This window comes from Mycobacterium botniense (genome assembly GCF_010723305.1).
Taxonomy (GTDB): Bacteria; Actinomycetota; Actinomycetes; order Mycobacteriales; family Mycobacteriaceae; genus Mycobacterium; species Mycobacterium botniense.
Genome location: NZ_BLKW01000004.1, coordinates 1 through 111,689, shown reverse-complemented (window position 1 = coordinate 111,689; position 111,689 = coordinate 1). Strand labels below are relative to the sequence as shown.

118 protein-coding genes, 1 tRNA gene, 6 pseudogenes and 1 riboswitch (1 of these 126 running past the window's edge) are annotated in these 111,689 nt (G+C 65.1%); of the genes and pseudogenes, 85 read left to right on the top strand and 40 right to left on the bottom strand.

Features of this window, described 5'->3' with window-relative positions:
- Together G6N08_RS10755 and G6N08_RS20730 are read left to right on the top strand one after the other, a co-directional pair.
- Nucleotides 1–479, top strand: the 3' portion of a protein-coding gene (locus G6N08_RS10755) for a M23 family metallopeptidase (RefSeq protein ID WP_246216736.1). It extends 601 nt beyond the left edge of the window; only the last 479 of its 1,080 coding nucleotides appear in the window; the start codon falls outside the window, past its left edge; its stop codon occupies nt 477–479.
- Between the two features lie 104 nt (nt 480–583).
- A complete protein-coding gene (locus G6N08_RS20730) occupies nt 584–1,180 on the top strand; it encodes a hypothetical protein (protein ID WP_246216735.1) in 597 nt (198 codons plus the stop codon).
- A gap of 21 nt (nt 1,181–1,201) precedes the next feature.
- Here the strand turns inward: G6N08_RS20730 and pcrA are convergent, their stop codons facing one another.
- Nucleotides 1,202–3,529 carry a DNA helicase PcrA gene (gene pcrA, locus G6N08_RS10745; RefSeq protein ID WP_163757164.1) on the bottom strand — a complete coding sequence of 776 codons (2,328 nt, stop codon included), beginning with the start codon at nt 3,527–3,529 and terminating at the stop codon, nt 1,202–1,204.
- 233 nt (nt 3,530–3,762) lie between these two features.
- On the opposite strand from pcrA, the gene G6N08_RS10740 reads away from it, so the two are divergent.
- Nucleotides 3,763–4,071, top strand: coding sequence for a chorismate mutase (locus G6N08_RS10740; protein ID WP_163757162.1), 309 nt, complete (start codon nt 3,763–3,765; stop codon nt 4,069–4,071).
- A 204-nt stretch (nt 4,072–4,275) separates the two neighbouring features.
- Nucleotides 4,276–5,940, top strand: coding sequence for a glucose-6-phosphate isomerase (gene pgi / locus G6N08_RS10735; protein WP_163757160.1), 1,665 nt, complete (start codon nt 4,276–4,278; stop codon nt 5,938–5,940).
- A gap of 72 nt (nt 5,941–6,012) precedes the next feature.
- Here pgi and G6N08_RS10730 read toward each other — a convergent pair whose 3' ends face one another.
- The 4 genes and pseudogenes from G6N08_RS10730 to cobF all read right to left on the bottom strand — a co-directional run bounded on the left by G6N08_RS10730 (nt 6,013) and on the right by cobF (nt 8,402).
- Nucleotides 6,013–6,762, bottom strand: a complete 750-nt coding sequence (locus G6N08_RS10730) for an SDR family oxidoreductase (RefSeq protein WP_163757157.1) — start codon at nt 6,760–6,762, stop codon at nt 6,013–6,015.
- A 24-nt stretch (nt 6,763–6,786) separates the two neighbouring features.
- Nucleotides 6,787–7,254, bottom strand: a complete 468-nt coding sequence (locus G6N08_RS20725; RefSeq protein ID WP_246216823.1) for a zinc finger domain-containing protein — start codon at nt 7,252–7,254, stop codon at nt 6,787–6,789.
- Nucleotides 7,255–7,407: 153 nt separating this feature from the next.
- Nucleotides 7,408–7,650 (bottom strand): annotated as a pseudogene (locus G6N08_RS21075) (DNA-formamidopyrimidine glycosylase family protein); the annotation flags it as partial.
- Nucleotides 7,651–7,655: 5 nt separating this feature from the next.
- A complete protein-coding gene (gene cobF, locus G6N08_RS10720; RefSeq protein WP_163757153.1) occupies nt 7,656–8,402 on the bottom strand; it encodes a precorrin-6A synthase (deacetylating) in 747 nt (248 codons plus the stop codon).
- Nucleotides 8,403–8,562: 160 nt separating this feature from the next.
- On the opposite strand from cobF, the gene G6N08_RS10715 reads away from it, so the two are divergent.
- The 3 genes from G6N08_RS10715 to G6N08_RS10705 all read left to right on the top strand — a co-directional run bounded on the left by G6N08_RS10715 (nt 8,563) and on the right by G6N08_RS10705 (nt 11,727).
- Nucleotides 8,563–9,465: an AurF N-oxygenase family protein gene (locus G6N08_RS10715; protein ID WP_163757151.1), complete on the top strand. Its 903-nt coding sequence runs from the start codon at nt 8,563–8,565 to the stop codon at nt 9,463–9,465.
- 299 nt (nt 9,466–9,764) lie between these two features.
- Nucleotides 9,765–10,778: a DUF4873 domain-containing protein gene (locus G6N08_RS10710; RefSeq protein ID WP_246216822.1), complete on the top strand. Its 1,014-nt coding sequence runs from the start codon at nt 9,765–9,767 to the stop codon at nt 10,776–10,778.
- A gap of 82 nt (nt 10,779–10,860) precedes the next feature.
- The gene (locus G6N08_RS10705) at nt 10,861–11,727 is read left to right on the top strand and encodes an LLM class flavin-dependent oxidoreductase (RefSeq protein ID WP_163757147.1); all 867 of its coding nucleotides are present in this window, start codon (nt 10,861–10,863) and stop codon (nt 11,725–11,727) included.
- Between the two features lie 3 nt (nt 11,728–11,730).
- Here G6N08_RS10705 and G6N08_RS10700 read toward each other — a convergent pair.
- Nucleotides 11,731–12,543, bottom strand: a pseudogene (locus tag G6N08_RS10700) (enoyl-CoA hydratase/isomerase family protein).
- Between the two features lie 64 nt (nt 12,544–12,607).
- On the opposite strand from G6N08_RS10700, the gene G6N08_RS10695 reads away from it, so the two are divergent.
- Nucleotides 12,608–13,525: an SAM-dependent methyltransferase gene (locus G6N08_RS10695; RefSeq protein ID WP_163757144.1), complete on the top strand. Its 918-nt coding sequence runs from the start codon at nt 12,608–12,610 to the stop codon at nt 13,523–13,525.
- Here the strand turns inward: G6N08_RS10695 and G6N08_RS10690 are convergent.
- Together G6N08_RS10690 and G6N08_RS10685 are read right to left on the bottom strand one after the other, a co-directional pair.
- Nucleotides 13,522–15,453 carry a fumarylacetoacetate hydrolase family protein gene (locus tag G6N08_RS10690; protein WP_163757142.1) on the bottom strand — a complete coding sequence of 644 codons (1,932 nt, stop codon included), beginning with the start codon at nt 15,451–15,453 and terminating at the stop codon, nt 13,522–13,524. The genes G6N08_RS10695 and G6N08_RS10690 overlap by 4 nt on opposite strands.
- 249 nt (nt 15,454–15,702) lie before the next feature.
- Nucleotides 15,703–17,964, bottom strand: a complete 2,262-nt coding sequence (locus tag G6N08_RS10685) for an ATP-dependent DNA ligase (protein ID WP_163757140.1) — start codon at nt 17,962–17,964, stop codon at nt 15,703–15,705.
- A gap of 210 nt (nt 17,965–18,174) precedes the next feature.
- Here G6N08_RS10685 and G6N08_RS10680 point away from each other — a divergent pair, with 210 nt between their 5' ends.
- The 11 genes from G6N08_RS10680 to G6N08_RS10630 all read left to right on the top strand — a co-directional run bounded on the left by G6N08_RS10680 (nt 18,175) and on the right by G6N08_RS10630 (nt 30,402).
- Nucleotides 18,175–19,581, top strand: a complete 1,407-nt coding sequence (locus G6N08_RS10680; protein ID WP_163757138.1) for a mannitol dehydrogenase family protein — start codon at nt 18,175–18,177, stop codon at nt 19,579–19,581.
- A complete protein-coding gene (locus G6N08_RS10675) occupies nt 19,581–20,522 on the top strand; it encodes a carbohydrate kinase family protein (protein ID WP_163757136.1) in 942 nt (313 codons plus the stop codon). The genes G6N08_RS10680 and G6N08_RS10675 overlap by 1 nt, the downstream gene beginning before the upstream one ends.
- A gap of 172 nt (nt 20,523–20,694) precedes the next feature.
- Complete coding sequence (locus G6N08_RS10670) at nt 20,695–21,957, top strand: adenylate/guanylate cyclase domain-containing protein (RefSeq protein WP_163757134.1); 1,263 nt, start codon at nt 20,695–20,697, stop codon at nt 21,955–21,957.
- A gap of 115 nt (nt 21,958–22,072) precedes the next feature.
- Nucleotides 22,073–22,978, top strand: coding sequence for a non-homologous end joining protein Ku (gene ku / locus G6N08_RS10665; RefSeq protein ID WP_163757132.1), 906 nt, complete (start codon nt 22,073–22,075; stop codon nt 22,976–22,978).
- 178 nt (nt 22,979–23,156) lie between these two features.
- Complete coding sequence (locus tag G6N08_RS10660; RefSeq protein ID WP_163757130.1) at nt 23,157–23,489, top strand: DUF4286 family protein; 333 nt, start codon at nt 23,157–23,159, stop codon at nt 23,487–23,489.
- 428 nt (nt 23,490–23,917) lie between these two features.
- The gene (locus tag G6N08_RS10655; RefSeq protein ID WP_163757128.1) at nt 23,918–24,709 is read left to right on the top strand and encodes an SDR family oxidoreductase; all 792 of its coding nucleotides are present in this window, start codon (nt 23,918–23,920) and stop codon (nt 24,707–24,709) included.
- Between the two features lie 10 nt (nt 24,710–24,719).
- Entirely contained in the window at nt 24,720–25,796 is a 1,077-nt protein-coding gene (locus G6N08_RS10650; RefSeq protein WP_163757126.1) for an NAD(P)H-dependent amine dehydrogenase family protein, read from the top strand.
- An 88-nt stretch (nt 25,797–25,884) separates the two neighbouring features.
- Entirely contained in the window at nt 25,885–27,165 is a 1,281-nt protein-coding gene (locus G6N08_RS10645; RefSeq protein WP_371869015.1) for an Nramp family divalent metal transporter, read from the top strand.
- Nucleotides 27,166–28,224 (top strand): poly-gamma-glutamate hydrolase family protein, encoded by a 1,059-nt coding sequence (locus G6N08_RS10640; protein ID WP_163757122.1) that lies wholly within the window; start codon nt 27,166–27,168, stop codon nt 28,222–28,224.
- Nucleotides 28,225–28,276: 52 nt separating this feature from the next.
- Nucleotides 28,277–29,524, top strand: a complete 1,248-nt coding sequence (locus tag G6N08_RS10635) for an MFS transporter (RefSeq protein WP_163757120.1) — start codon at nt 28,277–28,279, stop codon at nt 29,522–29,524.
- Nucleotides 29,525–29,583: 59 nt separating this feature from the next.
- Nucleotides 29,584–30,402 (top strand): LLM class F420-dependent oxidoreductase, encoded by an 819-nt coding sequence (locus tag G6N08_RS10630; RefSeq protein ID WP_163757118.1) that lies wholly within the window; start codon nt 29,584–29,586, stop codon nt 30,400–30,402.
- Between the two features lie 248 nt (nt 30,403–30,650).
- On the opposite strand, the gene G6N08_RS10625 is transcribed toward G6N08_RS10630, so the two are convergent.
- Complete coding sequence (locus G6N08_RS10625) at nt 30,651–31,463, bottom strand: hypothetical protein (protein ID WP_163757116.1); 813 nt, start codon at nt 31,461–31,463, stop codon at nt 30,651–30,653.
- A gap of 655 nt (nt 31,464–32,118) precedes the next feature.
- Here G6N08_RS10625 and G6N08_RS10620 point away from each other — a divergent pair.
- The 3 genes from G6N08_RS10620 to G6N08_RS10610 all read left to right on the top strand — a co-directional run bounded on the left by G6N08_RS10620 (nt 32,119) and on the right by G6N08_RS10610 (nt 32,988).
- A tRNA-Arg gene (locus tag G6N08_RS10620) sits at nt 32,119–32,191 on the top strand.
- A 75-nt stretch (nt 32,192–32,266) separates the two neighbouring features.
- The gene (locus G6N08_RS10615; RefSeq protein ID WP_163757113.1) at nt 32,267–32,458 is read left to right on the top strand and encodes a hypothetical protein; all 192 of its coding nucleotides are present in this window, start codon (nt 32,267–32,269) and stop codon (nt 32,456–32,458) included.
- Nucleotides 32,459–32,730: 272 nt separating this feature from the next.
- Nucleotides 32,731–32,988 (top strand): hypothetical protein, encoded by a 258-nt coding sequence (locus G6N08_RS10610; RefSeq protein WP_163757112.1) that lies wholly within the window; start codon nt 32,731–32,733, stop codon nt 32,986–32,988.
- A gap of 820 nt (nt 32,989–33,808) precedes the next feature.
- Here the strand turns inward: G6N08_RS10610 and G6N08_RS10605 are convergent.
- The 6 genes from G6N08_RS10605 to G6N08_RS10580 form a co-directional block, all read right to left on the bottom strand.
- Entirely contained in the window at nt 33,809–34,258 is a 450-nt protein-coding gene (locus tag G6N08_RS10605; RefSeq protein ID WP_163757110.1) for a hypothetical protein, read from the bottom strand.
- A gap of 130 nt (nt 34,259–34,388) precedes the next feature.
- A complete protein-coding gene (locus G6N08_RS10600) occupies nt 34,389–34,826 on the bottom strand; it encodes a type II toxin-antitoxin system Rv0910 family toxin (RefSeq protein WP_163757108.1) in 438 nt (145 codons plus the stop codon).
- Nucleotides 34,827–35,018: 192 nt separating this feature from the next.
- Nucleotides 35,019–36,140 carry an MBL fold metallo-hydrolase gene (locus G6N08_RS10595; protein WP_163757106.1) on the bottom strand — a complete coding sequence of 374 codons (1,122 nt, stop codon included), beginning with the start codon at nt 36,138–36,140 and terminating at the stop codon, nt 35,019–35,021.
- 5 nt (nt 36,141–36,145) lie between these two features.
- Nucleotides 36,146–36,877, bottom strand: coding sequence for an enoyl-CoA hydratase (locus G6N08_RS10590; RefSeq protein ID WP_163757104.1), 732 nt, complete (start codon nt 36,875–36,877; stop codon nt 36,146–36,148).
- Between the two features lie 79 nt (nt 36,878–36,956).
- On the bottom strand, nt 36,957–39,080 hold the full coding sequence (locus G6N08_RS10585) for an amylo-alpha-1,6-glucosidase (protein WP_163757102.1): 2,124 nt from the start codon (nt 39,078–39,080) through the stop codon (nt 36,957–36,959).
- Entirely contained in the window at nt 39,077–40,261 is a 1,185-nt protein-coding gene (locus tag G6N08_RS10580) for a glycosyltransferase family 4 protein (RefSeq protein WP_163760461.1), read from the bottom strand. The genes G6N08_RS10585 and G6N08_RS10580 overlap by 4 nt, the downstream gene beginning before the upstream one ends.
- 120 nt (nt 40,262–40,381) lie before the next feature.
- Between G6N08_RS10580 and G6N08_RS10575 the strand changes: the two genes are divergently transcribed.
- From G6N08_RS10575 to G6N08_RS10565, 3 genes are all read left to right on the top strand, one after another.
- Nucleotides 40,382–41,854: an acetyl-coenzyme A carboxylase carboxyl transferase subunits beta/alpha gene (locus G6N08_RS10575; RefSeq protein ID WP_163757100.1), complete on the top strand. Its 1,473-nt coding sequence runs from the start codon at nt 40,382–40,384 to the stop codon at nt 41,852–41,854.
- Between the two features lie 159 nt (nt 41,855–42,013).
- Nucleotides 42,014–42,724 (top strand): two-component system response regulator PrrA, encoded by a 711-nt coding sequence (gene prrA, locus G6N08_RS10570; RefSeq protein WP_163757098.1) that lies wholly within the window; start codon nt 42,014–42,016, stop codon nt 42,722–42,724.
- Nucleotides 42,725–42,733: 9 nt separating this feature from the next.
- Nucleotides 42,734–44,074 carry a HAMP domain-containing sensor histidine kinase gene (locus G6N08_RS10565; RefSeq protein WP_163757096.1) on the top strand — a complete coding sequence of 447 codons (1,341 nt, stop codon included), beginning with the start codon at nt 42,734–42,736 and terminating at the stop codon, nt 44,072–44,074.
- 175 nt (nt 44,075–44,249) lie between these two features.
- Here G6N08_RS10565 and G6N08_RS10560 read toward each other — a convergent pair whose 3' ends face one another.
- The 4 genes from G6N08_RS10560 to arfA form a co-directional block, all read right to left on the bottom strand.
- On the bottom strand, nt 44,250–45,620 hold the full coding sequence (locus tag G6N08_RS10560) for a PE-PPE domain-containing protein (protein ID WP_163757094.1): 1,371 nt from the start codon (nt 45,618–45,620) through the stop codon (nt 44,250–44,252).
- A gap of 202 nt (nt 45,621–45,822) precedes the next feature.
- Complete coding sequence (gene arfC, locus G6N08_RS21445) at nt 45,823–46,026, bottom strand: channel accessory protein ArfC (RefSeq protein WP_443093842.1); 204 nt, start codon at nt 46,024–46,026, stop codon at nt 45,823–45,825.
- A 20-nt stretch (nt 46,027–46,046) separates the two neighbouring features.
- Nucleotides 46,047–46,199 (bottom strand): channel accessory protein ArfB, encoded by a 153-nt coding sequence (arfB, locus tag G6N08_RS20170; RefSeq protein ID WP_170301279.1) that lies wholly within the window; start codon nt 46,197–46,199, stop codon nt 46,047–46,049.
- A 12-nt stretch (nt 46,200–46,211) separates the two neighbouring features.
- Nucleotides 46,212–47,249, bottom strand: a complete 1,038-nt coding sequence (arfA, locus tag G6N08_RS10555) for a channel-forming protein ArfA/OmpATb (protein ID WP_163757092.1) — start codon at nt 47,247–47,249, stop codon at nt 46,212–46,214.
- Nucleotides 47,250–47,623: 374 nt separating this feature from the next.
- Between arfA and G6N08_RS10550 the strand changes: the two genes are divergently transcribed.
- Nucleotides 47,624–48,907 carry a PPE family protein gene (locus tag G6N08_RS10550; RefSeq protein WP_281352740.1) on the top strand — a complete coding sequence of 428 codons (1,284 nt, stop codon included), beginning with the start codon at nt 47,624–47,626 and terminating at the stop codon, nt 48,905–48,907.
- A gap of 314 nt (nt 48,908–49,221) precedes the next feature.
- Here the strand turns inward: G6N08_RS10550 and G6N08_RS10545 are convergent, their stop codons facing one another.
- Both G6N08_RS10545 and pdxH read right to left on the bottom strand, forming a co-directional pair.
- On the bottom strand, nt 49,222–50,517 hold the full coding sequence (locus G6N08_RS10545; RefSeq protein ID WP_163757089.1) for a citrate synthase: 1,296 nt from the start codon (nt 50,515–50,517) through the stop codon (nt 49,222–49,224).
- A 144-nt stretch (nt 50,518–50,661) separates the two neighbouring features.
- A complete protein-coding gene (pdxH, locus tag G6N08_RS10540) occupies nt 50,662–51,318 on the bottom strand; it encodes a pyridoxamine 5'-phosphate oxidase (RefSeq protein ID WP_163757088.1) in 657 nt (218 codons plus the stop codon).
- An 83-nt stretch (nt 51,319–51,401) separates the two neighbouring features.
- Here pdxH and G6N08_RS10535 point away from each other — a divergent pair, with 83 nt between their 5' ends.
- Nucleotides 51,402–52,520 (top strand): citrate synthase 2, encoded by a 1,119-nt coding sequence (locus G6N08_RS10535; RefSeq protein ID WP_163757086.1) that lies wholly within the window; start codon nt 51,402–51,404, stop codon nt 52,518–52,520.
- A gap of 106 nt (nt 52,521–52,626) precedes the next feature.
- Here G6N08_RS10535 and G6N08_RS10530 read toward each other — a convergent pair whose 3' ends face one another.
- Together G6N08_RS10530 and G6N08_RS10525 are read right to left on the bottom strand one after the other, a co-directional pair.
- The gene (locus G6N08_RS10530) at nt 52,627–54,324 is read right to left on the bottom strand and encodes an FAD-dependent oxidoreductase (protein WP_163757084.1); all 1,698 of its coding nucleotides are present in this window, start codon (nt 54,322–54,324) and stop codon (nt 52,627–52,629) included.
- A 15-nt stretch (nt 54,325–54,339) separates the two neighbouring features.
- Nucleotides 54,340–55,356, bottom strand: coding sequence for an AurF N-oxygenase family protein (locus tag G6N08_RS10525; RefSeq protein WP_163757082.1), 1,017 nt, complete (start codon nt 55,354–55,356; stop codon nt 54,340–54,342).
- A 173-nt stretch (nt 55,357–55,529) separates the two neighbouring features.
- Here G6N08_RS10525 and serC point away from each other — a divergent pair, with 173 nt between their 5' ends.
- Both serC and sepH read left to right on the top strand, forming a co-directional pair.
- The gene (gene serC / locus G6N08_RS10520; protein ID WP_163757081.1) at nt 55,530–56,660 is read left to right on the top strand and encodes a phosphoserine transaminase; all 1,131 of its coding nucleotides are present in this window, start codon (nt 55,530–55,532) and stop codon (nt 56,658–56,660) included.
- Between the two features lie 151 nt (nt 56,661–56,811).
- The gene (sepH, locus tag G6N08_RS10515) at nt 56,812–57,576 is read left to right on the top strand and encodes a septation protein SepH (RefSeq protein WP_163757078.1); all 765 of its coding nucleotides are present in this window, start codon (nt 56,812–56,814) and stop codon (nt 57,574–57,576) included.
- Nucleotides 57,577–57,787: 211 nt separating this feature from the next.
- Here the strand turns inward: sepH and G6N08_RS10510 are convergent, their stop codons facing one another.
- The 3 genes from G6N08_RS10510 to G6N08_RS10500 form a co-directional block, all read right to left on the bottom strand.
- Nucleotides 57,788–58,066, bottom strand: a complete 279-nt coding sequence (locus G6N08_RS10510; protein ID WP_163757076.1) for a DUF2537 domain-containing protein — start codon at nt 58,064–58,066, stop codon at nt 57,788–57,790.
- Between the two features lie 126 nt (nt 58,067–58,192).
- A complete protein-coding gene (locus G6N08_RS10505) occupies nt 58,193–59,038 on the bottom strand; it encodes a TrmH family RNA methyltransferase (RefSeq protein ID WP_163757074.1) in 846 nt (281 codons plus the stop codon).
- Nucleotides 59,039–59,470, bottom strand: coding sequence for an Rv0880 family HTH-type transcriptional regulator (locus G6N08_RS10500; RefSeq protein ID WP_163757072.1), 432 nt, complete (start codon nt 59,468–59,470; stop codon nt 59,039–59,041). It lies immediately after the preceding gene.
- A gap of 113 nt (nt 59,471–59,583) precedes the next feature.
- On the opposite strand from G6N08_RS10500, the gene G6N08_RS10495 reads away from it, so the two are divergent.
- Both G6N08_RS10495 and G6N08_RS10490 read left to right on the top strand, forming a co-directional pair.
- On the top strand, nt 59,584–59,868 hold the full coding sequence (locus G6N08_RS10495) for a DUF2530 domain-containing protein (RefSeq protein ID WP_163757070.1): 285 nt from the start codon (nt 59,584–59,586) through the stop codon (nt 59,866–59,868).
- A 33-nt stretch (nt 59,869–59,901) separates the two neighbouring features.
- Complete coding sequence (locus G6N08_RS10490; protein WP_163757068.1) at nt 59,902–60,357, top strand: SRPBCC family protein; 456 nt, start codon at nt 59,902–59,904, stop codon at nt 60,355–60,357.
- Between the two features lie 34 nt (nt 60,358–60,391).
- Here G6N08_RS10490 and G6N08_RS10485 read toward each other — a convergent pair whose 3' ends face one another.
- Nucleotides 60,392–61,180 carry a DUF3027 domain-containing protein gene (locus G6N08_RS10485; RefSeq protein WP_163757066.1) on the bottom strand — a complete coding sequence of 263 codons (789 nt, stop codon included), beginning with the start codon at nt 61,178–61,180 and terminating at the stop codon, nt 60,392–60,394.
- A 209-nt stretch (nt 61,181–61,389) separates the two neighbouring features.
- Between G6N08_RS10485 and G6N08_RS10480 the strand changes: the two genes are divergently transcribed.
- Both G6N08_RS10480 and G6N08_RS10475 read left to right on the top strand, forming a co-directional pair.
- The gene (locus G6N08_RS10480) at nt 61,390–62,988 is read left to right on the top strand and encodes an MFS transporter (RefSeq protein ID WP_163757064.1); all 1,599 of its coding nucleotides are present in this window, start codon (nt 61,390–61,392) and stop codon (nt 62,986–62,988) included.
- Nucleotides 62,985–63,476: a DUF2771 domain-containing protein gene (locus G6N08_RS10475; RefSeq protein ID WP_163757062.1), complete on the top strand. Its 492-nt coding sequence runs from the start codon at nt 62,985–62,987 to the stop codon at nt 63,474–63,476. The genes G6N08_RS10480 and G6N08_RS10475 overlap by 4 nt, the downstream gene beginning before the upstream one ends.
- Nucleotides 63,477–63,523: 47 nt before the next feature.
- Here the strand turns inward: G6N08_RS10475 and G6N08_RS10470 are convergent, their stop codons facing one another.
- From G6N08_RS10470 to G6N08_RS10460, 3 genes are all read right to left on the bottom strand, one after another.
- Complete coding sequence (locus G6N08_RS10470; protein WP_163757060.1) at nt 63,524–64,528, bottom strand: glutathione S-transferase family protein; 1,005 nt, start codon at nt 64,526–64,528, stop codon at nt 63,524–63,526.
- A 54-nt stretch (nt 64,529–64,582) separates the two neighbouring features.
- Entirely contained in the window at nt 64,583–66,520 is a 1,938-nt protein-coding gene (locus tag G6N08_RS10465) for an acyl-CoA dehydrogenase family protein (protein WP_163757058.1), read from the bottom strand.
- A 355-nt stretch (nt 66,521–66,875) separates the two neighbouring features.
- On the bottom strand, nt 66,876–67,283 hold the full coding sequence (locus tag G6N08_RS10460) for a cold-shock protein (protein WP_163757056.1): 408 nt from the start codon (nt 67,281–67,283) through the stop codon (nt 66,876–66,878).
- Between the two features lie 149 nt (nt 67,284–67,432).
- Here G6N08_RS10460 and G6N08_RS10455 point away from each other — a divergent pair, with 149 nt between their 5' ends.
- From G6N08_RS10455 to G6N08_RS10440, 4 genes are all read left to right on the top strand, one after another.
- Nucleotides 67,433–67,840, top strand: a complete 408-nt coding sequence (locus G6N08_RS10455; RefSeq protein ID WP_163757054.1) for a YccF domain-containing protein — start codon at nt 67,433–67,435, stop codon at nt 67,838–67,840.
- Nucleotides 67,837–68,919: a GTP 3',8-cyclase MoaA gene (gene moaA / locus G6N08_RS10450; RefSeq protein WP_163757052.1), complete on the top strand. Its 1,083-nt coding sequence runs from the start codon at nt 67,837–67,839 to the stop codon at nt 68,917–68,919. The genes G6N08_RS10455 and moaA overlap by 4 nt, the downstream gene beginning before the upstream one ends.
- Nucleotides 68,912–69,190, top strand: a complete 279-nt coding sequence (locus tag G6N08_RS10445) for a MoaD/ThiS family protein (RefSeq protein ID WP_163757050.1) — start codon at nt 68,912–68,914, stop codon at nt 69,188–69,190. The genes moaA and G6N08_RS10445 overlap by 8 nt, the downstream gene beginning before the upstream one ends.
- 211 nt (nt 69,191–69,401) lie before the next feature.
- Nucleotides 69,402–69,609, top strand: a riboswitch (cyclic di-AMP (ydaO/yuaA leader).
- 9 nt (nt 69,610–69,618) lie between these two features.
- Nucleotides 69,619–70,578, top strand: a complete 960-nt coding sequence (locus G6N08_RS10440; protein WP_163757048.1) for a transglycosylase family protein — start codon at nt 69,619–69,621, stop codon at nt 70,576–70,578.
- Nucleotides 70,579–70,601: 23 nt separating this feature from the next.
- On the opposite strand, the gene G6N08_RS10435 is transcribed toward G6N08_RS10440, so the two are convergent.
- The 4 genes from G6N08_RS10435 to G6N08_RS10420 are packed head-to-tail and all read right to left on the bottom strand — an operon-like array spanning nt 70,602 to nt 72,211.
- Entirely contained in the window at nt 70,602–71,027 is a 426-nt protein-coding gene (locus G6N08_RS10435) for a molybdenum cofactor biosynthesis protein MoaE (RefSeq protein WP_163757046.1), read from the bottom strand.
- Nucleotides 71,024–71,506 carry a MogA/MoaB family molybdenum cofactor biosynthesis protein gene (locus G6N08_RS10430; RefSeq protein ID WP_163757044.1) on the bottom strand — a complete coding sequence of 161 codons (483 nt, stop codon included), beginning with the start codon at nt 71,504–71,506 and terminating at the stop codon, nt 71,024–71,026. Before G6N08_RS10430 ends, G6N08_RS10435 begins: the two co-directional genes overlap by 4 nt.
- On the bottom strand, nt 71,506–72,000 hold the full coding sequence (gene moaC / locus G6N08_RS10425) for a cyclic pyranopterin monophosphate synthase MoaC (protein WP_163757042.1): 495 nt from the start codon (nt 71,998–72,000) through the stop codon (nt 71,506–71,508). Before moaC ends, G6N08_RS10430 begins: the two co-directional genes overlap by 1 nt.
- 10 nt (nt 72,001–72,010) lie before the next feature.
- Nucleotides 72,011–72,211 (bottom strand): hypothetical protein, encoded by a 201-nt coding sequence (locus G6N08_RS10420; RefSeq protein WP_163757040.1) that lies wholly within the window; start codon nt 72,209–72,211, stop codon nt 72,011–72,013.
- A gap of 138 nt (nt 72,212–72,349) precedes the next feature.
- Between G6N08_RS10420 and G6N08_RS10415 the strand changes: the two genes are divergently transcribed.
- Both G6N08_RS10415 and G6N08_RS10410 read left to right on the top strand, forming a co-directional pair.
- Nucleotides 72,350–74,602 (top strand): helicase-associated domain-containing protein, encoded by a 2,253-nt coding sequence (locus G6N08_RS10415; RefSeq protein WP_163757038.1) that lies wholly within the window; start codon nt 72,350–72,352, stop codon nt 74,600–74,602.
- Nucleotides 74,603–74,663: 61 nt separating this feature from the next.
- Nucleotides 74,664–76,316 carry a DNA repair helicase XPB gene (locus G6N08_RS10410; protein WP_163757037.1) on the top strand — a complete coding sequence of 551 codons (1,653 nt, stop codon included), beginning with the start codon at nt 74,664–74,666 and terminating at the stop codon, nt 76,314–76,316.
- Between the two features lie 75 nt (nt 76,317–76,391).
- On the opposite strand, the gene G6N08_RS10405 is transcribed toward G6N08_RS10410, so the two are convergent.
- The 3 genes from G6N08_RS10405 to G6N08_RS10395 form a co-directional block, all read right to left on the bottom strand.
- Nucleotides 76,392–77,537 (bottom strand): thiolase family protein, encoded by a 1,146-nt coding sequence (locus tag G6N08_RS10405; protein WP_163757034.1) that lies wholly within the window; start codon nt 77,535–77,537, stop codon nt 76,392–76,394.
- Nucleotides 77,538–77,555: 18 nt separating this feature from the next.
- A complete protein-coding gene (locus G6N08_RS10400) occupies nt 77,556–77,969 on the bottom strand; it encodes a Zn-ribbon domain-containing OB-fold protein (RefSeq protein ID WP_163760457.1) in 414 nt (137 codons plus the stop codon).
- A 110-nt stretch (nt 77,970–78,079) separates the two neighbouring features.
- On the bottom strand, nt 78,080–79,069 hold the full coding sequence (locus G6N08_RS10395; RefSeq protein WP_163757032.1) for an LLM class F420-dependent oxidoreductase: 990 nt from the start codon (nt 79,067–79,069) through the stop codon (nt 78,080–78,082).
- Nucleotides 79,070–79,320: 251 nt separating this feature from the next.
- Between G6N08_RS10395 and G6N08_RS10390 the strand changes: the two genes are divergently transcribed.
- Nucleotides 79,321–80,184, top strand: coding sequence for an LLM class F420-dependent oxidoreductase (locus G6N08_RS10390; RefSeq protein ID WP_163757030.1), 864 nt, complete (start codon nt 79,321–79,323; stop codon nt 80,182–80,184).
- Between the two features lie 114 nt (nt 80,185–80,298).
- Nucleotides 80,299–80,907 carry a class I SAM-dependent methyltransferase gene (locus tag G6N08_RS10385; RefSeq protein ID WP_163757028.1) on the top strand — a complete coding sequence of 203 codons (609 nt, stop codon included), beginning with the start codon at nt 80,299–80,301 and terminating at the stop codon, nt 80,905–80,907.
- Between the two features lie 3 nt (nt 80,908–80,910).
- Here the strand turns inward: G6N08_RS10385 and G6N08_RS10380 are convergent, their stop codons facing one another.
- Together G6N08_RS10380 and G6N08_RS10375 are read right to left on the bottom strand one after the other, a co-directional pair.
- Complete coding sequence (locus G6N08_RS10380; protein WP_163757026.1) at nt 80,911–83,043, bottom strand: 3-hydroxyacyl-CoA dehydrogenase NAD-binding domain-containing protein; 2,133 nt, start codon at nt 83,041–83,043, stop codon at nt 80,911–80,913.
- 16 nt (nt 83,044–83,059) lie between these two features.
- The gene (locus G6N08_RS10375; protein WP_163757024.1) at nt 83,060–84,271 is read right to left on the bottom strand and encodes an acetyl-CoA C-acetyltransferase; all 1,212 of its coding nucleotides are present in this window, start codon (nt 84,269–84,271) and stop codon (nt 83,060–83,062) included.
- Between the two features lie 564 nt (nt 84,272–84,835).
- Between G6N08_RS10375 and G6N08_RS10370 the strand changes: the two genes are divergently transcribed.
- The 35 genes and pseudogenes from G6N08_RS10370 (at nt 84,836) to G6N08_RS10205 (ending at nt 105,548) form a co-directional block, all read left to right on the top strand.
- Nucleotides 84,836–85,123 (top strand): helix-turn-helix domain-containing protein, encoded by a 288-nt coding sequence (locus G6N08_RS10370; protein WP_163757022.1) that lies wholly within the window; start codon nt 84,836–84,838, stop codon nt 85,121–85,123.
- Nucleotides 85,120–85,821 (top strand): phage antirepressor N-terminal domain-containing protein, encoded by a 702-nt coding sequence (locus G6N08_RS10365; RefSeq protein WP_163757020.1) that lies wholly within the window; start codon nt 85,120–85,122, stop codon nt 85,819–85,821. The genes G6N08_RS10370 and G6N08_RS10365 overlap by 4 nt, the downstream gene beginning before the upstream one ends.
- Before the next feature lie 85 nt (nt 85,822–85,906).
- Entirely contained in the window at nt 85,907–86,113 is a 207-nt protein-coding gene (locus tag G6N08_RS10360; RefSeq protein ID WP_163757018.1) for a hypothetical protein, read from the top strand.
- Nucleotides 86,114–86,339: 226 nt separating this feature from the next.
- Complete coding sequence (locus G6N08_RS10355; RefSeq protein ID WP_163757016.1) at nt 86,340–86,549, top strand: hypothetical protein; 210 nt, start codon at nt 86,340–86,342, stop codon at nt 86,547–86,549.
- Nucleotides 86,546–86,821: a hypothetical protein gene (locus tag G6N08_RS10350; RefSeq protein WP_163757014.1), complete on the top strand. Its 276-nt coding sequence runs from the start codon at nt 86,546–86,548 to the stop codon at nt 86,819–86,821. Before G6N08_RS10355 ends, G6N08_RS10350 begins: the two co-directional genes overlap by 4 nt.
- A 56-nt stretch (nt 86,822–86,877) precedes the next feature.
- Nucleotides 86,878–87,735, top strand: a complete 858-nt coding sequence (locus tag G6N08_RS10345) for a phage antirepressor KilAC domain-containing protein (RefSeq protein ID WP_163757012.1) — start codon at nt 86,878–86,880, stop codon at nt 87,733–87,735.
- 82 nt (nt 87,736–87,817) lie between these two features.
- Entirely contained in the window at nt 87,818–87,982 is a 165-nt protein-coding gene (locus G6N08_RS10340) for a hypothetical protein (RefSeq protein WP_163757010.1), read from the top strand.
- Between the two features lie 130 nt (nt 87,983–88,112).
- Nucleotides 88,113–88,439, top strand: a complete 327-nt coding sequence (locus G6N08_RS10335) for a hypothetical protein (protein ID WP_163757008.1) — start codon at nt 88,113–88,115, stop codon at nt 88,437–88,439.
- Nucleotides 88,337–88,558, top strand: a pseudogene (locus tag G6N08_RS10330) (WhiB family transcriptional regulator); the annotation flags it as partial. The gene G6N08_RS10335 and the pseudogene G6N08_RS10330, both read left to right, overlap by 103 nt.
- The gene (locus G6N08_RS10325; RefSeq protein ID WP_246216821.1) at nt 88,558–89,553 is read left to right on the top strand and encodes a PD-(D/E)XK nuclease-like domain-containing protein; all 996 of its coding nucleotides are present in this window, start codon (nt 88,558–88,560) and stop codon (nt 89,551–89,553) included. The pseudogene G6N08_RS10330 and the gene G6N08_RS10325, both read left to right, overlap by 1 nt.
- Nucleotides 89,550–90,395 (top strand): recombinase family protein, encoded by an 846-nt coding sequence (locus G6N08_RS10320; RefSeq protein ID WP_163757004.1) that lies wholly within the window; start codon nt 89,550–89,552, stop codon nt 90,393–90,395. Before G6N08_RS10325 ends, G6N08_RS10320 begins: the two co-directional genes overlap by 4 nt.
- Nucleotides 90,392–90,607 (top strand): zinc finger domain-containing protein, encoded by a 216-nt coding sequence (locus G6N08_RS10315; RefSeq protein ID WP_163757001.1) that lies wholly within the window; start codon nt 90,392–90,394, stop codon nt 90,605–90,607. The genes G6N08_RS10320 and G6N08_RS10315 overlap by 4 nt, the downstream gene beginning before the upstream one ends.
- Before the next feature lie 69 nt (nt 90,608–90,676).
- Nucleotides 90,677–91,573: a hypothetical protein gene (locus G6N08_RS10310; RefSeq protein ID WP_163756999.1), complete on the top strand. Its 897-nt coding sequence runs from the start codon at nt 90,677–90,679 to the stop codon at nt 91,571–91,573.
- Entirely contained in the window at nt 91,570–91,995 is a 426-nt protein-coding gene (locus G6N08_RS10305; protein ID WP_163756997.1) for a hypothetical protein, read from the top strand. Before G6N08_RS10310 ends, G6N08_RS10305 begins: the two co-directional genes overlap by 4 nt.
- A gap of 76 nt (nt 91,996–92,071) precedes the next feature.
- The gene (locus G6N08_RS10300; protein WP_163756995.1) at nt 92,072–92,725 is read left to right on the top strand and encodes a DUF7341 domain-containing protein; all 654 of its coding nucleotides are present in this window, start codon (nt 92,072–92,074) and stop codon (nt 92,723–92,725) included.
- A gap of 151 nt (nt 92,726–92,876) precedes the next feature.
- Nucleotides 92,877–93,092 carry a hypothetical protein gene (locus tag G6N08_RS10295; RefSeq protein WP_163756958.1) on the top strand — a complete coding sequence of 72 codons (216 nt, stop codon included), beginning with the start codon at nt 92,877–92,879 and terminating at the stop codon, nt 93,090–93,092.
- Complete coding sequence (locus tag G6N08_RS10290; protein WP_163756956.1) at nt 93,089–93,487, top strand: hypothetical protein; 399 nt, start codon at nt 93,089–93,091, stop codon at nt 93,485–93,487. Before G6N08_RS10295 ends, G6N08_RS10290 begins: the two co-directional genes overlap by 4 nt.
- Before the next feature lie 192 nt (nt 93,488–93,679).
- Nucleotides 93,680–94,054, top strand: coding sequence for a hypothetical protein (locus tag G6N08_RS10285; protein WP_163756954.1), 375 nt, complete (start codon nt 93,680–93,682; stop codon nt 94,052–94,054).
- Nucleotides 94,051–94,296: a hypothetical protein gene (locus tag G6N08_RS10280; RefSeq protein WP_163756952.1), complete on the top strand. Its 246-nt coding sequence runs from the start codon at nt 94,051–94,053 to the stop codon at nt 94,294–94,296. Before G6N08_RS10285 ends, G6N08_RS10280 begins: the two co-directional genes overlap by 4 nt.
- A gap of 413 nt (nt 94,297–94,709) precedes the next feature.
- Nucleotides 94,710–95,123 (top strand): hypothetical protein, encoded by a 414-nt coding sequence (locus G6N08_RS20710; protein ID WP_246216726.1) that lies wholly within the window; start codon nt 94,710–94,712, stop codon nt 95,121–95,123.
- A gap of 122 nt (nt 95,124–95,245) precedes the next feature.
- Nucleotides 95,246–96,547, top strand: a complete 1,302-nt coding sequence (locus G6N08_RS10270; protein WP_163756993.1) for a terminase large subunit domain-containing protein — start codon at nt 95,246–95,248, stop codon at nt 96,545–96,547.
- A gap of 167 nt (nt 96,548–96,714) precedes the next feature.
- A pseudogene (locus G6N08_RS10265) lies at nt 96,715–98,108 on the top strand (phage portal protein family protein).
- Complete coding sequence (locus G6N08_RS10260) at nt 98,102–99,385, top strand: DUF6582 domain-containing protein (RefSeq protein WP_163756948.1); 1,284 nt, start codon at nt 98,102–98,104, stop codon at nt 99,383–99,385. Before G6N08_RS10265 ends, G6N08_RS10260 begins: the two are co-directional and overlap by 7 nt.
- 1 nt (nt 99,386) lies before the next feature.
- Complete coding sequence (locus G6N08_RS10255; protein ID WP_163756946.1) at nt 99,387–99,821, top strand: capsid cement protein; 435 nt, start codon at nt 99,387–99,389, stop codon at nt 99,819–99,821.
- A 104-nt stretch (nt 99,822–99,925) separates the two neighbouring features.
- Entirely contained in the window at nt 99,926–100,906 is a 981-nt protein-coding gene (locus tag G6N08_RS10250; protein ID WP_163753185.1) for a phage major capsid protein, read from the top strand.
- Nucleotides 100,907–100,908: 2 nt separating this feature from the next.
- On the top strand, nt 100,909–101,232 hold the full coding sequence (locus G6N08_RS10245; protein WP_003921270.1) for a hypothetical protein: 324 nt from the start codon (nt 100,909–100,911) through the stop codon (nt 101,230–101,232).
- Nucleotides 101,233–101,244: 12 nt separating this feature from the next.
- Nucleotides 101,245–101,547 (top strand): hypothetical protein, encoded by a 303-nt coding sequence (locus G6N08_RS10240; protein WP_003921269.1) that lies wholly within the window; start codon nt 101,245–101,247, stop codon nt 101,545–101,547.
- 6 nt (nt 101,548–101,553) lie between these two features.
- Nucleotides 101,554–102,021: a hypothetical protein gene (locus G6N08_RS10235; protein WP_163756944.1), complete on the top strand. Its 468-nt coding sequence runs from the start codon at nt 101,554–101,556 to the stop codon at nt 102,019–102,021.
- On the top strand, nt 102,014–102,424 hold the full coding sequence (locus G6N08_RS10230) for a hypothetical protein (RefSeq protein ID WP_163753181.1): 411 nt from the start codon (nt 102,014–102,016) through the stop codon (nt 102,422–102,424). Before G6N08_RS10235 ends, G6N08_RS10230 begins: the two co-directional genes overlap by 8 nt.
- Nucleotides 102,421–102,960, top strand: coding sequence for a hypothetical protein (locus G6N08_RS10225; protein ID WP_003921266.1), 540 nt, complete (start codon nt 102,421–102,423; stop codon nt 102,958–102,960). The genes G6N08_RS10230 and G6N08_RS10225 overlap by 4 nt, the downstream gene beginning before the upstream one ends.
- Before the next feature lie 199 nt (nt 102,961–103,159).
- Nucleotides 103,160–103,393, top strand: coding sequence for a hypothetical protein (locus G6N08_RS10220; RefSeq protein WP_163756990.1), 234 nt, complete (start codon nt 103,160–103,162; stop codon nt 103,391–103,393).
- Between the two features lie 70 nt (nt 103,394–103,463).
- Nucleotides 103,464–104,204 (top strand): hypothetical protein, encoded by a 741-nt coding sequence (locus tag G6N08_RS10215; RefSeq protein ID WP_246216732.1) that lies wholly within the window; start codon nt 103,464–103,466, stop codon nt 104,202–104,204.
- A 25-nt stretch (nt 104,205–104,229) separates the two neighbouring features.
- Nucleotides 104,230–104,499, top strand: coding sequence for a hypothetical protein (locus G6N08_RS20705; RefSeq protein ID WP_246216731.1), 270 nt, complete (start codon nt 104,230–104,232; stop codon nt 104,497–104,499).
- A gap of 294 nt (nt 104,500–104,793) precedes the next feature.
- Nucleotides 104,794–105,045 (top strand): hypothetical protein, encoded by a 252-nt coding sequence (locus tag G6N08_RS20700; protein WP_246216730.1) that lies wholly within the window; start codon nt 104,794–104,796, stop codon nt 105,043–105,045.
- A 98-nt stretch (nt 105,046–105,143) separates the two neighbouring features.
- Nucleotides 105,144–105,548 (top strand): hypothetical protein, encoded by a 405-nt coding sequence (locus tag G6N08_RS10205; RefSeq protein WP_157139269.1) that lies wholly within the window; start codon nt 105,144–105,146, stop codon nt 105,546–105,548.
- 27 nt (nt 105,549–105,575) lie between these two features.
- Here the strand turns inward: G6N08_RS10205 and G6N08_RS10200 are convergent, their stop codons facing one another.
- Complete coding sequence (locus G6N08_RS10200) at nt 105,576–105,782, bottom strand: hypothetical protein (RefSeq protein ID WP_163756988.1); 207 nt, start codon at nt 105,780–105,782, stop codon at nt 105,576–105,578.
- A 10-nt stretch (nt 105,783–105,792) separates the two neighbouring features.
- On the opposite strand from G6N08_RS10200, the gene G6N08_RS20695 reads away from it, so the two are divergent.
- The 9 genes and pseudogenes from G6N08_RS20695 to G6N08_RS10160 form a co-directional block, all read left to right on the top strand.
- On the top strand, nt 105,793–106,464 hold the full coding sequence (locus G6N08_RS20695; protein WP_246216729.1) for a hypothetical protein: 672 nt from the start codon (nt 105,793–105,795) through the stop codon (nt 106,462–106,464).
- Nucleotides 106,361–106,588, top strand: a pseudogene (locus G6N08_RS21330) (phage tail tape measure protein); the annotation flags it as partial. The gene G6N08_RS20695 and the pseudogene G6N08_RS21330, both read left to right, overlap by 104 nt.
- A gap of 43 nt (nt 106,589–106,631) precedes the next feature.
- The gene (locus tag G6N08_RS10190) at nt 106,632–107,261 is read left to right on the top strand and encodes a hypothetical protein (protein WP_246216728.1); all 630 of its coding nucleotides are present in this window, start codon (nt 106,632–106,634) and stop codon (nt 107,259–107,261) included.
- Complete coding sequence (locus G6N08_RS10185) at nt 107,180–107,656, top strand: hypothetical protein (RefSeq protein WP_163756983.1); 477 nt, start codon at nt 107,180–107,182, stop codon at nt 107,654–107,656. Before G6N08_RS10190 ends, G6N08_RS10185 begins: the two co-directional genes overlap by 82 nt.
- 146 nt (nt 107,657–107,802) lie before the next feature.
- The gene (locus tag G6N08_RS10180; RefSeq protein WP_163756965.1) at nt 107,803–108,678 is read left to right on the top strand and encodes a C40 family peptidase; all 876 of its coding nucleotides are present in this window, start codon (nt 107,803–107,805) and stop codon (nt 108,676–108,678) included.
- Nucleotides 108,679–109,344: 666 nt separating this feature from the next.
- Nucleotides 109,345–109,794, top strand: coding sequence for a hypothetical protein (locus tag G6N08_RS10175; protein ID WP_163756981.1), 450 nt, complete (start codon nt 109,345–109,347; stop codon nt 109,792–109,794).
- Nucleotides 109,795–109,970: 176 nt separating this feature from the next.
- Nucleotides 109,971–110,273: a hypothetical protein gene (locus tag G6N08_RS10170; RefSeq protein WP_163756457.1), complete on the top strand. Its 303-nt coding sequence runs from the start codon at nt 109,971–109,973 to the stop codon at nt 110,271–110,273.
- Nucleotides 110,270–110,974, top strand: a complete 705-nt coding sequence (locus G6N08_RS10165) for a hypothetical protein (RefSeq protein WP_163756979.1) — start codon at nt 110,270–110,272, stop codon at nt 110,972–110,974. The genes G6N08_RS10170 and G6N08_RS10165 overlap by 4 nt, the downstream gene beginning before the upstream one ends.
- Nucleotides 110,866–111,689 (top strand): annotated as a pseudogene (locus tag G6N08_RS10160) (hypothetical protein); the annotation flags it as partial. The gene G6N08_RS10165 and the pseudogene G6N08_RS10160, both read left to right, overlap by 109 nt.

The following is a 111,689-nucleotide window of genomic DNA, read 5'->3' as shown; positions in this document are numbered from 1 at the left end:
CGGTCCATAACCAGGAGCTTGTTAAGGGTGTGGCTTTCGCCCAGGAGCGGGCCCAGCGCGAGGCCCGACTGCAGCAGCCCTTGTACGTGATGCCGACAAAGGGCATCTTCACGTCGGGTTTTGGATACCGCTGGGGTGTGCTGCACGCCGGTATCGATATTGCCAATTCGATCGGCACCCCGATCGTCGCGGTGTCCGACGGTGTCGTCATCGACGCCGGCCCCACCGCCGGGTACGGAATGTGGGTCAAACTGCGCCACGCCGACGGAACCGTGACCTTGTACGGTCACGTCAACACGACGACAGTGCACGTCGGTCAGCGCGTGATGGCGGGCGATCGGATCGCCACAATGGGTAATCGCGGCAATTCGACTGGCCCGCACCTGCATTTCGAGGTGCTGCTCAACGGCACCGACCGAATCGACCCGGTGCCGTGGCTGGCTAAACGCGGCCTCAGCGTCGGCAACTTCGCCGGTTAATCTAGTAGCAGAACCGAATGGGTCTCGGCGACCACCCGCGTGGCACCCGGTGTCATCGGGGAGTCCCGGAACAATGCCGGAACAACAATTGAGAAAGGCCTGAGGTGACGACACCACCCGACGACACCCCCGAAAGGCCTGAGGCGCCGCCGCATGACGAAACCCGTACCCGCATTATCCGGCGTGCGCCGACCACACCCCTGCCACCGGTCACGAACGTCGAAAGCAGTCATGTTCCCCCGAGACCACCGGACTGGGAAAGAGCTGCTGCGCCAAGGCATGTCAGCGCACGGCCAGGGCCGGCGAACCCGTGGAACACCGAGGTCGCAGAACCGGCTCCAAGAACGGTCGTCGCCGCCTGCGCCGTCAGCATGATCAGCGGGTGGGCGACCGCTGTGGTCGCCACCGATCTGATCGCGGGCTGGTGGCGAACGGACCGGCTGTTTTGCATGGCGGTGGGATTTCTTGCCCTCGTTTTCGCCACCGCCACAGTCACGGGGGTGATCACACTGCTGCAGCGCCGGGCCCTTGGCCGCTATCTTCTGCTGGCCGGCGCCGTGGTCGCTTTTCTGACCTACCTCGGCATATTCATCGCCGGCGCGCGGGTCGCATGGGTCGTGCACCTCGTTCCGGTGCTGCCGATCGCCACTGTGGTGCTGGTAGTGCTTCCGGAAACCAAGCGCTGGCTCGGGGTGGACTGAGCGTCCCGCACCCGAAGACATTCACAGCTTGGTGAGCGGGGCGTGGTTGTGCATCAGCTTCACCCGTCCCGAGCTACCGAAGTCGATCAGTGACATCGCCGATTCGCCGGTACCGGAGACCTCCTCCACCCGGCCTAATCCGTATTTATCGTGCGATACCCGGTCACCGGGTTGCAGCACCAGCAGCGGGCGCTTCTGTCGTGCACCCTGAACAGGCGACGGGCGCGCGGCACCGAACCGACCGGTGCCGCTCACCGGGGCACTGAACGCCGGCGCCGGGTCGCTGCGTCGCCAGTCGATGAGTTCCTGCGGGATTTCCCGCAAAAACCGCGACTCCGGATTCAGCATCGGCTGTCCCCACGAAGACCGGACTTTGGCGCGACTCACGTACAGCCGTTGACGCGCCCGGGTGATGCCAACGTAGGCCAGCCGCCGTTCCTCGGACAGTTGGCTGGGGTCGTCCAGCGCCCGCATATGGGGGAACATCCCATCCTCCCAGCCCGTCACGAACACCACCGGGAACTCCAACCCCTTGGCGGTGTGCAACGTCATCAGCGTAACCACACCGTCACTGTGTTCGGGGATGTCGTCAGCGTCAGAGATCAGCGATACTTGTTCCAAGAATGCCGCCAGCGCACCGGTGTCCGGCACATCCTTGTCGTCCGGGGTTGTCGAAGACTCGCCAACAGCAGCGGCGTTAATCCGGTCGGTGCTGAATTCATGTGCAACACTGACGAGTTCATTGAGGTTGTCCAGCCTGGCCAAGTCTTGGGGATCAGTGGAATCCGCCAACTCTACGCGGTATCCCGTGCGGTCCAGCACCCCCTCAACCAACTCGCCGACGTCATCACCAGTGCGGCCTCGCAAATCGTCGAGCAACTCGACAAAACCTGCAATCGCTTTGACTGACCGGCTATTCAGCATCGGCACCTTCCCATCAGCCGCGGCGACAAGCGCGTCGGCAAAGCTGACGCCGGTGTTTTCGGCATACACCGCCACGGCGGCTTCCGCCCGATCACCGATACCGCGACGCGGCGTATTGAGAATGCGCCGCATGCTGACGGAATCACCGGGGTTGTCCAATACTCGCAAGTAGGCGATGATGTCGCGAATCTCCTTGCGCTCGTAAAAGCGAACCCCTCCAACGACTTTGTACGGAATCCCTGCCCGGATGAACACCTCTTCCAGCGACCGCGATGCGTTATTGGTGCGGTAGAACACGGCCACATCGTCGTAGGTGATATCACCGCGCTCGACCAGCGCATCGATCTCTTCGGCGACGAATCGCGCCTCGTCATGCTCGTTCTCGGCGACGTAGCCGACGATCAGCTCCCCCGCACCGGCATCGGTCCATAGCCGCTTGTCACGGCGGCCGGAATTGCGGGCGATCACCGAGTTAGCGGCGGACAGAATGTTTTGCGTCGAGCGGTAATTCTGTTCCAGCAGAATGGTCGTGGCGTCAGGGTAATCACGTTCGAAGTCTTCGATGTTGCGGATCGTGGCCCCGCGGAATGCATAGATCGACTGGTCGGCGTCGCCGACAACGCATAACTCCCCGGGCGGAACGTCATCGGCGGCGTCGCGCCCGACCAGTTCCCGCACTAATACGTATTGAGCGTGGTTGGTGTCCTGATATTCGTCAACTAATATGTGCCGAAACCGCCGCCGGTAGTGCTGGGCGATTTGCGGGAAGCTCTGCAATATCCCCACGGTCTCACCGATAAGGTCATCGAAGTCCAATGCGTTGGCCGCCCGCAGACGGCGCTGGTATTCGCCGTAGACCTCGGCAACGGTGCGGGCAAAATCATCGGCACGATCGGAGGCGTTGGCCACCGCCTTTTCCGGGTCGATCACCTCATTCTTCAAGTTCGAGATGGCATGGGCCAACAGCCGCGGCGAGTACCGCTTGATGTCGAGCCCTATGTCGCGAACGATCATCTGCAGCAGGCGGCGTGAGTCGTCGGCGTCGTAAATCGAAAAGTTGGAGTTGAGGCCGGGTATCAGCGATGCGTGGTTGCGCAGGATTCGCGCGCACATGGAGTGGAAGGTCGACACCCACAGGGAACGGCCGGCTCGGGCTCCGATGAGCTGCACCACCCGGTCACGCATTTCGGCGGCGGCCTTATTGGTGAAGGTGATCGCCAAAATCTGGCTTACCTCGACACTGCGTGCGGCGATCAAGTAGGCGATCCGCCGCGTCAGCACTGCCGTCTTACCCGAACCGGCGCCCGCAACGATCAGCAGCGGCGAGCCCTGGTGCAAGACCGCCTGGCGCTGTTGCGGGTTGAGGCCGTCCAGGAGTCGATCCGCGTCCTGGACGGGTTGCGCATCCGTCACTCGCACACCCATGTCGGTCCCAACTTACCGCCGCTCGGTGACTGGTTTTGCGCTGGCGCGTCCCTTAGTGGCACACTCAGTTCGTGCTCACTGTGCAGTGTCGTCGGCAACTCTTGGCCCGCGCGTCACATCGCCGATTTTTCTACGGGTACCGGCCAGCGGTGCCCGTGGCCTAGCTGCTTTGCAGAGCCCCGTGGTCCGCTTCCGGATGCGGGGCTCGTCTCTTGTGTGAGGCCCGAGACCGGATGAGACCAGAACCCCCACACAACGAGAACGCGGAGTCAGCGGAGATGGACATCGAAACCCGGCAGCTTCCCGATATCGAGGAGCTGCGCCAAGAAATCGACCGCTTAGATGCCGAGATCCTGGCTGCCGTCAAACGGCGCACCGAGGTGTCCCGGGCGATCGGCAAAGCCCGGATGGCCTCCGGCGGTACCCGGCTGGTGCACAGCCGCGAAATGAAAGTCATCGAGCGTTACAGCGAGCTGGGGCCCGAGGGTAAAGACCTGGCAATACTGCTGCTGCGGATGGGACGTGGCCGGCTCGGTCACTAGCCATACACGTGTCGCCTGTGTCGTCTGGAAACGCGGCTCTCGCCCGGGGTTGGTTGCGCTGACGGCAACCAGGCAGGTCGGGCCGACACCGCGTGAACCGCAGGCCAGCGCGGTCGCCGCTGGTGACGATCGTGGCGCTTTCCGCCGCCGGGTCCGTCCCCGGCCAACCAGGCCCGCGTCGTCGCCGGACTATGGTCGAAACGTATGACGGTTGTTCAACAAATTCCTGACATTACTGCCACCCCGGCGTGGAACGCGTTGCGTCGGCACCATGACGAGATCGGGCAAACACATCTGCGCCAGTTCTTCGCCGACGATCCCAACCGTGGACGCGAGTTCACCGTCACAGTCGGCGACCTCTACATCGACTACAGCAAACACCGTATTACGCGTGAGACGATCGGCCTGCTGGTTGACCTGGCCCGCACGGCGGGCCTGGAACAGCGTCGCGACGAGATGTTCGCCGGCGCACATATCAACACCTCGGAGGACCGCGCGGTGCTGCACACCGCGCTGCGGCTGCCGCGCAACGCTGAACTGAGCGTAGACGGGCAGAACGTCGTCGAGGACGTGCACACAGTGCTGGACGCAATGGGGGATTTCACCGACCGGCTCCGCAGCGGGGAGTGGACCGGGGCCAGCGGGAAGCCGATCACCACGGTGGTCAACATCGGTATCGGCGGTTCGGACCTCGGCCCCGTGATGGTGTACCAAGCACTGCGCCACTACGTCGACGCCGGTATCTCGGCGCGGTTCGTCTCCAACGTGGATCCCGCCGACCTGACCGCGAAACTAGCCGACTTAGACCCAGCCACAACGCTTTTCATCGTGTCATCCAAGACGTTTTCCACCCTGGAGACGCTGACCAACGCCACCGCAGCCCGACGTTGGCTGACCAGCGCGCTGGGGGACGCGGCGGTTTCCAAACATTTCGTCGCCGTCTCTACCAACAAGCGCTCGGTGCAGGAATTCGGTATCGACACCGCCAACATGTTCGGCTTCTGGGACTGGGTCGGCGGCCGGTATTCAGTGGACTCGGCGATCGGGTTGTCGGTGATGGCGGCGATCGGCCGGGAGGCTTTTGCCGATTTCCTGTCCGGGTTCCACATCGTCGACCAACACTTCAAGACCGCGCCGCTGGAGTCCAACGCGCCGGTACTGCTCGGCTTGATCGGGCTGTGGTATTCGAATTTCTTCGGGGCGCAATCGCGGGCGGTGTTGCCGTACGCCAATGACCTGGCGCGGTTTCCGGCCTACCTGCAGCAGCTGACAATGGAATCCAACGGCAAGTCGACACGGGCCGACGGCACGCCCGTGACTACCGATACCGGTGAAATCTTCTGGGGCGAGCCGGGAACCAACGGCCAGCATGCCTTCTATCAGTTGCTCCATCAAGGCACGCGGTTGGTGCCGGCCGATTTCATCGGTTTCACCGAGCCGCTCGATGATTTGCCCACCGCGGACGGCACCGGCAGCATGCATGACTTATTGATGAGCAACTTTTTCGCCCAAACGCAGGTGCTGGCGTTCGGCAAGACCGCCGAGGAGATTGCCGCCGAGGGGACGCCCGCTGCAGTGGTGCCGCACAAGGTGATGCCAGGCAACCGGCCGACCACCTCTATTCTGGCCACCCGCCTCACCCCCTCGGTGCTGGGCCAGCTGATCGCCTTGTATGAGCACCAGGTGTTCACCGAAGGCGTGGTGTGGGGTATCGACTCATTCGACCAGTGGGGTGTGGAGCTGGGCAAGACACAAGCCAAGGCGCTGTATCCGGTAATCAGCGGCGACACCCCACCGCATCCGCAGCCGGACAGCTCAACCGACGCGCTGGTGCGCCGCTACCGCTCCGGGCGCGGCCGCGCCGGCTGATTCGTGCGCCGAGCGTGCACTTACGGCGAAAAAATCGCCCAATTTTCGCCGTAGCTACACGTTCGGCGACGCTTAGGCAAATCGTTTGGTCAGCGGCGGCGGCAGCAGCCGCATCAGCTGAACTAATGGCGCCCAGGGCCACCACGGCACCGCCGCTCGCCCGGGCTCACGTTCGATGGCGTTGACAATGGCGCGCACACCGGTTTCGTTGTCCACCAAAAACAGGGTGGACGCGGCTCGCGCCGTCATCTCCGATTCGATATAGCCCGGCTCGATCACCGAGATCGTGATCGGCCCTCTCGGGTACTCGGCGCGCAACGATTCGCCCAGCGAACGCACCCCGGCCTTGCTGGCGGCGTAGGCCGCCTTCACACCCGGGACACCTTTGGCGCCGAGCACAGACGAGATGAGGACCAGATGCCCGCAACCGGCCTTTTTGAACATCTCCAAGGCCGTCTCGATTTGCACCAGCGCGGCCACCAGGTTGGTCTCGATGGTCGCCTTGTTCGCCCAGAGCTTGCCCGAGCCCAACGGTGCACCCTTGCCGATGCCGGCGTTGACGATGATGCGGTCGATTCCGCCGAGCTCGTCGCTCAACTCGGCGAAAACCTTTGGCACCTGCTCGTGATCGTTGACGTCCAGCGCGGCGACTGCGATCTTGATATTAGGATATTGTTGCGAAAGCTCGGTTTTCAGCGCACCGAGACGGTCGATGCGACGGGCGCACAAGGCGAGGTCGCGGCCTTTGCCGGCGAACTGGCGGGCCATCCCGGCGCCTAAGCCAGAACTCGCGCCGGTGATGAGGATCTTCTGGCGGGTCACCTGCGCAGCATAACTACTGCCGGTTTACTTCAAGAGCCGCGACATTCGCCGATCCGCCAGCACTTTGCCGCCGGTCTGGCAGCACGGGCAGTACTGGAAGGACTTGTCGGCGAACGACACCTCCCGCACGATGTCACCGCATACCGGACACGGCAGGCCGGTGCGTCCGTGCACTCGAAGTCCGGAGCGCTTTTCTCCCTTGAGCATCGCCGCTTTTTGACCCACCGAGCGGGTCACCGCATCGGTGAGGACCGACACCATTGCGTCGTGTAGCGCGGTCAGCTGCAAGTCGGTGAGCTTACCGGCAGTGGCGAACGGCGAGATCCTGGCCGCGTGCAAAATCTCGTCGCTGTAGGCGTTGCCGATACCGGCGATCACCGTCTGGTCGGTGAGGACGGTCTTGATCCGACCGGTGTTCCCGGTGAGCCGCGCGCCCAAGTCGTCAACGCTGAGATCCAGCGCATCCGGGCCAAGCGCGCCGATGCCGGGCACCGTGGCGGGGTCATCGACTAGCCACACCGCCAGCCGTTTCTGGGTGCCGGCTTCGGTCAGGTCGAATCCGGGCCCGGTGCCGGGGGTGCCCAGATGGACCCGCAACGCGGTCGGCCCTTTGCCCGGGCGCAGCGGCGCAGCGGACAATCGCTGCGACCAGCGCAGCCACCCGGCCCGGGACAGGTGGGCGATCAAAACCAGCTCCCCCGCCCGCAGACCCAGGTATTTACCCCACCGGTCGGCGCCAGTAACGGTTCGACCGTGCAGCGCATCGATCGGGGGCTCGACGGTCTTGAGCACCGAGAAGGCGGCCACGTCGACGCGGCCGATCGTCATGCCGACAGCGTGGCAGCGCAGGTGATGGGCCAGCGCTTCGACCTCAGGAAGTTCGGGCACGGCGTTCAGTCTGCCGAGCGCAGCAGGTAGGTGTCCATGATCCAGCCGTGCCGGGCCCGCGCGTCGGCACGCAGCGACGCGATCCGTTCCCCCACCTCACCTACCCTGCCTGAGACCAACAGCTCGTCGTCGGTGCCTAGATAGGCGCCCCACCAGATCCGGGTGTCGGCAGGGCACACCCGAAACGAGCACTCGGCGTCGAGCATGACCACCGCCGAGCCCGACAGGCCGTTCACGCGCAGCTGCCGACCCGTGGTGATCAGCACCGGTTCACCGACTTCGGTGAGCGGGATGCGGTGCCGGGCCGTGAGCGCCTGCACGGCGGTGATCCCCGGGATGACGTCGTAGCTGAGGTCGATATCGGCGGCGACGGCATCCAGGATGCGCAGCGTGCTGTCGTAGAGCGACGGGTCGCCCCAGGCCAGGAAGGCGCCCACGGCGCCGCAGTCCAGCTCGGTGGCGATGGCGCTCGCCCAGATCCGCGCGCGGGCAACGTGCCAGTCGGACACCGCCCGCCGGTACTCGCCGCCCGCCGACCGGGGCGGGTCGGGCAATTCGACGAACCGGTAGCCGGGCTCGCGGATGAACCGCTGGCAGATTCGACGTCGCACCGCCACGAGGTCGCTTTTGGCTTCGCCTTTTTCCGGGACAAAGAACACGTCGGCGTCGTTGAGCGCCTCGATCGCCTGGACGGTGATGTACTCCGGATCCCCGGCACCGATGCCGATGACGTGGATGCGCCGACCCGCCACGCGCGCCAAGCCTAGTCCGCCGGGTCTCGACCAGCGAGCACGGCGATCAGCTCGCCGGACCGCTCACCGACACCCGAGGTATCCGGTACCATGGGTATTGACATCTTGCTCACGTTTTCCCTACCGTCTGGAGCCGACGCCGATGAAGGGAACGTCCAGCATGACTACTGCGGTGAAACCAGGCGGCCCGACCCGTGAAGAGTTCGCGGAGCGGTTGCTCAAGGGTTCGGTCAAGAAGTCATATCAGCCGATCGTCGACATCGACTGGGACGCACCGCTGGACCCGGACAAGTTCTTCCTGCCGCCCAAAACCGTGTCGCTTTACGGCACCCCGATGTGGGAGCAGATGACCCGGGCGCAGCGCATCGAGCTGTCCCGGCAGGAGTTCGTTAACACGCTTTCAGCCGGGATCTGGTTCGAGAACATCCTCAACCAGGCGTTGCTGCGCCGGCTCATGCACGAGGACCCCACCGCTTCCGAGTCGCACTATGCGTTGACCGAACTCGGTGACGAAACCCGCCATATGGTGATGTTCGGCAAGGCAATCGAACGGGTGGGCGCCAAGCCCGTGCGCCCGCGCCTGTATCACCGAATCATCATCAACACCCTGCCGCTGCTGTTTCGGGGCTCGATGCTGTGGGTCGCGGCGCTAATCGGTGAAGAAATTTTCGACGCGCTGCAACGGCAGATGATGGACGACCCCGAGCTGCAGCCAATGGTTCAGCGGCTGATGCGCATTCACGTCACCGAAGAAGCCCGCCACATCCAGTTCGCGCGCGACGGTCTGCGCCAGCGGGTCGCTGAGATGCCGCGGTTCAACAAATGGTTTATGGCCAACATCAACGGGCTCGGCGGCCTGTTCTTCCGCTATCTGTTTACCAATCCGGTGCCCTATGCACGGGCCGGCCTGAACGTGCGCCAGGCGCGTGAAGCCGCGCGCAGCAATCCCCGTCGTCACGAGGTCCAGGTGGCCGGCTTTGCTCCACTGGCGGCGTTCCTGACTGAGCTGGGCCTGATGGGTCCGCTCGCACGGCGGGGCTGGAAGCGCGGCAAGTTCCTGTGAACCCCGCGCCTGCTGACGGCCTCCACCACATAATCATTGTCGGCGCAGGTGCCCGTGGCCGCTGCGCCGGTTCCGGATTGCTCAAAGCCGGCGTCACCGATTTCGTCATCCTGGACAAAAGCCAGCGGTGCGCCAGCGCCACCCCGGCTGCGCTGGACGCGCGCCTGCGAATCGGCCAGGAGATCGTCAGCTCCGTGTTCGACGACAACACCGACAGCTGGACGCTGAAAACCCGCGCCGGGCAGACCTGGCACGCTCGGGTGGTCATCGCCGCGCACAAGCCTGTATACCAGCCCTGGATTCCGGAATTGCTTGGGCACGAAGACTTTCGAGGTAGGTGGTTTCACGCGGCCGCGTGGGACAGCGATTTCGATCCGGCCGGTCACCACGTCGCCGTGGTCGGCACGGATACGACGGCGGGCCAACACCTCAGTCAGCTGGCCGGCTCGGCGGCTTCGGTCACGGTGTTCGCCTACCCGCCACGCCGGCTCGTCCCCCGGCCGGCGTCCCGCGTGACCCGTGCCACACGCTGGTTACGTTGCCGTGTGCCCGGCGCACCGGTACTCCGCGCGCAGCAGCATTCACCCAAACTGGTGAACGCGACCATCGACGCCGTCACCCCGGCGGGTATCCGAACCTGCGACGGCGTCCACCACAACGTCGACACCATCATCTACGGCACCGGGTTTACCATCCCCGACGGGGTTTCCGACGACACCCTGGTCGGCTCCGGCAAAGTGACAATCGCACAGGCGTGGTACGACGGTATGGAGCCCTACCTGGGTGTGGCGGTCCACGGTTTCCCCAACTACTTCCTGCTCACCGGACCAGACATCGACGCACAGACACGTTTCATCATCGAGTGCCTGGGGCTGATGGCACACACCGCCAAGACCCGCATCGAAGTACGCCGCAGCTACCAGCAGGTATTCAATGAGCGCGTACACTTGCGGCGTCCCCGCTATGGGCCGGCACCGTCGGCGTTCGACCTGTCGTGCGCTGCAGACGGCGACGGAGCCTACGACGGCCCGGCCACGCTGACGATCACCGGCACCGATCACGAGGTGCGTGTCCGGCTGACCGGCTACTTGGACCCGATCGACGGCCAATATCATTGGCAGGGAATGGTTTTCCATCAGCTCTCGGATGATCTCGTCAAACACCCACGACCGGTCACAGTGACCATCGGCCAACGCAGCGCCTCAGCGCGTCTCACCGAACGAACGCCGTGGGGCAGTCACGCGATCGCCGGCGTCGGCATGCCGCCGTTCGCGCCGGACAACGCGCTGACCGTCGGCCAGTTGCCGGCGTAGACCCCGTCAATGCGGATACCCACGAACCGCTGGCAACCTGCAGAATAGCCGCGGTGCCGATGACAGCTCATGAGGAGATAACGTGCGGTTCAGCTATGCAGAGGCAATGACCGACCCGACGTTTTACATACCGCTGGCGAAGGCGGCTGAGGCAGCCGGGTACACGAGCATGACGATTCCCGACAGCATCGCCTACCCGTTCGAGTCAAACTCAAAATACCCCTATACACCCGATGGCAGTCGCGAATTCCTGGACGGCAAACCCTTCGTCGAAGCGTTCGTCTTGGCCGCGGCGCTGGGCGCGGTCACGACCAGGCTGAGGTTCAACTTCTTTGTGCTCAAGCTGCCCGTCCGGCCCCCCGCCCTGGTAGCCAAGCAGGCCGGTTCCCTGGCGGCGCTGATCGGTAACCGGATCGGCCTCGGGGTCGGCACTAGCCCGTGGCCGGAAGACTACGAGTTGATGGGTGTTCCATTTGCTCAGCGGGGCAAACGAATTGACGAGTGCATTGCGATTGTGCGAGGGCTCACCGGCGGCGACTATTTCGAGTTTCACGGCGAGTTCTACGACATCCCCAAAACAAAGATGACCCCAGCTCCCACCCAGCCGATCCCTATCCTGGTCGGTGGGCACGCCGACGCGGCGCTGCGCCGCGCAGCCCGCGCGGATGGGTGGATGCACGGCGGCGGCGACCCGCAAGAGCTTGACCGGCTTATCGCCAAGCTCAAGTGTTTTCGCGAGGAGGAGGGTCGGAGCGGTCCGTTCGAGATCCACGTCATCTCACCGGACGCCTACACCGTGGACGGCGTCAAGCGTCTCGAGGACAAGGGCGTCACCGACGTCATCGTGGGATTTCGTTTCCCCTATGTCAAAGGCCAGGACACCCAGCCGCTACAGGCCAAAATCAGCAGCCTGGAAATGTACGCCGAGAAGATCATCACGAAAATCTGAGCATTACAGCGGATCCCACACTGGAGGTCGCTTCTCCCGACGTGCCCTGGCGGCCTCAATCGGATTGTTGGTGAAACCGCTGATGATCTGGGTGCGGTTTTCGATCTCCTTGGCGTGCCGCAGGCTGGGCGCATCCAGTGCGGTGTTGAGGCCGATCTTGGTTTGTCACACTCCGTAGGCATTGTTCTCGAGGATCGAGCGGGCCATGCCCACCGCGGCGGTCATCAACGTGTCGGACGCCACCACCTCGTGCACCAGCTTGATGCGATAGGCCTCGGCGGCGTCGATGATGCGCCCGGTCAACATCAGTTCGCGCGCCACTCCGGCACCGACGATTTTCGGCAGCAGATAACTGGTGCCCATGTCCATCGAAGAGAACCCGGCCTTGATGAACGCCGAACTGAACCGGGCGTGTTCGGAGGCGATCCGGATATCGCAGTGCAGCGCGAATGCCAAACCGCCCCCGACCGCGGCCCCGTTGACCGCGGCGATCACCGGGATGGGGAGCTCGTAGAGGCGGGTGAGCTGATCGGCCAGGCGCACCTGCGCGTCATAGCTGGTCTTGAACGCTGGTGTCGTTGAGCCGGTCGCCGGTTTGGTCCAGGGCTCGCCGGTACCGCTCAGGTCGGCGCCGGCGCAGAACCCGCGCCCGGCGCCGGTGAGGATCGCCACCCTGAACTCCCCGTTGCTCAGCACATCCAGCGCGTGGTCCATGGCGTCGATCAGCGATCCGTCGATCGCGTTTAAGAGCTTGGGCCGGTTCAAGGTGACGCAGGCGATGTTGTCCTCAAGGGTTTCCAGTTCTACTGCGGCCATAGCGCCACCGTAGGCGAGCAGCACTCTACGGTGGAATCGAGGGCCAGGGTCAAAAGGAGTGACGATGGCGCGCACCGAGGATGACAGCTGGGATCCGGCAAGCAGTGTCGGGGCCACCGCAACGATGGTCGCCGCGGCCCGGGCAGCCGCGAGCAGGCGCCCGCAACCGGTGATCAGCGACCCGTTCGCCGAGCCGCTGGTGCGGGCGGTCGGCGTGGATGTGTTCACCCGGGTGGCCGCCGGGGAGCTGCAAGACGCCAGCGTGGACGGCGGTGTCGGGTTTCCGCGGATGATCGACACGTTTGCCGCCCGCACACGGTTTTTCGATGAGTTCTTCGCCGAGGCCGCCAGGGCCGGCATTCGCCAGGCGGTGATCGTCGCGTCCGGGCTGGACACCCGCGCGTACCGGCTTTCGTGGCCGGCGGGGACAACGGTGTATGAGATCGACCAGCCGGCGGTGATCGCATTCAAGACTGCGATACTGTCGCAACTCGGCGCACAACCCAGCACCGGCCATCGCCCTATCGGTATCGATCTTCGCGGCGATTGGCCCACCGCGCTGCGGCGCGCCGGTTTCGATACCACCCAGCCCACCGCCTGGCTGGCCGAGGGGGTGCTCATCGGTTTTTTGCCGCCAGAAGCCGAGGTCCGGCTGGTGGATCACCTCACCGCGCTCAGCGCCGCGGGCAGCCGGTTCGGCGCCGACTACGGGTCGGTCACGGGTCAATCCGAAACCGCGCAGCAACAGGCGCGGGCCGTCGCGGATCGCTGGCGCGACCATGGCCTGGATCTCGACATTGCCGAGTTGACCTACCCCGGCGAGCACATCGACGTGGCGGCCCACCTGCAGGCCAGCGGGTGGGACACCACCAAAACCACCCTGGATGATCTCCTTGCCGCCAGCGGGCTGCCTGCGCTGGCCGGCCCCGGCGGGCCGCCCATTCCCATCGCGTATGTGCGCGCGACCCGAAGGACACCTTAGGCGCGTTTAGCCAACCACTCGGCCTGCATCCCCAGCAGCGCGAGCATCTCCATTTTCGGTGTGTCCGGGTCGAGTTCACGGTAGCGCTGGTAGATGTTGACGACGACCCGCTCGGCGTCCAGCCACGTCGCGTACTCGCCGAGGTCGATAGTGTCAGCGGCCTCGAGAAACGACAGGCCCTTGCGGTAGGAGGCCTCGGCGTGCTCAGCCACGTGAAGCAGATACCCGCGGACCGCGCGGATTCCGCCCACATCGGTCACTGGGCCGTGTCCCGGCACCACTGTCGACGCGTCGAGCCCGATCATCGTGTCGCAGGCAGCGACCCAGTTGGCGATCGGCCCGGCCCACACGATCGGGGTGCACCCGACGAACAACAGGTCACCGGCGAACAGCACACCCGCGTCGGGCACGTGCACCACCGTGTCCGCGCCGGTGTGGGCGGGCCCCAGGTTTAGCAGCCGGACTTCCCGGCCGCCCGCGTCCACGGTGAGTTCACGGTCGAACGTCACGTCGGCGTTGCGTAGCCTGATGCCGCTGAAGTCGAAGTGCCCGAAGCGGTCTCGTGCATACCGGGTGGCTACCGGACCCAGGTCGGCGACCTGGGTCATCGCCAGCATCTCCGGCGCCATCCCCTGGGCGATCTCGTCGGCGGTGCCCTTGGCGGCGATGATCCGCACCGAAGCGTCCAGCAGCTGGTTGCCGTGGGTGTGATCGCCGTTGGAATGGGTGATCACCGCCTGGGTGATGGGCGCGTCTACGGTGATCGGCTGCATCGCGGCCAGCATCTCGCGGGTCAGTGGCAGGTCGAACAGGGTGTCGACGAGCAGCGACGCCCCCTTGCCGGCGATTAGCCCGGCGTTGCTCCAGCCGTATCCCCCGTCCGGCAGCGTCCAAGCCCACACCCGGTTGCCGACCTCGTGCAGGCCACGGGTATAGGGCAGCTTTGGCGAGGCCGGATTAACCCGCGGCACTTCAGGTTTCGTATCTGGATCCGGCCGTACCGCTAGCCGTTTCGGGGGCGCGCTCGCACGCACGGTTTGGCGGATCTCCCCCAGCCCCTGCACCCGGAGCGTGACCACGTCGCCGTCGTGTAACCAGCCCGGAAAAGAGCCCAAGTCGCTCAGGTGCTCGACGAGCGTGCAGGTGGGCACCGTGCCGGAGCCGAACACGTCACCCGGGGCGAGTGTCACGCCGCGCGAGGCAAAGGAGATGACCTCACCGAAGGTCCAGTCCATCGTGGCGGTCGACCCCGAACCGATCACCCTGTCGTTGACCAACGCGCTCACCTGCAGGTTCAGCTTCCCGTCGTGGCGGTAGGGCTCGAGCTCGTCGGGGGTGACCAGATAGGGGCCCAGCGTGACACCGCTGTCTTTGCCTTTGCCCTGACCGATCCCCAGCTGGGCCTCCAGCTGTTGGAGGTCCCGCGCTGACCAGTCGTTGAAGATCGTGTATCCGATGATCGCCTGTTCGGCTTGCTCGACCGACAGATCTCTGCCAGCTGTTCCGATGATCGCGGCGATCTCCAGTTCGAAGTCCTGCCAAGCACTTCCCGGAGCTGTCGGAGCGTCGTCGTAAGGTCCGAGAACTGTTGACGGACAAGCGAAGTAGAACGCCGGGATGCGGTACCAGCTGTCTGTGAGCACCCGGCCGCGGCCCATCGCGGCCTGGCAGTTGCGCATATGATCCAAAAAGCACAGGCAGTCGCGGATCGAGGGCGGCCGCGGAATCGGCGCCATGAGCCGCACCTGGTCGAGACGCGTCACCGTGTCGGGTGATCCCAGCGCCTGTTCGCCGGCTTGGCGCAGCCCGGCGGCGCCGCGCCCGATCAGCTCTAGCAGCGTAACCCCCGCAGGCAGCGCGTGTATCGTGTCGCCGGAGACGACTCCGACGCGTTCCTCGTCGTCGCTGCGAAATGTCGCCCACCGCATAGTGGTTTGCTCCTCGAATCAGCGGTCAAACCGGTGGCCTCGGCCGCCCCGCCTCATGGCCAGCGCCTCGACGAGGGTCGTCCGACGCGGCAGCATGGCATCAAGCGTCCCACCCCGGTGTGCGTCGATGATATCGCCCGCCACGTTCCGCAGTTTTTCGTCCGCGCTCTTTTCGGCCCAGCGCCGGAACACCGCGGTTCTGCTCTCCGGCGCCGATCCGGCCCGTGTCGGACGGCGTTGAACCGCAAGTCATTCCCGCACCACGTCGTCGGGCGTTTTGTCGGGCCGCAATCCGCGCCAACTCGGTTGGCGCAGCCGTCCTTCTGGTGTCCACTCGCTGTAACGGACTTCCCCGACCAGTCTTGGTTGGACGAAGGTGACGCCTTCGGCGTCCCGGCCGGAAAGCGTTCCGATAAAAGGGGATCGGCTGGTCTTCAGCGGTTCCAGCATCTGCTTGAGTTCGGCGAGGGCGCGTTCGGTGAAGCCGGTGCCCACCCGCCCGGCGAAACGCAGACCATGCTCGGTCGGAATACCCACCAGCAGCGAACCGATCCCGCTGGTGCGCCCGCCTTCGCCGGCGCGCCATCCGCCGATGACCACTTCCACCGTTTTCCACAGCTTCTCCTTGATCCACGATGCCGAGCGCCGGCCCGGTTGATACGTGGAGTTGCGTTTCTTGGCGACCACACCTTCCCAGCCGTGTTTTCGGGAATACTCCAGAGCTGCCGGGCCGTCGCCGGGCAGCAGCGGCGGGACAGCCAGGTCACTGCCGTCGGCCAGGGTTTCCAGTAGACGACGCCGGTCGCTGTATTTGGCCCGCAGCAAAGAGCGGCCGTCCAGGTAGAGCAGGTCGAATGCCCAGAACTCGAGGCGCGTTGCGCGGCTGCGGTTTTGCATCTCAGTGAACCGCGGCACCCCGGATTTGTCGAGAGCGACCACCTCCCCGTCGAACACCAGGTAGTGGTCTGCGAAATCTTCTGCCATCGAGTGTAATCGGGGAAATTCCTTGGTGACGTCGCGACCGCTGCGGGAACGCAGCCGCACCCGGCCGTGGTCAGCGTCGACCAGCAGCCGGTAACCGTCCCACTTGCCTTCGAACGCCCACTGGCCGGACTTCAGGGCTGCCACCGAACCCTCGGTGGCCAGCATGGGGGACAACTCGTCGAAACGGAAAACCTTCTGGTCTTTCATCCGGTGCACGAGCCACTGGTCGCCGTTTGTGCGGATCAGCGCGTAGCGCCCGCTGATCCGTTTGCCGTGCAGGGTGATGATGACCTCGTCGTCGCGGAACTTCTCGGTGTCGTAAGTGCCCGAGTCCCAGATGACCACGCTGCCGGCACCGTATTGCCCTTTGGGAATGGTGCCCTCGAAAGTGGCGTAGTCGATCGGATGATCCTCGGTGTGCACCGCAAGATGGTTCACCGACGAGGTCTTGGGAAGGTTTTTCGGCACCGCCCACGACACCAGCACCCCGTCGCGTTCCAGGCGGAAGTCGTAGTGCAGCCGTCGGGCGTGGTGTTCCTGAATGACGAACGTATTATTATGGCCAGTAACAGGTTTCGGGACAGATACTGGCTCCGGGGTTTTTGTCACGTCGCGCATGCTGCGGTATTTGGTCAGCCGGTCGGTCTGCACCTCGGGATCCAGCGGCGCCAGCAGATCGCCATCCCGGGCCACCCGCTTGAGCACTTCGTCGTAGCGCAATTGACCAAGCGCGTTGTCGTCGAGTTCTTCCCAGGTGCGCGGCGCGGCGACGGTAGGGTGTTCGCGACCGCGCAGCGAGTAGGGCGCCACGGTGGTCTTCGACCCGTTGTTCTGGCTCCAGTCCACGAACACCTTGCCCGCCCGCAGGCTTCTGGTCATGCTCGTGGTGACTCGCTTCGGCATTGACCTTTCCAGTTGCTGCGCGATGCGTTTGGCCAGTATGGTGGCGCCCTTAGTACTGACCGGCTTGTCCAGTGGGGTGTAAAGGTGCAGTCCTTTGCTGCCGCTGGTCAACGGATAGGTGGTCAGGCCGATACCGGCGATCAGGTCTCGCACAGCACGGGCCACCTCGGCCAGCTGGGCCATCGTCACACCTTCCCCAGGGTCGAGGTCGAACACCAATCGCGTTGCCGGACCGGGTTTTAGCTCTTCACCGCCTGTCGACTCGGCGACGAACCGCCACTGCGGCACGTGCACCTCCAGCGCCGCCTGCTGGGCGATCCACGCCAGCGCGGCGGGGCTGTCGATGATCGGATAGGTTGTGGTTGCTGACCGATGAGTCACGCTGGCGCGGGATAGCCAGGCCGGCGCCGACGCGGCGAGCTGTTTTTCGAAAAACGACGCCTGGTCGACCCCGTTGGGCCAGCGCTTTCGGGTGGCGGGACGGCCGGCGATGTGGGGCAGCATCACCTCGGCGATGTGGGTGTAATAGTCGAACACATCGCCTTTGGTGGTGCCCGTGGCCGGATAGAGCACCTTGTCGGCGTTGGTCAGCGTCACCCGCGGCCGAGCCTGGGCCGGTTTCATGCTGTCAACGTACGTCGATCGGCGCCCCGGCGGGCGCTCGCGGCGATTGCGGAAAGCGGATGTAGCCCGGCTGGGCCACACCTGCCACACCAGCACCAGCCAGCCTCTCACCGGTCGCGGCGTGACCTCCCCGGCGAGGCCACTTCGGGGGTGAGGCGCCTCCATTGCCGTGCCCGGTCCGTCGTACGGTCGAGACGTGGTTGGGGTGCGATGCGACTGAACGCTGCCACGGTGCAGCGACTACCGATTGCCGCGCCGGGCTATGACCGAAACCGCGTCGGCATCGGCATCGCGCATATCGGTGTCGGCGGGTTTCATCGGGCCCATCAGGCCGCCTACCTCGACCGGCTGTTGCGGCGCGGCTTGGCCCGCGAGTGGGGCATCTGCGGGATTGGGGTGCTGCCGGGCGACGCCCGGATGCGAGATGTGCTGCGCGCCCAGGACGGGTTGTACACGCTGATTTCGCCGCAGCCCGGCGGCGGCCGCGACGCGCAAGTGATCGGCTCGATCATCGACTACCGCTACGCGCCCGATGAGCCGGAGGCGACCATCGAGCTGCTGGCGGCACCCACCACCCGGATCATCTCGCTGACCATCACCGAGGGCGGGTATGCCGACCCGGACGGGCCGGCGTTCGCGGTGATCGCCGAGGCGTTGGCCCGGCGCCGCGACCGGGGCCTGGCCTCGCCGACGATCGTGTCGTGCGACAACGTCGAAAGCAACGGGCAAGCCGCCCGGCGTGCCCTGCTGGCGCGGGCCGAACATCGTCATCGCGGTCTGGCCGAGTGGATCGGCGAGCACACCCGCTTCCCGTGCTCGATGGTGGACCGGATCACCCCGGCCACCACACCGGATGTCATTGCTGGGCTGGAACGTGACTTCGGTGTTGCCGACCGGTGGCCGGTGCTGGCCGAGCCGTTCGCCGCCTGGGTGCTCGAGGATGACTTCTGCGACGGCAGGCCTCCGTTGGAGGAGGCTGGCGTCCTGCTGGTCGATGATGTCGGTCCGTATGAGTTGATGAAGCTGCGGTTGGTCAATGCCGGCCACCAGTGCCTGTGCTACTTCGCCTCCCTGTGCGGGTACCGGTTCGTCCACGAGGCCGCCCGCGACCCGCTGCTCGTAACGTTTCTGCGGGCCTACCTCGATTCCGAAGCCACCCCGACGCTGCCACCGGTGCCGGGTATCAATCTGGATGAGTACAAGCGCACCCTGATCGAGCGGTTCACCAACCCCGGTGTGCCCGATACCGTCGCGCGGTTATGCGCCTACGCCTCGGATCGCGTCCCGCGATGGCTGCTGCCGGTCATCCGTGCCAACCTGGCCACCAGCGGGCCGATCGAGCTGGCGTCGGCGGCGGTGGCCAGCTGGGCCCGCTACGCCGAGGGTGTCGACGAGCACGGTGAACCGATCGAGGTCGTCGACCAGCTTGCCGACACGGTGGTGGCGATCGCCCGCTCGCAGCGCGCACATCCAACCGCGTTCATCGAGAACGCCACGCTGTTCGGGGATCTGGCACGGGCGCCGCGCTTCGTCGAGGCCTACCGCTGGGCGCTGGACTCGCTGCATCGCCACGGGGCCCGCGCGACGCTGCAGGCGTTGCTGCGCAGGGACGCCTGATGACGCGTGGACTGGTGATCGGTGAAGCGCTGATCGACATCGTCGAGCGCGACGGGCAGGTGCACGAGTATGTCGGCGGCAGCCCGCTCAACGTCGCTGTCGGGCTCGCACGGTTGGGCCGCGATGTGGATTTCCTGACCCACATCGGCGACGACACAGCTGGCCAGCGCATCACCGAATACATCAATTCCTCTGGTGCACAACTTGTTCCGGGAAGCATCAGTGCCGGCAGGACATCGACCGCGCGGGTGACGGTGCGCGAAGACGGATCGGCAGACTATGTGTTCGACGTGCACTGGCAACTTTCCGGTACGCCGGCGGTGACGCCACCGCTTGTCGTGCACACCGGATCCATCGCCGCCGTGCGCGAACCGGGGTGCCCGGCGGTCGTAGCGCTGATCGACACCTACCGGGTGTCGGCCACAGTCACATTCGACCCCAATGTCCGTCCCGGGCTCGTCGACCCGGATCGGGCCCGCCAACGGATCAGGCACCTGGTCGAGCGCAGCGACGTCGTCAAAGCCAGCGCAGAGGACCTGCGCTGGATCGACCCCAACCGTCCCCCCGAGCGGATCGCTCAGACGTGGTTAACGCTGGGCGCCTCCATCGTCGCGGTCACCAGGGGTGAGCAGGGCGCGATGGCGGTATGCGCCGCCGGTGCGACCCGGGTAGCGGCCCGACCGGTGCGGGTCGTCGACACCATCGGCGCCGGCGATGCGTTCATGGCCGGTTTGATCGACGCGTTGTGGCGGCTGGGCCTGCTCGGCGCCGGCCGACGCGGCGAACTGCGGCGGATACCGCTTGACACGCTCACCGCCGCGCTCGAGGCGGCCAGCCTCACCTCGGCGCTCACGGTCGCCCGCGCCGGTGCTGACCTGCCCGATCGGGCCGCGCTGGCCGCTGCCGCGGCGACCACCTCACTGCCGGCCCAACCCGCTTGAACCGCGTTAACACGGCTCCACGTCAGCTAACGTATCGGTTGCACGAGAAGGGAGGCGGTCGGGGCCGAAACTGTCGGTGCACATGGTGCGCGCCGTTCGACCCCGGCGAGGCCAGACGATAAACGCGGCTGCCCCCGGCAATGACAAATGGCCGGGGGGCGAGGGGATACCGATGGGTGGTGGTTTGCTCTCCCGGCGCCCCGCTGCTGCCCACGATCTCACAGCATGGGCGGGACGCATCGGTGCCACCGCAACCGACACCGACGAAACGGCCCTGCAGAAGCGTCTGGCCGTGGTGCTGTGCGCAGGCACCATACCGCTCACCGCGCTGTGGAGCGTGATCTACCTGCTGGTGCACGTCCCATTGGCCGCCGCGGTGCCGGCGTTTTATTCGGTCTTCACGCTGGTGAACACCGCGTTTTTCGCCTGGACCCGCAATCTGGCGTTGTACCGATCCACCCAACTGCTGCTCATCCTGATCCTGCCGTGGCTGGTGACGATCGCCTTGGGCGGCTTCCGGCAATCGAGCGGCGTCATCATCTGGGCGGCACTGTGTCCCGTGGGTTCGCTTCTCCTGCATGAGCTCAGGCGGACGCTGCTGTGGATCGCGGGCTTCGTCGCGCTGCTGATTGTGACGGCGCTGCTGCAGCCCCATCTGGTGCCTGGTCACCTGCCCGACGCCTTCGTCACCTGGTTTTTCGTGCTCAACCTCGGAGCGGTGATCACGATCGTGTTCGGGCTGCTGCACTACTTCGTCAGTCGCCGCAACTTCTTTCAGAAACGCTCGGAGATGCTGCTGCTCAACATCCTGCCCAGGGAGATCTCCGAGGCGCTGAAAACGCAACCCCGCGCGATCGCAGCCCATTATGAGGGCGCCAGCATCCTGTTCGCCGACATCGTGGGGTTCACCCCGATGGCAGCGAGCATGACACCGCTGAGGCTGGTCGATCTTCTCAACGAGGTGTTCCAGTGTTTTGACACGCTTGTCGACACGTACGACCTGGAGAAAATCAAGACGATCGGCGACTGTTACATGGTCGCCGCCGGCGTGCCGCGCCCGCGCGCCGATCACGCCCAGGCCCTCGTCAACCTGGCGCTCGATATGCGAGCCGAAATCGGCTCGCGCATGTTCGGCGGGCGGCGGCTTGCTTTCCGTATCGGCATCCACTCCGGGCCGGTGGTCGCGGGCGTCATCGGCCGTAAGAAGTTCGCCTACGATCTGTGGGGCGAGACGGTAAACATGGCCAGCCGCATGGAATCTCACGGCGAGAGCAACGTCATCCAGATCACGCGCAACACCTTCGATCTCGTGTGCGACGAATTCGATTGCGAAGCAAAGGGGACGATCGAGGTGAAGGGGGCGGGACGCGTCGAAACGTGGTGTGTGACCGGAAGGAAGCCCGCCGGTACTCGCGGCACGTCCTGCACCATGTGAAATGTCCGAATACTTGCCGCCTCGGGTGGTCGTTTGGCACAGGCCGGTAGCTGGTACCGCCGTGACATGTTTGGCTGGCCGCGTATGGGGGCGATGATGTGGGCATACTGGCTGTATGCGGTCCATCTGGAAGGGCTCGATCTCGTTCGGGCTGGTCAACGTCCCGGTCAAGGTGTACTCCGCCACCGAGGACCATGACATCAAATTCCATCAGGTGCACGCCAAAGACAATGGACGCATCCGTTACAAGCGGGTCTGTGAGGTGTGCGGCGAGGTGGTCGACTACCGCGATGTGGCGCGCGCTTACGTATCCGACGACGGTCAGCTGGTGGTGATCACCGACGAGGACATCGCGACGTTGCCCGAAGAGCGCAGCCGTGAGATCGAGGTGCTCGAGTTCGTCCCGGCCAACGAGCTTGACCCGATGATGTATGACCGCAGCTACTTTCTGGAGCCGGACGGAAAATCGACTAAATCATATGTGCTGCTTGCTAAGACACTGGCCGAGACCGACCGGGTGGCGATCGTGCATTTCGCCCTGCGTAACAAGACGCGGCTTGCGGCGCTGCGGGTCAAGGATTTCAGTAAGCGCGAGGTGATGGTGGTCCACACCCTGTTGTGGCCGGACGAGATCCGCGACCCCGACTTCCCGGTACTCGACAAGAAGGTTGACATCAAGCCCGCCGAACTCAAAATGGCTGCGCAGGTGGTCGAGTCGATGGCCGAAGACTTCAACCCGGACCGCTACCGAGATACCTACCAAGACCAGCTGCGCGAGCTGATCTCAGCCAAACTCGAAGGAGGAGAGGCGTTTTCCGTCGAGGAACAACCGACCCAACTGGATGAGACCGAAGATGTCTCCGACCTGCTGGCCAAGCTGGAGGCCAGCGTGAAGGCACGCTCGGGCGATGACAAACCGCCGACCAAGAAGGCACCCACCACGAAGGCGACCGCGAAGAAGGCACCCACCACGAAGGCGACCGCCAAGACGGCGACCGCCAAAGCGGGATCCAAGCCCTGACCCCGGGATGGCCGCTGACGGTGTGCCGCCGGTGTGATGGGCCGAACCTATCCCGGGGCCGGCGCGAGCATCGCCAGCTCAATGGTGTTCGGCCACGTCGCCGCCCGTCACGCCGCCGGCCGCAGGGTGAACGGCGAAAAGAGCTGTTGAATAAGCAATTCGGGAAAGGAGAGTGAGCATGCCCAGAGGGATCATGTATGTGGAGTCGGCGCCGGTCGCACCGGATCGCGAGGCGGAATACCACAAGTGGTACAACGAGGTTCATCTGCCGGAGATCATGGCGATCGACGGCTTCGTTTCTGCGCGTCGCTTCGCGCCGCTCGACGGCAACGGGCCATTCGTCGCGGTCTACGAGCTTGACACCGATGACCTGCAGGCGGCTGCCCAGCGGTTGTTCGAAGCCGGTCAAAGCGGGCAGATGTCGTCGCTGGAGCTGCTGCAGATGGATCCCCCGCCGGTGCCGCGGCTCTACCGTGAGATCTACGCGACCGAGCCCGCGCGGGAGACATGATGACCCACGACCGACCGCCGGACGTGCGGCGGCGCATCTACGCGTTGATGGTGCTGATGAAAGCGGCCGACGACCGGCTCACCTGAAGCCCCGCCACCGGCGAGCTCAGCTGCGGGTGCTGGCCGTCACCGACTACGGCATGCCCGGTGTTCGCGTCGACGGCAACGACCCGCCGGCCGTCACCTCAGCGCTCGACGAGGCGCCGCAGCGAGGCCGCGGCCATGCAGTCCGATCCGGTCCCCCGGCTGCGCAGCCACCGTGGCGCAAGGCGCACCGATGGCATCGGCACCGAAATCGGGGTGATCAGGTCATAGCCGCCGCGGGTGAACCCCGATCGCCTGTTGCCGGCACACCCCGGCCGGCCGACAGCCACGGGGAAGAATTAGAACCTGTTCCAGAATGCGGCCGGGCTTGTTACGGTGTCGCCCGTGATCCTTGACAAATTCCGGCTCGACAACAAAGTGGCCGTCATCACCGGCGCGGGCCGCGGCTTGGGCGCCGCCATTGCCGTGGCCTTCGCCGAGGTCGGCGCCGACGTCGTCATCTCCTCACGAACCCAATCCCAGCTCGAGGCGGTCGCCGAGCAGGTCCGCGGCGCGGGCCGGCGCGCTCATGTGGTCGCCGCCGATCTCGCTCGTCCGGACGCGACCGCTCAGCTGGCCGGGCAGGCGGTGGAGGCCTTCGGCAAGCTCGACATCGTCGTCAATAACGTGGGCGGCACAATGCCCAACGCGCTGCTGAACACGTCCACCAAGGACCTCAAAGACGCGTTCACCTTCAACGTCGCCACCGCGCACGCGCTGACCACCGCAGCGGTGCCGCTGATGCTCGAGCACTCCGGCGGCGGAAGCATCATCAACATCACTTCGACCATGGGCCGGCTGGCCGGCCGGGGTTTCGCCGCCTACGGCACGGCCAAAGCCGCCCTCGCCCATTACACCCGGCTGGCCGCGCTGGACCTGTGCCCCCGCATCCGGGTCAACGCGATTGCGCCCGGATCGATCGTCACCTCCGCGCTGGATGTGGTGGCCTCCAACGACGAGCTGCGCAGCTCGATGGAGAAGGTGACACCGCTGCGCCGGCTCGGTGATCCTGCTGAGATCGCCGCGGCCGCAGTCTATTTGGCGTCGCCAGCGGGCGGTTACCTGACCGGCAAGACACTTGAGGTGGACGGGGGGCTGACCTTCCCCAACCTCGACCTCCCCATCCCGGATCTTTAAGGAGCCCACGATGCCCATCCCCGTCGTGCAAATCGGCACCGGCAACGTCGGCGCGCATGCGCTGCGGGCACTGATCACCAACCCGGAATTCCGGCTCACCGGGGTCTGGGTCTCGTCGGATGCCAAGGCCGGCAAAGACGCAGCGGAACTTGCCGGACTTGATGATCCGACCGGCATACACGCCAGCACCGATCTGGGCGCCGTGCTGGCCACCAGCCCACAATGCGCGGTCTACACGGCGATGGCCGACAACCGGCTGCAGGAGGCGCTGGAAGACTACCGCCAAATCCTCGCCGCCGGAGTCAACGTCGTCGGCAGCGGCCCGGTTTTTCTGCAGTACCCATGGCAGGTGATCCCCGACGAGCTCATCAAACCTTTAGAAGATGCGGCACGCGAGGGTAATTCAAGCCTTTACGTCAACGGAATCGACCCGGGTTTCGCGAATGATCTGCTGCCGCTGGCGTTGACCGGCACCTGCCAAAGCATCGAGCAAGTGCGCTGCATGGAGATCGTCGACTACGCCACTTACGACAGCCCGGTGGTGATGTTCGACGTCATGGGGTTTGGTAAGCCCATCGACGAGATCCCCATGCTGCTGCAGTCAGGGGTGCTGAGCATGGCCTGGGGTTCGGTGGTGCGCCAACTGGCCGCGGGCCTGGGTATTTCGCTGGACCGCGTCGAAGAGATGTACGTCCGCGAACCGGCCCCAGAAGACTTCGACATCGCCTCGGGCCACATTCCCAAGGGCAGCGCCGCCGCATTGCGGTTCGAAGTCATCGGTGTTGCCGGCGGCGCGCCGGCCGTCGTCCTCGAGCACGTCACGCGGCTGCGCGAGGATCTCTGCCCGAACTGGCCGCAGCCCGCACAGCCCGGCGGTTCGTATCGCATCGAGATCACCGGTGAGCCGTCGTATGCGGTGGATGTCTGCCTGAGCAGCCGAAACGGCGATCACAACCATGCCGGCCTGGTTGCCACCGCGATGCGCATCGTCAACGCGATCCCGGCGGTGGTGGCGGCCGCACCCGGTATACGCACCACCCTGGACTTGCCGCTGGTGACCGGCCGGGGGCTCTACACACCGGTCTGACACCGCACGCCGTGCCGGAATCGAGCCGCCCAGACCGTCGGCGCGCTGACCGTCCCAGCCGGTCATGGCACCGGTGACCCGCTGAAGTGTGTTTCGATACCCTCAATTTGGTATCCGGCAGGTCGGCAAAGGCGGTGCATTGGCGCAGGAAACCCAGGCCCCGTCGCAAACCGGCTGGTATCCGCTCGGACCTGCGTTCGTTGCCGCAATCGCCTATGTCGACCCGGGCAACGTGGCCGCCAATGTCAGCGCCGGGGCGCAGTTTGGCTATCTGCTGCTGTGGGTCGTCGTTGTCGCCAACGCAATGGCCGCGCTGGTGCAGTATCTTTCAGCCAAGCTGGGGCTGGTGACCGGAACCTCACTACCCCAGGCGATCGGTCGCCAACTCGGCCGCCCCGCCCGGCTGGCGTATTGGTTGCAAGCCGAACTCGTCGCAATGGCAACCGATCTGGCTGAAGTGATTGGCGGAGCTATCGCACTGCGCATCCTGTTCGATGTGCCGCTGCTGATCGGCGGCATCCTCACAGCCGTGGTGTCGCTGCTGCTGCTGACGGTCCGAGACCGTCGCGGCCAGTTCTGGTTTGAGAATGTGATCACCGGGCTGCTGCTTGTCATCGCGATCGGTTTCGCGGCCAGCTTCTTCGTAGCCACACCGCCTCCCCACGACGTGCTCGACGGCATGCTTCCCCGCTTTCGTGGTACCGAAAGCGTGCTCCTGGCTGCTGCGATGCTCGGCGCCACGGTCATGCCGCACGCTGTCTACCTGCATTCGGGGTTAGCCCTCGACCGGCACGGTCATCCCGCGGAGGGAGCCGGCAGGCGCCGGCTGCTGCGGGTCACCCGCTGGGACGTTGGGTTGGCGATGATAATCGCCGGAGCGGTAAATGCGGCGATGCTGCTGGTCGCCGCGCTCAACCTGCACCATCGCAGGCCCAGCGGCACTTCCATCGAAGGTGCCTATGCTGCGGTCCACGACACACTTGGCGCGACGGTTGCGCTGTTCTTTGCCATCGGATTGCTCGCCTCCGGCCTGGCCTCGGCGTCGGTGGGCGCCTATGCCGGTGCGTTGATCATGCAGGGACTGTTGCATCGGTCCGTTCCGATGCTCGGGCGCCGGCTGATCACCTTAGTTCCCGCCGTCACGATACTGGCCAGCGGTGTGGATCCGACCCGGGCGCTGGTGCTCTCGCAAGTCGTCCTGTCGTTCGGCATCCCGTTTGCCGTGCTTCCGCTGGTGCGGCTGACCAGCAATCCCGCGCTGATGGGCTCCCACGGCAACCACCGCGTGACCACGGTGGTTGGTTGGCTGGTCGCCGTGCTGGTTAGCCTGCTTAACGTGGTGCTGATCTATCTGACAGTGACTCGCTGAATGCTGGTTGCCCGGCACGCCTACTTCGCATACGGGTCTAACCTGTGCGCCCGGCAGATGGCGCGGCGCTGTCCGGATGCGAGCAATCCGCGGCCCGCGGTGCTCGCCGACCACGACTGGCTGATCAACCAGCGTGGGGTGGCCACCATCGATCCGTTCACCGGGACCGACGTGCACGGCGTGCTCTGGCAGATCTCCGACAACGACCTGGCCAGATTGGACCGCGCCGAAGGGGTGCCGGTGCGCTATCGGCGCGACCGGCTGACCGTGCACACCGAAGACGGGCCATCACACGCCTGGGTTTACGTCGACCACCGGGTGAGTCCCGGTGCGCCACGGCCCGGCTATCTCGACCGCGTCATCGGTGGCGCCATCCAGCATGGACTGCCGCACCGCTGGATCGAGTTCCTGCGGCGTTGGGATCCTGCGCGGTGGCCTCGGCCGCTGGTGCAGCCTTCGCGGGCGCCGCACTCGCTTTCGGCGCTGCTCTCCGGCACCGGCGTGACGGAAGTCAGCCACCTACGGTCGCGTTTCGGGTTTTTGGCCATTCACGGCGGGGGGCTGGAGCAGATGACCGATGTGATCGCGGAACGCGCCGCCGCGGCGGCCGATGCCTCACTCTATCTGGTGCGGCACCCCGATCGATATCCACATCACCTGTCGTCAATTCTGTTTCGCCCTGAGGAATCACCGAGGCTGGCCGCGTTCCTCGATCACGTCGAGGTGGCGATCTCGCTCCACGGCTACAGCCGGTTCGGGTGCAGCACCCAGTTGCTGGCCGGGGGCCGCAACCGCGGCCTCGCGGCCCATCTGGCCCGTCACATCGCTATTCCCGGCTACCAGGTGATCACCGATCTTGACGCCATCCCGGTCGAACTGCGCGGGCTGCATCCGGACAACCCGGTCAACCGGGTAGTCCGCGGTGGGACACAGCTGGAGCTGCCGGCGCGGGTCCGGGGGATCGGCCCGCGGAGCGCACCACCCGGCGAGGATGGGTTGTCACCGGCGACTTCGGCGCTCGTAGGCGGCTTGGCGGCCGCGGCCCGGTCCTGGGGCTGAGCTGTCCGTGCCGCGTTGCGCGGTCGCGGCCGAATGCCCGAATATTCGGAGGATGGCCCGACAGGACACGCTGACAGCGTCGGCGCGGGACCGTATGGCCCTGCAAGCACTCAATTTCTTCATGGCCGACATGGAGGCCGGCATGGGCCCGTTTCTGGGGGTGCTGCTGGCCAGTCGCGGCTGGACCACCGGCATGATCGGCACCGTCATCACATTGGGTGCGGTCGTCGGGATGTGCACGGTCGGGCCGGCCGGGGCACTGGTGGACACCACCACCCGCAAGCGGGCTGTCGTCATCGCGGTGGGTCTGGCCGCCGTGGCGGCTTCCGCGGTGATCCTGACATCGCGGCAGTTCTGGGTCATCGCTGCCGCGCAGTCCGTCATGTGCATCTCCGGAGCGACGATCGCCCCCGCGGTGATCGGTATCACGCTGGGGCTGGTGGGTCAGGCCGGATTCACCAGTCAAAACGGCCGCAACCAGGCCTATAACCACGCCGGCAATATGGCCGGGGCCGCCCTCGGCGGGCTGCTGGGCTGGGTATTCGGATACCCCGGGGTGTTCTGGCTGGCAGCGGGGTTCGCGGTGGTCAGCATTGTCGCCGTGCTGGCCATCCCCGCGGGCCACATCGACCATCATGTCGCGCGCGGCGAGGCGCCGGCCGATCAAGCACCGGTCAAGCGGCTGCGGGTATTGCTCGAGTCCCGGCCGCTGCTGGCGGTGGCCGGTGCGGTGATGCTGTTTTGGCTCGGGAACGCCGCGATGCTGCCGCTGTATGGACTAGCGGTGGTCGCCACCCACGCCAACCCGTTCACCACGGTGGCCAGCACTGTCGTCGTCGCGCAGACGGTGATGATCTTCACATCGCTGGTTGCGATGAGGATTGCCCAGACCCGCGGCTACTGGCTGGCCATCCTGATCGCGTTTACCGCATTACCGGTGCGCGCACTGCTTGCCGCAGGGGTCATCACGGCCTGGGGCGTCATCCCGGTGCAGATTCTCGACGGAGTCGGGTCGGGCATGCTCTCGGTGGCGGTGCCGGGGCTGGTCGCCAGAATCCTCGACGGTACCGGCCATATCAACGTGGGCCAGGGCGCAATCATGGCCGCGCAGGGCCTCGGTGGCGCGCTGAGCCCTGTGCTCGGCGGGTTTATCGCTCAAATATTCGGCTTTCCAACAGCTTTCATAACACTTGGTGCACTGTCGTTGGGATCGCTGGTTATCTGGCTGGGGTTCGCGCCCGTGCTGCGCCGCGCAGGTAACCACGTGCCGGACGCACCGGCTGCGGCCGAGCTGACCTGAGCGGGGCGTCTGGTTGTTCGGCGCGTAGCATCGAAGCGACCCTGAAACGGAGGTGGCTGGTGGTCAAGGAATTCCGCTTCGGAGTAGGTATCCGTGCGGTCAGGTCGGCCACGGCCCTGCAGGACAAGGCGCGGCGGCTGGAAGGTTTGGGCTTCGACATTATCTATCTGCCCGACCACCTTGGCGCCCCGGCACCTTTTCCCGTGCTCACCGCGATCGCCTTGGCCACCAAGACGGTTCGAGTGGGCACCTACGTACTCAATGCATGCTTCTACAAACCTGCCCTTTTGGCCCGCGACATCGCGGCGGCGGATCTGCTCAGCGACGGTCGGCTCGACGTCGGCCTGGGCGCAGGATACGTGCGGGAAGAGTTCGAGGCCGCTGAGCTGCCCTACCCCAGCGCAGGGCGTCGGGTGGAATACCTTGAGCACGTCACGACCTACCTCAAGCAGCGCCACCCCAATGTGCCGATCCTTATCGCCGGCAACGGCGACCGGCTGCTGACGGTGGCCGCCCGGCACGCCGATACCGTGGGGCTGACCGGTGCCCGTGTGAGCGGGGTCAGCGATCCGCTGGCGGAGCGCGTCGCCTTTGTCCGCAATGCCGCCGGTGACCGGTTCGATCAGCTTGAGCTGAACCTCGCGATTACCGCGGTTCCCTCGGACAATTCCGGGATTCCCGACCTGTCGCTGACCCGCCGTTATGCGCCCACACTGTCCGACGAGGAGCTGCTGACGATGCCGGCGGTGCTCACCGGGTCACCCCGGGACATGGCCGACACGTTGCGGGGCTACCGCGAGACCTATGGGCTGAGCTTCTTCACCGTCCAAGACGGCCATGCCGAAAGTTTCGCCAAGGTGATCGCGGAGCTGCGCTGAACGTGCAGAATAGGCCGCCGGCCGGTCGCCCCTCCCCGGAAACGTCACAGAACGCAGCCGGTACGTGGTGAGCTGGCGGCAAACCTGCGAGTTCCCGTCAACAGCGCAGGTATTCCGACGGCACGCCCGGAACCCAGAGCATCGGCGAACCGGCATACGGTGGCACCGTCGATGCGAATTCAGAAGTTCGGAGAGCACCGGCGCAAAAGCTAACATCCGCCATCTCCGGTCGGGCTCAGGCCTGCGAATTACCCCCAGAGGAAAACTTCCGCGAGATTCAAGTCTACGGCGTAAACGGTATTCGCCAGTAGATTGTCAAGTTGATATGCAATGGTCTCCACGGGGTTACCAGGGTTAGCGGGCAGGCCGGATGAGGTGAACGCATCCGGGTTCATCTCCTTGATTACGAATTCCTCAAAGAAATTAGTCGTAACTGGGACAGGAATGCCAAGAACCGTGTAAGTCCAGTCATGGTCAAGGATCTGCGTAAAAAACCCGTTCACCGCGACGGAGTCCACAGGGTTGCTTGCCAAACCTGCGTTAATCTGCATCGCAATAGTTCCAATGATATCGTAATTCTCATATAACAAGCCGTCATCTTCAACAGTAAACGCGTACCCATCACAATCCTTCACAAACTCCAGAAAGGCGTCTGGGATTTGCGGGGTGAGCGAAGGAAGACCCAGGGCCGCGGCCGGATCGGCGCCAGCTGGTAACGCCAGCGACTGTAGCGAAGCTGCGGCATCTGCCGGGGTGGCTCCGGTGGCCTCTATCACGTCCCGGCCGAGCAGGACCGTCGATGACGCGTTGATGACCTGATCCAACGACCCCCCGATCGGACCATTGAGAGTCCCTTGAACAAATCCGTCAACTGCGGTGTTGACCGAATTCATGACACCGGCCAGCACGGGATCTAACTCCGCCGCCGGATCCAGTGCCCCTCCCACGTCAGCAGCAGCCGCCGTCGCGCTCGCACCCACCCCGGCAGCGTCGGCGGCCACCGCCCCGGCGGTGGCCGCATCCACCAGCGAGGCGATGATCGGGTCGACAAGAACATCCACGACGTCGGCGTGCGCGCTTGGGCCCCCGAGGACGGAGACCAGAACCGTCGCAGTCAGCGGCGTCGCGACACCGATTCCCCGAATGACATCTCGCCACCCTGCCAACGGATACCGCCTGTGAGACAAGGATGAATACCACATAATGAGACCGCTGGTCTCGTGCGCCTGCACGGTATCCATTACCCGCGGTTACTGTCAATACCCGGGCAGCAGGGGAACCGGGATGTCGCCACGCCGGCCTCAGGCCCAGGTGGCGCGATTCCGGTTCGCCCCCACGACTTCAAAGGCCTATCGGCTGCACGCGCGCTCCACTTCGTTACCGTCGCGCCCGCGCAAACGCATCGCCTGCACCGCCGCGCGTCGAATCACTGTCATGCTCGGATTCGGCTTGGGCCGCAACGTAATCGGGGCCTACTTTTCTCAACGGCGGCAACTGAAAGAGCAAGCGGCCTGACGTCATTGCCACGCCGACAAGGCTTACCGAGGCTAATCGCGCCCGGCTGAGCGTCGCGTGGCCCTCGCCGTGCCCGCTACACTGACACGCGCTACACCCATTGACCAGGCCTATCATCGGGCCAGGACGCCCAGAACACCATCGCAAACCGCCTGTCACCCCGAACGGCTAGGTTTAGTCAGGTTTTCACAGACGTCGCAGGCCCCCGTAGCTCAGGGGATAGAGCACCGCTCTCCTAAAGCGGGTGTCGCAGGTTCGAATCCTGCCGGGGGCACGCATTGAGCAGCGCGGATATAATCCCGCGCACGATACGCACAATTGGCATGGCTCCACACGAAAGGAGCCTCGGATGACCACCACCGCACCCACACTGGCGGCCTGGCACGTCTGCCGGGCCAACCTGCTGACCGCCGTGCTCGATGCTTCCCGCGCCGCCGAGATGCTCGACGGAGCCAAAGCCGCGCGCCCGTGGCCTGCTCGACGCCGGGATCACGCACCCCGAACAGCTGGCGACCGTCATCGAGGGCGACCTGCGCGCTGAGGCGACCTGGTGAGCGCGGCGGTCCCGCTGCCCGCTGGGCGTCAGCATCGACGCCCCTCCGCCAGCGGGTCGGCTCGGGGTGGGAACAGTCTGGCCGACGAGGACGCCGGCCGGGTACTTGCGAAATCCGCAGTCTGCGGGTTTGCTGAATATCTCAGCCTGAAAGGTGGGCGATCATACACCGGCTTGTCTCCGCCCTGGCCACTCTGACTTTCGCCGCGGGCGCGGCTTGCACGTCCGCGTGGCCCGCGTACGCCGCCCCCGATCCGCACATGCCCGACCCGCTGCGCGGCTATTGCCCCGGCGGCGGAGCGGGCAACGTGCTCATGGGCGGTTGGTGCGACGGGGAACATTACCCCGATGGGTCGTACTGGCATAAGGTGATGGCTGGGGGTGCCTACTCACTGCCGATTATGGTGCCCGGCCAGAGCGAGCCGGTCGACCTGGGCATGTCATGTGTGATCGACCCCGATAACGGGCCGGTTCCGCAGCCGGCACCCCCCGGCGGGTGTGGCGGCGCGGTGAAGTAGCGTTCGACGGGGTCTATTCGGACCTCAGTGACTATGCTCATCCAACGTCTAAGTCGATCCTTGTGTATCGAGGACGTTGGGCCAGAAAGGCTTTCAGCGATGGTTGGATCCAACGTTCACGTCAGGCTCCGACGTCGTGACAGCCGGCGCATAAATCGTCGAATTCACTGAAGCCAACGCGGTCCTGCTCGCAGAATTCGCAGAGCACAAAAGTGGCGACAGCGAGTTCGCAGTGTACCCGGGGGACGAACACTGCGCGGCAGGGCTGTGTTGTGTCCTTCAACGACACGTTGCTCGGCTGGGATAGCTCGCCCGGTGTGCCGAACGCGCGCACCGGCCCAACACCTCTTCGAGACGGCGCACGACCGAACGGGCCCATCCAGCGACTCTTATCGCTCCGCTGTTACCCGTACGTTGGGCCATACGCTAAGGCGTCCCCGCAGGACCGCTCGAGGCAGTGCCCGTCGGCACGTTTGTCGATCGCCGCGACGGGCAATGCAGTCACGCAAGCAGACGCGTTGGCCGGCCGGCGCGTCTGCGAGGTCTCGTCGGTTCAAACCGCGAGCCGGCGAGGCCGCTCTCCCGGTGCGTCTACACACTCGCTGCCTTGCGAACCCCTTCTATAAACCCCTTCTATACCCGTGTGATGAACCGATTATTATGGCACATAATAGGTTTCATGATAGTTGGCACTGATTGGCTGACCATCGATCAGGGCCGTGCGACGAAGACACTTATCGAGCGCGAAAGAATGTGTTTGGCTCGGCAGAAAGCCTTCTGCCCCGAACCGTTATGCACGTCGGTGTCACCGATACCGACATCAGCGGACCGAACCGGGCTCAGCGCGCGGGGGCCTGCCGGCTATCGAGGAGATCAGGGCCCACATCGAGCAACAAACCGCACCGGCCGCGCTGACAGCACCGATATACAGTCCATAGGCGGCCGCAACCGGCGGCTTGACGTTGATGTTGTAGTAGTACATCGTCAGCGCCATTACCGATAACGAGATGAGCAGCGCAACAACTGATGCCAGTCGCACCCACAAGCCACGGCCGATCATCGCGCCGGCCACCAGCAGCATCGAAGAGAGCAAAACGATCAGCTGACCCACGCCAAACCCGGGGGGAAGTTCGAGGCTGCCGGCACTGCCGCCGATAGCGTTGGCCCAACCGCCGCCGTTGACAGATGTCGTCAGCCACGGCAGAAATGCGCTGGTCGCCAGGACCGCGGCGAACAACGCGACGAGCCACCCGGGGCGCAGTCGGACCATGGTGGCGACATTAGCGTGCGCCCCCAAGCCAACTGCCTTGCACACCCGATGCCGACTGCGAGCAGTCGGCCTCTGACAGACCGACAGTCGGCCACCTGTGACAACATTGTGTCGCGCACGCGCGCCCGGATCACGCCCTGGCGAAAACGTCGACGAAGTTCTGGAGTGATTCGCGGATATCGCTTTTCAGCGCACCGGCCACCACCATCCCGATCGGACCGAACAGTGCCGGACCGCCCAGATGCACGTCGAAGCTGACCACCGAGCCCTCGCCCTGCGGCTTGACCTTAGCCAGCAGCTTGACCTTGACGCCGCCCTTGCCGTCGCCGTTGAGCGTCATCGCTTCCGGCGGTTTGTAATGCACGATCGTCCATTTGATGCGGTTGGGCATACCCTTGACCTCGACGATCGACTCGACGACCGTGCCCTTCTGCAGCTGGTCAGGCAGTTTGCTGCGCCATACCCGGTGGATGGTCAGCCACTCTTTGTAGCGAGACAGATCAGAGGCATACGACCACGCCTTCTCCGGTGCCAGCGGTACCTCAATGGATCCAGAAAGTTTTGCCATGTTCAGTTCGCATCGTTGTTGTCGGCCATGCCAATCAGTTGCTTTGCCCGATCAGGATTTCCCATCCGTTCATCCCTTCCGTCGAAGCTTACCGTCATCTCTGTCGCGGGTTTAAGCCGATGTGACATCTTGAACCCTTTGGCTTGCACATATTCCCAGCATGGCCGGTGGCCATGGCACTGTCCGATTACGTCAGTGCCGCCACCAGTCATCCGGTTCCGCAGGCTGGGCTGGGTTTACGCGCTCACCGGGTTTGGGCACCGCCACACTCACATGTGCGGCGTCGGCTGCGGCCACTAACCGCTCGATCGGTTCGGCCCAGGGGTGCGGTGCCAGCCGGAAGGTGCACCAGTGGATCGGCACCAATAGTCCGGTGTCGGTGACATCGCGGTGTGCCTGGACCGCCTCCTCGGGGTTCATGTGGATATCCGGCCATGCCGAGTTGTACGCCCCGACGGGCATCAAGGTCAGGTCGAACGGTCCGTGATCGGCGCCGATCCGCGCGAAACTCTTGGTGTAGCCGGTGTCGCCGCCGAAGTACACCCGATGGCTGGGACCGGTCAGCACCCACGACGCCCACAGCGTGTTGTTGCGGTTCAAGAAGCGTCCGGAGAAATGCCGCGCCGGCGTGCAGGTCAGGGTGAGCCCGTTGACCGAAGCGTCCTGGTCCCAATCGAGTTCAACGATGCGCTGCTCGGCGATCCCCCACGCACGCAGGTGCGCGCCCACCCCCAGCGGAACGTAGAACGGCGCTCGTTGCATGCGCGCCAAGGCGATCACCGTGTCGAAATCGAGATGGTCGTAATGGTCGTGACTGATCACGACCGCGTCGACCGCCGGCAGCGCCTCCAGCTCTACCGGGGCTGGGTGCATCCGTCGTGGACCGATGAGATCGGAGGGCGAACAGCGATCACTCCACACCGGATCGGTAAGCACGCGATACCCGTCGATCTCGACCAATGCCGTCGAGTGGCCGAGCCAGCTCACCGCAAGCCGGTTGGACGGGCCGGCCGCAGCATCACATGCCGTGAACTTCACCAACGGGATCGGTTTGGGCGGTCGGGTCGCCACACGCCCCCCGATAATCTCCCGGGCGATCAGCTGCACTTGGTCCCGGTCGATGCTCACCATCGACGCGGGATCCAGGTTGACGAAGACACCGTCGCGGTAATGCGGTGAGCGCTGCGCCACCGCGCGGATCAACGCCGGGCGCGCTCCAAGAGCCGCGGGCAGACCGCGGATCGCGCGCAGCACCCACCCGGCGACCGCCAACGCCGCGGTACCGGCGGCCAGCCGCAGCGTCGTCCGCAGCATGACGGTCAGACGCCTTGAAACCTGGGGGGCCGCTTTTGCATGCGGGCCACCTGCGCCTCGATGACGTCCTGGCTGGCCCAGGCCTTGTCGAAGAGTTCCTTGTGGATCGGCTGCGGATCCTCGATGGCACCGTCATCGTTGAGCACCCGCTTGGCATGATGCAGCGCCAACGGTGCCAGGGCTGCGATCTCAGCTGCCCATGCTTGCGCGTCGGCCACCGTGCCGATCCGGTTGGCCATCCCGGTCTGCAGTGCCACCTCGGCGGTCATTTTCTCCGCGGCCAGCAGCATCGCGCGGGCACGCCCGTAACCTGCCAGCGAGCACAATCGGCGGATACTCCAATTATCGAGAGCCAAACCGTATTTCGACGTCGGAAACTGAAAGAACGCGTCAGGCGCGACCACCCGCAGGTCACATTGCATGGCCAGCTGCAGCCCCGCGCCGATGGCTGGCCCGTTGATCGCCCCGATCACCGGCATGGGCGCCGCATCCATGGTCTTGTGCAACGCGATCAGCCGGTCGGGATAGTCGGCGGCAAACGCGTCTCCGGTCAGGTCGGCGCCGGCGCAGAACACCGTGCCCTGTCCGGTCAGCACGACTGCGCGGACACTCTCTGCGGTGGCCTTCTCGATTGCCTCCCGCAGCTCGTCGACGAGCTGCGAATTCAGCGCGTTGCGCCGCTCGGGGCGCTGGAGCTCGATGGTCGTCACGGATTCGACACGGGTGACACCGATCATGGCGACACCATACCGAGCATCGGCCCAGCCCGGCGACGACGCGGCCCAGCCAGCCGGTGCGCAGGAGCCGGCACTGCTGCTACGACGGTGTCACCAGTTCCCAATCGTCCGGCAGCCCATGGGTTTTGACCAGGCCTCCTTCGGCTTCCAAATGCACGGTCAGACCGCCCAGCCGCAAGTCGGTCAACGCGATCCGCCCCCAGGCGGCCGGAACTTGCGCCGCCATCGACAGCCTGCGTCGGGGCACGTGCGGGTCGAGTCCTAAAAACGACCGCATCAGCAGCAGCGGCGCGGCGCTCGCCCATGCCTGCGGCGAACATGAGGTGGGATAGGGCACCGGGAAACGAAACTGCGAGCGCGGGAAACCGCAAAACAGCTCCGGCAGCCGCCCGCCGAAGGTCTCCGCCGCGTCGAGCAGCCCCCCCGCCAGCCGCTCGGCCAGCGCGGTGGCACCGGGGACGTGGCGATACCGCAGCAATCCGGCCACCGCGATCGCGGTGTCATGCGGCCACACCGAGCCGTTGTGGTAACTCATCGGATTGTAGGCGCCCATGGTGGTGGCCAGCGTTCGCAGCCCGAATCCGGAGTCCATCTCAGCACCGGCGAGCCTCTCGACGATGACCGCAGCGTGCTCGTCAGCGGCGATACCGGTCCATAGGCAATGAGCGATGTTGCTGGTCAGTGCGTCGACCGGGCGCTTATGGCGGTCCAGCGCGATGGCATACCACCCCTGTTTGGGCAGCCAGAACGCATCGAGAAACTTCTCCCGCAGCCGGTGCGCGCGCTCACGCCAACGCGCCGCTGCCGAGGCGCTGCCGAACGCCTCAGCGAGTTCGGCTCCCGACGTCAGCGCCGCGTATACGTAACCCTGCACTTCGCACAGCGCGATCGGCGGATCCGCGGCGTGACCGGCAGCGTCGTTGATGCCGTTGAAGCTGTCCTTCCAACCCTGGTTGATCAGGCCCCGGTCCGTGGCGCGCTGGTACTCGACGAACCCGTCGCCGTCGCGGTCGCCGTATTGTTCGGCCCAGGTCAGCGCCGCCTCGGCCGCGGGCAGTAGAGCTCGCACCGCGGCTTCATCGGCTCCCCACCGCCAACACTCCGCCAGCAACATGACGAACAGCGGCGTGGCATCCACCGAGCCGTAGTAGCGGTTGCCCCCCAGCATGTCGTCGCTGGCGGGCCCTCGACGGATCTCATGCATGATGCGGCCCGGCTCTTCTTCCGTGATCGGATCGACACGTCGCCCCTGCACGGCCGCGAGCTGCTGTAATGTGCCGACAGCAAGGCCGACGTTCAGCGGCAGTGCCATCCAGGCGGTGAGCAGGCTGTCACGACCGAACAGGGTCATGAACCACGGTGCCCCGGCCGCGACGAACGCCCTGCCGCCGCCGGCCTCGTCGTGCATGAGCAATGCACCCAAGTCACTTTCCGTCTGGCGCAGCACCTGGGCCAGCACGGGATGGTCGGTTTCGACGTTGGTCGCGGTATCACGCCATGCCTCGATTTTGCGCGCCGGCGCGCTGGACTCCACATCCTCACCGCGCCGGACCCGGGTGCTGATCTTCTGGTTCGCCCACGTCGGTTGCGCCACGATCTCGGTTTGCCAGCACTCTCCCGGTGGCACCACCACCCGCCAATTCAGCGATCCCGGCATGACGAGTGGTTTTCCGCTCGCGGTCACCGCAAGGCCGCGCAGCTGGTCGCCCCATTCGTCCAAGACCAGCTCTCCGTCGACGACGGACATATCCGCTCCGCCCACCGCGGCCCGGCCCTCCTTGACGGCGAACAGGTCGGCGAAGTCGGCGTCGACGTGCAACTCCAGGGACACCACTGTGCTTTCTCGGTCCAAGTTGTGCAGCGAGATGGTCTCGCGCAGCCCGTCGGCGATCAGCCGCTCGCGAACCACTAACAGCGTGCTGTCCACCCGCCCGGAACGGGGCGCCCGCCGCTGGATGAACTGCGCGGCGAACGCCTCGGTCGATTCCACCGACAACGACTCGGCAACCTGGCCGTCAACGCGCAATTCCCAGCGTGACAACACCCGCGCGTCACGGAAAAACAATCCATGGGGCCGGCCCAGCAGCATATCGCCGTGACGGTCGGAAAGGCAGAATGTCGCGCCCTCGACCAGCGTCACCGTCTCGGTGCCAGACCCGATCCGTACCGGCGCTCCGCTGTTGAATGCTGTCAGTGGGGTCACGCAGTGGCTTTCTGACTTTCCTCACACAAACTAGTGCGTGACGGTTCCACGGCTTTGACAACCGGTGCGATCGGCCGACGGACACCCGATGCGGTTCGCGGCCCAACCACCTGCTGGTAAATCCGCTCGTATCCGGAGCCCAGCTGGGCGACACCAAAGTTGGCTGCAACGTGGCGCCGGCAGGCGGCCGGGTCGAGTTCGCGGGCCCGCTCGATCGCGGGCGCCAACTCCGCCGGCTCGTCGCAAATCAGCCCGGTCACCCCGTCGACGACGACCTCGGGAACAGCGCCGCCGCGCAAGGCCACTACCGGGGTGCCACATGCCATCGCCTCAATCATCACAATCCCGAACGGCTCCTCCCACTGCACCGGGAACAGCAGGCACCGCGCGCCCGCCAATAGTTTGCGCTTACTGCTGGCGTCGGCAACTCCAAACACATGATCGTTCTCGGTAAGCAGCGGCCGCACGCACTCCTCGAAGTACACCTTTTCCGCGGGCTCGTTGCATTTGCCGGCAAGCACTAACGGGATACCAGCCTCGTGAGCGGCCTGCACTGCCAGATGCGCGCCCTTATAGGGGGCGAAGCGGCCCAAGAACAGAGCGTAGTCACGTTTCTCAGCCTGGAACGGCCACTCCTCTGCCCGCAGCGCATTGTGCACGCGGCCAATCCAGTTCAGGTCGGGGGCCAGTTCTCGTTGGCGATCGCTGATGGCGATGAGACCGACGTCCTCGCTGAGCTCCCGGTAGTAGGGGTAGAGGTCGTCATCGATCGGACCGTGCACCGTGACCACTGTCGGCACCCCGAGCATGGTATAGACCGGAGCATTGAGTGGGCCAGCGAAGGTGTGGTCATGGATGATGTCGATGCCCTCGGTGGCTGCGATCCTGGCCATGGCACGGCGGACCTTCAGCGCGTGCATGACTTCCGGATAGGGCTCGCCCAGCCGGTCACCGACGGTGTGCTCCCATAACGGTACGAATCGGGCGGCAGTGCCGGGTTTACCCGCCCCGAGCAGCGTGACCTGGTGGCCCCGCGCGACGAGCGCATCGGCGAGATCGGCCACGACCGCCTCGACGCCGCCATACCCGTCGGGCGGAACCTCGAAATACGGCGGGGCGACCAGCACAATGCGCATCGGGTCACAGACTCTGGTCTTGGAGATGAAATCGCCGCCGCGCATAGACATTACCCTCCTCCCGCTCCGCTGATACGCGTTAGCACTCTCCTCCAACGAGTGCCAATTATGGGTCATTCCCGCGCCAATCCGCCAGTCCGGACGGCTGCTGCCTACCCTCATCCCGTGAGCCGGATCAAAACCGCGGACCTGCGCGATGCGGTGCTGGATGATGGCACCTTCGTCAGCTGGGACAGCCAACCGGTGCCGGTGCCGGCATCGGAGTCCTACGCGCGCGAACTGGCCGCCGCGCGGGCAGCAACCGGCTGCGACGAATCGGTGCTGACCGGCGAGGGGCGAGTGTTGGGACGCCGCGTTGCCGTCGTGGTCTGCGAGTTCGGGTTCCTCGGCGGCTCGATCGGAGTGGCGGCCGCCGAGCGCATCACCGCTGCGGTGCAGCGGGCCACTGCCGAGCGGCTGCCGCTGCTGGCATCGCCCAGCTCTGGTGGCACCCGCATGCAGGAGGGAACGGTTGCATTTCTGCAAATGGTGAAGATCGCGGCGGCTGTCACACTGCACAAACGGGCGCATCTGCCATACCTGGTGTACTTGCGCCATCCGACCACCGGCGGGGTATTCGCCTCCTGGGGCTCACTCGGCCATATCACCCTTGCCGAGCCCGGGGCGCTGATCGGCTTTCTAGGTCCGCGGGTCTACCAGCAGCTTTACCGCCAACCGTTTCCGGCCGGGGTACAGACCGCAGAGAACTTGCATCGCCACGGGGTGATTGACGGCGTCGTTCCGCTCGAGAAGCTCAGGCAGACGCTCGATCACGCGCTGACAGTGATCGCTGACGATCCGGGACCTGCACCCACGCCCTTGCCGCCCGAACCGATACCCGACGTACCGGCCTGGGAATCGGTGATGGCGTCGCGGCGGCCGGACCGTCCCGGCGTCGCGCATCTGCTGCGGCACGGTTGCACCGATTGCGTCCTGTTGTCGGGCGCCGGGCAGGGAGAAGCAGCGACCACACTGCTGGCGCTGGCCCGGTTCTGCGGCCAGCCCGCGGTGGTGCTTGGCCAGCAGCGCGTTGTCGGGGGCGTCGTCGGCCCTGGCTCGCTACGGGAAGCGCGTCGTGGCATGGCGCTGGCCGCCGAACTTCAGCTGCCGCTGGTCTTGGTCATCGACACTGCGGGCCCGGCGCTGTCGGCCGAGGCCGAGGAGGGCGGGCTGGCCGGTCAGATCGCCCACTGCCTGGCTGAGCTGGTGACGCTCGACACTCCGACCGTGTCCGTGCTGCTGGGCCAGGGCAGCGGTGGGCCGGCTTTAGCGATGGTGCCCGCCGACCGGGTACTGGCAGCGCTGCACGGCTGGCTAGCACCCCTGCCGCCCGAGGGCGCCAGCGCCATCGTCTTCCGTGACACCGCTCATGCCGCTGAACTCGCTGCGGCCCAGGGCATTCGCTCAGCCGATCTTTTGGCGGCCGGGATCGTCGACGTCATCGTGGCCGAGCACCCTGACGCCGCCGACGAGCCCCTCGAGTTTTCAGAGCGGCTGTCAGCCGCCATCGCCGCCGAGGTCCACGCGCTGCGGGCAATCCCCTCCGCCGAGCGCATGGCCGCTCGCTTAGGGCGCTACCGCCGCATCGGACTACGCTGAGGCCGACGAGGGCCCTGGCCGCCCCGAAAACGGCCCGCGAACCCCAGGCGGGCAACCGGTCGAATCGGCGGTCTAGCGTGGAGCGGTATCGCACGCGCGGTGGACACCCGGCAACCCAGCGGGTGATCCTCCCACAATCACGCGCAGTAATCAGGCAAGATGGGCGACATGGACACAGGTGCGACCTCACCTCGGGTGTTAGTTGTCGACGACGACTCCGATGTGCTCGCGTCGCTGGAGCGCGGATTGCGGCTGTCCGGATTTGAGGTGTCGACGGCGGCCGACGGCGCCGAAGCGCTGCGCAGTGCCACTGAGACGCGCCCGGACGCGATCGTGCTGGATATCAACATGCCCGTGCTCGACGGCGTGAGCGTCGTCACGGCGCTGCGTGCCATGGATAACGACGTTCCGGTCTGTGTGCTGAGCGCGCGTAGTTCGGTCGACGACCGGGTCATGGGCCTGGAGGCCGGCGCTGACGATTACTTGGTCAAACCGTTCGTGCTGGCCGAGCTGGTGGCGCGGGTGCGGGCGCTGCTCCGCCGGCGCGGATCTGCCGCGACATCGTCCTCGGAAACCATCACGGTAGGGCCGCTCGAGGTCGACATCCCGGGTCGGCGGGCCCGGGTCAACGGGGTCGACGTCGACCTGACCAAGCGCGAATTCGACTTGCTGGCGGTGCTGGCCGAGCACAAGACCGCAGTGCTGTCTCGTGCGCAGCTGCTGGAACTGGTGTGGGGATACGATTTCGCCGCCGACACCAATGTGGTTGATGTATTTATCGGATACCTGCGGCGCAAGCTCGAGGCGGGCGGAGCGCCCCGGCTGCTGCACACCGTTCGCGGAGTGGGATTCGTCTTGCGTGTGCAGTGATGGAACGCCATGAGTATGCTGTCGCGGATTCTTACCCGGACGCCCTCGCTGCGTGCCCGGGTGGTGGTCGCGACGGCGATTGGCGCGGCGATCCCGGTACTCATCGTCGGCGCCATCGTCTGGAACGGCATCACCGGCGACCGCAAATACTGGCTGGACCGCCGTCTCGACGAGGCGGCCGGTTTCGCGACCCCGTTCGTCCCGCGCGGCCTCGACCAAATTCCACGGTCACCTAACGACCGCGGAGTGGTGATCACCATCCGCAAGGGCAGCCATGTGACATCCAACTCGAAAGTCACCCTGCCCGAGCTGCCGGCCGGCTACGCGGACACCACCATCGGCGGCATCCGTTATCGGGTGCGTACGGTCGACCTCCCGGCGCCGCAGCCGACGTCGGTGGAAGTCGGGGCCACCTACGACGAGACCATCGCCGAGACCAATGCCGAGCACCGGCGGGTGATACTGGTGTGCGGATTCGCCATCGGCGCGGCGGCGGTCTTCGCCTGGCTGCTGGCCACCTTCGCGGTGCGACCGTTCAAGCGGCTGGCCCAGCAGGCTCGGTCGGTCCACGCCGGCGACGAAGCTCCGCAGGTAGGAGTGCGTGGCGCCACCGAAGCCGTCGAAATCGCCGAAGCCATGCGGGGCATGCTGCAGCGGATCTGGAAGGAACAGAAGCGCACGGAAGAAGCGCTGGCTTCGGCGCGAGACTTCGCTTCCGTCTCGGCGCACGAGCTGCGCACACCGCTGACCGCGATGCGCACCAACCTCGAGGTGCTGGCCACACTTGACTTGCCCGACGACCAGCGCAAGGAAGTGCTCAATGATGTGATCCGCACCCAGTCACGCATTGAGGCCACGCTGGGCGCATTGGAGCGGCTGGCCCAGGGTGAACTGTCGACACAGGAAGACCACGTGCCGGTCGACATCACCGAGTTGCTCGACCGGGCAGCCCACGACGCGATGCGGGTCTACCCGGACCTGGAGGTCTCACTCGCGCCCTCACCCACCTGCATCATCGTGGGGCTACCGGCGGGTCTGCGCCTGGCCGTCGACAACGCGATCGCCAACGCCGTCAAACACGGGGGCGCCACCAAGGTACAGCTGTCGGCTGTCAGTTCGCGGGCCGGCGTGGAGATCGCCATCGACGACAACGGCAGTGGGGTGCCGGAAGACGAGCGCGAAATGGTGTTCGAGCGCTTCTCCCGGGGGTCGACGGCCTCACATTCTGGTTCCGGTCTGGGACTGGCGCTGGTGGCCCAACAGGCCCAGCTGCACGGCGGGACCGCCTCTCTGGAGGACAGTCCGCTAGGCGGGGCACGGCTTGTGCTGCGGCTTCCCGCGCCGAGCTGACACATGGTGAAATGCCCAGTCATACCGCGGATGTGCAGCTTTGAACAGGAACGCCCCACCAGCCCACGGGCATGTGGCTGCCCTGGGGTGACCGACGCGACCGCACACGGTGCGGCGGTGCTGTCAACGCCGCGGCGCGCCCGTCGCGTCGACGGTGCGAGGCTCCGGCCGCGACTCAGAGCGCGTTGATGATGCTGAAGACCGCACCCACGGCGTCGATGATCGGCGTCCCGTCGATGATCGGCGTCCCGTTGAAAAGAACGTCGGGGCTGAGATCGGCGAGACCGGGCAGCTGTGACACGCCGGTCAATGCGTCACGCATGACGGCGTCCACCGCATTAGTGAGGTCGTAGCCTGTGAGGACTTCTAAAACGGTAGTGACCGGTTGCGGCAGCGGCTGCGCGCCCGCGTAGCTCAGGATGTCGTCGACGGGGCCCACCAGGCTTTGCACCTCGGCATATTGCAGCGCGGCGAGCATTTGCAGGGGATCGAGCCTGGGCAGGATGCCGGCGACACCCGATGCGGTCAGGTCGATCGGCCAGGGGCCGACCGCCCCGCCGAAAGCCAAACCGTCGCCTAAGCCACCCGGGTCACCCGGGTTGCCATAGCCCCAGTCGATCAGCACCGACAACTCCGGCGCGATGGCGTCGCCGAGTACCGGGCCGACGTAGGGGATCTGGTCGAGCGGCTCCAGGATGGGCAACTGCTCAGGAATCATATAGAACGTGGTGTCGCCGACCGTGCCGATGCCGATCGCCGAACCGAGCAGGTCGGGGCTCATCGTCGGATAGCTGGGATGCACAATCAGGATGCCGGCGATGGCGTTGGCATCGGCTAAAAAGTTGAAAGGGTACTGCGGGAAGTCCGCCCAGCCGTCGTATTCGCCGGTGTAAATGTCGGTGGGAAATGGGACTTCTGGGGTCGCTCCATTGAGAGGGACATCCAAAAACGGAAGTGTGCCGGCGCCGTAGAAGCGCTCCAAGATACCAGTCAGCGGATCATTGGGATCACCAATGAGCACGACATGCAGGTCGCTGAGGTCCACGCCGGCCGGCGGGTGAGCGATCAGGTCGTCCATCTCGATCGTGGTCAGCGTGGCACTTTGGGAGTAGCCGAACACGGCGACCTCGTCGCCCGCGGCGAGTTGCGGCGTAATCGCGTTGTTCAAGTCGGTGACACCGAGGGCCAACGATTGGCCGAAGGTCAGGCCGCTTTCGCCGGTGGGGGTGACCAGGGTGGGAGTCACCGGGAAGAACTGCTCGGGTGTGTACAGACCCTGGAAGGTATACCCGTCGAAGGTGGGCTGACCGGGAAACAGCTCCTTGGGTGGAGTGAGAAAGAGGGCCTCTACTTCGCTGATATAGCTGGGGGTGGGGTCGGGATTGCCGGTACCGCCCATAATCCATCCCACGTCGGCCGTCAGCAGCGCGAATTCCGCGGTGAGTGCCTTCGGCCCGAACACCAGCGCCGAGGTCAAGCCCACAGCGGTGACACAGCCGATTGAGATGACTACACTGCCCGTCGATCGAAACCGCGGCCATGACATCGGGCGCCTCCTCGCGGTGACGCGCCGCCGACACACCCCTTCATATGCTGATCAGCTGCGCTAGCGAAATTATGTGCTCCGCAAAACACTGGTGCGGCACAAATGACAAAGGTGACCAAAGATCGACCGGATTCGCAGGGCCGTGCCATCAGCCCCGGCGCGCAGAGCCCGCGCCGTGGGGCACACGTTTACCAACGGGCTTCTACTGCGTCTCCGACTCGCTCGCCGCGGATCCATCCCCGGGGTCATCCTGTGCGGCCGTGCTATTCGTCACAGACGGCGGCTGCTCACCTGCAGCAGTCTCTGCATCACCCGCCGAAGGCGTCACCGGTACTTCGCATTTGACGCGTCGAACCGTCAGCGCAAACGTCAGAACCAGCCCGAGCAGGAAGGCCAGTGTGATCATCGCCCAATGTGTATGGGCCATCACCGTTCTCCTATCTCACGCGAGCCGGGCATGTCCGCCAGGGCTTGTTCTTTGCTGGTAAACGGGATTGAAATCCTCGCGATCGCCCAGGCCACCACTGAGCCGGCAACGAACGCAAGCAGATACCACAACCACTGAACGATGAAGTCCATGATGGATTCTCCCTAGCTCACAACGATTTCGACGCGGCGGTTCTTAGCTCGACCATCGGCGGTATCGTTGCTTGCGACAGGGTCGGCCGAACCAAGACCTTTGGCGATCAAACGCTCTCGCGTCACACCTTTGGCAATCAAAAAGTCGGCGACAGCATCCGCTCGGTCAGCACTCAATGGGATGTTGACCGCGTCATCGCCCGTGTTGTCGGTGTAGCCTTTGACGGTCACCTTCATGCCCGGACACTCCTTGAGCGTGTCCGCCACCCGGGTCAGCCTTTGCTCGTCGGCGGGGGTCAGCAAATACCCGTCGCTGGCGAAGGTAATCGGCCCTCCCATCGCCCGGTTGATCTGCGACTGCAGATCAGCACAAGTGGCGCCTGAACCATTGGGACCAGGTGCTTGCGGTGCGGCGGTCGGTCCCGGCGTACCGGTAGGGCTAACCGGTCCCTTGATCTCCATCTTGTCGACGATGTTCAGGTCAGGCCAGGCGTCTTCGGCGGCCGTTTCAACAGCATCTTCCTGGTTCGCCGAGTCCGCGGTCCCGGCCAAAGTGATGGTGTCACCCCTGACGGTGAGGTTGAAATCGGGGATCGACGCCGCTGAGGTGAAAACCGATTCGGCGTCGGCAAAGTCAAGTGCGTCAACGTCTGGATTGATCCCGAGCATGTCGATGATGTTGACTCCCGGACCGATTCCGGTGATGACAGCGTTGAGCAGCGTCGACCTCGCCGAATCATCGGGAAGATCACCAGTGAGGATGACGTCATCACCGCGGCGCGAAATTGACAAAGGCGCCAAATTCAATCCGGGAACCACAACGACAGGCGGTGCCGCGGCCGGCGGCGGGCTTTCGGTTAACGTCGGCACAACGCCGGTTGGTCCGCTGGCAGGTAACCGGGATCGGTCGAACGCCCCGTATCCGATAGCCGCCAGCAGCAGCGGAATCACCACCACGGCAATCAGCCAGGGAAGGCCCGGAGAGCGCCGGTAGAACTTTGCCGTTCGCCGCCAGCCGGTCGCCGCTGGTGATTCGCCGGAATGCGCCATGGAGCCCTCCCTACGGTCGATATGCCGGTGTTGTCCGTACCCCGAGCGATTCGAAGCCTAAGGCAGCGATACCAGCACGATCACTTGTATCACGAAACCCTGAATCGGTTGGCGGCGGCGGTTACCCAGAGCCCGTCGAGCCGCTATCACCACAAGCGCCTCGGCAGGCTCTCCGCCTCAACGCCATCGAAGATGAATTTGCGCACCCCGACGACGTTCACGCCCGAGCGTACGTAACAACCCCACGTTTAGGCGCCACGTTTAAGCGCCGCGGCGCATCGGCAACACGATCACACGAGCCCCGCACACCCCGCGCGAGGAAACCTCACCGGGAAGGCTCGGCAGGGAAGGAGAACAACCATCAGGAGGAAGCGATGACCGTGACCGTGGACTTCGGGGCGCTGCCACCGGAGGTCAACTCCGCGCGCATCTACGCCGGTCCCGGGTCGGCGCCGATGTTGGCCGCCGCGTCGGCGTGGGATGGGCTGGCCGCTGACCTGGAGTCAGCAGCGACGGCTTATCAGGCTGTAATCGGCCACCTGACCAGCGAAGAATGGCTGGGCCCGGCGTCGAGCTCCATGGCCACCGCAGCCAATCCTTATACCGAGTGGTTGTCTAGGACGGCGATGCAGGCGCAGCAGATCGCCAATCAGGCCAGGTCTGCCGCGGCCGCCTACGAGACGGCTTTCGCCGAACACGTGCCACCGGCGGTGATCGCGGCCAACCGTGCCCAGCTGGCATCGCTGATCGCAACCAACGTGTTAGGCCAAAATGCCGCGGCCATCGCGGCCACCGAGGCCCAGTACGGCGAAATGTGGGCCCAAGACGCAGCTGCGATGTACCGCTACGCCGGTTCGTCGGCGACAGCCGCGCAACCGGCGCTGTTTACCCCGCCCCCGCAGACCACTAACCCGGCTGGACAGGGCAGCCAAGCCGCCGCGAGCACCCGGGCGGCCAGCACGGCCACTGGCGGAGCGGGCCACCTGCTATCGCGGCTGACGGAGGCATTACACCAACTCGCATCACCCCTGGAGTCCTCGTCGTCGGCCGATCCGGCGTCCTCGAGTATTTTCGCGCCCGACTCGAACACCTCGACCGCCGGGCTTTCCGGGCTGCTGAACACACTCGATGGGGCGACCCATGACTCCGCGGGAACCTTCTTGGTCGACGCCGGCGACACCGGATTCCCGGCCTCGTTCTTGACCGGAGGGTTAGCGGTCGGGGACACCGGGCTCGTCGGCCCGATCGGAGCCGCCGTCGTTAGTGGGGTGAGCAAAAGCGCCGGCCTCACCGGGGCAGTGGGCGGGGGCCCGGTGCCGGGGGCGGCAGTCACCCTGGCATCGGCGGCCCCACCCGTGCCGGGAGGCGGTCTTGGGGGGGCGGCGGTGTCGGCCGGGATGAGCCAAGCCAGGTCGGTGGGAGCGTTGTCGGTGCCACCGGGTTGGCCCGCGATCACCCCGGCGAATGCGGCGAGCCCGTTGACCACCCCAATGCCCGGCGCCGCTGCGGGTGCCGACCCGCAGGCCGCCTTACCCGGGATGCCCGGCATGCCTGGGATGCCGGTGGCCGGTCCAGCCGCCCGCAGCGCCGGTTTCGGTTTCGGGATGCCCCGATACGGGTTCCGGCCCACCGTGATGCCGAAAACGATCGTCGGGTAACCGCCACTGCCTGGTGTCGAGGCGACCGGCGGTAGTCGCGGTAGTCGGTCACGCCGATGAACGGCCGCATGACCTCCGCTAGACGGACCACTCAGACCCTGATCACACCACCGTGGAGTGCACGTCCATGGCACGCGGTGGCCACATCTTTCCCGGCGCCCCGGATCCTTCGCCGACGGCGACCCGCTGCGCGGCAGTGGAGTGTGGCCACCGCACGCCAGCAGATCCAGGTGTGGGCTCAGCTGCCCGCCGAGGCAGGGCGGGCTCGGGGATCGAGCGTCCCCGCAGCGACGGCAGTGCCGGCCCAGTGAGTGCTACCGCGCCTCGATACCGACGTAGTCCCGTTCGCCATAACCGGTGTAGATCTGGCGTGGCCGGCCGATTTTGCTGTCCCCCTCGTCGTGCATTTCGCGCCAGTGTGCGATCCAACCAGGCAGCCGGCCCAACGCGAACAAGACGGTGAACATCCGGGTCGGGAAGCCAAGCGCACGGTAGATCAACCCGGTGTAGAAGTCGACGTTCGGATAGAGCTTACGTTCGATGAAGTAGTCGTCGGTCAGCGCCGTCTCCTCCAGGTCCTTGGCGATCGCCAGCAGGTCGTCGTCGCCGCCGAGCTTGGCCAGGATCTTGTCGGCTTGTTCCTTGACGATCCGGGCCCGCGGGTCATAGTTGCGGTAGACGCGGTGACCAAATCCCATCAACTTGACCCCGGCTTCCCGGTTTTTCACCTTGCGGATGAATTCGCTGACGTCGCCGCCGCTTTCGCGGATCCTCTCAAGCATCTCCAGTACCGCCTGATTGGCCCCGCCGTGCAGGGGGCCCCACAGCGCGTTGATACCACCGGAGATTGAGGTGAACAGGTTCGCCCGCGAGGATCCGACAAGCCGCACGGTTGACGTCGAACAGTTCTGCTCGTGGTCGGCGTGCAAAATGAACAACATGTCCAGCGCCCGCACCACCTCGGGATCGGGGACGTAGGGCTCGGCCGGCAGCCCGAACGTCATGCGGAGGAAGTTCTCCACCAGCGTGTGCGAATTATCCGGGTACAGGAACGGCTGGCCTACCGATTTCTTGTACGCGTAGGCGGCGATGGTGGGCAGCTTGGCCAGCAACCGGATCGTCGACAGCTCGACTTGACCGTTGTCCATCGGGTCCAGCGCATCCGGGTAGTAGGCGGAAAGCGCATTGACCACGCTGGACAACACCGGCATCGGGTGCGCATTCCGCGGAAAGCCGTCGAAGAATCTTTTCAGGTCCTCATGCAGCATGGTGTGCCGCTGGATTTGGCGGGTAAACGACGCCAGCTGGTCTTTGCTGGGCAGCTCACCGTAGATCAACAGGTAGCTGACCTCGATGAAAGTCGACTTCTCGGCGAGCTGCTCGATCGGGTAGCCGCGGTAGCGCAGGACACCGGCATCACCGTCGATATACGTGATGGCGCTCTTGGTGGAGGCGGTGTTGGCGTAACCGACATCGAATGTGGTGTATCCGGTCTTGGCCAACAGGGAGTCCAGCGCGATGCCGTGGGCTCCCTCGGTGGCGTGGACGATCGGCAGGTCCAACTCCCCCCCGGGATACCGGAGGGTGGCGGTGTCGTCGGTTGCGGCCACGAGAACCCCTTTGCGCTCTGGCTGACATGGCTGATCTATAGCTGAAGGTAGTCGTTATCCTGACGGCGCGCCCGTCGGGGGCGGCGTCAGGGGGTGGGTTGGCGGACGTCGACGGTACCGTATCGAAGACCCGCCCGGCCGCTGTCAGGGCTGCAAGCGCTCAACACGGCCGCCGCTGACTCGAATCCGGTTGTGCAATCGGTTTTCCCGGCCCTGCCAGAATTCAACCACCTCGGGCGCGATGCGGTATCCGCCCCAGTCCGGTGGCACCGGGACGCGCTCCTGGTCAGCGAACCGTGCGCTCACCTCGGCCAGCTGCTCGAGCAGCGCAGCGCGCGATGCGATCGGCTGTGACTGGTGCGACGCCCAGGCGCCCAGCTGCGAGCCCCGCGGCCGTGTCGACCAGTAGTCCTCCACGGCTTGCCGGCTGAGCTTGGTCACCGGGCCGCGGATGTGGAACTGCCGCCCTAACTGGTACCAGGGAAAGGTTGCCGCTGCGTACGGTGTCGCCGCCAAGTCGGCAGCTTTGGCCGACTCATAGCTGGTGAAGAAGGTGAGCCCGTTCTCGTCCGCGCCTTTGCACAACACCGAACGCGTGACGGGCCTGCCCGATGCGACGGTGGCCAGCACCATCGCGTTGGGCTCGGCGACACCGGCACGTTCGGCATCGCCAATCCACTGTCGAAACAGCGCCAGCCAGCCCTCGGCGAGCCAATCCACGTCGAGGTCGCCGCAGCCGTCCTTTTCCGGGCCGTATTCCACTCGCATCGCCGCAAGGTGCTCGCTGTTGGGACCTGCCATCGCGCCCACGCTACCTCGGCCGGCTCGGCTGTTTATTACCAACCGGTAGCGGTGCGTCATGGGCGGGGTGCGAGAATCGCCGTATGACGGTCGTCCCTGAGAACTTCGTCGCCGGTCTGGACGGGGTGGTGGCCTTCACCACCGAGATCGCCGAGCCAGACAAGGACGGCGGGGCGCTGCGCTACCGCGGCGTCGACATCGAGGATCTGGTGAGCCGGCAAGTCACGTTCGGCGATGTCTGGGCTTTGCTAGTCGACGGCAAGTTCGGTCATGGCCTGCCGCCGGCTGAACCCTTCCCACTGCCGATCCACAGCGGCGACGTCCGTGTCGACGTGCAGGCCGGACTGGCGATGCTGGCGCCTATCTGGGGATACCAGCCGTTGCTCGACATCGATGACACCACCGCCCGCGAACAGCTCGCCCGGGCATCGGTGATGGCGCTGTCCTACGTCGCCCAGTCTGCGCGCGGCATCTACCAGCCCGCTGTTCCGCAACGGATCATCGACGAATGCTCCACGATCACAGCCCGTTTCATGACGCGCTGGCAAGGTGAACCAGATCCGAAACATATCGAGGCCGTCGACGCCTATTGGGTGTCGGCCGCCGAGCACGGCATGAACGCCTCAACGTTCACCGCGCGCGTGATCGCCTCGACCGGCGCGGATGTTGCGGCGGCGCTCTCCGGGGCGATCGGGGCGATGAGCGGCCCGCTGCACGGCGGGGCGCCGGCCCGGGTGCTGCCCATGCTCGAAGAGGTGGAGCGCACCGGCGACGCCCGCGGTCTGGTCAAGCGCATCCTGGACCGTGGCGATAAGCTGATGGGCTTTGGGCATCGGGTCTACCGCGCGGAGGATCCGCGTGCCCGGGTGCTGCGCGCGACCGCCAAGCGGTTGGGGGCGCCACGTTACGAGGTCGCCCTGGCGGTAGAGCAAGCAGCGTTGTCCGAGCTGCGGGAGCGGCGTCCGGACCGCGCCATCGAAACCAACGTCGAGTTTTGGGCCGCCGTGGTCCTCGATTTCGCCAGGGTGCCGGCCAAGATGATGCCCGCGATGTTCACCTGTGGTCGCACCGCCGGATGGTGCGCGCACATCCTCGAACAGAAGAGGCTGGGAAAGCTGGTGCGCCCCTCAGCAATCTACGTCGGCCCAGGCCCACGCAGCCCCGAAACCGTCGAGGGCTGGCACCAGATCACGAAGTCGTGACGGCGCGCACAACATCTGTGCCGGTGATCTGAATGGTGTTGCGGGCGGCTACCATAAGGATTTCCGACGAACCGGCCCTGCCGTGGCAACATCCGCGAGTGGGCGGCTAGTTTGGCAGCGTCAGGTGACGGAGACGGTCGGTCAGGCGCCGCCGCGGCGGCACCGGCGCTGCCGCGGCGGCGGCCAGCATATCGGCGATACTGGTGAACTTGTTGCGCGGGCGCCCATCAGCGTTGCCCCTGATCACCTCGGCGGCGTCGATAGCGCGCCAGCCCGCGGCGTCCACCACGTTCGGCTGACGTGCCCGCACCAGTTTGGCGAGTGCGTCTGAGCCAGCTACCGGATCAGAAAGCCGGCCCTCGTTGAAGTCGGCCACCAAGGCCCGGACAGTTTGTAACGAACACGTTTTGTTGGTCCCGATGAACCCGGTCGGCCCACGCTTGATCCAACCCGCCACGTATGCACCGGGTAACGGCCGCCCGGAGTCCGGGTCGATTACCCGGCCACCGTCATTCGGGACGACGCCGGCGGCATCGTCGAAAGGCAGATCGCGGATCGGCTTGCCGCGGTAGCCGATCGACGTCAGCACCAAGCCGGTGTCGATCCGACGCACTTCATCAGTACCGGTGACGACGAACTCCACACCGCTGACCCGCTGCTTGCCCAGGATCCGTTGCGGGGCGAGTTGGTACGCCAGCCGGATCCGCGGCCGCGACGAGGGGGCGGAGCCGTCAGGAAGTGTGCTCAAGATCTCCAGCTTGGTCCTGGCCACCGGGTCGGAGACCGTGGCGAGATCGCGCCGGACACGATCGCGATCGGCGGCGTCGATGACGACCTCGGATGCGGCGACGAGGCCGATCAGCTCAGGAAGAGTAAACGCAGAATGCACCGGTGTACGTCGCGCCGCGATCACCACCTCGCGGACCGCCGAGTTGCGGAAGGTGCTCAGCGCGTGATCGGAGATGTCGGTGCGAGCCAACTCGTTCAGGTCGGCGGTGAGCACACGCGCAACGTCCAGCGCGACGTTACCGTTGCCAATGATGACGACGCGCTCGTAGCGGAGATCCACCGGCAAGGCGGCAAACTCAGGATGCCCGTTGATCCACGCCACGAATTCGGTTGCCGTGCCGGTGCCCGGCAGGCCCATCCCGTCGATGTCGAGGCGGCGATCGTTCGGGGCGCCGACGGCATACAGCACGGCGTGGTGATGCGCGCGCAGTTCGGAGTGGCTCACGTGTTTACCGACCTCGACGTTGAGGAAGAACCGGAAGTCGCGATGGTCTGCGATCCGGTCGAAGAGACGGGTGACCCGTTTGGTGCTCTGGTGATCCGGTGCGACTCCGGCGCGCACCAATCCGTAAGGCGTGGGCAGCTTTTCGAATACGTTGACACGAACGCCGGACTGGGTGAGCAACTCGTCGGCGGCATACATCCCCGCCGGGCCGGAGCCGACGATCGCCACCGTGAGCGGATGGCGGCGCGCACGTATCTCGAGCGGCGGTATCACCGGAGCCAGCTTCGAGGTCGGCGGTGTTTTGACACCCGCGGGCCGCGGCGGATAGTACGAGGCATTGAGCTCGGCGAACGGTATCTGTTCAGGCGTCAGCCGTGTATCGGATGCAATGGCGCCCACCGGGCAGGCATCCACGCACGCCCCGCAGTCGACGCAAGCCACCGGGTCGATGTAGAGCATCTCGGAAGTGGCGAAGCCCGGTTCGTCCGGGGTCGGGTGGATGCAGTTGACCGGACAGGCGAAAACGCACGAACCGTCGTTGCAGCACGACTGGGTGATGACGTGCGGCATGTCGCAGGCCGTCTTTTAGGCGGCCGCGACCAAGCGCCGGCGCTGCGGCTCGCTGCGATACCGGGATGGTTTGCCGTTGATCTTGCACAGCCGCCATATGAGTTTGGCCACAGGATTCATCAACCCGGTGTCGTAGGCCAGCATCCGAACGTCGGCGAACATGTCCTGCAAGAACTTCCGGGACTCCGGTGAGCGGAAGAACAGCTCCTTTTTGACCTCGCGCGGAATGTTGAACTCCTGCCAGAAAGCTTTGGGCGGCACAGTGATGGCCTGACCCAGCAGTCGCATGACCAGCGGAACGTACAGCGAGAGCCAAAACCGCTGGTGTTTGGTCAGATGCGGAACCCGTTTGCGTAAGTAGGCGTGGGCGAAGGAGATATGCCGTGCCTCCTCGGCCACATGAATCGCCATCACCCGCTCCATGATGGGATGCAGTGTCTTGCCCTCACGCAGTACGTTTTTCTGGGCGTGGTCGATAGGCTCTTCGCCGGCGAGCACACCGAAGAAAAATGGAATCGGCAGCGGGCCGGCGACGAGCGGGATCAGCGGCGACAACCAGCGCAGGAACCGCGGCGCGCCCGGAACGTCGGCACCGATGCGATTCACCATCTCCTGAAACATCATGGTGTGGTTGCACTCTTCGACCGACTCGTGCAGGCAGTAACGGTACTCCGGAGAGCCGTTGGGCACCCAAAAGGCGTACTCCATTAGTCCCCGGATGAGCACGGATTCAAATTGCAGGCCCACTTTGGCGACATTGGCCTGCCGCCACATGCCGATCTTGATCTGGCGCTCCAGTGGCTGCGCCCGATACCAGGGGTGGCGGCCCAACGGGTCGGTCGCCGGCAGGACCCAACGGGGATCATTGTCGGTAACTGCGAAATCCGTTGAGTTCCAATCGATGTCGGTGTAGGGGTTGAAATTGCGCCGCACCGACCCCTCGGACAGCGTGGTGAGCATGCTCACGTACTCGGCGTCGTCCCGCACCTCCATGTTGCGGCGCCAACGTTGCACCATGCGTGTCCGAGCCATCGAAAGCCTCCTAAGCTTTACATTTCGGCTTCTTGTGTAGACGGTACCGCAGGTATCGGGAATGATCCAGACTGCGTCCCCGCGCTGTGGCCCAGACGCCTCGCAGCCGGCACTGTGAGGTGCTTCACACCGGTCACTTCGGCGGCATCCCCACCGCTCACTAACCTGGTGGCATGGTTGACCAGCCCACGATTCCCCTTCAGCTTCCCGAGGCCATCAAACCCCGCGACGGTCGTTTCGGCTGTGGCCCGTCAAAGGTCCGCCGCGAACAATTGCAGGCGCTGGCTACCACAGCGGCCGGATTATTCGGCACGTCGCATCGGCAGGCGCCGGTCAAGGACCTGGTCGGCCGGGTCCGGTCGGGACTGGCCGAGTATTTCTCCTTGCCCGACGGTTACCAGGTCATCCTGGGTAATGGAGGTGCAACAGCTTTCTGGGACGCCGCCGCGTTCGGGTTGATCGACCAGCGCTCCCTGCATCTGGCCTACGGCGAGTTCAGTTCGAAGTTCGCCAAAGCGGTCGCCAAAAACCCATTCGTCGGCGACCCAATCATCGTCGAGGCCGATGCCGGCAGTGCCCCGGAGCCGCGCAGCGACCCCTCAGTCGACGTCATCGCGTGGGCCCACAACGAAACATCCACCGGTGTGGCGCTGCCGGTGCAACGGCCAGCCGGTTCCGACAACGCGCTGGTGGTCATCGACGCCACCTCCGGCGCCGGCGGTCTGCCGGTCGACATCACCGAGGCCGATGCGTACTACTTCGCACCCCAGAAGAATTTCGCCAGTGACGGCGGCCTGTGGGTGTCGCTGCTCAGCCCCGCGGCGCTGGCGCGGGTCGAGTCCATCGCCGCGTCCGGACGGTGGGTGCCCGATTTCCTGTCGCTGCCGATAGCGGTGGAGAACAGCCTGAAAAACCAGACCTACAACACCCCGGCGATCGGCACCTTGGTGCTGCTGGCCGAACAAATCGACTGGTTGAACGGCAACGGCGGGCTGGAGTGGGCGGTCAAACGCACCGCGGACTCGGCAGCGCGGCTGTACTCCTGGGCCCAGGAGCGACCGTACACCACACCGTTTGTGGCTGACCCTCGGCTGCGCTCGCAGGTCGTGGGCACTATCGACTTCATCGACGGGGTGGACGCCGCCACCGTCGCCAAGGTGCTGCGTGCCAACGGCATCGTCGACACCGAGCCCTACCGCAAACTTGGCCGCAATCAATTGCGGGTTGGGATGTTCCCTGCAGTCGACCCCGACGATGTCAGCGCACTCACCGAATGCATCGACTGGGTTGTCGAGCGCCTCTGACAGTGCCGGTTCGCCGGCACTTGTCGGCATGCGCCTGCTAATCGGGGTGTTTCGCCCGCGTGTCAGCGCAGTCGACGGCGTTCGCTGCACTAGAGTGCGCACGTGACAGACCTGGCGCGCTGGTCTGCCCAGAGCCTCCCGAGGAGAAGCCATGCGGGAACTCAAAGTCATCGGCCTCGACGTTGACGGCAAACATATTATTTGCGAGGGCGATGACCCATCGGAAAAGTTCAAGTTGCGCGCCGACGAGCGCCTGCGGGCGGCCGTGCGCGGAGACGCGGCGCGGATCGGGCAGACTGAGATTGAGATCGAGGCTTCGAACATGCTGCGTCCCAAGGAGATTCAGGCGCGTATCCGTGCCGGTGCGTCTGTCGAGCAGGTTGCTGCGGCCGCAGGTGTCGATGTCGAGCGAGTCGAGCGGTTCGCTCATCCCGTGTTGCTGGAACGCTCACGGGCCGCTGAGCTGGCAACGGCGGCGCACCCGGTCCTCGCCGACGGTCCCGCGGTGATGACACTACTGGAAACGGTGACGAGCGCCTTGCTGGCGCGGGGCCTCAACCCCGACAACACCAATTGGGATGCCTGGCGCAATGAAGACGGCCGGTGGACGGTGCAGCTGGCTTGGAAGGCCGGCCGATCCGACAATGTCGCGCATTTCTGCTTTACTCCCGGCGCCCACGGGGGGACGGTGACCGCCCTCGACGATGCAGCCAGCGAGCTCATCGACCCAAACTTCAACCGCCCGCTGCGGCCACTGGCGCCGGTGGCCGAACTCGACTTCGACGAGCCTGCACCCTCGCCCCCCGCCGGTGAAACAGAGCACAAACACCCGCCGGCCCGCAGTCGCCGCGGTAAACCACCGGTTCCGGCCTGGGAAGATGTTTTGCTGGGAGTGCGTTCGAGCGGACAACGCTAAAGTCGGGAGGGTGGGTGGCACAACCACGCTGTCGGTGCAAAATGCCCAGCAGTGACGTTTGCGGCTTGAGTTTTTTGCGGGTATCTCACGTGCCCGGCTTTCAGCGATAACGGCACCACATGACGGTTTGCCCGGCCTCGGCTGGTGCCGGCGCGGCTCACCGGGTACCTCTGCGACAGCTGTCACCGGCCACCTGGCAGACCCCGAATCGTTAACCGGCGCCAAGCGCGGTCAGCGTGAGCAACGTCAGCCAGGCTCCCGCGACACCGACCGCCGTTCCCAACACGAACCACCGCAAAACCGGTGTGCGCCGCCATCCCCACAGGGTAGGTGCCAGCCCTCCAGCCGCGACGACGTTAAGGCCGACGGCTAACAGCGGATGGACCCGGATCAGCCCGAAACCCAGCACCACTACCGCGACGCCGGTCACGGCGGCGACGAACCCGGCCACCGTCAAACCCGTCCCCCACGGCGTGGGCTGGTTGATCACAACACGAGCCTCAACGACCTGGGATGGGCAACCGCGCTCACATGTGAACGCGGGTTGCCGACAGGAACCGAGTGCGGGCCGGTAGCGCCACCAGGTGCGGAAGCCAAGTTCTTCGACACGCTTCGATCATCCCCGAACCCGCTCGTAAAACGCCAGAGCGGCGGCGGTGGCGACATTAAGCGAGTCTGTGCCTCGCCACATCGGGATACGCACACGCACATCACAAGCCCGCATGGCTCGCTCGCTCAGGCCCGGGCCCTCGGCGCCGACCAGCACGGCGACGCGCTTGTTACGCACCGCCGCCATGGCCACCGCAAGCGGTTGGGCATGCGGATGAGGTGTCATCGCAAGCAAGTGAAAGCCGTGTTCACGCAAGATTTTCAGATCAGCGGGCCAGTCACGTGTGTGTGCGTAGGGCACCAGCAGCACATGCCCCATCGAAACCCTGACAGCGCGGCGGTAAAGCGGATCAGCACAACCGCCGCCGACGATCACCGCGTCGACCCCCAGCCCGGCCGCGTTGCGGAAAATCGAGCCCAGGTTCTCGTGGTCGTTGACACCCTCAAGCACTGCCACCGTATGCGCACTATCGGTCACCTGCGCCACACTGGGTTCCGTCACCCGGCGTGCCGCGGCCAGTACACCACGATTCAGATGAAAGCCAACGACACGTGCCATGACCTCCGCAGAAACCCGATAGTAGGGTGCGTCGCTGCCGGCCAGGTCGTCGACGAGCTCAGCGAGCCTGCGGTCGGTGCCGAGCAGAGCCAACGGCCTGAACCGCGATGCCAGCATGCGACGCACCGCCAGCACACCCTCGGCGATCACCAGGCCCCGCGGCGGCAGATCCGGACGCCGGTCCGCGCTGTTCAAGTCGCGAAAATGGTCGAGCCGCGGGTCGGCGGGGTCGTCGATGTCGTAAACGTTTACGCCGCCCGTGTCACAGCGGGCAGTGAGCGAAACCCGAGACATTCAAGGGCTTTCGTCGACTAAAGCGAGAATGATGTCGGCGGCGCTGCGCAGTGTCTGGCGCGCGGTAGTGTCCAGGGATGCGAGTCGCTGCGCCAACCATTCTTGGCTGGCGCGGCGTTCCGCTTCCAGCAGCTTCGCGCCGGTGTCCGACACCGACACCAGTACCTGGCGTCCGTCGACGGGATGTCCGGTGCGGTCGACGAAGCCCAGCTCGGCCAACGAGGCGATCACGCGGGTCATTGACGGCGGGCGCACCCGTTCCCGGACCGCCAGCGCGCCGGGGGTCATCGGGCCTTCTGTAGCCAAGGTCGCCAGGGCCGACAGTTGCGATAGCGACACCGGCGATTGCGAACGCCGGAACCGCAGTTGGCGGGCCAGCCGCATGACCGCCAACGTTAAATCGCTCGCTAGCCGACTGTCCCCATCCCTCACAGCGCGAAGGTTACAACGGAACGTCGGGGCTGGGTGCCGTAGTCACCAATCGACTGCACAACCCGCGCTGCGCCGCCTGCCGACGGACACCGCCACCGGCTATGTTGTTGGCGATGCATGCCGAACCTGACCGAGTTCCCGAGCCGCCGCCGCTGCCCGCCGCGGTGCTGGAGGTGTGGCCGATGATCGCGGTCGGCGCGATAGCATGGCTGGCTGCCGCAGTGCTGGCGTTCACCGTGCCCGCCTTTGAGAGTTGGCGCCCGGTGGCGGTTGCCGGACTGGGCACCGGACTGCTCGGCACCGGTATTTTTCTGTGGCAGCGCGATGCCGCCCGCCGCGGTGCGCGCGGGGCACAAACCGGCCTGCAATCCCGCCGGGGACAGATATCAAAGACATAAATGTGCGACCAATGTCCAGACCAAGGAGGTTCAATGGCAGCGCCGCTTTTGCAAGCTCAGGTCGATATCAATGCACCGGTCTCGAAAGTCTGGGCCTTAATATCAGACCTTCGCCGGATGCGGCAGTGGAGCCCGCAATGCCGGTGGATGATGCAGCTCGGGCCGCTGCGCCCAGGCACCCGCACTGTCAACCTCAACCGCCGCAAGTACCTATTCTGGCCCACGACGAGCACGGTCACCGAAGTCATCCCGGAGAAAAAGCTGGCGTTCAAAGTCAACGCCAATGGCACCATCTGGAGTTACGAACTGGAGCCGACCGACCGGGGAACCCGGGTGATCGAGACCCGTCACGCCGAAAACGGTGTCAAACCAGTGTCGAACATGACGGTGAACGCACTTTTCGGCGGAGTCGAGAAATTCGAACGCGAGCTCGTCGACGGTATGAACGCAACACTGGCCAAGATCAAAGCCGCCGCCGAGCAAGGCTAGCCCACCGAGGCGAACGTGAAGATCGCACGATGAGCTACGACTCCGCCGGTCTTTCGGTGATGTCTAGGACACCATCGTCGTAGGGCTCATAGATCGGCGAGCCGCTGCCCGCCACGGCGGGTGTGTCGGAATGGGCGCCGCACCCGTATTCGGCGTCGACAACATGCCCGTCGGCCGACATCTCGTTACCGCATACCCCGAAGTTCGCGCCAAGCGACCCGGCCAGCGGCAGGTAAAAGCCACACGTGCGACACGGCCGTTTGGCGGAACGCGCCATCGCCGAACCCGGCCCGTAATCACCGTCATGCCAGCGTTGGGCGACCTGAGCGCGGCCCCAGGCGCTCATCACCCGCCGGCGCCCCAGCCCGATCTCCGCGGCGGTCTCATCAATCTGCGGGTCTCCGCTCGCGAGGTAGCCCGGAATCAGCCGTGGATCATCGGCCGGCGGCGCGAGGAGATCCCCAGGGCCCAGATCCCCGGGCCTGACCCGCTGTTCCCATGGCACCCACGCCGGTGCCAGCAGTGCTGTGGGCCCGGGAAGCAGGACGACTTCGCTGACCGTGGCGTGGTCGGCTCCCGGGTAGGCGGCGACGACAACGGCCCACTGCCAGCCCTGGTAACCGGGCAGATGCGCGAGGAACCGGTGGGTCGCGGCGGTGGCGTCTTCGTAGGCGACGCCCAGGTATTCCCCCACCGCGTCAGTGCCACTGACTTCTGCGATGGCCGCCCTGGCCTGGTCGACGGCACCGGTCAGCACCGCAGCCAACCCCGCTGGCCACTCGGCCACGGTCGCCGCGCCCAATTCCTCACTGGCCCCGGTCATGCTGTCCTTCTTTTGCCCTTCTTTCCAGTACCTTTCCCATAGTGCCCGACGACAGCACCCGTGAGCCACACCATGCTCGCCTGCAGACCCGGGCGCTCGGCGTGGGAGACAATCGACCTGTGTCTGGACGGCGGCGTGATCATCCCAGCCGTCCGGCGTCTCCCACCAGACGCCGGAGCGGCCACCGAACCGTCGGCGAGCACCCCGGTATGGCGAACTACCCGGCTGACGAGTCCGCCGCCCGCCAACCGCGCCGCCCGCCGCCGATGCCCAGTGCCAACCGCTACCTGCCGCCGCTGTATCAGCAACCCGACGCCTCTCGTCGACGTGAGCCGCCACCACGTGGTCCGGGCTCGAGCGAACGCATTACCGTCACCAGGGCTGCGGCCCAGCGGAGCCGCGAAATGGGTTCGCGGATGTATGGGTTGTTTCAAAAGGCCGCCACCGCCGATGGCGCTGACAAATCCGGGCTGACCGCGCTTACGTGGCCGGTCATGGCGAATTTCGCGGTCGACTCCGCGATGGCCGTCGCGCTGGCAAACACACTTTTCTTTGCCGCGGCCACTGGAGAGAGCAAGAGCAGGGTTGCACTGTACCTGCTGATCACCATCGCGCCGTTCGCGGTCATCGCGCCGCTGATCGGCCCGGCGCTGGACCGGCTCCAGCACGGGCGCCGGGTCGCGCTGGCGACATCGTTCGTGCTACGGACCGTACTGGCGGTGGTGTTGATCGCCAACTACGACGGTGCCACCGGCAGCTTCCCGTCCTGGGTGCTGTACCCGTGTGCACTGGCCATGATGGTGCTGTCGAAATCGTTCTCCGTACTGCGCAGCGCGGTGACTCCGCGGGTGATGCCGCCGACCATCGACCTGGTGCGGGTCAACTCCCGGCTCACGGTGTTCGGTCTGCTCGGCGGCACCATCGCCGGTGGGGCCATCGCAAGCGGAGTCGAGTTTTCCTTCAGCCACTTGTTCGCCCTGCCCGGCGCTTTGTTTGTCATCGTGGCGGTCACGATTGCCGGGGCCTGGCTGTCGATGCGGATCCCACGCTGGGTGGAGGTGACTACCGGCGAAGTGCCGACCACATTGAGCTATCGCCACCGCAGCGAGCAGCCGCGCCGATATTGGCCGGATAAAGTCAAACACGTCACCGGTATACGGCAACCGTTGGGGCGCAACATCATTACCGCGTTGTGGGGTAACTGCACGATCAAGGTGATGGTGGGGTTCTTATTTTTGTATCCAGCGTTCGTCGCTAAGGCACACGACAGCAGCGGATGGGTTCAGCTGGGCATTCTGGGCCTCATCGGCGCCGCGGCCGCGATCGGCAATTTCGCCGGCAACTTCACCAGCGCACGACTGCAACTGGGCAGACCCGCGGTGCTCGTGGTGCGCTGCACCGTTGCGGTGACTGCCGCCGCGTTGGCCGCTGCAATAACCGGCAGTCTGCTCGTGACCGCTCTTGCCGCACTGGTCACATCGGGGTCGAGCGCAATCGCCAAAGCATCACTGGACGCCTCCTTGCAAGATGACCTGCCCGAACAGTCGCGGGCGTCGGCGTTCGGGCGGTCCGAGTCGACACTGCAGCTGGCCTGGGTGCTTGGCGGCACTCTCGGCGTGCTGCTTTACACCAAGCTGTGGGTGGGCTTCACCGCGATCAGCGCGTTATTGATCCCGGGCCTAGCGCAGACCGTCGTGAGCTTCCGCGGTGACTCGCTGATACCGGGTTTCGGGGGTAATCGGCCCGTCCTGGTCGAGCAGGAGGGCGGGCGCCGGGGTGTTCCCAGCGGGGCGGTGCCTTCCGCATGAGACGCGGCCTCCGGCTGCTGGGTGCGGCGCTGGTGGCGCTCGCATCCGCCGGCACCGGGACCGGCACGTGGCTGCTGGTGCGCGACTCTGGCCCGAAACAGCCGGAAATCAGCGCCTACTCGGATGGGCATTTGACCCGAGTGGGGCCGTATCTGTATTGCAATGTGCTTAACCTCGACGATTGCCAGAAACCGCAGACCCAAGGCCAACTGCCCGTCAACGAGCGTGATCCAGTACAACTGTCGGTTCCCGCCGCGATCGGCCGCGCACCGTGGCGGCTGCTGCGCGTCTATGACGACCCGGCCAACCCGGCGACGACGATGTTTCGGCCGGGCACCCGTCTGGCCGTCACTATCCCCACAGTCGACCCGCACCGCGGGCGGTTGGCCGGAATCGCGGTGCAATTGCTGACGCTGGTTTTCGACACCAGCGGTGAACTGCGCGACGTCCCCCATGCGGAATGGTCGGTGCGCACAGCATGGGACTGATCAGCCGGTGACGACGGCACCGATCCGTGCTGCTGCACGCTGAGACGCTACACCGAGTGGCCGGCGGGAACCCGCTCGTTCTCAGGTGGCGGTCCGGGCGGTGTACCATTTCCGAAAGGCTTGCCGCCCAAAGCTTCCCGGCCATGTGCTGTGAGCCACCCGGCCAGGTCTGGGCCTTTCGGCACAATGCCGGTGGGATTGATGTCGCTGTGCACGAGGTAGTAGTGCCGCTTGATCTGCACGAAATCGACGGTGTCACCGAAACCCGGGGTTTGGAACAAGTCGCGCGCGTAGGCCCACAGCACCGGCATTTCGGTGAGCTTGCACCGGTTGCATTTGAAATGCCCGTGGTAGACCGCGTCGAAGCGCACCAGCGTGGTGAATAGTCGGATGTCAGCCTCGGTGATGGTGTAACCCACTAGATATCGCTGCGCCGCCAGCCGTTCGCTGACCCAGTCCAGTGCGGAAAACAAACGCTCGTAGGCGTCGTCGTAGGCCTGTTGTGAGCCCGCGAAGCCGCACTGGTATACGCCGTTGTTGATTTCCCTATAGACCCGCTCATTCACCTCGTCGATCTGGGCCCGCAGCGGCTCGGGATACAGCTGCGGGGCGCCGTCGCGGTGATAGGCGGTCCACTCGGTGGAAAAGTCCAGCGTCATCTGTGCGAAGTCGTTGGTCACGACCTCGCCGCTGGGTATGTCGACAATCGCCGGGACGGTGATTCCCTTCGGATAGCCGGGAAAACGTTTGAAGTACGCATCCCGTAGCCGCGGAATTTTCAAGACAGGGTCGACACCATCCGGGTCAAGGTCGAATGTCCAACTGCGCTCGTCGTGAGTGGGCCCGCAAAAGCCAATGGACATAACCTTTTCCAGTCCGAGCAGTCGACGCACTATGATCGCGCGGTTAGCCCAGGGGCACGCGCGTGCGACGATGAGCCGATACCGCCCCGCCTCGACCGGATAGCCGTCACGCCCATCGGCGGTGATGCGAGTGGAGATGTAGTCGGTGTCGCGGGTGAACTCACCCGTCTTGGCGACGTAGGAACCCATGTCTGTTCTGCTACCCGCTCAACGTTTCCGGCATCCCGCGCTGGCGTCAGCTGATCAAGATCGGGGTGCTGTCAAGAACCGCCGGGCCACATTGGTCTCGGTGGACGGACCGGGCTCCCAGTGCGCGATCCACGGCCCGGTGCCTTCGGACGGGTCGATGATTCCCTCCTCCAGCCAGGTGTAACGACCGTCGAGCACATGGCGTGCCAGCCCGACGTCGGTGCTGTCAGTGTTGGTCCAAAGCGCGTGGAACAACGTCTCGACCCGCAGAGTAGCCTGCCGACAGAAAGCATCTGCGAGCTCGTAAGCCTGTTGGCCTTCAACCGGATCTGCCACCCGCTGAAACTCGGCGCGCACGCACGCGGCCGACATGGCGAACAATTCAGCGCCAATGTCAACGATGCGTCCGAGAAAGCCCTGCTTTTGCTCCAGCTTCGCTTGCCAGCGGGCCATCCCGTAGAACGTGTTGCGCGCCAGCTTGCGTGATGAGCGCTCGATAAAGCGCAAATGAGTCGCCAGCCTACCAAACTCGCGGTAGGACGTCGGACGCTGTCCCTCTCCGAAAACCAATTGCGGCAACCACTTTGCGTAGAATCCACTTGCACTGACGGCGGCCTTGGCTTTGTGCCGCAAGTCGGCTTTGGGGTTCGCGAGTTCCCCCGCGGCCGTGAGATGGGCGTCAACCGCCTCCCGCGCGATCAGCAGTCGCATGATCTCACTGGATCCTTCAAAGATCCGGTTGATCCGCAGGTCACGCACCGCCTGCTCCGCCGGCACCGCCCGCTCCCCGCGCGCGGCCAGCGACTCGGCGGTCTCGTAGCCGCGGCCACCGCGGATCTGTACCAGTTCGTCGGCAATCACACAAGCGATCTCGCTGGACCACAATTTCGCCAAGGCGGCTTCGATTCGGATGTCGTTACGGCCCTCATCAGCCATCTGACCGGAGAGTTCGAGTACCGCTTCGAGCGCGTAACATGTTGCCGCAATGAAGGCGATCTTGCTGGCGATCGCCGCGTGTTCGCCGATAGGCTTACCCCACTGCACTCGTTCGCACGCCCATTGACGCGCAATTTTCAGCGCCCACTTCGCAGATCCGCTCGCCATTGCGGGGATGGATAACCGACCTGCGTTAAGGGTCGTCAGCGCGATCTTGAGCCCATCACCCTCACGGCCGATCAGGTTTTCACGCGGAACCCGCACCCGGTGGAAGCGGGTCACACCATTTTCGATCCCACGTAACCCCATGAACTTGTTGCGCCGCTCCACGGTGATGCCCGGCGAATCGGCCTCGACGACAAACACGCTGATGCCGCCGCGGTGGCCCTCACTCTTGGGCACCCTGGCCATCACCACGAGCAGGTCCGCGACTGTGCCGTTGGTGGTCCATAACTTCACACCGTCGAGTTCGTAGGCCTGCCCACCCTCGACCGGTGTCGCAGTGGAGGCCAGACGCGCCGGATCGGAGCCAACGTCAGGTTCGGTAAGCAAAAATGCCGAGATCGCTCCGGCAGCGCATCGCGGCAGGAATTTCTGCTTCTGTTCCTCGCTGCCGGCAAGTTTGAGCGGCTCGGGCACCCCGATCGATTGGTGGGCCGACAGCAAAGCACCGAGGCTGGGATGCACTGTCGAAACCAACATCAGCACGCGGTTGTAGGCGATTTGGGACATGTCCAGTCCGCCGTATTGCGATGGAATTTTCAGGCCAAAACAGCCGAGTTCGGCAAGACCTTTGACATACTCGTCTGGAATCCGCGCCTCACGCTCGATGACGGCGCAGTCGACGGTATCGAGGAATTCCCGCAGCTTAGCCAGAAAGGCCTCGGTGCGAGCCGTCTCGTGGCCCGCCGGCCGGGGAAACGGATGGATCAGCTCCAACGGAAACCGACCGAGGAACAATTCCTTGGCGAAAGAGGGTTTTTCCCAACCGGTTTCGCGTGACTCCTCAGCTAAGGCCCGTGCCTGCTCCTCGGTGACCTGCGCTTGCTGTGCCATTCGGATACCCCTTCGTTTCGGCCGACTGTCGTGAAGGCTCCGTTCCCAGTCTGCTTACCGGGCGCACTCCGGTACACCTTTTCCGGAGATCCGGGGCAACCGCCGGGGTCAACCCCTACCACCTCCATACCCGCTGCGGGGATGTTTCCACAAATGCGTCTCGCTACCGAGTCGACGGGCTCCGGCGCCGGTGGCCCCGCCCCGGGCGATATCGCACGGACATCGCCGCCCGGCCGCGGGTGGGCCGAGACGGCGCCCACCGTACGCGCCTCCTGACTGAACGGGCCACTTCGGCGCCGCGCAGACATTAACGCGGGGCCGTGCGTGCCGCGCTGTCCGGCGGGTCCGCGCCGGGCTAAGCGTCAAGCTCGCGGGCGACCGCCTTGACCACCTCGGACACCCGCCGGGCCGTCTTGCGGTCGGGGTAGCGGCCCTTGCGCAGTTCGGGCTGCACGGTGGTCTCCAACAGGGTGATCATGTCTTCAACCATGCCGTGCAGTTCGTCGGGACTGTGTTTGTGCTCGGCGTGACTCTCCCGGCGCGCACGGACAAGACTTGGCGGAGGGTCAATCAGTTTGAGGCTCAACGCCTGTGGGCCGCGCCGACCGGTGGCTACGCCAAATTCGACTCGCTGGCCTGCCTTGAGCCCCTCGACACCCGCCGGCAACGCCGAGGCACGGATGTAGACGTCCTCGCCGTCCTCTTGTGACAGGAAGCCAAACCCCTTCTCAGGGTCGTACCACTTCACCTTGCCAGTCGGCACTGGTCTCACCTGCTTGTCTGACGGGTCCCTAGCATCGGCTGCACAATGAAGCGTCCCGCCAGCGCAGGACGCAATTGCTGATCCTACTCGGACGACCGCCCCTCGAGCACCCCTCTGAGTCGCTAGGCTGAGACCATCCGGGAGGAAAGATGCGCCTCATACTGAACGTCATCTGGTTGGTCTTGGGCGGCCTCTGGCTGGCGTTGGGTTACCTGTTCGCGGCACTGGTCTGTTTCCTGCTCATCATCACCATTCCCTTCGGTTTTGCTGCCCTGCGCATTGCGTCGTTCGCGCTGTGGCCGTTCGGACGCACGATCGCGCCGAAGCCGAGCGCCGGGACCGGCGCGTTGATCGGCAATGTCATCTGGGTGCTGTTGTTCGGGATGTGGCTGGCCATCGGGCACCTGGTCAGTGCCGCGGCAATGGCGATCACGATCATCGGCATACCGCTGGCGCTGGCCAACCTCAAATTGATCCCGGTGTCGCTGGTGCCACTGGGGGTGCAGATCGTTCCCGTCGGCTCACCGGAAACCCGATCCGAAGGGATGCCCGCATGACGGTGACCATGTTGGGTGTTCCCACGGTGCGACGGGTCGCAGCCGAGCGCCCGCCATTCGGCACGATGCCCACCACCGGTCCACTGGTGGACGCCTTCGGCCGCGTGGCTACCGATCTGCGGGTGTCACTCACGGACCGGTGCAACCTTCGATGTCGATACTGCATGCCGGCGGAGGGTCTGCAGTGGCTACCCGGCGAGCAGCTACTGCGGCCTGACGAGCTGGCCCGGCTGCTGAATATCGCGGTCACCCGCCTGGGCATCACCAGTGTGCGGTTCACCGGGGGTGAACCCTTGCTGGTCCGCCACCTCGAAGAAGTTGTCGCTATGGCAGCTGATCTGCGGCCACGTCCGGAGATTTCGATGACCACAAACGGTGTGGGGTTCGCACGCCGGGCAGCCGCCCTCGCCCACGCCGGCCTGGACCGGGTCAACGTGTCGCTGGACACGGTGGACCGCACCCGCTTTGCCGCCATCACGCGCCGAGACCGGCTTTCGGACGTCGTGGCCGGCTTAGCGGCCGCCAAGGCAGCTGGTCTGGAGCCAGTCAAGGTGAACGCGGTACTCGATCCGGTGACTGGCCGTGACGACGTGGTTGATCTGCTGCGGTTTTGCCTCGAGCACGGCTACCAGCTGCGCGTCATCGAGCAGATGCCCCTCGACGCCGGCCATCAGTGGCGCCGGGACGCGACGCTCAGCGCAGACGATGTGCTGGAGGCGTTGCGGCCCCATTTCCGGTTAGAGCCAGACCCGTCGCCGCGTGGTTCGGCCCCGGCTGAGCTGTGGTTGGTGGACCCGGGTCCGAATGGGCCGGCCGGAAAAGTTGGTGTGATCGCCTCGGTGTCGCACGCATTCTGCTCCACCTGTGACCGCACCCGGCTGACAGCCGACGGCCAGATCCGTAGCTGTCTGTTCGCCCGCGAGGAAACCGATCTTCGCCGCCTACTGCGCGAAGCTGCAAGCGATGACGCGATCGAGGCGGCGTGGCGCGCGGCAATGTGGGGTAAACCTGCAGGCCATGGCATCAACGAGCCCGACTTCATCCAGCCAGACCGTCCCATGAGCGCCATCGGTGGTTGATGTGTCCGACCACATCCGGGTCACCGTACGGTATTTCGCCGCCGCGCGCGCGGCGGCGGGCGCCGAATCGGAAACCGTGACGCTGCGCCCCGGTGCCACGGTCGCCGAACTGGTGGACAGCCTTGCCAGCCGAGGTTCTCGCCTGGCGAGGGTGCTGAGCCGTTGCTCGTATCTCTGCGACGGCATCGCCATCCGCGATGACCTGCTAGCCTCACGGCCCCTCTGTTCCGGAGCCACCGTCGACGTGCTGCCGCCCTTTGCGGGTGGCTGATGTGCTGTGATTTGCACCACATCACGGAATGATTACGGCTCGGCTACGAGCCGGTAGCGAAGTCTCTGAGCTGCGCGGATAGTGTAGCTTCCTGGTCTTTTGTGGCACCGCAGCGCTCGAAACGCCGGGTTTGGATAACACATGACTCGCCGGCTTTAAGCCGCTACCGTCATGCACGGCTTGCCACCCTTTCCGAACGGCGAGCTTCCCCGCGCCTATTGCGCCGAGCTCCATCCGTAGGCCCGGGGAACGTCGACAGCGGATGGAGGCCGGGGGACCCACGGTCCATCGGACCCGATGAGGAGCCATTCTCCGGCTCCTAGGGGTGAAGTTCGGCGTCGTTGGGACACGACGCGGCCGGGCGACCTCTCCAGCCCGAACCCGACAGCTGACCTCGTAGGCGCCCAGAGAGAGGATGTCAGCGGCGTATGAGTGGACGGCACCGTAAGCCCACCACCTCGACTGTGAGGGTCGCCAAGATCGCCTTTACCGGAGCAGTGATCGGCGGCGGCAGCATGGCCTTGGCCGGACAAGCGTCGGCGGCAACAGACGGCGAATGGGATCAGGTGGCCCGCTGCGAGTCGGGCGGCAACTGGTCGATCAATACCGGTAACGGCTATCAGGGCGGGCTGCAGTTCAGCCGGGGAACCTGGGCGGCTCACGGCGGTGGTGAATTTGCGCCATCGGCCAACCTCGCCAGCCGTGAACAGCAGATCGTCGTCGCCGAGCGGGTGCTGGCAACTCAGGGTCGTGGGGCGTGGCCGGTGTGCGGTGGCGTGCTGTCACATGCGACACCGCGCAGTGTCGTCGCCGATCCGCCGCCGGCGGACCCGCCGGTTGACCAACCGGACCTCAACGGGCAGCCCATAGAGATGAACGCCGCATCGCCGGACGAGGTGCCTCCGGCCGAGGAACCCGCCTCCTCGGCCCCTGAGCCGGCACCGGCGGCCGAACCGGCCGCCGGCGAGAACCCGGCACCGGTGGCCGAACCGGCCGCCGGCGAGAACCCGGCACCGGTGGCCGAACCGGCCGCCGACGAGAACCCGGCACCGGTGGCCGAACCGGCCGCCACGGCTTCGGAACCCGCCGACAGCGAACCGCACGCAAGTCGGGCGGTCGACGCCGAGGCACGCAACTGGACCGTCACCGACAACCCCGCTTCCGCGGCCCGGGCCCAGAAAACGGAGTGGGCGTTGCACACGGCACCCCGTACAGCCGAGTCGGCGGAGCCCCCAGCGGGCCCCGCGGATTCAGGGAGCGCAACTCCTCCCGATCCCGGTTACCTCAAGCAGCTCTGGCACGCCATTCAGGCGCAAGGCGTGAGCGGCAACGACGCGCTGGCTGCCCTCGCGCAGCACCCGCCGACAACTGCCGCACCGGCCCCGTAACTCCATCGGCCCGGGCCGGCGGCTCAGGCCGAACCCACCCACTCATCTGTTCCGTCGGCGAAAAACTGGTGCTTCCATACCGGCAACCGCGCCTTGATGGTGTCAACCAGGTTCGCGCAGGTGTGAAACGCCGCCTGCCTATGGTCGGCTGCGACCGCAGCGACCAGGGCCGCGTCACCGATCGCTAAGGCGCCGATCCGGTGGCTGGCCGCAAGGGCCCGCACACCACGGGCCTGCGCGGCGACCTCGGCCAACACTTCGGCGAGCACCTGCTCAGCGCTCGGATGTGCGGAATACTCCAGCCGCAGCACGCGGCGTCCGCCGTCGTGGTCGCGGATCATGCCGACGAATCCGACGATCGCGCCGGCGGCGTGATGGCTCACCAGTTCCTCGTGTTCGGCCAGCACAATCGGCTGGTCGGTGACCGCTGCGCGCAAAATCCGTGTCAACGCCGGTGATCTTTGCCCGCGAGTTGGTCTAGTGCGTGCCCCAGCACGTCGGCGAGTACCGCGAGACCGTCGCGTACCCCGCCGGGTGAGCCGGGCAGGTTGACGATCAGCGTCCGTCCCGCCACACCGCACAGTCCGCGCGAGAGCACGGCCGTCGGCACCTTCGGCAGACCCGCGCGCCGGATGGCTTCCGCGAGCCCGGGCACCTCGTAGTCCAGCACCGCAGCTGTCTGGGCGGGAGTGTGATCGCTGGGCGCGATGCCGGTGCCACCCGAGGTGATGACGAGGTCGACTCCGGCGGCGACAGCATCGCGCAGTGCCTGCCCCACCGGGTCGCCGTCGGCAACCACCTGCGGCTTCACTGGTGTAAAGCCTTGCGTGGCAAGCCACTCGGCGATGATGGGTCCGCATTGATCGTGGTATACACCGGCCGACGCACGGGTCGAGGCAATGATCACTCGCGCGGATCGGCCGCCCATCAGCGCACCCAGGTCCCGCTGCGGCCACCGGCTTTGCGCAGCACCCGGATGTCATCCACCCGGGCAGCCGGGTCGACCGCTTTGGTCATGTCATAAAGCGTCAAACCCGCTACAGCCACGGCGGTCAGTGCCTCCATCTCCACACCGGTACGGTCGGTGCTGCGCACCGTTGCGGTGATCTCGATATCCGTCTCCCCGACGCGGAAATCGACATCGACGCCGGTAAGCGCGAGCTGGTGGCATAGCGGGATGAGGTCGCTGGTGCGCTTAGCGGCCAGGATGCCCGCCACCCGCGCGGTGGCCACCGCGTCACCCTTGGGCAGGCCGCCCGCGGAGATCAGCGATATCACCTGCGCGGACGTACGGAAAACACCTGCGGCCACGGCGGTGCGCTTGGTGGCTCCCTTATCGGTGACGTCGACCATGCGGGCAGCGCCCCGATCGTCGAGGTGGGAAAGCTGACCCACCTCCGATCCCGCCGCAGCCTTCGACATCGGAACCGGCCTATCGGTTGACGACGGTGACCGGGTGAACGTAAGGCAGGTCGTCGGCAGGCAGCGGGAAAACCAGGTCGCCGAACGGTGACAGCGCACCGGTCCGGTCGGTCCGCAGTTCGCTCACTGCGTGATCGTTGGGATCCGTCGTCGGCCAGCCGTTGTCGACGTACCTCGTCTTACGCGCTTTCTTCTCAGCGATGTCAGCCACGGCTCCATTGTTGCAGGTCTGTATTCCGGTGCTCCGGTCGAATGACCAGTGAGCGCCTCGGGGCCACACCACACCGTCCCATAACCGGCCGCTTGGCTGCCGGATCGGGCCAGCGCGGCTGCTTTACGCTGGTCAGCGATGACCGAACACACCCCGGACATCCCGCTGGGGTCCTGGCTGGCCAAATTGCCCGACGAGCGGCTGGTGCGCCTGCTGCAACTGCGGCCCGACCTCGCCCAGCCGCCGCCGAGCAGTATCGCGGCACTGGCGGGGCGGGCGCAGGCCCGCCAGTCCGTCAAGGCCGCAACCGATGAGCTGAACTTTTTGCAGCTGGCGGTGCTTGACGCGCTGCTGGTGCTGCATGCCGACACCGCGGCAGTGCCGGTGGGCAAATTGCTCGCCCTGATCGGCGAGCGTGCACCCGAAAAAGATGTGCTCGGCGCGCTCGATGACCTCAAGGAACGCGCCCTGGCTTGGGGCGACACGACGGTCCGGGTATCTGCCGACGCCGGCGCGGCGCTGCCGTGGTACCCGGGACAAGTGACATTGGAAGACACCTCACGCACCGGTGACCAGATCGCCCAACTGCTCACCGAACTCGACGCTGCGCAGCTCGAGGTGCTGAAAAAGCTGGTCGACGGTTCTCCACTTGGGCGCACCCGCGACGCTGCGCCCGGCGCTCCGCCGGACCGGCCGGTACCGCGGCTGTTAGCAGCCGGGCTGCTGCGCAGAGTCGACGCCGAGACGGTGATATTGCCGCGCCATGTCGGGCATGTGCTACGCGGCGAGGATCCGGGTCCCACGCAGCTGGCCGCCCCTGACCCGGTAGTGAGCACCACCCCAGCCGCCGACGTCGACGCCGCCGCGGCCAGCGCCGTAATCGACTTGCTCCGCGAGCTCGACGTCGTGCTCGAAACCCTCAGTGCCGCACCAGTTCCCGAGCTTCGTAGTGGCGGGCTGGGGGTACGCGAAGTCAAACGGTTAGTCCGGGTTACCGGCATTGAGGAGTCGCGCTTGGGGCTGATCCTCGAGGTGGCCGCCGCCGCGGGACTGATCGCGGCCGGCGTACCTGATCCGGAACCACCCGACAGGGGCGGGCCCTACTGGGCGCCGACGACCGCCGCTGACCGATTCACCGAGATGTCCGCCGGCCACCGCTGGCATCTCCTGGCCTGCACCTGGCTTGACTTGCCGGCCCGCCCGGCGCTGATAGGAACTCGCGGGCCAGACGCCAAACCTTATGCCGCACTATCGGATTCGCTGTACTCCACGGCTGCTCCGCTGGATCGCCGACTGCTGCTGGACCTGCTCGCCGAACTGCCCGCGGGGGCGGGTGTCGACGCGGTGACGGCGTCTCGGACCCTGATCTGGCGGCGCCCACGCTGGTCGCGGCGGCTCCAGCCGGGGCCGGTCGCCGACCTGCTGCGCGAGGCGCACTCCCTCGGGCTGGTGGGCCGTGGGGCGATCAGCACGCCGGGCCGGGTCCTGCTGGATCAATGCGCCGACGACGACGCCGCGATCCGCGCCATGACACGAGCAATGCCCGAACCGATCGACCACTTTCTGGTGCAGGCTGATTTGACGGTCGTGGTCCCCGGGCCGCTGGAACGTGATCTCGCCAAGCAGCTCGCCGCTGTCGCCACTGTGGAATCTGCCGGCACCGCAATGGTGTACCGCATCAGCGAACACTCCGTCCGCCATGCACTCGATATCGGCAAAACCGCCGGCGAGTTGCACGAGTTCTTCCGAAATCACTCGAAAACACCTGTACCGCAAGCACTTACATACCTTATCGACGATGTCGCACGTCGCCACGGGCAGCTTCGGGTTGGGTTGGCGGCATCGTTCGTACGATGCGAAGACCCGGGCCTGCTGGCACAGGCCGTCGCCGCCGCGGACGGCCTGCAGCTGCGGGTGCTGGCCCCGACTGTGGCGGTGTCACCCGTACCGATCGCTGAGGTGCTCACTGGATTGCGCCACGCCGGTTTCGTCCCGGCCGCCGAAGATTCCTCCGGCACCATCGTCGACGTTCGGGCCCGCGGAGCACGGGTGCCTGCTCCGCAGCGCCGGCGGCCGCCGCAGCCGGTGGCGTGCCCGAACGGCGACATCCTGAACGCGATCGTCGCGGTGCTGCGTAAGGTTGCCGCGGCACCATTCGCCGATATGCGCGTCGACTCTGCTGTGACGACATTGCTGCTCCAGCGAGCGGTCCGCCAACAGAGCACGGTCGTGATCGGCTACGTCGACGCGGCGGGTGTGGCCACCCAGCGGGTGGTGTCGCCGATCAGCGTGCACGGCGGACAGCTGGTGGCCTTCGATTCCACCTCTGGCCGGCTGCGCGACTTCGCCGTCCACCGCATCACCTCGGTGATGTCGGCCGAGGACGGATAATCGAGGCGATGACCCGCGCCGGGGACGAGGCAGCGCGCAGCGACGAGAAGGAGCCGCGCCGATGAGCAACGGACCGTTGATCGTGCAGTCCGACAAGACGGTGCTGCTCGAAGTCGACCACGAGCAGGCCGCCGAGGCACGCGCCGCCATCGCACCGTTCGCTGAGCTGGAACGCGCACCCGAGCATGTGCACACCTACCGCATCACCCCGCTGGCGCTGTGGAATGCCCGCGCTGCCGGCCACGACGCCGAACAAGTGGTCGACGCGCTGGTCAGTTATTCGCGCTACCCGGTGCCGCAACCGTTACTGGTCGACGTGGTCGACACCATGGCCCGCTACGGCCGGCTGCAGCTGGTCAAGAACCCGGCGCACGGCCTGACGCTGGTCAGCCTGGATCGTGCGGTGCTCGAGGAGGTAGTGCGCAATAAGAAGATCGCCCCGATGCTCGGTGCTCGCATCGACGAGGACACCATCGTCGTGCATCCCAGCGAGCGCGGCCGAATCAAACAGCAGCTACTCAAAATCGGCTGGCCAGCAGAGGATCTCGCGGGCTACGTCGATGGCGAGGCACATCCCATCAGCCTGCGCCAAGACGGCTGGCAGCTCCGCGACTATCAGCAAATGGCCGCCGAGTCGTTCTGGTCCGGCGGCTCGGGCGTGGTGGTGCTCCCGTGCGGCGCCGGCAAGACAGTGGTCGGGGTGGCGGCGATGGCCAAGGCCCGCGCGACGACCCTGATTCTGGTCACCAACACCGTCGCCGCCCGGCAATGGAAGCGTGAACTGCTCGCGCGTACCTCGCTGACAGCCGACGAGGTCGGCGAATACAGCGGTGAGCGCAAGGAAATTCGGCCCGTCACGATCTCGACTTATCAGATGATCACCCGCCGCAACAAAAAGGGCGCCTACCGTCACCTGGAGCTGTTCGACAGCCGCGACTGGGGACTGATCATCTACGACGAGGTGCACCTGCTGCCGGCACCGGTGTTCCGGATGACCGCGGACCTGCAATCGCGGCGGCGGCTGGGGCTAACGGCGACGCTGATCCGTGAGGACGGCCGCGAAGGGGATGTCTTCAGCCTGATCGGCCCGAAACGCTATGACGCACCATGGAAGGACATCGAGGCGCAGGGCTGGATCGCGCCGGCGGAATGCGTCGAAGTGCGTGTGACGATGACCGACAACGAGCGCATGCTTTACGCCACCGCCGAACCTGAGGAACGCTACCGAGTCTGCTCGACCGCGCACACGAAAATCGCTGTGGTGAAGTCTATTCTGGACAAGCATCCCGACGACCAGAAGCTGGTGATCGGAGCCTACCTGGATCAGCTCGACGAACTGGGTGAAGAGCTCGGCGCTCCAGTGATCCAGGGCTCCACCAAAATCGCCGAGCGGGAGGCGTTGTTCGACGCTTTCCGCCGCGGCGAGGTATCGACGCTGGTGGTGTCGAAGGTGGCGAATTTTTCCATCGACTTGCCGGAAGCCTCGGTAGCGGTGCAGGTGTCCGGAACGTTCGGTTCACGCCAGGAAGAAGCCCAGCGGTTAGGGCGGTTATTGCGGCCGAAGTCCGATGGTGGAAGCGCCACCTTCTACTCGGTGGTGGCCCGCGACAGCCTCGACACCGAGTACGCGGCGCATCGGCAGCGGTTCTTAGCCGAACAGGGCTACGGCTACGTCATCCGGGACGCCGACGACCTGCTGGGTCCCGCGATCTAGCCGCCGAGCAGAAACACACCAGACGCAGACGCTTTCATTTCGCGGCGCTTCTGATGATTTCGTGTCCGGTTCCCACTAGGTGGCCAGGATGGTGGCCGCGGCGGTGCCGGGAGCGCCGTAGACCTGTGCGAAACCGACCCGCGGTGTACCGCCGACCTGGCGGTCCCCGGCTTGGCCGCGCAATTGGCGCACAAGTTCATGCACCTGGCGCAGCCCCGAGGCACCGATTGGTTCGCCGTTGGCAATCAGGCCGCCGTCGGTGTTGATCGGCAGCGCACCGGTGATCTCGGTGGCACCCTCGGCCAGCAGCTTCTCCTGATCGCCATCGGCGCAGAACCCGGCTTCGGCCATGTGGATCACCTCCGCCCCGGCGTCGGTGTCTTGCAGCTGGATGACGTCGACATCCTCCGGGGCGACCCCAGCCTCTTCGAAGGCCGCCCGCGATGCGTACACCGTCGGCGACGCATCCTCCTCGATCGGAGCACAGGTAGCGTGCACCTCGTAGGCTCCGTAACGGCGGGTGCGGATCTCGACGGCCTTGACATACACGGGTTTAGACGTGAAGCGGTGCGCTATGTCGGCGCAGCACATGACCACCGCGGCGGCCCCTTCATCAGGAGCGCAGAACATGTACTGGGTCAGCGGGTAGTTCAGCACCGGCGAGGCGAGGATCTCCTCCTCCGAGAGCGGCTTGCGCCGAAACGCGTTGGGGTTCAACGACCCGTTCCGGTAGTTCTTGGCGGCAACCTTGGCCAGCGTTTGTGTCGAGATCCCGTGCTCGTGCAGGTACCGGTTGGCCTTCATTCCAAAGAACTTGGTGGTGATGAACTGGCCGTTCTGCGCATACCAGGCCGGAAGCGCCAGCTTCGCCGGGTCGTCGGTGAAAGCCCCGCGCGGATGCTTGTCCATGCCCACGGCGATACCGATGTCGTACTTGCCCAACCGGATTGTTTCCGCGCACACCTGGATCGCCGTGGCTGCGGTAGCGCAGGCGTTGAACACATCGGTGAAGGGAATACCGGTCAGGCCCACCAGCCGCGTCACAGCGTCCGGGTTGGACACCTCGTGACTGCCGCCGACGCCGAACTGGATGTCCTTCCACTCAAGACACGCATCGTCCAGCGCAGCCTGGATCGCCTCGGCACCCATCTCCATCGCAGACTTGCCGTCGAACCGGCCGAACGGGTGCAGACCCACTCCGATGATGGCGACGTCATTCACCGCGGAACTCCTTTCGCCTCAGACCGGCCGGAAGGCGAACGTGACGATCTCGTTGCCCTCCCCGTCGGTAGTGAACGGGATCATGGTCAGCTCGACCTCCATGCCGAACCGCAGTCTGGCCGGATCGTTTTCAGTCAGCCGCCCCTCGACACGCACCACATCGCCGAGCTGAACCAAACCGACCCCGAACGGAGTGAAAGCCTCGCCGGTCGGACCCGCGTAGGGAGGCCCCGGCGGAAACCCCTGGGTCGTCCACGCCACCAGTGTCCCGCGGCGCGGCAGCAGCAGGTCGGACATCGTGGCGTGGCTGCAGCGCGGGCATCTTTGCTGAGTTGGGAACGTGGTGGCGCCACAGTCCTCGCACCGGCTGCCGATCAGTTGCGGGTGTTCCTCAGGCCAGGTGGAGATGTCAGGTGCCAGTGCCTTCTGCATCGAGCGATCCTCCGTCATCGCCGGGAACGTCGCCAAGAATAATGCTGGTCACCAAACTACAACATGGTTATCTAAAACGTAAATCGCGTTCTCCAGAGGTGCGCACGAGCTTAGCTGAGGGCTGGAATCACCTCCCGTTCGAACACCTCGATCCCGGAGCGGTCGTAGGCGGCCTCGGGGAAATAGCAGATCACATAGTCACACCCCAGCCCGCGCAGGCGCTGCAACCGTTCGATTACCTGCTCAGGCGTGCCCGTCGCCGAGTCCGGGCCGGTGCCGCCGGCGATCATCGCGTCTGCGGCCGCCTCCGGCACGCAGCCGACCACTCGGTCACGAACCCGCCGCAGCCGTTCAGCGACATCGGCGGCTGAGGTGCCGATAAGCGCGGTGACGTTGACGGAGCGCACGATGGCGTCGAAGTCGGTGCCCACGTCACGGCAGTGCCGCGCCAGCGCCTCCGACTTGCGGGCGAAGGCCGCGGGCTCGGCCGTGTAGTTGGTGTAGTGCGCGTATTTCGCCGCGATCCGCAGCGTCACCTTCTCACCACCCCCGGCGATCCACAGTGGAATACCATTGTTCTGCAGCGGTTTCGGTGCGATGATCGCGTCGTCGGCGTGATAGTGCTCACCGTGGAAGCTGACTTTCCCGTCGCGCCAGGCCGCGCGCATGATCTGCACGCCCTCGTCCAGACGGGCCAACCGCTCGCGGGCCGACGGAAAGCCGTAACCGTATGCTCGCCACTCATGTTCGTACCAGCCGGCGCCGATGCCCATCTGCACGCGCCCGCCGGAGATGATGTCGACGGTCGCGGCGACCTTGGCCAGATAAACGGGGTTGCGGTAGCTCATCGCCGTGCACATCTGGCCCAACTTGATACGGGAGGTGGTCGCCGCGTAGGCGGCCATCAGCGACCACGCCTCGTGCGTGGCTTCGCCCGTTGGCATGGGAACGGTATGAAAGTGGTCGTAGACCCACAGCGAATCCCACGCACCGCCGTCGGCGTAAGCCGCGAGGTCACGCATCACCGTCCAGTGCTTCTCGGGTGCGATGCCGACCAGATCCAGCCGCCAGCCTTGCGGGATGAAAAGTCCGAAGCGCATAGCATGTGACTCTAAAGCCTGGCCGTATTCCCCAGCGCGGTGAGCGCGCCATCGGGCCCGCGGCCTGTCACCATCTCATCGAGCGCGTGGGACACTGCGGGCAGCAATCTGGCCGGTGCCGGGCTCGGCCAGCGCGAAGTCCACCATGAACACCGTGTGTGTGCCCGACATGGCCCGCTTCCGGTGGGGCACTCGACGTTTGACACGATCGCCACAGGCCAGCCAGCACTCGCCAGGAAAGGACCGTCCGAATGGAGCTTACCGGTATTGGAGTGTGGAGCAGCCAACTCCGCTACGGCGACCCATCGGAATCCGCTGAAACAGCAGCGGAGTTGGAGGAATTAGGGTTTACCGCGCTATGGATTCCCGATGTCGGCGGACCGGTGTTCGACGCGGTGCAACGCCTGCTTGCCGCGACCAAAAGAACAGTGGTCGCAACGGGGATCTTGAACCTTTGGATGCACTCGGCGAGCGATGTCGCCGAATCGTATGCGGCGCTGACCGCTCAGCACGGCGAGCGTTTCCTGCTGGGGATCGGCGTCAGCCACGCTCCGCTGATCGACGCGGTCCAGCCGGGGCGATACCGCCAGCCGCTGGCGGCGACGGCGTCCTTCCTGGATGCATTGGACACAGCGCAACAACCCGTGCCCGAGCAGCAGCGCGTGTTAGCAGCGCTCGGGCCGAAGATGCTGGCCTTGGCGGCACGCCGCTGCCGCGGAGCGCACCCGTATCTCGTCACGCCTGAGCACACCGCCACAGCCCGTTCGATTTTGGGTGAGAGCCCGCTGTTGTTACCGGAACAGACCGTGATTGTCTGCGACAGCGCCGACGACGCTCGCGCCATCGGAACCGACTGGCTGCGGGCCTATCTGGCGCTGCCGAACTACGCCAACAACCTCCTGCGCAGTGGGTTTTCGGCCGACGATCTCGCGCACGTGAGCGATCGGCTATTTAGCGCAGTCATTGCCTGGGGTGACGAAGAGGCCATCATGCGCCGGGTTGCTGAGCATCAGGCGGCTGGTGCCGACCATGTCTGCCTGCAGGTGCTGGTGAGCGATCAGAGAGCCTTTCCCCGTGCCGAATGGCGGCGCATCGCCGCAGCGTGTGCTGGTTGACCGGACCACGATGTCGGTTGGCGCGGCCGCTGCGGACTCGATGGGAATACTCTTTTTCACTGCAGCGTTCCCGCGGTGCTTCAAATAGCGCCGAGCGAGTAATACCGTAGGCTAATGGCGTCACGGCACATGGTGTTTCGGGCTTTTTACGCGCTGGGGTTTACTCCGTGGGACGGTCATCCGCAGTCGGCGACGCTTCGTGAACTCGTCGAGGGAAACCACCGGCTGCCACCCGGATCGGCGCTGGATGTCGGATGCGGCACCGGGGACGCGTCAATTTATCTCGCCCAACATGGCTGGCAGGTCACCGGCGTCGACTTCACGCCGAAGGCGCTGCGTAAGGCGCGCGCCAAAGCCCGGGCCGCGCAGGTCACGGTGAACTTCGTCGACGCCGACGTCACACATCTGAGCCAGGCTGGAATCGGTCCGGGTTTTCAGTTGATCGTGGACAACGGTTGCTTCCACGGGATGAGTGGCAGCGATCGCGAGCTTTACGTTCAGGAGATCACCGCCGTCGCCGCGTCGGGTGCGCGGCTATTCATGGTGGCCTTCAGACCCAGCGGCCGTTTCGGGCCGGCCGGCGTCGAGCAATCCGAGATCGAGCGCCGATTCACACCCGCATGGTCGCTGCTGTCGGCGACCGACGAGCCACGGCCGCCAGACGCAAACAGGTTCTCCGCCCGATTCCGGGCGCGCAGCTACGTGTTGCAGCGCCAGGCCTGAGCCCTACGTCAGTGACTCGGGAGGCAGGAACCGCTCACCATACTTAGCGGCCAGTTCACGCGCGCGGGCGACGAAACCCGCCCTGCCGCCGGGGTAACCGGCGATGAACTGCGCGGTACCGCCGGTCCACGGCGGGAAGCCGATGCCCATGATCGACCCGATATTGGCGTCGGCCGTCGATGTCAGCACGCCCTCGTCGAGGCACTTCTGGGTTTCCAGCGCCTCGGCGAACAGCATCCGGTCGATCATGTCCTGCAACGGCGGCCGCGACGAACCGGAGTTGAACGTCTCGCGCAGTCCCGGCCACAACCGGGTGCGCTTGCCGTCGGCGTATTCGTAGAAGCCCGCACCTTTGAGCTTGCCGGGCCGGCCCAGCTCGATCATCGTGGTGACGACAGCTTCGGCCGGGTGCGGGGTGTAGGTCTGGCCCGCGGCCTCGACCCCCTCGCGGGTGGCCTTGGCGATCTTGGCCATCAGCTCCAGGTTGAGTTCGTCGGAGAGCTGTAGCGGCGGCGCCGGGTAGCCGGCCTGGCTGCCGGCGTGTTCGATGCTGGCCGGTTCCACACCTTCGCCGAGCATGGCGATCGCCTCGTTGAGGAACGTGCCGATCACCCGGCTGGTGTAGAAGCCGCGGCTGTCGTTGACCACGATCGGGGTCTTGCCGATTTGCATCGCCAGGTCGATGGCCTTGGCCAGGGTTGCGTCAGAGGTTTTGTGGCCCTTGATGATTTCCAGCAGCGGCATCTTATCGACCGGGGAGAAGAAGTGCAGGCCGATGAAGTCCTCGGCCCGCTTGACGCCGGTGGCCAGCTCGGTGATCGGCAGCGTCGAGGTGTTGGAGCCCAGCACCGCGTCGGGCGCCACCACCGGTTCGATCTCGCCGAACACCTGGTGCTTGAGCTCAACCGATTCGAACACGGCCTCGATCACCAGGTCGGCGCCGGCGGCGTCGTTTACATCGGCGGTGGGGTGGATGCGGGCCAGCAGCGCCCGCGACTTCTCCTCGGTGGTCTTACCCCGCTCCAGTGCTTTGGCTTCCAGCTTTTCCGAGTACCCCTTGCCCTTCTGCGCGGCCTCGGCGGTGACGTCTTTGAGGATCACCTCCATGCCGGCCTTGGCGCAGACGTAGGCGATTGCGGCACCCATCATGCCCGCGCCCAGCACCGCGACCTTTTTGAACGTGGTCTTCTCGTAGCCCTCCGGCCGCGAGCCGCCGGCGTTGATGTGTTGCAGGTCGAAGAAGAACGCCTGGATCATGTTCTTGGCGACCTGCGAAGTGACCAACGACGCAAAATAACGGCTTTCGATGCGGGTGGCGGTGTCGAAGTCGACCTGTGCGCCCTCCACCGCGGCGGCCAGGATGGCCCGCGGCGCGGGCATCGGTGCGCCCTTGAGCTGGCGGCGCAGGTTCGACGGGAAGGACGGCAGGATCGCCGCGAGCGCCGGCGACGACGGGGTGCCGCCGGGCATCGTGTAACCGGGCTTGTCCCACGGCTGCACGTGGGCGTCCGGGTTGGCCTTGATCCACGCCTTGGCCGCGGGCACCAGCTCCTCGACGGTGGGCAGCACCTCATCGATCAAACCGATCTCTTTGGCCTGCGCCGGTTTGAACCGGGTGCCTTGGGCCAAGATGTTGACGAACGCGTTCTGGATGCCGAACATGCGCACGGTGCGGGTCACCCCTCCACCCCCGGGCAACAGACCCAGTGTCACTTCCGGCAGACCGATCTGGCTGCCCCTGACGTCAGCGGCGATGCGGTGATGGCATGCCAGAGCGATCTCCAATCCCCCGCCGAGCGCGGCGCCATTGATGGCCGCCACGACCGGCTTGCCGAACGTTTCGAGGGTGCGCAGCTGTTTTTTGACCCGCTCGACCGTGTCGAAAAACGCTCCCGCGTCCTGCGGCGTGGCCTTGATCATCGCGGCCAGGTCACCGCCGGCGAAAAAGGTCTTCTTGGCGCTGGTGATCACCACACCGGTGATCGAATCTTTCTCGGCGACAAGGCGATCGACGGCCTTGCCCATTGACTCGATGTAGGCCTCGTTCATCACGTTGGCCGACCCAGCGGGGTCGTCCATGGTTAGTGTGACGATACCGTCAGCGTCCTTGTCCCAGACAATAGTGTTGTCTGCCATGTGTTTTCGCAGCCTCTCAGACTCGCTCGATGATGGTGGCCACACCCATACCGCCGCCGACGCACAACGTGACCAGGGCACGCCGCGCATTGCGCCGTTCCAGTTCGTCGACCATGGTGCCCAGGATCATCGCGCCGGTGGCGCCCAGCGGGTGACCCATCGCGATCGCACCGCCGTTGACGTTGAGCTTCTCGTCGGGAATACCTAAGTCCTTCTGGTACTTGAGCACTACCGAGGCGAACGCCTCGTTGAGCTCGAAGAGGTCGATGTCCTCCAGTGTGAGACCGGCCCGGTCGAGCACCTTGCGGGTGGCCGGTTGGGGACCGGTCAGCATGATCGTCGGCTCGGCGCCGCTGGTCGCGGTGGCCACGATACGCGCCCTCGGGGTCAGGCCCTGCGCTGTGCCGGCGGCCTCCGACCCGATCAGCACCAACGCCGCCCCGTCGACGATGCCTGAGCTGTTGCCGCCGGTGTGGACGTGGTTGATCTTCTCCACCCAGTGGTATTTCTGCAGCGCGACATCGTCGAAACCACCTATCGCGCCGATGGTCTCGAACGCCGGCTTGAGTTTGGCCAGCCCGTCCATCGTGGTGTCCGGCCGCATGTGCTCGTCGTGGTCGAGGATCACCAGCCCGTTCTGATCGCGCACCGGTACCACGGACTTGGCGAAATACCCGCCCGACCAGGCCGCAGCGGCGCGCTGCTGAGAACGCAACGCGTAGGCGTCGACGTCCTCGCGGGAAAACCCTTCGAGGGTGGCGATCAGGTCGGCGCTGATGCCCTGCGGCACGAAGCCGATGTCGTAGTTGGTGGCCGGGTCCAGCGCCATCGCGCCGCCGTCGGAGCCCATCGGCACCCGGCTCATCGACTCCACACCCCCGGCCAGCACCAGGTCGTCCCACCCGGAGCGCACCTTCTGCGCGGCCATGTTTACGGCCTCCAGCCCCGAGGCGCAGAATCGGTTGAGCTGCACGCCCCCGGTGGTATCGGGCATACCGGCCGCCAGGACGGCGGCCCGCGCGATATCCGCGCCCTGGTCGCCGACCGGTGAAACCACACCGAGGATGACGTCGCTGATCATGTTCTCGTCCAGGTCGGGGTAGCGATTGCGCAGCTCGTTGATCAGGCCGACCACCAGGCTCAGCGGCTTGACCTCATGCAACGACCCGTTCTTCTGCTTGCCGCGCGGCGTGCGGATGGCCTCGTAGATGAAGGCTTCTTCGGACATGGCTCGTTCCTCATACCAGGTGCGGGCTGGTCACAAATGACGTTACTGTTCAGCCCGTCACCCTAACAGGCCCGATCAACCTGTTGGTTGGTCCTTCGTACGCGAGCTAACCCTTCGTCGGTTTCTGCGGCGGGTCTTCAATTGGTTCGGGAGACCCGGAGGAGGGTCCGGCGAAGGTGTTGGCTCATTGCCGGTGAGTAGGAAATGTGCGGCGATTCCCGCGGTGCGCTCGATGTGCTCGAGCTCGGCCGTGTCCATCGCCGTTTCCCCGCGTAGCCGGCGATAGACATACATTCGGTCCCAGCCGGTCAGTTCGCTGAACTGTTTTCGGCTGATCATTAGCTCGGCGAGTTGACCACGCAAACGCCGCGCCACGGCTTGGGTCAGTGTTTCCTCGCCGCCCTTACCAGCAGCAGAGTGTGTCGTCATGACCACATTATTGCACGCCCAGCGATCATGTGACAAGCCTAGCGTGCGGGCATGATGTTTGCCCGCGCGTTTTGACACGCCGAGTGAGCGGCGTGGTCATTGACAAATGCACGCTGACTGTTACATTTGTCACCCATGGCGCAATCCCACGTAGCGGGCAATATCCGTGCAGAGTTGGCCCGCCGCAACAAGACTCAGGCGGATCTGGCCGCGCAGCTAGGAATGCAGCGCCAGAACATTTCGCAGCGGTTACTCGGCCGTGTCCCGTTCCGTCTCCATGAACTGCAGGCCATCGCGGACTACCTCAAAGTCCCGCTTACGACCCTCATCACCGAGGACTCGGTCGGAGCCGGGGCTGCGTCCGGGGATGAGCTTCGGGCTCACACCCCGGGCGCGGCCCAAACCCAGGGTGGCGACGCATGAGCGCCGACCTGGTCGCTGTCCCGGTGCCCGGCACCGATGTGCCGATGCAGGCATCACTGGTCGACGGTGAGCCGTTCGTCGCGCTCAAGCCCATGTGCGAAGCGCTCGGGATCGACCACCGTAGCCAGCGCGCCAAGCTCGACCAGGCGAAATGGGCAGTTGGGGTGATGATCACCGCAACTGGATCGGACGGCAAGACGTACCGCATGTACGGGCTGCACGCCGACTGCATCCCCATGTGGCTGGCAACCATCGCCGTCAACCGCGTGGCCGAGCATGCCCGCCCGGTGCTGATCGCCTATCAGCGTGAGGCTGCGCGGGCGCTGCGCGACTTCTTCTACCGCGGCGTCGCAGTCCAGCCCAGCGGCATGTCGCAGCTCGACGTGTTGCGCGCAGCACTGGACCAGATTGAGGCCGCCCAGCGCGACGCCGCCGAAGCCAAGGCCATCGCTCAGCGCGCCGACGACCGGCTCGCCGCCATCGAAGGCCGCCACGACTGGCTTTCGGCGCTCGCCTACGCCCGGCAGGCCGGGCTGCCGACCCACACCCGCTACCTGCGGCGCCTCGGCAAGTGCGCGGCGACGATCGCGCGCCGCCACGGTGTTGAGCCAAATCCGGTGCAACACCAACTGTTCGGGATGGTCAACAGCTTCCCGGTGTGGGTGTGGGAGCTGGCGGCAGAGGGGTTCGAGCAATGATCCTCGACACCATCACCGCCGCCGGCGCGCTGCTGGCCGGCTTCCTCTGCCTCATCGGCTTCGAATACCTACGCAGGACCAGCCAGTGAGTACGGAGCGGATGGCTCGCTTCGAGCGCTACGAGGTACCTGGCAGCACGATCGCGGCGTCGTATCGCAGCGTCGACCAGCTCAACGAACGCGTCGCCCCACTCATCGCCCAACGAGACCGACTGCAGCGCGAAGTCGTGGCGCTACAAGCGCAGCGCGATCACCTCACGACGCAGGCTTACGCGAACCGGATGACGCCATGAACGTTCATTCAAGCTGTCCGGCTACAAGATCGGGGTCTGCTTTATCGCCCGCGCTCGACGCGCCATTCAGCCGCGGCTGGACGAAAAGCAATGACCGCATGAGCGTCTTGGAGTCCTTGATCGCGCAGTGGCGCCGCTGCGGCGGTGACAAATGCAAGCGGGCGAAATGCCCGCGCTGCGAACGCGGCCTCCGAATCACGATGGCGCGCACACAGAAGGAGGGATCGTGACGCCCAAACAGCTTCTACGCTCTTCTCTCTGCCTCGCACACCTGCCGGTTGACCTGATCACCGAGTTCGGCTCATATCCAATCCGATTGGCACAGGCGATCGCCGCCGGCGTCGCGCTCGGCTGGAAATACACCCGGCCGAGCGACGGCGAGACGCTGATCATCCGGCCCTGGCATACCGACCATCCAGCGAGGCGGGCATCATGATCGGGCGCCTGGTCGGCCTCGTCGAGGACATCCGCAACATTCTGCAGACTTCGCTCGCCCCGGTGGAGAGACCCGGCGCGGCGAGCAAACGTCCCGCGCCGGATCCGGCCATTGCCGAGGCCGCCGGCGCGGGGCATCCAAAACTTCTGCGCGCCGCCGCCCACCAGCTCGCGGAATGGGCCAAGCACATCGATTGCCCCGCACCGTACTACTGCTGCTCGCTCGCCAACGACCTATCCCGCGCCGCCGACCGATTGCAAGCCCACAAGTAAATCGCCCCCGGCCGGGATCAGCGGCCGAGGGCACCGACAACAGGAAGTTGGTCCGGATGTCAGACACAGAATACACGCAACCACCCCGCGACTTTCAGAAACTGCCGCCCGGATACTTCGCCGCGCTGGAGCGCAGCCGGCCGGCCGAAGTCTCGCCATTCGACCGCATACGCCGCGTCCGTCCAGACGGCTTCGAGTACTGGTCGGCGCGCGACTTGATGCCGCTTCTCGGCTACGAGAAGTGGGAGCGCTTCGCTGACGCGGTGGAACGCGCCGTCGTTTCGATGGCTGCCCAAGGTCACGATGTCGACGCGAACGTTTCCCGGCTGCGGGAACCGATCGCTAAGACCACTCGCGAAGATTTCCACCTCTCGCGCTTCGCCGCCTACCTGGTGGCGATGAACGGTGACCCTCGCAAGACCGAGGTGGCCGCCGCGCAGGCGTATTTCGCGATCCGGACCCGCGAAGCCGAGACAGCCGCGCCAGCACTGTCTGGTCCTGAACTCCTGGCCCATGCCGTGCTGGAGGCGCAGAAGATGCTCGCCGCCAAAGACGAGCGAATCGCCGAACTCGAGCCCAAAGCCGAGGTCGCCGACAAGCTGCTAGACGCCGACGGTGACCTGTCTGTGCGTGACGCTGCCCAGTCGTTGACGCGCGCTGGGATCAAAGTCGGGGAGCGCCGCCTGTTCGCCGAGCTGGACCGCCGCGGCTGGATCAGACGCGCTGTCGGTGACGGCCGTTACCGGGTCATGCAATCCGCCATCGACGCCGGCTACATGTCGGTGCTGCCGCAGTCGCACTACCACCCGAAAACCGGCGTGCTCGTGCTCGACCCTCCGCAACCCCGAGTGACGCCGAAGGGGTTGCAGCGGCTGCTGTCTGACTACACCAGCCGAGTCGGGGTGGTCCAGTGATCGCCGATCTGCTGACTGCCGCGCTGGCGGCGGTGAGCGCGGTGGCTTGCCTTGTTGGTTTCGAGTGGCTGCGCAGGTCGGCATGAAACCGGCGGTGGATGTTGATTCGCTGGCGCTCAACGCGGCTGAGTGCCGAATCCTGGCCGCAGTGTTCGGGTTTGCCGACACCGCCGAGTTTCAGGTGTTCGCGCGCAAACAGCAGCGCAAACACGCGTCTCAGCAACTGAGGGGGCAGGTGGCGCGGTGAATGTCCTCGACTCGCTGATCTCGCAGTGGCGGCGATGCGGTGGTGACAAATGCCGGCTGGCGCGGCACGGCAAGTGCAAACGCTGCAAACGGGGAGCGCGGATCACAGCCGAACGCGCAAAGGAGGCGGCGTGAGGTTCAACGACTGGTTGCGGTTGCCGTGCGACTTGCTCACCGAATACGGCTGCTACCCGATCCGTTTCGCCCAGGCTGTTGCCGAGGGTGTCGCGCTCGGGTTGCGGCGCGCGTCTTCCCCTGCCGCGGCTGACGTGGCCCTCGCCGCGGCGGGGGACCACCAACCACGGCAACCGTCGTCACCGCCGCGCTTCGGCAATCCGAAGGTGTTGCGTGCCGCGGCGACCCAGAAGCCTTTTTCCCGGAAAAGGGCGCCAATCCCGCGGCGAAACGGGTTTGCATGGTGTGCGAGGTTCGCGTTGAATGCCTGGATTACGCGCTAACCCACCGGGAGCGGTACGGGATTTGGGGCGGCCTGTCGGTAAACGAACGCCGCGGACTGCTCCGCAAGGCGTCACCGAAATCTATTGACCATCAAGCGTTTCGGAGCAGAGCGTTGTGATGTTCGCGGCTGGTGACAAGGTTTGGTGGTGGCACACGCCAGTGTGCAAGCGGCGCGCCGTGGTGGTCGAGCCGTCCGAGCGGCTCGTGGGTGTGCGGCCGGCCGGGGAACGCGAACTGCTGTACGTGGACGCGCGCCAACTGCACAGCGAAAACAGTCCGATCCCGCTTGAGGACGGGGTTTACGCGGGCATCCCCAACAGTGACTATCACAGTGACCGTGACAGCCTGTCAGCGTCCGGGGCGCGGCTGCTGCTGTCCGCGCCCGCGAAATACGCGTGGCAGCTTGATCACCCACCCGAGCCGGCGACCCACTTTGACATCGGGACTGTTGTGCACACGCTGGTGCTCGGCTGCGGCGACGAGATAGAGGTCGTCGACGCCGAGGACTGGCGCAGCAAGCATGCTCGGGAATGCCGCGACAAAGCCCGCGCGGCCGGGCGCGTTCCCATCCTGCGCGCTGATTATGACGCCGCGGTCGACCTGCGTGACGCAGTCAAAATCCATCACCGGCTCGCAGCCGAGCTGTTCGATGCTGGCGAGCCGGAAATGTCGATGTGGGTGAGAGACCCGGCGACGGGTGTGCGGCTGCGCGCCCGACCGGATTGGATGACCCAACGCGACGGCCGTTTGTGGCTAGTGGATTTGAAAACGTGTCAATCCGCTGACCCGCGCGAATTCGGCCGCAACGCAAACAATTTCGGCTACCACGTGCAAATGGCGTGGTACGTCACGGTGGCGCGCCTGCTTGAACTCGACCCGAACCCGGTGTTCGTGTTCGTGCTGGTCGAGAAAACACCGCCGCATCTTGTGTCCGTTGTCGAGCTTGACGCTGACGCCTACCAGCTCGGCTACCGGAGCATGCGGGAGGCCATCGACGTATTCCGGGCCTGCCGGGACTGGGATGAATGGCCCGGTTACGCAGCTGACAGTGAAATCGTTCCGGTTGCGTTGCCGCAGTGGGTATTTCGTCATCAGGGAAAGGAGTCACGGTGAGCGGTTACCAGCCGATCGTCTCGAAAACACCGGCGCGTATGGGCGCGTTCGACGAGCGGGACACTGATTTGATCCGCTACCTGGGGCTGAATCCGGCCAAACCGGAGGATCGGGCCGCGGTCGCGGTGTGCCGGCACTACGGGTTCGACCCGCTGCTTAAACACGTTGTCGTGATTCCCCGATCCGGGGTGTACATCACCCGCGACGGGCTTTTGCACGTGGCGCACCGTTCCGGCCAGCTCGACGGCATCGTTGTCGAGCAAGAACCCGTGCTCGACGGTGAGCGCGGCGAGTGGGTGGCACGAGTGTCGGTGTGGCGCAAAGACATGAGCCACCCGTTCACCTATCCCGGCCGCTACCCGGCTGACGGCGGCAACGATCGTTACGCGCCTGAGATGGCGCTGAAAGCCGCTGAGGCGCATGCGCTTCGCCGAGCGTTCGAGGTGGCTGGGCTGCCGGCGTTGGATGAGCAGCGTGAACCCGCCAACGAAACACCCCACACGGGCCGGTTGTTCGCTGACGTTAGTGGCGACGCCGAACAGCCTGCGTCGAAAGCCGCCGAGTCGCACCGCCGCAAATGGTTGAACCGCATGTTCGCGCTACTACACGAGGTGGACTGCAATGATCGCGGAGACCAGCTGATTGTGCTGCGCCACCTAACCGGGCGCGAAGACCTTGATCACCGCGACGGTCTCACCGACGAGGAACTGCGCGATGTCGTCCACACGCTCAACGAGCTTCGCAAACGAGGCAATCTCAGTGGCCGGGTGAAAGAAATCCTCAACACCGCGGCGATTGCTGCTGAGGAGCAGCTGGTTAAACGGGAAAGCGAGCTGGAATGAGCCGCCGCGCCGCCGAACGAAACCCATTCTGGACCGGCCGCGTTGTCGCGGCCGTGCAGGATGCCCTGTCCCGCAAATGCGGGATGTGCGGCGCGAACGTTGGCGAGGACTGCAACAGCATCATCGACGGCGGTCCGCTGCCCGGAAGAATCGTCCACCGCTACCGGGTGGGGGCGACATCGGCTCGTTGTTCAGCGGGGCCGGCGGCCTAGACCTCGCCGTCGAGGCCGCGTTCGGTGGTCGCATCGAACCTGACCCCAACCCAAGGAGGAGAGCGCCTAATGCCGCGTATTCGCACGATCAAACCGGAGTTCTGGGATTCGCCCGACACCGCAGCAGCCGACCTGCGGACGCGGCTGCTGTACATCGCCATGTGGAACTGGGCCGACGACTACGGCATCGGCGATGCGACCCCGGTTCGGCTGATCGGGTTCGCGTTTCCCAACGACGAGATACCAGTGTCGGATTATCCGAGGATTCTCTCGGAAGTTTCGAGAGCTTACGGAGTGGTGTTCTTCGAGCACGCCGGGCGCCGGTATTTCGCCATCCCGGCCTGGGATGAGCATCAACGCACCGAGAAAAAAGCAAAGGCCAACGACAGCTTGCTAGCGGCGGCTCAATCCGCTATAGCAGCACGTCAACGACATGAGTCGGAATCTCCGACGCTTTGCCGCGGATCATCCGAAGAATTCCGCGGAACTTCCGGCCCTGGAACAGGGGAACAGGGGAACAGGGGAACAGGGGAAAAAGACGACGACTCACCAACCAACGCAACCCACCACAACGCCACCACCGTCGAAGCCATCGTCGTCGAAAACGCCGCCAGACCCGCGCGCAACCATCCCAGCAGCGCTGCCCGCACCGTAGTGCGCCAAACCCTCGGCCACGCCGGATACCCGCGCAGCACCATCGACCGGCTCGCCACCCAAGTCGACCGACTCACCCGTGAAGGCCAGCCCGACACGCTCATCCGCCAAGCACTCACCGCCTGGGACCGGCGCCCCAACTGCGAACGGCCCGAATACCTGCCAACCGTGCTGTCCGATGTGCTCAAAGCCAGCCGCGCATCACCAGCCACCAACGGCCACCAGCTGCAAGGCGCGGACCTTCGCGCAGCCGAAAACGAAACGTTCAAACGCCAGCTGCGACAGCTACGACAGCAACAGGAGCTGCCATGATCACCGCCGAAGACGTGCTCGACGCACTCACCAAAGCCGCCGCATACGACACATCCCACACACCGAAAACCTCGAACATACTCATCGCCGCGTGGGTCGAGCACTTCCAGCAGTACGCCCCAGCCGTGCAACGCGCAGACCTGCTGGCCGCAGTCAGCGAATACCACCGCGAACCCCGCGACCGGATGCTCCAGCCAGCCGACCTGTCGGCGATCGCCCGCGCGTTACGCCGCGACAACACAAGCGACGAACCGCCGCCCGCGCCGCCTGCGGCCGAACCTGCCGACTACCCACCGCACTGGACACCCACACACCGCGTCAACGCCTACTGGGCAGCCCTGAACGCTCACACCACCCCAGCCAGCCAAGACGAGTGGGAAAACCTGCTCAAACAAGCCGCCAACCAGGAGCACGCCCAATGACAGCGCAGCATGACACGGCCATCGACGCACTCGACTGGCGCACACCGCTATGAGCAGCGCACCACGCACAGCACCAATGGCGTCACCCAAACGTAGGCGAAGCTCACCGCTGTCCGACGCGCGCCGACAGCTCGACTACGCCATCAGCGCCCTCATCGATCCCAAACCACAGCACACCGGCACGAGAATCGTGTGGCTGGACAGCCTCTACGACCAGCTCCGCGAAGCCGTGCCCGGCACCAAACGCGACCGCACCGGAATCGCAGCCTCCCAACCACCCGCGTGGATCGACGCCCTCGACCTGCTACGCGAAATCGACGCCACAGTAGCCCACTGGGAGCCCTCCTGGCCGCAAAACCACCGCAACCCAGCCGGACTATCCACCCCAGTGACAATCTTGCGTCTACGGGCCATACAGAGCCGAAAATGGCGCCCCCACGACGTCGCCGACATCCACGACAAAACCGGCGCGATCAGAAAATGGGCCGAACGCATCACCAACATGCTCACCGACACACCCGTCAAACACCTGCCCGCGGCCTGCCCGGCATGCGGAAAGAAAACCATCTACCGCCATGACTCCGCCGGTGAACTCGTCCGCCAGCCAGCACTCCAAATCACCACCGCCGGCTGCGTCTGCCAGCACTGTCGCACCACCTGGGGCCCTGAGCGGTTCCTGTTTTTAGCCAAGGTATTGGGCTACGAGCTTCCAGCCGGCGTACTGGAATAGAGCAAGAGGGTTTCTTGTGTGCCGGCGGCGCAGGGTAAACGGCCCGAGCCGGATGCTTTAAACGCCGTCTGCCCGCTGGAGTGCTCGAATGAACACCGTTTTGTCTAGCCCGATCTTGACAGATTTGTCTAGTCCAGACTAGACTGGTAGTATGCCGAAACGGACAGAAGTCATCAAGAAAATCCAAAAAGCAGCCAAAGCGCGCAACATGCAATTCACCATCAAACGCCACGGCGGCAACCACGACATCTACGACCTCGACGGCGCGCCAATCCCCATACCACGCCACCGCGAAATCATCAACCGCGACGCCGAAGGCATCTACAAAGAATGCGAGATCAAACTCGGGAAAGGATGGTGGCGATGAAAACCTACACGGCGATCGCCAGCCCCGACGAGGGCAGATGGTGGTTCATCCGCATTCCTGGCCTCGGAAACAACCCCGATGAAGGACTACCGACCCAGGCCCGCCGGCTCACCGACGTCGAGCCGATGGCACGCGACCTCATCGCCGTCTACCTCGACGTGCCAGAAGACTCATTCAACGTCGAAGTCAAAATCGAACTGCCCACTTCCGTCAGCGCACACCTGCAGCACGCCGACGAACTGCGACGCCGCGCCGCCCAAGCACAAACCGAAGCAGCCGCCGAATACCGGGCCGCCGCCCGAGAACTGAAAGCCAACGGCCTAACCGTCCGCGACATCGGCAAAGTCCTCGACGTGTCACACCAACGCGCCCAACAACTCGTGCACTCAGCCTAATTGCACGCCTGTAATTCATCAGCTAACATCTGAAACCACGCCACACGTGTCCCCAAAACCGGGTGGCGTTTCTCATCGTAGACGTTGAACCGGCCTCGCGCGACCACAGCCCAACACCTGGGAGCTTCCCATGCCCAACGCTGCTGTCGCGGGATTGATCGCCCAACGACTCCTCAGAAAGCCCGCCACGCCATGCCCCGCCCAGACGTCACCAAACTGCTCGCCGAGTCCTGGCACAACCTTCCGCACCCAGACGGCCGGCCACGCAGGCTCATGCACTTCAGCCAATTCAATCAGTCCAAAGAATCCCAAGGCCGAATCCGCAAACTCGCCACCGACCTCGCCGAAGCCGCACAACACACGCTGGAGCGCCGCGGCTACACCATCAACCACCGCGACGACCCCAAAGCAGCCGACCAAGACGGCTACAAGGTCGCCAACATCTACTGCCAACACTGCGGCAAACGCCTGCTTTCACTCACCGTCGACCACGACATGAAAGCCCATCTGTCACAGCTTGCAATCCGCTCCATCACGCAGGTCAAACCGGAGTGCCCGCACGAATGACGACGCCGATCACGCCGGAGCAGGTGCAACAACTACGCGAACGCCTCCAACAAATGGCGGCCATGCAACAGCTACCCACAGGGTCCGCGGCAGCCGCCCGGATCTACACCGTCGACGAAGGCATGCAGCTCGCCGAACACATGGCACAAGCACTGCACAACCACGACCGGCTACCCATCACCACCACCGTCACCCACAACGACGACGGCACCCTCACCATCCACGTCAAACCCAGCGCATAGCAGCCACCCAATCCGACGGCATCCGATGGCACCCCACAAACTCACCACCAGCCAACGCGGACTGGGATACCGACACAAACAACAAGTCGCACGCCTCAAACGAAACCACGTAGACGGCACCCCATGCTGGTGGTGCGGCGAACCCATGTACCTCAGCCAAGGACTATCCGGCGACCACAGCCTGCCCCGCTCAGCAGGAGGCAAACTCGCCGACCGGCTGCTACACACACACTGCAACAGCGAACGCGGCGACGGCTCCCGCGACCATTTAAGACCAGCACTAACCGGCAAACCTAGCAAACACCCAATCCTCGACCTAGGACACCAAGCCCTGCAATGGCCGTGGTGAACACCGCCACCGATCAACCAGTCAGCAAACCAACCCACATCCTCTGACCACCGAAGATGGGCGCATGGCAACCACCCCCGAAAAAATGTTCGACCACCCCCCCACCCCAGCGACCCGCACCTGGGTCACCAATTTCTCTCCCCGAAGCAAAAAACATGGCGGTGACGGTCCGGTGAGAGTGCGTCGGCAGACGTTGGCTGGTGTGGCCGGGCGTGGTGATCGCGCGGCCACGTTGCGGGCGCTGCGCGACAAGTTGGCCGCTGAAATCGACGGTTGCGAGTCGTCGCGTGATGTTGCGGCGCTGTCTGCGCGATTGATGGACGTTCTCGCGCAGATCGACGCCGTTGAGAAGCCGCGAATCTCCAAGAGGGACGAACTTGCCCGAAAACGTGCTGAGCGTCAGCGAAAAGCCGCTGCTGGGCGACCAGACGCCGCGGATTCTGGTGGTACCGCCAGCGGTGACAAGCGCGGCGGCTGAGGCTGTCGAGTTCGCGGCGTCGGTGGGACTGGTCCTTTGACCCGTGGCAAAAGCTCATCCTTGAGCACAGTCTAGGCGAGCTGGCGGGCGGCAGATGGTCGGCGTTCGAGGTCGGCTTGTGTGTGCCGCGGCAGAATGGCAAGTCGGTGTTGGCTGAGGCGCGGATTCTTGCCGGGCTGTTCTTGTTCGGCGAGGAGCTGATCGTCTACTCGGCGCACCTGTTTGACACGGCGATGGAGACGATGCGCCGGCTTGAGCAGTGGTTGGACGCGTCGGGTGAGAAGTTCACGGTGAGCCGGTCAAACGGTAAGGAGGGTTTCGAGCTCGCGACGGGGCAGCGGGTGAAGTTCAAGACGCGCACCAAGGGCGGCGGCCGCGGTTTGTCTGGTGATTGCGTGATTCTCGATGAGGCCATGATCCTTGAGTCCGCGTCGATCGGTGCGCTGATGCCGACGCTGGCGGCGCGGCCTAACCCGCAGCTGTGGTACATGGGCAGCGCTGTGGACCAAGAGGTCCACGACAAGGGGTATGTGTTCGCCAGTGTTCGCAAGCGGGCGTTGGAGGGCAGCAGTCCGAGGCTGTGTTATGCCGAATTTTCGTGTGAGGAGGGGGCCGATCCCGCAAGTCCAAGGGAGCGTGCCCGCGCCAATCCCGGCATGGGTTATCGGATAACGCCGGAATACATTGAAGACGAGTATCAGGCGCTCATCCACACACCGAAAATCTTCCTCGTTGAGCGGTTGGGGATCGGTGACTGGCCGACGCTGGCCGAGGTCACGCAGCCGCCTATTGGTGCTGATCTGTGGGGAAGCCTGGCTGACCGGGCGCCTGCGCTCACCGGTCTTTATCCGCAGGTGCTTGGCGTGGACCGCGATCCAGTCACCAAGCAGTGGGCAATCTCTGGCGCGCAATTCTTAAGCGGCGGCGGTGTGCACGTCGAGATTGGTTGGAGCGGGTCGGGTGCACCGACTGAGGTCGCGGAGCGGATCGTCGATGTTGTTACAGAGGCTGATCCGGTGGCGCTGGTGATCGACCAGCGTTCCCCCGCTGCGGTGTTGAGGCCGTATCTAGTTGAGGCGGGCATTGAACCGCACATGACGAATGCCTCCGATTTGGCGATGGCCTGCGAGGGTTTCCTCGAAGCGGTGCTGGCTGGGCAGATCAGTCATCCGGGACAGGAGATTCTGGATTCGTCAGTCGTTTCAGCCGTCAAACGAGAGCTGCCGGGTGGCCGTTTCGCGTGGGATAAGTCGCCGGGCGGCCAGATTGTGCAGTTGATGGCGGTCACGTTGGCTCATTGGGGTTTGTTGACATTCAGTGTGCCGCCGAAGCGGGCTCCGTCCCCGCTGATGGAACGGCAGGAGCCGAAGTCGTCGCAGGACGTGTTTGAGCGCGAGTTCGATGCGATGAGCGTGCGTTTCTAGTCCTGTTTTAAGGCTAAAGGAGGGAATATATGGCGCCGAAGCGCAGTATTCCCGCTACAGCACCACTTAGGACCCCCGCGAAGCGTCTTCCGCGGCGTGTAGCTGGACATAACACGAAGACAGCGGTGCCGGTAACTGAAGCCGGGTTCGCTAACCCGTTCCCTGGCATGCTGTCGGCGTTTTCACAGTGGGACCAGTTCGAGCAGGTTCCAGAGCTGCTGTGGCCGAACAGTGTCCGCACGTATACGCGCATGTGGCGGGAAGATTCACGCCTTGCCAGCGTGTATTACGCGATCGCGTTGCCGGTGTTGCGCACCGCGTGGCGAATCGACCCCAATGGTGCGCGCGATGAGGTCACCGAGTTTGTCGCCGCTAACCTCGGGCTGCCTATCGTGGGCGCTGACGAGTCGAAGCCGAAGCCTCGTATTAGGGACAGGTTTTCGTGGTCGCAGCATCTTAAGCTGGCATTGCGGCATTTGCAGTACGGTCACCAAGTGTTCGAGCAGGTGTATCGGATCGGAGAGGATGGCCGCGCGTATCTGCGCAAGCTGGCGCCGCGGCCGTCGTCCACGATCGCGTATTGGGACATCGATTTAGACGGCGGCTTGATCGGGATAACCCAATTCCCGCCCGGCACATCGTTCGGGACTCCCCTGGGGGTGACCGGAGGCATGCAGGGGCTGCAATTGCAGATTCCGGTCAATCGCCTCGTGGTGTATGTGCGCGACCCAGACCCCGGCCAGTGGATCGGAAACAGCCTGTTCCGTCCCGCCTACAAGCATTGGCTGCTAAAGACGAGTTCATTCGTATCGAGGCCACAGCTGCGCGGCGTAACGGTGTCGGTGTCCCGGTGGTGATCGCGCCCGAGTCGGTGTCGGAAGCCAGCGTCGGCGATCAATCGCTGCAACCGTACTTGGACATCGCACGCCAGTATCGGGGCGGCAACAACGCCGGTGTGGCATTGCCGTTCGGCGCCCAGTTCAAACTGGCCGGCGTCGAAGGCAATTTGCCCTCTGGGTTTATCCGTCAGGCCGTCGAGTATCACGACAAGCAGATGGCTCTGGCCGCACTGGCACATTTCCTCAACCTTGACCGCGGCGGAAGTTACGCGCTGGCCAGCGTTCAGGCTGACACGTTTAGCGAAGGCGTCCAGCAGGTCGCCGACGATATACGCGACACCGCCCAGGCGCACATCGTCGAAGACCTTGTGGATATCAACTTCGGTGAGGATGAGCCGTGCCCGATGCTGGTGTGTGAGGAGATCGGTTCACGCCAGGACGCTTCGGCTGCCGCGTTGCAGATGCTCGTCAACGCCGGCCTGATCACCCCCGACCCGCGGCTGGAAGCCTTCGAGCGCCAGCAGATGGGTTTGCCTGCCGTTGACCCGCAACTTCAACGCGAAAATGCTGCGCAATACCCGCTGCCCGCGCCGCCGGACACTGAGCCGATTACGGAAGCCAAACCGGAGCAACCGTTTTCGTCGCGTGCGAAAGTCACCGCCAACGCCAGGCGAACGCCGCGGTCGAGGAGCAACCCTAAAGGAGCACTGAAACTATGGTGAACCTCGTAACTGTTCCCGGTGTGGAGCTGATGCGCACGGGCAAGTGGAATCTGTCTACCGGCGAATGGGAATGCACCGAAAAGGAAATAGCGGCCGCGATCGAAGCCCATGAGAAAGGAATCCTGCGCAAGCCTGTAATCAGGCTGGGGCACAACGATCCACGTTTCTCCGGCGACCCGGCTGTGGGCTGGCTGGACAATCTGCGGGCATCTGAGGACGGTCGCGCGCTGATCGGGGACATGGTTGGTGTCCCCGAGTGGCTGGCCGAGATTCTTCCGTCCGCATACCCGTCCCGGTCGATTGAAGGTTTGTACGACTACACCGCACCTGATGGCAGCGTGCACGAGTTCGTGTTGACCGGGTTGGCTCTGCTGGGAGCGACACGCCCTGGTGTCGAGTCGCTGCAAAGCCTACAGGACGTTGCCCGACTGTATGACATCGCCGCCGCCGGGCGCATGGGCGGCAAGGCAATCGAGCTGGTGATCGAGGCCGCCGACACCCCGAAGCCGTACGGGAACGTGAAGTATGCGGACCCGAAGAACGGCAAATACCCGATCGACACCGCTGAGCATGTTCGCGCAGCATGGTCGTACATCAACATGCCGAAGAATCAGAAAGATTACAGCGCAGCGGAATTAGCCAGTATCAAGGACCGCATCAAGTCCGCTGCGAAGAAGTTCGGCATCAAAATCAGCGACGACGACGACGATGACGACGGCGGCAAGACCGAAGCAGCAACAAATTCTGACACAGAAAGGGGCTCCATAGTGGCTCTCTCACCCGATATTGCGGAGGCGATCGGTGTTGACGCGTCGGCAGACGAAGACACCATCCTCACTAAAATAGCGGAGCTGAAACAACGCGCTGACGCGGCGAAGGTCACCGCCAGCGGCGCGGATAACGGCCTGGTGCAGATCGAGCAGGCTCAACTCGACGAGCTGAAAGCAGCCGCCGCCCAGGGTGTGGAGGCCCGCGCCCGGCAGATCGCCGAAGAAGATGAGCGGATCGTGATGGCGGCTATTCAGCAAGGCAAGATCGCGCCCGCCCGCAAGCAGCACTGGCTGGACTCGCTGAGAGCAGACCGGGAAGGCACCAAACAGGTTCTCGAAAGTTTGGCCGCTGGTTTGATTCCCACCAGCGAGATCGGCCATCAGGGTGTGCGCGGACAGGTCGGTTTCGAAGCAGCGCCCGACCCTGAGCAGGAAGCCAAGGAACGTGTGCACGCGCGGATCATGGCGTCTTTGGGTATTCCCACCAAGAAAGCGAGCGTGAACTGACATGGCAGGACAGGATTATGTGCCCCTCTACGTCGCCGGCACCCAGGCGTCGTGCGTCGCCGGGTCGGCGGTGACAGCGGGACAACTGGTGCAGATCACCGGTGGGACTCTGGTTCCCGGCACGCCCGGTGTTGCTGGCGGCCAGCCTAATTCAGGCACCGTCACCCCGACCGTGGCGCCCACCTCGGACGCCACATCCGCAGAGGTTGGTGTCGCGGCGAACAACGCGGTCGCCGGGCAGCCGGTGAGCGTCTACTTCGGTGGCGTTCACGTGCTCGCCGCATCCGGATCGATCTCGGCTGGCGATCCTGTTCAGGCAGCAGCCAGCGGGGCTGTTGCCGACGCCAGCTCGAACACTACGTATTCCCAGATCATCGGAAGGGCTTGGAGCGCCGCGTCGAATGGTCTTGCTGTTGTGCGCCTAGCCGAGCATTAACGGAAGCGAAAACCCCCAAACCGGCGAAAAACCGTTTTCGCCGGTTTTCTTTATCCACGAAAAACTGTTGCGCGGCACCAGTTTAAGGAAAGGACCAGGTCGAGATGCCGTTCCTCGAACCACCCGGTTTCCCTACCGGGAATCTAGCAACCCAAGATGTCTACTCGATCAGCCGCTATCTCAACGATCCGTTGATGGTATTGCGCGCCCTTCGGACGATAGCCGACCAGATTTTCGTCGGCGATAAGGTTCTGACGGGCCAGTTCTACACCGAAGACGGCGCGGTGATCTACGAGCAGATCGAGTCGATCTTCGCCGCGAACACCCCGCAAGCGGTGCAACCCGGCGACGAATACCCGCTGTCTCCGATTCCCACAGGTCCGGCGCAGATCGCAAACGTGGTCAAGTGGGGTCTGGACACGATCATCACCGATGAGGACATCAGCCGGCAGAACTTCGACGTGCTGTCGCGGGCATTCACGAAGCTCGTCAACAGCATGGTCGCGCAAGTCGATTCGGTGGTGATGTCGGCTGTGGTCGCCGCCATCACAGCCACACAGCCCGCGTCGAAGCCGTGGAATGGCAGCTCAGGCGCCCCGAACATTCTGCGTGACATCCTCCTCGCCGAGGAGCAGATGAGGGCGCTGAAACAGGGCTACATCGCTGACACGGTGCTCTGTGACCTGAACACGTTCGCCACCGCGATCTCCGACCCGACGCTTGCGCTGCTGTTGCCACGTGAAGATTTCGGTCACGGGGTGCGTGAAATGCCGGTGTTCCAGGGAATCGGCTTCCAAGCCAATATCGCGGGGAAGAAATGGCTATCAACCCCGAACTTGCCGACCACACCGTATGTTGCGGTTCTCGACGCAAAGGTGTTCGGCGCGATGGTTGACGAGCGGCTGCCTGCGCCCGGCTACGTTGGCGCACAGTCCGACAACAGCGGCGACGACGACGGTCGCTCCATGATTCAGGTGAAGACGATGCGCGAGGACAAACAGGACCGCTGGCGTATCCGGGCCCGGCGCGTCACTACTCCCATCATTATCGAACCCAAAGCCGGCGTCCAAATCACGGGATTCTGACAATGAGTGGCTACCGTGTGATCGCTCCTCTGGTTGTGGCCAAAGATCAGACAGGCCGCAACCATCACGTTTACGCCGGCGGCTGGCTGCCGTGGCTTGATGATGAGCAGCGTGCTCATTTCCTCGCCCACGGGCTGGTCGAGGAAGTGGACACACCCGCGACCGTCGCCAGTCCCGGCAGTGAGCAGCCCGAACCGGATGAGCCGAAAAAACCGCCGCGGGTCGCCCCCAAGGAGACGTGGGTTGAATATGGCGTCGCCCAAAACCACGACCGCCGTGCACTGGAAGCACTGTCCAAACAAGAACTCGTCGACCTTCTAGGCTGACAGGCTGACAGGATGACCGCGCCGGCAATCAGCGTCGGCGAGACGGTGACCGAGATCGCGTTGCCTCCCGTTGCGGCGGTGCTGGTGCTCAACTCCAGCGCCGGTTTGGGGGATAGGAACGCCGCGCCGAATGTTGTGGTCAATGCTGGCGCCCCGGCCGCGCTAGAACCCCAGCAGATCGGTATCCGGTTGCTGCCAGGCCAAATATGCCGGCTGCCCCTCATTGACTCGTGCAACGGCCAGCAGTTGCCGTTGTACGCGATAGCGGACGGCCCCGGCGCACAGCTTGAGCTGCGGCTTATCGAGGGCTGGTGAATGTGAATGATTCCGTTTCTCAACTTGCAGGAGTTCCTGGCGTTGTGGGACGGGCCGCCGCTCACCGCGCAGCAGCAGGCGATCGTGCACCTGCTGCTGCAGGTGGCGTCTCAGTGGATATACGCCAACGGGCCGCAAGGCGCAGGGTTGCCATCGACCGACCCGACCGCGCAGTTCGTTGTGTGGGATGTGGTCAGCTCAGCCGTGCGCTATCAGCGGTACAGCAAGCTCAGCCAGTTTTCCCGCACCGTTGGGCACCGCATTGAGGGTGGCAGCTTCACCGACCCGATGAAAGCGCTCCAGTTCACCGACAACCACAAGATGCTGTTGGGGATCCCGTTGGAGGCGCTGCCCATGTCATCGTGCCGCCCAAACGATTTTTACGCCGCGGACCAAGAGCAAGGGTGGCCGACCCAATGGTCGGACCAGTTCGGTAACCTCGGCTGGGACTGGTGGGAATACGACAATGACTAGCTATCCCGGCGCCGACACGCTGGGCGTGGTCACGAAAGCGCCCACCGGTCGAGTTGACGCGATGAATCAGCCGATCACAACCGAGTCGGTGGTATGGGTCTACGGGTGCGTATTTGAGCCGGTCACACACATTTCCGCGATCGAGAAACAAACGGACACCATCACCAGCGCCGAGCAGGCGTGGGCGTTCCTGCCATACGTTGCTGGTGTCGGCGTGCCCGGTGTGGACGACAACGGCGACCAAGTCGCTGCGACGATCACTAACTCGTGTTGGATCAGGCCGCGACGCGCGGACCCGCAAGCCCAGCGCGACTACAAGGTGCTCGGGCTGCCGCAAATCCACTACGACATAGATGGCCTGCCCGATCACGTGTTGGTCAATTGCGAATGGAGGGCAGGGTGAGCGTCGAAGACGAGTTCGCCGCCGGGCTGGCCAGCGCGGAAGTGCAAGACGCGGTGGATGAGCTGGCGCGCGAGGTGTGCGAGCAGGTGAAGGCGCTCACCCCGGTTTTCGGTGACCGGCCACCGCACCGGGCGGCGCCAGCAGAAGGCGAAATAGGAGATGCCCGCAACGCTGTGCACGTCGAGCCGCTGCCTGACGGCGGCCGCCGTGTCATCTCCCGCGACAAGAAAGCCGTGTGGATTGAGATCGGCACCAGCCACATGCCCGAGTACGCGCCGTTCACCAAAGCGGCCGCCATGTTCGGCGCCGAAGGCGGCCCATCGTTTTCGTCGACCGGCCGCGACTCGATGGCCGACGAGGGTGTCGCGTACGCGCACGCGCATCTGCGCGCAGAGCTGGAGCGTTTCGCGAAACTGTCCGCGGAAGGCGCCGCGGCGCATGAGATCGCGGCCGCTGCCCGCGACGTGCGGCAGGCCCGCATCGCACGCTCGGCCGCGTTCAAAGCAGCACGATCACGTGGCAGGCGCGGCCGGTGAGCCTCAACTACGGCACGACGCCATCACCGACACAGGTCGGCATCGGCGTGTTGCTGCCGCTCGGCGCAGCAGGTGTCGGTGAGCGCCCCAGCCGGGAGCCGGATCCGGTGACAGCGAGCCAGATGTCGCGCTGCCGTACTACCTCGTCAACGGCATCGCCGGCAACGACGACAAGTACTGGTGCAACGCGATCATCAGCGTGCATACGCTGGCCGCCACGATAGCCGAGTGTGACGAGTGGGCGTGGAAAGCCCACCACCAGATCATTAGCCTCACAATGGGGGACATTATTAGGCTTCCTAGCGGCGAAACCGCGACGGTGAGCGGTCTTGGGCCGCGAACACATCAGATGCCGGTCTACCAACCCTACGAAGACCCGTTCATCAAACGGTACTACGCGAGATACTTTCTGCCTTTGCGCTTCTCCGCATAGTTTGCGCAAAACCCGCTGCGCGTCTTGCTGTTTTCGGCTTTGACGCTATCGCGCCCCGAAAGGAAATATCATGACACTTCCCGCAACCGGCGGCACTTGGGCCGAAGTCCTCGAAGACAACCTGAACCCGCTGAATGTTCGGTACTGGCAGATCACCCACGGGCTGATCCGCGACTACGATCCGACCGGCACGTTCAACCTGGCGTCACCGGCTGTCGGGCTCGGCACCGTCCAAACCGCCAGCGGACCCGCGCAGCTGTTCACACCGTTCGCCGCCGACAACGTGTCGATCCGTGGCGACCTGTTGGTCACGTCACCGAACAGTGCTGTGAACTTCTACGACCTCGGCCTGCTGAAAGAGGACGCCACCGACTGGACCCCGGACCAAACGCTGCAGCAGACGCCATCAGCGCAGCTGGTGCGCTCGGTGCGTAACGTGCTGACCAAGCTCGACGACAAGGTGAACTTCACTCCGCTCGAGTCGAACCCGCTGATCGACTACCTGAAGTTCGAGCTCCCGCTGACGGGGATCCCGGCGCTTGGCACACCTGGCTACGGTGTGGCTCGCGGCAACACCGATGTGCCACGCGAGCGCACGCTGGTGCTGATCGGTGTTGACACCGACGCGAACCTGGTGGCGCGCGTGTTCCCGCGCATCATCACCGACAAGAAGGGCAAGAACGAGCTTGCCCGCAAGAACCCGGATTCCTCGGAGCTCACCTACGAAGTGCTGCCGGACCCGTTCACCAAGCAGACGATGTGGGTGCCGCGCCGGCACGGCATGGCTGGGAGCGGGCAATCTGCAGTTTGAGACCGCGGTTCCCACGGTCACGCCGGTGACCGGCCTCAATGCGACGATCACGTTCCCGACACCGATCGACATCACGTCCCCGGTGTACTCGGTGCAGATTCAGCAGACACCGACCGGCGCGTGGTCGGCGGCAACCCTGTCCGGTTCGCCGTCGGTGTCGGGCGGCCTGACGACGTTGACGATTTCGGGCCTGACCGCATCGACCACGTATAACGCGATTCAGGTGACCGCGACAGGGGCCAACGCCACAGTGACCGGCCCGCAGTCGGCTCCGTTCACCTCAACCGCGTCCTGACACAACGCAACACGAACATTCGCGCCGCGGCGGCCGGTTTGTCTCCGTGGCCGGGCCGCCGCGGCGATCCACGCAGACCCGCGCAGAGGACAAACAGGCAGGAGACACATTTATGCAGGAGCAGGTTTCCCACAGTCACGATTCGTTCGAGGCGGCGCGCGCACAGGCCGCCGAATACATGGGATTCACCGCCAGCGAGCGCATCATCACCCCCAAAGGCGAGGTATTCGAGATACCCAACCCTTCTTTGCTCGACGACGAGCAGCTGGTCGCTACGACGCTTTGCAGCTCGAAGTGGAATCGTGGGACCGCGAGGACGACGAAATCGACGAGAACGGGAAAGTTATCCGCCGCGGCGAACTCAAGGAACCGAACCGCAAAAACGGTGTGCTCGTGGAAAACTACAACATTCAGTTAGCGCGGGCGATTTTCGGGGACCGTTACGAGGCTTTCCGGGCGGCGGGCGGTCGCGCTGTCGACGTGACCCTGATCTGGCAGAAGATGGGCCGGGAGCTTGCGGAGCGGCGCAAAGCCGACCAAAAGTGACCGAGGCGATCAAATTGTGGAGGCTGTTTCCGACACAGATTGAGGCCGACCTACAGATTCATTGCCGGAGGCGGATAGCGGAGTGGCATCAGGGCACGATGAGCAGCCGAGAAATGCTCGCGCTGCTCGACGGGCTGCCAGAGAACTCCAAATTTAAAGAAGCATCCGAGCGCACCTTCCGTGTCGCTGAATATGTCGGCGAGGACAAGCAGCTCACCGGCAAGTTGCTAAGAATTCCGGCCGCCGGGGCTCCTCCCAAAGACGTGAAGGTGATCGCCACCTACATCGACTGGACGTACGACAGGAAACTGTTGGCGCGCATGACCCGTGAGTTGGCGGCTTTACGCGCGGACCGTGGCGCTCCGCAACCAGACATCGCGGCGCTGTTGGAGCCATTGGACGCGATCTTGCTTGAGCGCAAGGAGTTAGAGCGCGCTGAGTTAGTGCGGCGCGCTAAAAGCCACATAAGCGTCGGCCTCTACGGTATGAAAGGCGGTGAGTGAGCCGTGCCGGTCTATTTAGATGTCAAGTCACGGCTCGATGTCGCGGCCGCCCAACTGGCCGCCCGCGAAGCGAAAGCGATTTTCAGCCGCGCCGGTGACGACATCGGACGCGGCCTCGGCGGCGCGCTGACACGAGCGTTGTCGGCGATCGACGGCAGCGCCGCGCGCGCCGTTGCGCGGACTGCAAGACGAATGTGCTGCGGCAGCCGCCGAGGAAGAAGCCGCGCGGCGCATGATGCGGTCGATGGGCCAAGTCGAGGTGGCCCAAAAGCGGCTCAACGAGACCACCGCGAAATACGGCGCCGACAGCAGCAAGGCCGCTGCAGCCAACGTGGCGTTAGCCGACTCGCATGCCCGCGCATCGAAAGCACAACGTGATCACGTCGATGCGATGGTCGCCGCCGAGGCCGCGCACAGCCGGCTCGGCAGCGCGATGGACAAGAGCGCGACCTCGGCCAGCCGCGCCGGCCAGGTGTTCAACGCGATCGGTGTCGCCTCCGTAGCTGGCCTCGGTGTGGCGTTCGTCGAAACCACTAAGAAGGCCGGCGATTTCCAGCAGGCGATGATGAAACTGCATGCCTCGGCCGGCCTTCCAGCACAGGACTTGAAAACCGCCTCCGACGGCATTCTGAAGCTGGCCGGCCAAGTCGGCTACACCGGTGAGCTGGCCGAGGGCATGTACACCATCACCGGCCGGATACCGGCCGCCGACGGGTTCAAGGTGTTGCAGGCCGCGGCGCAGGGCGCCAACGCGGAGCAGGCGCCGCCTCGAGGTCGTCAACGTGCTGACGACGTCGCTTCAGGACTTCCACATCCCGGCCGACCAGGCGGCGAAAGTCATGTCGCAGCTGGTGACCGCGGTCGGCGAATCCAAGGTTCCCTTGCAGGAATTCGCGGGCGCGCTACACACGATTGAGCCGACCGCCGCACAACTGCACCTCTCATTGGCTGATGTGTGGGGGACGCTGGCGCAGATCACCCAGTCTGGTACGTCGGCGGCTCAGGGCGCCGAGCAAATGAACAACGCGATGCGCGCCCTGTCCGGGGCGGACGCTCCGCGCGGCAGGCGATGCAGTGTGGGGATTGACGCAGACGACGTGTCAGAAGCTCGGCGGCCCGAACGGGCGCGGCCTGGCGGGCACGATGCATACTCTACAACACACGCTCGCACAGAAGGTAGACCCGTCGACAAAGCTGCTCAACACCGGCGATGTGCTCAAGAGCGCGCAAGCGGTCAACGACATGAACGAGATGCTGACCAAGATGTCGCCGGCCGCGAGGCAGGCCGCTGAGGCGTTGCACAACCACACAATTGGGCACCGCGAATACCAGATGGTTGTTCGTAAGTCGAACGAGCAGGACGCGACGCAGCTCAAGCAATACCAGGCGCTCGACGACAAGGTCGAAGGCTTCAGCAAGCGGCTAACCGGCGGCCGGCAGACCCTGGAGACGCTGAACCAGGCACTCAACGAAGTGACCGGAACAATGTCCGCCGCCGCGGTCGCGCTGCAAATCACCGGAGAGCACACCGACGAGGTCAACGGCAGGATCAAAGGGATCGCCGAGAGCACCCAGGAGGCGGACGGAACGGTCAAGGATTCCACGAATCCCAGGGAACTCTCAACGCGAAAATGCGTGACGCGAAGGCCGCGTTCGGGGCGGCCGCGATTGCGATCGGTAACGACTTCCTGCCCGCCGCGACGACCGCCCTGAACGTCGTCAAGGACGTAGCTAACGCCCTAGCGCAGCATCCAGGCATCATGCATGGCGTCATCGACGCGCTCGGCGCGCTGGGCGGCGCGTGGGCGATATTCAAGGCCGCCAAGATCGCCGAAACCGTTCTCGCGCCAATCGCCAGCGGGCTCGGCACGATCGTCGCCGAGGAGGACGCGGCCACCGCCTCGACGGGGCGCCTCAGCGGCGCTTTGGGACGTCTCGCCAAGGGGGGCGCCTTGGCTCTCGGCGCGCAGCTTGGCGGTGACGCGCTGCAACACGCGACGGGTCCCAGCGGGTTCTGGCACGGCGCGGCCGTGGTCGGCACCGATGCCGCGACCGGTGCCGCCCTCGGATCGGTGTTCGGGCCTGGGGAACCGCCATCGGCGGCATAGGCGGCGCGGGCGTAGGGCTCTACCATCAGCTCGCCGGCCACTCCGGCGGTGGCCCGCTGCGCGCTCCTGGGCCGAAAGGCAAAGACTCGGCGCTGTTTTGGGGCGCAGACGGCGAGCACGTCCTCACCGCTGACGACGTGGACGCGATGGGCGGTCACGGCGCGGTGTACGCGTTCCGGCGCGCGCTGCACCGTCAAGGCGGGGGAGCCATCGGACCCGACGTGCAGGCCGCTTACTCGATGATCGGCACGCCCTACAGTCAAGCCACACGCCACGACTGCTCGGGGATGGTGGGCCGCGTCATCGCCGGCGCGCTCGGCATCCCTAACGTCGGATTGCCCACCACCGTCAACATGGGCCAATGGCTGGCGTCGCTGGGGTTCCGGCCCGGCATCGGCGGCCCTGGCACGATCAGCGTCGGCTGGTACGACCACGGCGGCGGCAACGCCGGGCACGCCGCCATGACGCTGTCGGACGGCGAGAACGCCGAAGCCGGCGGCTCGCACGGGAACTTCGTCGGAGCGGGCGCTGCGGGCGCGAACAGCCCTCAGTTCGACCATCACATGTTTTTGCCGATCGGCGACCTGCAAGGCCCACCCGGCTACAGCGCAGGCGGCGGCTTCGGCGGGGGCGCCGGAGGTTTCGGCGGCGGCGGCATCGGCGGGCCGGCATCCCGGCCGGCGCAACGCCCGGGACCGGGCCCGGCGGCCAGCCGGGCTACTACACGCGCGACGACGAGAAAGTCGCGGCCGCGCGGGAACGGCTGCGACATCTCGACAACGAGATTCACGACGCCGAAGAACGCCGCAACGAACTCAAAGCAACCGCCAAGCAGTCCGAGCGGGATCGGCTCGACCACGAGATCGAGCACCTGCACCGAGCGCGATCTGGCGCAGCGCAAGCTCGAAGACGCCGAGCGGGCGCGCCACCGCTGCGCGGTGGCGCGAACAGTTTCGGCGGGTTGCGGTTCGGCGCACCGCTCGCGGAAGGCTTCGGCCTCTCCGGCGGGGTCAAAGGCTTAGGGGAGTGGCTTGTCACCTTCCTCGCCGACCTGGCGATCGGCCCGATAGAGGGCGCCATGCTGGGCAACGCCATCCGCTCCAGCGCAGTGGGCGCCGACTACGGCTTGGACGCTGGATTGACTTCGGCGCTCCCGGCGGTTACGCAGACCTCGGCGACTACGGCACACCGCTGCCGCCTAGCAGCGCCGCCACGGCCGGATGGCGAGCCGGCGGCGATACGGCCCCACCGGCCGATGGTTCGCCGACCGGCACAGGCGCCGCGTCGGCTGCGCCCGAAGCATCTTCCGCACCGCCGACGCCAGCACCACCGACGCCAGCACCGCCGGGGCCAGCGTCACCGGCGCCGGCGATGTTCCAGCCCCCGCAGCCGGCGCTGACCCACGGTCCCCTGCCTCAGCTCGGGCCGTTCCCAACGCTGCCCGGCGTGGTTGATGGCCGCCGGGATCCCGGCGCCTCAGCAGCCGGTACCTCCGGCAATCGAGACATATCTCGGAGTTATTACCGGCCGGGCGTCTGGGCCACGCTTGAGTCTGCCGGGAATGCTCGGCGGCCCAGCGACAGCCCCGCCGAATCGGCAACAGCTCGATCTGTCAAACGTTGGCGGCCCGCCCACGGCACACGCGCCGATACCGATGCCACCGCACCCGATGGGGCCCCATCCGGGCGGTGAATCTCGCGCCGATGGATGCGCCGCGCTTCGCTGCCGGCGGCCCGGCCGGCACCGACATCATCCCAGCGTGGCTGTCGCCGGGCGAACACGTGCTCACCGCCGACGACGTGCGCGCGATGGGCGGCCAGGACGCGGTCTATGCGTTCCGTAATGCCCTGCATCGCAATCACGGTGGTGCGGTCTATTTGGTCGGCGGCGGTGACCCGACGCAGCCGCCGCCGACGCCGAAACCACCGGCCGCGCCGCAACAGAAGTCAGGCGGGCAGCCTCATTTGCCGGTCGGCGCGCCGAAATCGCCGGGCCGGGCAACAAAGGCACCCAGGCCAGCGAAGTGTCGGCCGAGGACCGCTCAGCGCACACCCCGGAAGGTGTGGCTAAGCCCGGCGCCCGCAGCGGTTGCCCGACGAAGGGCTGCCACCATCACCGGGGCTCGGCGGGCGGCCTGATCGGCGCCGCCGAATCAGCAGCGGCGTCGGCGGCGTCGATGGGCGCAGACATGGGCACATTCGGAGGAGCCGGGGGAGCGGCCGGGGAGCGATGCAGGTGGTGTTCCAGGATTTGAACCGCACCGCCGGATACCGGGCAGCTGGGCGGCATCGCCGCCGAAGGCGTTCTCAGCACCTTGATCCCGTCCGATAGCCCGCTGTCGCAGTGGGGCAAAACACTGCCTGGCCGCCTGTTGACAGGTATCGCGGGTGTGCGCCCATCAACGCCGAACACCGCGGGACAGACCCAGCAGCCGCTCACCCCGGCCAGCGGCGGCGACGTGCACAACGGGGACCGGATCGGCTCGCAGTTCAACGCGCCGATCGTCGTGCAAGCCAACAACCCCGACGAGTTCCGTCAACGGTTAATGACCGAGCAAACCGCGCAGTCCAACACTGCCGGACGCCAATTCCCAAGGCCGTACGGATTGCCGCGATGACGACCTACCCTCTGATTTACGCCACCAACGACGCCACGATTCTGCCCCAGGGCGCAGCCGATCTGCTGGACGGCGCAATGCCCACTATCAAGTTCACCAGCCCCGACGGAAACTCGAAGTTCACGCTGTGCGGGCCGGAGGCGCCGTGGCCCGGAATCCAAGACGGCATCCTCTTGGTGGACGGATTATCCGGTGTCACACCAGGTTTCAAGCACATCGACCTCAAAGGAGCGCGGCAGCCCGGCGTCACCTGGACCTACACCATGTATGACACCTGCAACTTGACGATGCGTTTGCAGGCGCATGCCACCACCCCGCAAGGCATGTCGCGCCTGGTGTCGGAGTGGATCGGTGCGTGGAACCCGAATCTGCAAGGCTCGCTGGAATATTGGACGGTTGACCGCGGCTATTGGTGGTTCCCGGCTGGGGCGAGCCGTGGGCGGATCAGATCGCAGCTGCCGCGGCTCGTGCTGCATCAGGAGTTCACGCAGAAGATCCGCAACGATCTCGCGTTCTGGCTCGGTGTGCCGTGGACAGACACCTTCCGCGTGACACGTCGGGGTGGACCGGCTCGGGCTCCGGCTGGTTGCAGTTGGGCAACATCGGTGACCAGGACGGCTGGCCCGCCATCCTGTGCTACGCGGGAACCGAAGACGGGGCCACGTTCAGTTTCGCCAACGGCCCCGGCTCGACAACGATGATCACGTTCGGACCACTGAACGCCGGTGACATTGCGCTGATCAACACTTTATCCCGGCTGCCGCGCGTCGTCGACCTCACCCCGCCACGGTCGCAGGCGCCGCAGTCGGCGTCGCCGTCGCTGCTCGACACGCTCATCAACTTTGTCAGCGGCAACAACGTGCCGCCGCTGCTGCAGCAGTTCGAGTCGGCGTTGGGGCGCTGCCGCAGACCGCCCGCTGGCGTCGCTGATCACCGGCAACTACACCAACCCGATTCCCGGTGTGGCGCAGCCACAATACGCGCAGCCAGCGGCTATCGCGTGCTCGATCACCGGCGGCAACCCGGCATCGAAAATGGTCGCCTCTATCACACCGATGAGGGTGTGGCCGGAATGAGCAGCCTTGACCAGCAACAGGTTACGCTGACCGGGCCCGATCCCGTCGCGGCGATGTCGAGTGCGCTGCAATTGGCCCGGCCGCACGAATCCGTGCCGATCAACATGGATGTGCGGCTGTTCGACAACTATTACCGCACCGAATACCAGTGCGGCGACTACATCGAAGTCACCTGCACCTTCCCGCGTCTGAAACTGCCCGACGGCACATTGACGCTCAAAGGACAAGACCCGCTGGCCGAGCTTGCGATCACTTGTCAGACAACGGTCGTTCCCGTGGTGATCGATTTCGAAGGGGAGCCGGCCGCTGGTCGGGCGCATCGACGTCGCGCACGACAAAA

What these genes read in the sequence shown, in the direction of transcription:
- pcrA (WP_163757164.1), bottom strand. Translation starts at nt 3,529, where the DNA reads ATGGGTGTGCGAGTGACGGATGCGCAACCCGTCCAGGACGCGGATCGA.
- G6N08_RS10740 (WP_163757162.1), top strand. Translation starts at nt 3,763, where the DNA reads ATGAGACCAGAACCCCCACACAACGAGAACGCGGAGTCAGCGGAGATG.
- pgi (WP_163757160.1), top strand. Translation starts at nt 4,276, where the DNA reads ATGACGGTTGTTCAACAAATTCCTGACATTACTGCCACCCCGGCGTGG.
- G6N08_RS10715 (WP_163757151.1), top strand. Translation starts at nt 8,563, where the DNA reads ATGACTACTGCGGTGAAACCAGGCGGCCCGACCCGTGAAGAGTTCGCG.
- G6N08_RS10695 (WP_163757144.1), top strand. Translation starts at nt 12,608, where the DNA reads ATGGCGCGCACCGAGGATGACAGCTGGGATCCGGCAAGCAGTGTCGGG.
- G6N08_RS10690 (WP_163757142.1), bottom strand. Translation starts at nt 15,453, where the DNA reads ATGCGGTGGGCGACATTTCGCAGCGACGACGAGGAACGCGTCGGAGTC.
- G6N08_RS10685 (WP_163757140.1), bottom strand. Translation starts at nt 17,964, where the DNA reads ATGAAACCGGCCCAGGCTCGGCCGCGGGTGACGCTGACCAACGCCGAC.
- G6N08_RS10680 (WP_163757138.1), top strand. Translation starts at nt 18,175, where the DNA reads ATGCGACTGAACGCTGCCACGGTGCAGCGACTACCGATTGCCGCGCCG.
- G6N08_RS10675 (WP_163757136.1), top strand. Translation starts at nt 19,581, where the DNA reads ATGACGCGTGGACTGGTGATCGGTGAAGCGCTGATCGACATCGTCGAG.
- G6N08_RS10670 (WP_163757134.1), top strand. Translation starts at nt 20,695, where the DNA reads ATGGGTGGTGGTTTGCTCTCCCGGCGCCCCGCTGCTGCCCACGATCTC.
- ku (WP_163757132.1), top strand. Translation starts at nt 22,073, where the DNA reads ATGCGGTCCATCTGGAAGGGCTCGATCTCGTTCGGGCTGGTCAACGTC.
- G6N08_RS10660 (WP_163757130.1), top strand. Translation starts at nt 23,157, where the DNA reads ATGCCCAGAGGGATCATGTATGTGGAGTCGGCGCCGGTCGCACCGGAT.
- G6N08_RS10650 (WP_163757126.1), top strand. Translation starts at nt 24,720, where the DNA reads ATGCCCATCCCCGTCGTGCAAATCGGCACCGGCAACGTCGGCGCGCAT.
- G6N08_RS10640 (WP_163757122.1), top strand. Translation starts at nt 27,166, where the DNA reads ATGCTGGTTGCCCGGCACGCCTACTTCGCATACGGGTCTAACCTGTGC.
- G6N08_RS10635 (WP_163757120.1), top strand. Translation starts at nt 28,277, where the DNA reads ATGGCCCGACAGGACACGCTGACAGCGTCGGCGCGGGACCGTATGGCC.
- G6N08_RS10615 (WP_163757113.1), top strand. Translation starts at nt 32,267, where the DNA reads ATGACCACCACCGCACCCACACTGGCGGCCTGGCACGTCTGCCGGGCC.
- G6N08_RS10610 (WP_163757112.1), top strand. Translation starts at nt 32,731, where the DNA reads ATGCCCGACCCGCTGCGCGGCTATTGCCCCGGCGGCGGAGCGGGCAAC.
- G6N08_RS10605 (WP_163757110.1), bottom strand. Translation starts at nt 34,258, where the DNA reads ATGGTCCGACTGCGCCCCGGGTGGCTCGTCGCGTTGTTCGCCGCGGTC.
- G6N08_RS10600 (WP_163757108.1), bottom strand. Translation starts at nt 34,826, where the DNA reads ATGGCAAAACTTTCTGGATCCATTGAGGTACCGCTGGCACCGGAGAAG.
- G6N08_RS10595 (WP_163757106.1), bottom strand. Translation starts at nt 36,140, where the DNA reads ATGCTGCGGACGACGCTGCGGCTGGCCGCCGGTACCGCGGCGTTGGCG.
- G6N08_RS10590 (WP_163757104.1), bottom strand. Translation starts at nt 36,877, where the DNA reads ATGATCGGTGTCACCCGTGTCGAATCCGTGACGACCATCGAGCTCCAG.
- G6N08_RS10580 (WP_163760461.1), bottom strand. Translation starts at nt 40,261, where the DNA reads ATGCGCGGCGGCGATTTCATCTCCAAGACCAGAGTCTGTGACCCGATG.
- prrA (WP_163757098.1), top strand. Translation starts at nt 42,014, where the DNA reads ATGGGCGACATGGACACAGGTGCGACCTCACCTCGGGTGTTAGTTGTC.
- G6N08_RS10565 (WP_163757096.1), top strand. Translation starts at nt 42,734, where the DNA reads ATGAGTATGCTGTCGCGGATTCTTACCCGGACGCCCTCGCTGCGTGCC.
- G6N08_RS10560 (WP_163757094.1), bottom strand. Translation starts at nt 45,620, where the DNA reads ATGTCATGGCCGCGGTTTCGATCGACGGGCAGTGTAGTCATCTCAATC.
- arfC (WP_443093842.1), bottom strand. Translation starts at nt 46,026, where the DNA reads ATGATCACACTGGCCTTCCTGCTCGGGCTGGTTCTGACGTTTGCGCTG.
- arfB (WP_170301279.1), bottom strand. Translation starts at nt 46,199, where the DNA reads ATGGACTTCATCGTTCAGTGGTTGTGGTATCTGCTTGCGTTCGTTGCC.
- arfA (WP_163757092.1), bottom strand. Translation starts at nt 47,249, where the DNA reads ATGGCGCATTCCGGCGAATCACCAGCGGCGACCGGCTGGCGGCGAACG.
- G6N08_RS10550 (WP_281352740.1), top strand. Translation starts at nt 47,624, where the DNA reads ATGACCGTGACCGTGGACTTCGGGGCGCTGCCACCGGAGGTCAACTCC.
- pdxH (WP_163757088.1), bottom strand. Translation starts at nt 51,318, where the DNA reads ATGGCAGGTCCCAACAGCGAGCACCTTGCGGCGATGCGAGTGGAATAC.
- G6N08_RS10535 (WP_163757086.1), top strand. Translation starts at nt 51,402, where the DNA reads ATGACGGTCGTCCCTGAGAACTTCGTCGCCGGTCTGGACGGGGTGGTG.
- G6N08_RS10530 (WP_163757084.1), bottom strand. Translation starts at nt 54,324, where the DNA reads ATGCCGCACGTCATCACCCAGTCGTGCTGCAACGACGGTTCGTGCGTT.
- G6N08_RS10525 (WP_163757082.1), bottom strand. Translation starts at nt 55,356, where the DNA reads ATGGCTCGGACACGCATGGTGCAACGTTGGCGCCGCAACATGGAGGTG.
- serC (WP_163757081.1), top strand. Translation starts at nt 55,530, where the DNA reads ATGGTTGACCAGCCCACGATTCCCCTTCAGCTTCCCGAGGCCATCAAA.
- sepH (WP_163757078.1), top strand. Translation starts at nt 56,812, where the DNA reads ATGCGGGAACTCAAAGTCATCGGCCTCGACGTTGACGGCAAACATATT.
- G6N08_RS10505 (WP_163757074.1), bottom strand. Translation starts at nt 59,038, where the DNA reads ATGTCTCGGGTTTCGCTCACTGCCCGCTGTGACACGGGCGGCGTAAAC.
- G6N08_RS10495 (WP_163757070.1), top strand. Translation starts at nt 59,584, where the DNA reads ATGCATGCCGAACCTGACCGAGTTCCCGAGCCGCCGCCGCTGCCCGCC.
- G6N08_RS10490 (WP_163757068.1), top strand. Translation starts at nt 59,902, where the DNA reads ATGGCAGCGCCGCTTTTGCAAGCTCAGGTCGATATCAATGCACCGGTC.
- G6N08_RS10485 (WP_163757066.1), bottom strand. Translation starts at nt 61,180, where the DNA reads ATGACCGGGGCCAGTGAGGAATTGGGCGCGGCGACCGTGGCCGAGTGG.
- G6N08_RS10480 (WP_163757064.1), top strand. Translation starts at nt 61,390, where the DNA reads ATGGCGAACTACCCGGCTGACGAGTCCGCCGCCCGCCAACCGCGCCGC.
- G6N08_RS10475 (WP_163757062.1), top strand. Translation starts at nt 62,985, where the DNA reads ATGAGACGCGGCCTCCGGCTGCTGGGTGCGGCGCTGGTGGCGCTCGCA.
- G6N08_RS10470 (WP_163757060.1), bottom strand. Translation starts at nt 64,528, where the DNA reads ATGGGTTCCTACGTCGCCAAGACGGGTGAGTTCACCCGCGACACCGAC.
- G6N08_RS10465 (WP_163757058.1), bottom strand. Translation starts at nt 66,520, where the DNA reads ATGGCACAGCAAGCGCAGGTCACCGAGGAGCAGGCACGGGCCTTAGCT.
- G6N08_RS10455 (WP_163757054.1), top strand. Translation starts at nt 67,433, where the DNA reads ATGCGCCTCATACTGAACGTCATCTGGTTGGTCTTGGGCGGCCTCTGG.
- moaA (WP_163757052.1), top strand. Translation starts at nt 67,837, where the DNA reads ATGACGGTGACCATGTTGGGTGTTCCCACGGTGCGACGGGTCGCAGCC.
- G6N08_RS10440 (WP_163757048.1), top strand. Translation starts at nt 69,619, where the DNA reads ATGAGTGGACGGCACCGTAAGCCCACCACCTCGACTGTGAGGGTCGCC.
- G6N08_RS10430 (WP_163757044.1), bottom strand. Translation starts at nt 71,506, where the DNA reads ATGGGCGGCCGATCCGCGCGAGTGATCATTGCCTCGACCCGTGCGTCG.
- moaC (WP_163757042.1), bottom strand. Translation starts at nt 72,000, where the DNA reads ATGTCGAAGGCTGCGGCGGGATCGGAGGTGGGTCAGCTTTCCCACCTC.
- G6N08_RS10415 (WP_163757038.1), top strand. Translation starts at nt 72,350, where the DNA reads ATGACCGAACACACCCCGGACATCCCGCTGGGGTCCTGGCTGGCCAAA.
- G6N08_RS10410 (WP_163757037.1), top strand. Translation starts at nt 74,664, where the DNA reads ATGAGCAACGGACCGTTGATCGTGCAGTCCGACAAGACGGTGCTGCTC.
- G6N08_RS10400 (WP_163760457.1), bottom strand. Translation starts at nt 77,969, where the DNA reads ATGCAGAAGGCACTGGCACCTGACATCTCCACCTGGCCTGAGGAACAC.
- G6N08_RS10395 (WP_163757032.1), bottom strand. Translation starts at nt 79,069, where the DNA reads ATGCGCTTCGGACTTTTCATCCCGCAAGGCTGGCGGCTGGATCTGGTC.
- G6N08_RS10390 (WP_163757030.1), top strand. Translation starts at nt 79,321, where the DNA reads ATGGAGCTTACCGGTATTGGAGTGTGGAGCAGCCAACTCCGCTACGGC.
- G6N08_RS10385 (WP_163757028.1), top strand. Translation starts at nt 80,299, where the DNA reads ATGGCGTCACGGCACATGGTGTTTCGGGCTTTTTACGCGCTGGGGTTT.
- G6N08_RS10380 (WP_163757026.1), bottom strand. Translation starts at nt 83,043, where the DNA reads ATGGCAGACAACACTATTGTCTGGGACAAGGACGCTGACGGTATCGTC.
- G6N08_RS10375 (WP_163757024.1), bottom strand. Translation starts at nt 84,271, where the DNA reads ATGTCCGAAGAAGCCTTCATCTACGAGGCCATCCGCACGCCGCGCGGC.
- G6N08_RS10370 (WP_163757022.1), top strand. Translation starts at nt 84,836, where the DNA reads ATGGCGCAATCCCACGTAGCGGGCAATATCCGTGCAGAGTTGGCCCGC.
- G6N08_RS10365 (WP_163757020.1), top strand. Translation starts at nt 85,120, where the DNA reads ATGAGCGCCGACCTGGTCGCTGTCCCGGTGCCCGGCACCGATGTGCCG.
- G6N08_RS10350 (WP_163757014.1), top strand. Translation starts at nt 86,546, where the DNA reads ATGATCGGGCGCCTGGTCGGCCTCGTCGAGGACATCCGCAACATTCTG.
- G6N08_RS10345 (WP_163757012.1), top strand. Translation starts at nt 86,878, where the DNA reads ATGTCAGACACAGAATACACGCAACCACCCCGCGACTTTCAGAAACTG.
- G6N08_RS10340 (WP_163757010.1), top strand. Translation starts at nt 87,818, where the DNA reads ATGAAACCGGCGGTGGATGTTGATTCGCTGGCGCTCAACGCGGCTGAG.
- G6N08_RS10325 (WP_246216821.1), top strand. Translation starts at nt 88,558, where the DNA reads ATGTTCGCGGCTGGTGACAAGGTTTGGTGGTGGCACACGCCAGTGTGC.
- G6N08_RS10315 (WP_163757001.1), top strand. Translation starts at nt 90,392, where the DNA reads ATGAGCCGCCGCGCCGCCGAACGAAACCCATTCTGGACCGGCCGCGTT.
- G6N08_RS10310 (WP_163756999.1), top strand. Translation starts at nt 90,677, where the DNA reads ATGCCGCGTATTCGCACGATCAAACCGGAGTTCTGGGATTCGCCCGAC.
- G6N08_RS10305 (WP_163756997.1), top strand. Translation starts at nt 91,570, where the DNA reads ATGATCACCGCCGAAGACGTGCTCGACGCACTCACCAAAGCCGCCGCA.
- G6N08_RS10300 (WP_163756995.1), top strand. Translation starts at nt 92,072, where the DNA reads ATGGCGTCACCCAAACGTAGGCGAAGCTCACCGCTGTCCGACGCGCGC.
- G6N08_RS10295 (WP_163756958.1), top strand. Translation starts at nt 92,877, where the DNA reads ATGCCGAAACGGACAGAAGTCATCAAGAAAATCCAAAAAGCAGCCAAA.
- G6N08_RS10290 (WP_163756956.1), top strand. Translation starts at nt 93,089, where the DNA reads ATGAAAACCTACACGGCGATCGCCAGCCCCGACGAGGGCAGATGGTGG.
- G6N08_RS10285 (WP_163756954.1), top strand. Translation starts at nt 93,680, where the DNA reads ATGCCCCGCCCAGACGTCACCAAACTGCTCGCCGAGTCCTGGCACAAC.
- G6N08_RS10280 (WP_163756952.1), top strand. Translation starts at nt 94,051, where the DNA reads ATGACGACGCCGATCACGCCGGAGCAGGTGCAACAACTACGCGAACGC.
- G6N08_RS20710 (WP_246216726.1), top strand. Translation starts at nt 94,710, where the DNA reads ATGGCAACCACCCCCGAAAAAATGTTCGACCACCCCCCCACCCCAGCG.
- G6N08_RS10260 (WP_163756948.1), top strand. Translation starts at nt 98,102, where the DNA reads ATGGTGAACCTCGTAACTGTTCCCGGTGTGGAGCTGATGCGCACGGGC.
- G6N08_RS10255 (WP_163756946.1), top strand. Translation starts at nt 99,387, where the DNA reads ATGGCAGGACAGGATTATGTGCCCCTCTACGTCGCCGGCACCCAGGCG.
- G6N08_RS10250 (WP_163753185.1), top strand. Translation starts at nt 99,926, where the DNA reads ATGCCGTTCCTCGAACCACCCGGTTTCCCTACCGGGAATCTAGCAACC.
- G6N08_RS10245 (WP_003921270.1), top strand. Translation starts at nt 100,909, where the DNA reads ATGAGTGGCTACCGTGTGATCGCTCCTCTGGTTGTGGCCAAAGATCAG.
- G6N08_RS10240 (WP_003921269.1), top strand. Translation starts at nt 101,245, where the DNA reads ATGACCGCGCCGGCAATCAGCGTCGGCGAGACGGTGACCGAGATCGCG.
- G6N08_RS10235 (WP_163756944.1), top strand. Translation starts at nt 101,554, where the DNA reads ATGATTCCGTTTCTCAACTTGCAGGAGTTCCTGGCGTTGTGGGACGGG.
- G6N08_RS10230 (WP_163753181.1), top strand. Translation starts at nt 102,014, where the DNA reads ATGACTAGCTATCCCGGCGCCGACACGCTGGGCGTGGTCACGAAAGCG.
- G6N08_RS10215 (WP_246216732.1), top strand. Translation starts at nt 103,464, where the DNA reads ATGACACTTCCCGCAACCGGCGGCACTTGGGCCGAAGTCCTCGAAGAC.
- G6N08_RS10205 (WP_157139269.1), top strand. Translation starts at nt 105,144, where the DNA reads ATGAGCAGCCGAGAAATGCTCGCGCTGCTCGACGGGCTGCCAGAGAAC.
- G6N08_RS10200 (WP_163756988.1), bottom strand. Translation starts at nt 105,782, where the DNA reads ATGCGCCGCGCGGCTTCTTCCTCGGCGGCTGCCGCAGCACATTCGTCT.
- G6N08_RS20695 (WP_246216729.1), top strand. Translation starts at nt 105,793, where the DNA reads ATGGGCCAAGTCGAGGTGGCCCAAAAGCGGCTCAACGAGACCACCGCG.
- G6N08_RS10185 (WP_163756983.1), top strand. Translation starts at nt 107,180, where the DNA reads ATGCGTGACGCGAAGGCCGCGTTCGGGGCGGCCGCGATTGCGATCGGT.
- G6N08_RS10180 (WP_163756965.1), top strand. Translation starts at nt 107,803, where the DNA reads ATGGGCGGTCACGGCGCGGTGTACGCGTTCCGGCGCGCGCTGCACCGT.
- G6N08_RS10165 (WP_163756979.1), top strand. Translation starts at nt 110,270, where the DNA reads ATGACGACCTACCCTCTGATTTACGCCACCAACGACGCCACGATTCTG.